We start from the raw sequence: 111,814 nt of genomic DNA on the forward strand, positions 1-111,814 counted from the left end.
CGGGGCACCCTGGCCCCGGAGTTGACCGAACGGCTCCAGGTGCTGCTCGCCAACCCGGCACTTGCCGACGAGACCGATCAGGTCCGGAGATACCGCTCCACCTGCATCGACGCGCTCACGTCCAGCCTGCTCACCTCGACCGGGCTGATCACTTCGCAGGACTGCCCCGGCGAGGAGCGCACGCCGGTCGCCGGGGAGATCCTGCTGCTGCTCACCCAGGCGACCCCGGCCGAGATCAAGGGCTGACCCCGGGCCAGTTCAGGTCAAGGGCTGTTCCCCGGCCAGCTCAGAGCACCTTGCCCGGGTTGAGCAGACCGGCCGGGTCCAGCGCCGACTTGATCGCCTGGTGCACCCGGACGCCGACCGGCCCGATCTCCCGGGCCAGCCAGTCCCGCTTGAGCAGCCCCACCCCGTGCTCTCCGGTGCAGGTGCCGCCCAGGTCCAGACCGAGCCGCATGATCTCGTCGAAGGCCCGCCGGCCCCGCTGCACGCTCGCCGGGTCGGCCCGGTCGACCACGATGTTCGGGTGCATGTTGCCGTCCCCGGCGTGCCCCACCACGCCGATCGGCACCTCGCACTCCACGGCGATCCGGGCCACCCCGTCCAGCAGCGCGGCGAGCGAGCCGCGCGGCACCGCCACGTCGTCGATCACCAGACCGCCGATGCCGCCCGGGTAGGCGTCGGCCGCGAACTTCTCCATCGCCGGATGGGCCAGTCGCCGCGCCTGCAACAGCGCCGCCGCCTCCACCGCGTCGGTGGCCGCGTAGACCTCGTCGGCGCCGGCCGCCGTGCAGACCTCGGCCAGGCTGGCCAGGTCGTCGGCGGCCCGGGGGCCGGTGTCCGCGGCGGCCAGCAGCAGGGCCTGGGCGTCGGTCCGCAGCCCCATCGGCTGGTACGCCTCGATCGCCCGCAGATGGGTCTGGTCGAGCAGTTCCAACAGGCTGGGGGTGAGCCCACGGGCCGCGATCTCGGCCACCGCAGCGCCGGCCGCCGCTGTCGATCCGAAGACCGCCACCAGGGTCAGCGACTCGGCCGGGGCGGGCCGCAGCGCCACGGTCACCTCGGTGATCACGCCGAGGGTGCCCTCCGAGCCGACGAAGAGCCGGGTCAGGTCGTAGCCGGCCACGCCCTTCGCCGTCCGCCGGCCGGTGCGCAGCACCTCACCCGAGGCGAGCACCACCTCCAGGCCGAGCACGTACTCGGTGGTCACCCCGTACTTCACGCAGCACATGCCGCCGGCGTTGGTGGCCACGTTGCCGCCGATCGTGGACGACTCCCAGGAGCCGGGGTCCGGCGGGTACCAGAGCCCCTGCCTGGCCACCGCGCCGGCCAGCGCCGCGTTGACCACCCCCGGCTGGACCACCGCGATCCGGCTCACCGGGTCGATCTCCCGGATCTCGTCCATCGCGACGGTGCTCAGCACCACCGCGCCGTCCACCGCGTTCGCCGCGCCGGCCAGCCCGGTCCGCGCGCCCTGCGGCACCACAGGTACGCCGTGGTGCGCCGCCGCCCGGACCACCGCGACCACCTGTTCGGTGGTGCGCGGACGGGTCACCACGAGCGGGGTGCCGGCCGCGCACAGGTCGGCCTCGTCCCGCTGGTGCATGCGCAGCAGGTCCGGGTCGGTGAGCACGGCGTCGGCACCGAGCGCGGCGCGGAGATCGTCCAGGAGCGTGGTGGGGGCCATGCAGCCGAGGCTAGGTCGCCGGCCGGCGATCATCAACGTGATCAACTACGCGAGATAGCTTGGACGTCATGCTCTACCTGGACCGGCCGGCCTGGCCGTGGCGCGGTCGGCTCTGGTCACACCTGATCAGTGACGTCTCGTACGCCGAGCTGCACGCCTTCGCCGAGACTCTCGGCGCGCCCCGCCGCGGCTTCGACCGGGACCACTACGACATCCCCGCCGACCGGTTCGCGGCGGCGGTGTGGCTCGGCGCCCAGGTGGTGCCGAGCCGGGAGCTGGTCCGGTTGCTCCGCGCCGCCGATCTGCGCCGCCCGAAGCACCTGGTCAGCCCGCGCCCGTCGGCGGCCCCGCAGCGGTGAGGGTGGCCAGTTCCCGGCGTACGTTGCCCCGGGCGGGCTCCTCCCAGCGGGCCGCCAGCGGCGGCAGACGAAACAGCGCGGGCAGCGCCAGCAGGCCGCCGAGCACCGCCGCCCGCCCGGCCCGGAAGGCCGGCTCCGGCACGTGCGCGTACTCCCGTCGGATCGCCGTCGCGTACCTGTCGTAGGTCGCCGGGGGCGCGGCCAGCACGGCGAGGTCCGCGTCGCAGAGCAGCGCGCCGTCCCGATCGTCCGGACCCACGACGTGCCCGGCGGTGAGCAGCACCAGCCGACGTACCTCGGCCGCCGTGGGCGCCGGCACCCCGAGCCCGCCGAGCACGCTCTCGGCCAGCGCGGCACTGTCCTGTTCGTTGGCGTCACCGCCGGCCCGCGGGTCGTAGACCGCGTCGTGCCACCAGGCCGCCAGCCGGACCAGGTCGGCCCGGTCAGCCAGCTCGGCGTGCTCGTCCACCACATCGAGCACCGCCGTCAGGTGGGCCACCGTGTGGTAGTGCCGGTGCGGCTCCCGCCACCTGTCGAGCAGCCGTTCGCCGGCCCGCGTCCACCCCGCGTCCGGCGTCGTACCAGCACCCCGGGCTGCCGCCCGCCACCGCTCCAGCAGATCGACCACCGGCCGAGTCTGCCGCATCCGGGCACGGCGCGCGACGCGGAAGGATTCAGCGGGCCTGTCCCGGGTAGTCGCGCCCATGGCCGTGGCCCGGGACAAGCGACCACCAATGGTGCGACGTACCGCGCTGCGCGACGGGCTGGTGGACGTCGACGGCGCACGGATCGCCGAGGCCACCGAGCAACTGCGCGACCGCGGCCGGGCCACCCTGCACGACCGGCTGCACCGGGTACGGATGGCCGGCGGGCTGGCCGTGCAGGCGGGGCTTGCCGCCGGGCTGGCGTACCTGATCTCGCACAAGGTGCTCGGCAACCCGCAACCGGTCTTCGCGCCGATCTCCGCGGTCGGCACCCTCGCCGCGTCGGTCGGCCAGCGGTTCCGCCGGACCATCGAGCTGATCGCCGGGGTGGGGATCGGGGTGGCCATCGGCGACTTCCTGATCTACCTGCTCGGCACCGGGGCCTGGCAGCTCGGCCTGGTGGTCACCGTCGCGATCCTGTTCACCATCTTCGCCGGCGCGAGCGTCGCCATCGTCATCCAGGCGGCGGCCACGGCGGTGCTGATCGTGACGCTGAGCCCATCAACCCAGAATCTGGAGATCCCTCGCTTCGTGGACGCCTTCCTCGGTGGCGGCGTCGCGCTCCTGGTGACCGCCGTGCTGCTGCCGCTGAATCCGCTCCGGGTGATCAACCGGGCCGCCCGGCCGGCGCTGGACCTGCTCGCCGCCCAGCTCGACGCCACCGCGGACGGGCTGCGCAACCGGGACCGCGCCGGCGTCCAACGGGCACTGGACCGGCTGCGCAACAACAAGGAGGAACTGGCCACGTTGGCCGAGGCGATCGAGGGGGCGAAGGAGACCGCCACCCTCTCGCCGGCCCGCTGGCACCGCCGCAGCGAGCTGATCCACTATGCGGAGGCGGCCGACCCGATCGACCGGGCGATGCGCAACACCGGCACGCTGATCCGCCGGTCCGTCACGTTGATCGAGGACGACGAGCCGGTACCCGATCCGATGCCGGACGCGATGGGCCACCTCGCCGAGTCGGTCCGGCTGCTCAAACACGAGTTCGCCGCCGGCGAGGAACCGGAGAAGGCCCGGGAGCGGTCGCTGCGCGCGGTCAGCGAGGCGGGTCGGGCGTACGGCGCCGGCGTCGGCTTCTCCGGCAGCGTGGTCGTCGCCCAGATCCGGACCACCGCCAGCGACCTGCTGGTGGCCTCCGGGATCGAACAGGAGGAGGCGAACCGGTGGATCCGCACCGCCTTCGGGGAGCAGGAGCGGCCGGTCGGTGAGCCGGCCGAGCCGGGCGAGGCGCCGAAACCGCCGACCGCCCCGCCCGTCGGCTGACCGCGGCCGCGCTCCTCAGCCCAACTCGGCGAGCGCCGCGAGCAGCCGGTCCACCTGCTCGACGGTGCTGCCCAGGCCGAGGCTGGCGCGCAACGCCGTGGGCGGCAGGTCCCGTCGGCCGGTACGCCCCGCCGCCTCGGCGAGCAGCCGCCGGGCCAGCGGGTGGGCACAGAACAACCCGTCGCGCACGCCGATCCGGTGCGTGCTGGCCAGCCGCGCGGCCACGTCGGCGGAGTCCCAGCCGGCGACCACGAACGAGACGATGCCGACCCGCGGCGCGTTCGGGCCGAAGGTGCGCAGCTCCACCACGTGCGGCAGCGCCTCGATGCCGGTCCGCAGTCGCGTCAGCAGCGCCTGCTCGTGGGCGGCCAGCGCATCCCGGTCGGCCCCGCCGAGCGCCGTGCACACGGCCGCCAGCGCGACCGCGCCGAGCAGGTTCGGTGTGCCACCCTCGTGCCGGGCCGGACCGGTTGCCCAGGTCACGTCGTGGGTGGCCGGGCCGACGTGGCTGGTGGCGCCCCCACCCGCCAGGTACGGCGGGGCGGCGTCCAGCCAGTCCGCCCGGCCGATCAGCACGCCCGCACCGAACGGCGCGTACAGCTTGTGGCCGGACACGGCCAGGTAGTCGACGTCCAGCGCCAACAGGTCGACCGGGGCGTGCGGGGCGAGTTGTGCGGCATCGAGCACGATCCGGGCACCGTGCCGGTGCGCCACCCGGGCCAGCTCGGCGACCGGCCACCGCTCACCCGTCACGTTGCTCGCACCCGTCACCGCGACCAGCACCGGCAGCGCCGGGTTGCTGCCCCGGCGCAGCTCGGTGAGGGCGGCGGCGAGGTCGCGTACCGCCCCGGCGGGATCGGCCGGCACCGGCAGCCGTACCGAACCGCGGGGCCAGGGCAGCAGGTTGGCGTGGTGCTCGCCCGCGAAGGTGACCACCGTGGTGCCGGCCGGCAGCGACCGCGCCAGCAGGTTGAGCGCGTCAGTGGTGTTGCGGGTGAAGATCACGTGATCGTCTGCCCGGGCGTTGAAGAAGTCACCGATCGTCTGCCGGGCCTGCTCGTACGCGAGGGTGCAGCGCCGCGACAGCGCGCCCGCGCCGCGATGCACGCTGGCGTACCAGGGCAGCAGTTCGGCCACCGCGTCGGCCGCGGCCCGCGCGCAGGGTGCGCTCGCCGCGTAGTCCAGGTTGATCTCACCGGGCACGCCGAGGACGTCCAGCGGCACCGACGCGGGCGCGACGGTGGGCAGGGTGGGCAGCGAGGGAACGAGGGTGACGGGCACGCCGGAACCTCCGGGGTCAGGGACCCCGGGTGCGGCATCGGGACGGGGTCCGCGCTTGCCCAGCACACCGATCGGGCTGGGCCCGGTCATCACCCGGGGCACCCCACCGCGAACTCGACGAGGGTTGCCGGCCAGCAAGCCGGGGCTGAACGCTGGCACTCGTGACCTGCGGGCAGCATAGCGGCAACCGATGCGACCGGACCAGCCGGCGGCGGATGGCTACGCTGACCGCATGGCCGACACCCCGCCCGGTACGCCCCTGCCGTCGCCGCCCGCGCCCGTGGCTCCGTCCGTCGGCGGAGCGCCCCGGATGCCGCTGCGCCGGCTGGGCTGGCGGCGGTTCTTGGCGTTGGCCGGGGTGGTGCTGCTCATCGCCGCCTGCGCGGTGTTCATGGTCTTCAGGCTCGGCCAGTCGCTCGGCGCGCAGGCACTGCTGATCGGGGTGGCCGCCGCCATCCTGCCGGTGCCGGTGCTGGTCGCCTGCTTCCTCTGGCTGGACCGGTACGAACCGGAGCCGTTGAAGTATCTGATCTTCTGCTTCGCCTGGGGAGCATTCGTCTCCACCGCCGCCTCGCTCACGGTCAACGAATTCGCCGCCAACCGGTTCGCCGCCTGGGGGCTGCCCGACGCGCTCACCGGCGTGCTGGTGGCGCCGTTCATCGAGGAGTTGACCAAGGCGCTGGGCCCGATCCTGCTGCTGGTGTTCCGGCGACGGGAGTGGTCCGGGATCACCGACGGCCTGGTCTACTGCGGGCTGTCCGCGGTCGGCTTCGCCATGGTGGAGAACATCCTCTACCTGGGTGGGCTGGGCTACGCGTCCGGAGCCGACCGGTACGGTCCGGTGACCGGCGTCAACCAGGTCATCTCGATCTTCATCCTGCGGATCCTGCTGTTCGGGTTCGCCCATCCGCTCTTCACCTCGATGACCGGTGTGGGGCTGGGCATCGCGGCGCGGACGGCCGACCGGCGGGTCCGGGTGCTCGCCCCGATCGCCGGCCTGCTGCTGGCGATGATGTTGCACGGCACGTGGAACCTGCTGCCCACGCTTACCCAGGCCACCGGCGAGGCGTTGATCATGCTGTACGGCTTCCTGGGCCTGATGGTGCCGGTCTTCTTCGGCATGGTGGGTTTCGCGGTGTGGTTGCGCGCCTGGGAGGGGCGGCTCACCGAGCGGACCCTGCCGGACTACGTCCGCGCCGGTTGGCTGAGCCCACCCGAGGTGGCGGCGCTGAGCAGCCTCGGCCGGCGGCACGCGGCCCGCAGTTGGGCGCGGCGGGTGGCCGGCGACGCCGGGGTGCGGGCGATGCGCGGCTACCAGTCCGCCGCCACCCGACTGGCCCTGCTGCGCGACGGCTCGCTGCGCGGCCTGGACCGCAAGCCCGCCGACCAGGAACGGACCGCGCGGGAGGAGCGGGAGCTGCTGGACGCGATGAACGCGTACCGGTCGTTCTTCGTCGGCCGGGACCCGCAGGCCCCGACGGGGGTCTGGGACGGCAGCCGCTACCACCTGCGCTTCCCGGACGGTACGCAGCGGCCGGTGGAAGCGCCGGACGACCCGGTGGTGCCGATCCCGGTGGTGCTGGCCCCCGCGCCACCGCCTCCGGTGGGCTACGCCCCGCCCGGTTGGCCCGGCCCGCGCTCGGCGGCGCCGTGGCCCACGGGACACCCCTGACGGCAGGCGCCCCCGGCCGGCGGCCTCACGTCATCAGCGAGGTGAGGAAGTCACCGAAGCCCTGGAACATCGCCATCAGCGCACCACCGATGGCCTTGAAGATCTGCGCGGCGCCGTCCGGCCGGAAGGCCATGAAGTAGATCAGGAACGCAACACTGCCCCAGGTCAACAGCTTCTTCACGAATACTGGCATCGTCCCTCCCCAGGGCCACGGTCGCCGGATGGCTTCCCGTCGTGCGGCCGGGCAAACGATGCGCGGCGCGGCCTGCTGGCCGGGGGAGGTGCGTCAGAGGTAGAGGCCGGTGGGGTCGTTCTCGATCCGCTCGGCGGCCACCGCGTGCACGTCGCGCTCCCGCAGCAGCACGTACCCGCGGCCGTGCAGCTCGACCTCGGAGCGGTCGTCGGGGTCGAAGAGCACCCGGTCGCCGGACACGATGGCGCGCACGTTCGGCCCCACCCCGACCGCCGTGGCCCAGGCGAGGCGCTTACCGACCTGGGCCGTCGCCGGGATGACGATGCCGGCGGTGGAACGGCGCTCGCCCTCGCTGCCCTCCATCCGCACCAGCACTCGATCGTGCAGCAGGCGGATCGGCAGGCCGGCGTCCAGATCATTGTCCGCGGTCACGCCGCAGACGCTACCGTGTGGCCGACGACGGGTCCGCCGGTGGTTACGCCGGTGGTGGTCGGGGCATTGTGTGGCGGAACTGCCCTACGGTGTCCGGAACGGACGTATGCTGTCCGACCTGTCGCTGTGGGCGGGCCGGTTTAACTGCCAGGAGGTGCGCTTGAGCCGCTTCGAGCGGGTACGCGGGCGGCTTCGTCGCGCCTACCAGTCACGACAGGAGTCGGCCCCCGCCGACGAGGGCATTTCGCCCGACGAGTTGGGTGACGTGTCGGACGCCGCACGGGTGGCGTCGCCTGCCGTGCCGGGGCCGACCGCACCGCCGACGGCCTCGGTCTTCGGCGCGGAACCTCCGGTGGACCTGCACAGCTCGACCTCCAGCCGGGACGACGCCGACGTCCCGCACGGGCTGCGGATCGCCGCCGCCTGGTGCTGGCGGCTGATCGTGATCGGTGTGGTGGCCTGGGCCCTGCTCAGGATCGTCAGCACCGTCAAGATCGTGATCATTCCGCTGGCCATCGCGCTGCTGCTCTCCGCGCTGCTCGCGCCGGCGGTGGGCTGGCTGCTGCGGGCTCGGCTGCCCCGGTCGCTGGCGACGGCGGTGGTGCTGGTCGGCGGTCTCGCCGCGGTGATCGGCACGCTGACGCTCGTGGTGAACGAGTTCATCCGAGGTGTGCCCGAGCTGAGCGAGAAGTCCTCGGAGGGCGTCCGGCAGATCCAGAACTGGCTGAAGACGGGCCCACTGCACCTCTCCGACACGCAGCTCGACCGCTACATCGACGAGGCGCAGGCCTGGATCAACGACAACACCTCCAAGTTCACCAGCGGCGCCCTGAGCACCGCCGCCACCCTGGCCGAGGTGCTGACCGGCACGCTTCTGGTGCTCTTCGCGACGTTCTTCTTCCTGCGCGACGGCAACCGGATCTGGCGCTTCCTGGTCCGGCTGCTGCCGGTGGCCGCCCGGTGGAAGGTCGACGACGCGGGCCGCGCCTCCTGGCACACGCTCGGCGCCTACGTGCGCGCGACAGTTCTGGTGGCCTTCATCGACGCGGTCGGCATCGGCATCTTCCTGGTCGTCTTCGACATCCCGTTCGCCTTCCCGCTGGCCGCGCTCGTCTTCCTCGGCGCGTTCATCCCGATCGTCGGCGCGGCGCTCTCCGGTGGCGTGGCGGTGCTGGTGGCACTCGTCGACAGCGGCCCGGGTATCGCGTTGATCATCCTCGGAGCAGTGATCCTCGTGCAGCAGGTGGAGGGCCACATCCTCCAACCGCTGATCATGGGACGAGCGGTCGCCCTCCACCCGCTCGCGGTGATCATCGGCATCGCCGCGGGTGTCGTACTCGCCGGCATCACCGGAGCGCTGGTCTCCGTGCCGCTCATCGCGGTGCTGAACACCGGGGTCCGCCGGCTCGCCGCCCGCAGGGTCCCGGACACCCCGCCCGACGCGGTGGTCGTCGCCTCCCAGGCACCCTGACCCCGCGCCGTCCCAAGATCACGCACGATCGTGGAAACAGTGGCCTCCCCGCTCGGGGAGGCCACTGTTTCCTTGTTGTAGCGCGATCTTGGCGGCGCGTGGCGCGGCTGGGTCAGGACTTGGCGAGGCGTTGCAGGGCGCCTCGGGCCACCTCGGGGCGGGTCGTGTACCAGAACGGCGGCAGCGAGCGGCGCAGGAACGGCCCGTAGCCACGGGCCGTCTCCAGCCGGGAGTCGAGCACCGCGACCACGCCCCGGTCGCCGGTCGCCCGGATCAGCCGGCCCACACCCTGAGCCAGCCGGACCGCCGCGATCGGCACGCTGACCGCCGAGAAGCCGGAACCACCGCCCGCATCCACGGCCGCGGCACGGGCCGCCGCCAACGGCTCGTCCGGGCGCGGGAACGGCAGCCGGTCGATGACGACGAGCTGGCAGGCGTCACCCGGCACGTCCACGCCCTGCCAGAGCGACATCACGCCGAACAGGCAGCTCGCCCGCTCCTCCCGGAATCGGCGGACCAGCAACGGCAGCGCCTCCTCGCCCTGCAACAGCACCGGCAGGTCGGTCCGCGCGCGCAGCAGCTCCGCCGCCTGCTGCGCGGCCCGCCGAGAGGAGAAAAGCCCGAGAGTACGACCACCGAGCGCCTCGACCAGCCCGAGTAGCTCCTCCCCGGCGGCGTCGGGCAGCCCGGAGACGCTGGGGCGGGGCAGGTGCGCGGCGACGTACAGGATGCCCTGCCGGGCGTAGTCGAACGGCGAACCAACGTCGAGTGAGCGCCAACCGGGACCCTCGGTCGCCGGTACGACAGCACTCGGGGCGGCGTCGCCGGCGAGCCGACGGCCCGGTGACTCGGCAACCGGGCGACCCGTGCCGGTGCGGGCAGCCAGTGCGGCGGCGGCGGGGGTCGGCGGGGCGTCCAACCCGAGGGCGCGGGCCACCGTGTCGAACCGACCGCCCAACGCCAGGGTCGCGGAGGTGGCGACGACGGTGCGCTCGTCGTACAGGTGGGTGGCGAGGGTGCCGGCCACCGACAGCGGCGCCACGACAAGCGCCCGACGGCTGCCGCTGTCGTTCTTCTCCACCCAGGCCACGTCGTGGTCGCCCTCCTCGAGCAGCCGCTGGGCGGTGGTGGACAGCTCGTCCAGGGCGGCCTTGGCCTGCTGCTTGCGGACCGGGTCGGGGTCGTCGGACTTGATGTCGCCGATCGCGTCCAGGGCGGAGCGGGTCGCCGCGTCGAGCAGCGTGCACGCCTCCCGCAACGGCGTCGGCAGCCCGGCGGTGAGTCGCCCGGCCGGCGCCTCGGCCAGCCCGACCGCGAGGGCGTCACCGGCGGCGGTGAGCGCCTCGGCGGTCTCCGGCCGCAGCAGCGTACGGGCCCGCCGGGTGGTCCGGTCGATCAGCTCCGGCACCAGCTCCGCCTGCGCCGCGGAGGAGACCCGGTCGGCCAGCTCGTGTGCCTCGTCGACGATGAGCAGCTTGTGTGGCGGCACGATGTGCCGGTCGGCGAGCATGTCGACAGCGAGCAGGCTGTGGTTGGTCACCACGATGTCGGCCTCACGGGCACGGGCGCGGGACGCCTCGGCGAAGCACTCCTGCCCGAACGGGCAACGGGTCGCGCCGACGCACTCGCGGGCCGGCATGGACACCAGCCGCCAGGCCTGGTCGTCGACGCCGGGGTCCAGCTCGTCGCGGTCGCCGGTGGCGGTCTTCTCGGCCCAGTCGCGCAGCCGCTCGACCTGCTTGCCCAACCGGCCCGCCTCACCGAGCCACTTCGTGCCGCCCCCCGGCCGGGCCGCGGGGGCGTCGAAGAGGGTGTCCTCCGGTTCCTCCTCGGTGGAGTTGTCCAGTCGGGCGAGGCAGAGGTAGTGGTGGCGACCCTTGAGCACCGCGAAGGTGGGCCGGCGCCCCAGCACCGGCTCGACCGCGTCGGCCAGCCGGGGCAGGTCGTGGTCGACCAGTTGGGACTGCAACGCCAGGGTGGCGGTGGAGACCACCACCGGGCCGTCCACGGTGAGCGCCGGCGCGAGGTAGGCAAGCGACTTGCCGGTGCCGGTGCCGGCCTGCACGAGCAGGTGCTCGCCGCCGGCCACGCACTCCTCGATCGCCGTGGTCATCTGCTGCTGGCCGGGGCGTTCCGCGCCGCCGGGCACCGCGCCGACCGCCGCCGCCAGCAGCTCCGTGCCGCTGGGCCGGGCACCCCGCCGCCGGCCCTTGGCGCGGGCCGACGGAGTGGCGGAACCGGTGGTGCTGCGGGGCGGAGTCACCGTGCGACGGTACCCGCCGCCGCCGACACCGGCCGTGCCCCTCCGCCGCGTGGCGCGCCACGGGCCACGCTGGTCGTCCAGGTCGCGCCGTCCGGTTACCGCCGCACTACGACGGGTGGGCAGTATCGGTTAGGGTGCGAATCATGCCGAGCGACATGGTCCGCGTGATCTACCGCAAGTACGACGGCAGCGCCCACCGCGACTACCCGGCCCGCCGGCTCACCGAGGACGACCTCGGCATCTGGCTCGGCGTGCCCCAGGGCACCGAGTCGGTCTACCACGGCCGGCCGTCGGTGGAGAAGATCCCGTTCGTTCTGCTGGTGCCGCACCGCGCCTGGTGGACGGCCATGTTCAACCCCCCGCCCCGCACCAGCGAGGTCTACTGCGACATCACCACCCCGGCCCGCTGGGAGTCCGACGACACCGTCCACCTGATCGACCTGGACCTGGACGTCGTCCGGCGTCGGGCCACCGGCCTGGTGGAGCTGCTGGACGAGGACGAGTTCGCCGAGCACCGGGCGCGCTTCGGCTACCCGGACGACGTGGTCGCCGAGGCCGAGGCGGCGGCGCAACGGCTCTTCGGGGCGCTCGGCGACGGCACCGAGCCGTTCGCCACCTCGTACCGCAAGTGGTTGGGCCTGGTGGTCTGACGCCGCACGCCCGGCCGGCTCACCAGCGCGGTGGCCAGCGGTCGCCGTCGCCGAGCGGGGGCAGGTCGGCCAGCTTCTCCGGGTTGATCTGGTTGTAGATGGCGGTGATCCGGCCCTGGTCCACGGCGAACACGGTGACCAGGCGGATCGGCCGCCCGTCACTGTGCACGGTCTCCATCTGCAGGCCGAGCGCGCCGTCGACGAGCACGAGCCGGGCCAGCACCCGTCCGGCGTAGCGGCCGGTCCGGCCGAACAGGCCGAGCGTGAAGCGACCCACGGCGTCCGCGCCGACGACCGGCTGGCGGGCCGAGGGGTAGTGCCCGCCCGAGTCACCGACGAAGACCACGTCCGGCGCGAGCACCTGGAGCAGTTGGTCCAGCTCGCCGGACTCGGTGGCGGCGACGAACGCTTCGAGCACCCGGCGCTGCTCGGCCAGGTCCGCGGTGTGCCGGGGCACGTCCGGCGCGGTGACCGCCCGACGTGCCCGGTAGGCGAGCTGCCGGGCGGCCACCTCGGTGGTGCCGAGCACGTCGGCGACCCGGGCGAACGGCATCGCGAACACGTCGTGCAGCACGAGCGCGACCCGCTGCTCCGGCGCGAGTCGCTCCAGCACGACGAGCAACGCCGTGCCGACCTGGTCGGTGCGGACCGCCCGTTCGGCCGGGTCCGGCGCGTACCCGTCCGTGAGCGCCGCCGCGCCCAACGGGCTCACCACCGGCTCCGGCAGCCACTGCCCGGGGTACGTCTCCCGGCGGACCCGCGCCGAACGGAGCACGTCCAGGCAGATCCGGGCGCAGGTGGTGGTCAGCCACGCGGACAGCTCGCGGATCTCGGCGCGGGCGCTCGGGTCGGCGAGAGCCCCGGCGTAGCGCAGCCAGGTCTCCTGCACGGCGTCCTCCGCCTCACTGCGGCTGCCCAGCATCCGGCGGGCCACCGAGAGCAGCCGCCCCCGCTCGGCCTCGAACTCCGTCGCCAGATCCTGCACGACCCACCACCCTCCCCGCCGGCACCGCCCAGACGTCCATCCTCCCGCCGACCGGGCGCGCCGGCAGCCCCGCGTCCGACGGCGGGCCGACCCGCGGACCGTGCCGACCGGTGGTGGGGCGGGGTGGGCCTCGACGGGCGGATCGCCTGCGATTGGGCGATGATCCGTGGATGAGCGCACCCCAGCAAGGGCAGATCGTGGCACCGGACGGCGGTTCCGTGCGGGAGTTGCTGCGGGTCACCGCACCTGTGGATCTGGGCGCGGTCGACCCGCGGTCCACGCCCGGCGTGCCGAGTACGGCGGGGCGCGGCGAGCACCGTAAGGCCTGGGCGCGGGAGCAGGTGGAGCTGGTCGGCGGCGAGCTGGCCCGGCAGCAGGAAATGCTCTACGCGATGGCCAAGACCGGGTCGGATCGCCCGGCGCGCCGGGTGCTGCTGGTGCTGCAGGCGATGGACTGCGGTGGCAAGGACGGCACGATCAAGCGGGTGGCCGGCGCGATGAATCCGCTGGGCCTGCACATCCGCTCGTTCGGGCCGCCGACCCGCCAGGAGTTGCGGCACGACTTCCTGTGGCGGATCCGGCGGGAGTTGCCGCCGCCGGGGTACGTGGGGATGTTCAACCGATCGCACTACGAGGACGTGTTGATCGCCCGGGTCGGCTCGCTGGTGCCGGAGGCGACCTGGCGAGCACGCTATGACGAGATCAACTCGTTCGAGCGGGAGTTGACCGAGGGGCGGCTGACCGTGCTCAAGGTGATGCTGCACATCTCGTACGCCGAGCAGGGCAAGCGCCTGTTGGAGCGGCTCGACGACCCACGCAAGCACTGGAAGTACAACCCCTCCGACGTCGACTCCCGGTCGCACTGGGACGACTACCAGGCCGCGTACGCCGAGGCCCTCAGCCGGTGCGGCACGGACGCCGCGCCCTGGTTCGTGGTGCCGGCGGACCGTAAGTGGTACCGGGACTGGGCGGTGGCTCATCTGCTGCGTGAGACGTTCGACACCCTCGACCTGGGGTATCCGGCTGCCGATTTCGACGTCGATCGTGAGCGGGAGCGATTGGTTGCTGGGGGAGTGGATGCGGGTGGGACGGCCGAGATGAACAGCAGGTGAACGAGCGGTGAATGAGGCTTGGCCAGGGGTGGGCCGGCGAATTCGCGGTTCTACCGGCTCCTAGCATTCACCGAGCGGACGTTCTTCGGGCTCCGCCACCCTTCCACCGACGCGACGAGGTCTGTGCTGTGAAGTTTTCCTTCCGCCCCACCGAGGGCGCCTTCTACGAGCTCTTCACCAGGGCCGCGCAGAACCTGGTCCGGGGCACCGCGCTGCTCAACGAGCTGGCCCTGCCGGGTGTGGACGTCCAGTCCGTCAGCGAGCGGCTGACCGAGGTCGAGCACGACAGCGACCAGATCACCCATGACCTGTACAAGAAGATCAACTCGACGTTCATCACGCCGTTCGACCGGGAGGACATCTACCGGCTCGGCTCGCTGCTCGACGACGTGATGGACCACCTGGAAGCGGTGGGCGACCTGCTCTACCTCTACGGGCTGACCGAGCTGCCGGCGCTGCCCCGCGAGCTGCACGAGATGGTCAACGTGCTCGACCAGCAGGCCAAGCTGACCGCCGACGCGATGCCCCGACTGAAGTCGATGAAGGATCTTGAGGACTACTGGATCGAGTGCAACCGGCTGGAGAACGAGGGCGACCGGATCAACCGGCAGTTGCTCGTCCGCCTCTTCTCCGGTGAGTACGACGCGTTGACGGTGCTGAAGATGAAGGAGGTCGCCGACGAGCTGGAGGCCGCCTGCGACGCCTTCGAGCACGTGGCCAACACGGTCGAGACCATCGCGGTCAAGGAGTCCTGAGCCGGTGACCTTCACACCCGAACTCATCGCCGTCCTGGCGGTGATCGGGGTAGCCCTGGCGTTCGACTACACCAACGGCTTCCACGACGCCGCCAACGCGATCGCGACAAGCGTCTCCACCCGGGCGCTGACCCCCAGGATCGCCCTCGGTCTCGCCGCGGTCGGCAACTTCGTCGGCGCGCACTTCGGCGCCGGCGTCGCCAAGACCGTCGGCGACGGCCTGGTCACCCTCCCGACCGGGGTGAACAGTCTCGGCGTGGTCTTCGCCGGGGTGCTCGGGGCGATCGCCTGGAACCTGATCACCTGGTACTTCGGTCTGCCCTCGTCGTCCTCGCACGCGCTCTTCGGCGGCCTGGTCGGCGCGACCCTGCTGTCCACCGGCGGCATCGTGCAGTGGGGCAACATCGGCGAGAAGGTGCTGCTGCCGATGGTGCTCTCGCCGATCGTCGGCCTGACCCTCGGCTACCTGCTGATGCTCGCCATCCTCTGGCTGTTCCGGAAGGGGCAGCCGGGCAAGCTCAACCGGGGCTTCCGCTGGGCGCAGACCGTCTCGGCGGCGGCCATGTCGGTCGGTCACGGCATGCAGGACGCCGCCAAGACCATGGGCATCGTCGTGCTGGCGCTCTACACCGGCGGCTTCCAGGAGAGCAAGACGCACATCCCGGGCTGGGTGTTCTGGACCTCGGCGACGATGCTGGCCCTGGGCACGTACGCCGGCGGCTGGCGGATCATCCGGACCCTCGGTCGCAAGATCATCGACCTGGGGCCGCCGGAGGGCTTCGCCGCCGAGACGGTCGCCAGCGCGGTGCTCTACTTCAACGCCCTGGTGCTGAAGGCCCCGATCTCCACCACCCACACGATCACCTCGGCGATCATGGGTGTCGGCGCGACGAAGCGGCTCTCCGCGGTCCGCTGGAACGTCGCCGGCAACATCGTGCTCGCCTGGATCATCACGTTCCCGGCCGCAGCGCTGATCGCCTGCGTCACGTACCTGCTGGTCCGGCCGCTCTTCGGCTGACCGGACCCGGCACCTCGACGGCCCCGGTCACCGCGACCGGGGCCGTTCGTGTCACTCGTACCGGACGCCGATCTGCTCGCGCACCGTGTCCAGCAGCGCCATCACCTCAAGGGTCGTGGAATGCGGCACCACCGGGCTCTCGGTCAGCCCGGCGGCCAGGCAGCGCTGCACCTCGATCGCCTCGTACTGGTAGCCGTTGCCGGCCCCGTCGGCGACGATCGTCTCCGGCTCCGCGCCGGCCCGGTGCAGGACCACGGAACCCGGCCGGAAGAACGGCTCCGGCAGGTCGATCCGCCCGGTGGTGCCCGTGATCGAGGCGGTCTGCCCGCTCAACCCGACCATGCCGCAGCTCAGCGTTGCCAGCGCTCCGCTGTCGTAGCCGAACAGCATGCCGGTGTTCTCGTCCGTCCCCTCCGGGCCGAGCTGCGCCCAGGAGCGGATGTGCTGCGGCACGCCGAGCAGCAGGTGGGCCAGGCTGATCGGGTAGATCCCCAGGTCGAGCAGGGCGCCCCCGCCCAGCGCGGCGTTGCGCATCCGGTGCTCCGGCGGGAACGGCCCGGCCACCCCGAAATCGGCCCGGACGCCGGTCACCGTGCCGATCGCCCCGTCCGCGATCAGGTCGACCACGCGCAGGATCAGCGGATTCAGCCGCATCCACATGGCCTCCATCAGGAAGACCCCGGCGGCGCGGGCGGTGTCCACCAGTTCGGTGCTGGTGGACAGGTCGAGGGTGAACGGCTTCTCCAACAGCACCGCCCGCCCGGCGGTCAGGCAGGTCATCGCCGCCTCGTGGTGCGCGGAGTGCGGGGTCGCCACGTAGATCGCGTCCACCTCCGGGTCGGCGGCCAACTCCACCCAGGAGCCGTACGCGCGCTTCGCGCCGTAGGTGTCGGCGAACCGCCGCGCGCTCTCGACGGCGCGCGAGCCGACCGCGACCAGCTCGGCGTCCGGCACCAGCCGGAGGTCTTCGGCGAAACGGCTGGCGATGTGGCCGGTGGCCAGGATGCCCCAACGAGTCATGCAGGGCACGCTAGCCGAGCCAGCTAAACCCGCCACTGCCCCCACCCACCCGACGAGGCTGGCGCGCTGCCGGCGGTCGCGCTGCCGCGAACTAGGCTCGCGGGCATGACGATCGACAGTGACGGCTTCGCCGCCCCGGCCGCCCTGGTCGAGCACGCCCGCCGGTTCCAGGCCGAGGGCGGCACCCCGGCGACGCCGCGGGTCGCCGCCACCGTGCTGCTGCTGCGTCCGACCGACGTCGACTTCGAGGTGTACGTCATCCGCCGGGTCGCCGCGATGACCTTCGGCGGGATGTACGCCTTCCCCGGCGGTGGGGTGGACCGCTCCGACTCCGCTGCACACCTGGACTGGGCCGGGCCGGCACCCGCCGAGTGGGCCGGGCGGCTCGGGGTGACCCCGGAAGCCGCGCAGGCCGTCGTCTATGCCGCCGCCCGGGAGGTCTTCGAGGAGGTGGGCGTGCTGCTTGCCGGCCCGGACCCGGCGACCGTGGTGGGCGACGTCAGCGGGGACGACTGGGAGGCCGCCCGGCAGGACCTGGAGGGGCGCCGGCTGGGCTTCGCCGAGCTGCTCGCCAACCGGCAGCTCACCCTGCGGTCGGACCTGCTGCTGCCGTGGAGCCGGTGGATCACCCCGGAGTTCGAGCCGCGTCGCTTCGACACGTACTTCTTCGTGGCCCTGCTGCCGGCGGGCCAGCGGACCCGCGACGTCTCCGGCGAGGCCGACCACACCCTGTGGATACGCCCGGCGGACGCGCTGGCCCGCGCGCAGGCCGGCGAGCTGACCATGCTGCCACCGACCCTGGTCACGCTGGCCCAGGTGGCGGCGGCCGGTGACCTGGCCGGGGTGGCGCGAGCGGCGGCCGATCGGGACGCCGCCAGCCCGGTCACCCCACGCCTGGACCTGCCCCCGGACGGCGCACCCCGCTTCGTCCTGGGCTGACCGGGAGTTGCCGCGCTGCCCGCCGGGCTCGCTCCTACCGAAAGATCGCGCTCGAACAGGGATGTAGTGGCCTCCGTTGCACGGTGAGGCCACTACATCCCTGATCGAGCGCGATCCTGGGTAGGGGTATGCGGCTCAGCCGAAGCGGCCGGTGATGTAGTCCTCGGTCTTCTTCACGCTCGGGTTGCTGAAGATCTTCTGGGTGTTGTCGTACTCGATCAGCCGGCCCGGGTCGCCGGTCTTCTCGATCGAGAAGAAGGCGGTCCGGTCCGACACCCGCGCGGCCTGCTGCATGTTGTGCGTCACGATGATGATCGTGAACTTGTCCTTGAGCTGGAACATCAGGTCCTCGATCGCCAGGGTGGAGATCGGGTCCAGCGCCGAGCACGGCTCGTCCATCAGGACGACCTGCGGCTCGACCGCGATGGTCCGGGCGATGCAGAGCCGCTGCTGCTGACCGCCGGAGAGGCCCGCGCCGGGCTTGCCCAGCCGGTCCTTGACCTCGTCCCACAGGTTCGCCGAGCGCAGTGCCTTCTCGGCCGCGTCCTCCAGGATCGACTTCCGGCGGACGCCGTTGAGCTTCAGCCCGGCCACCACGTTCTCGAAGATGCTCATGGTGGGGAACGGGTTCGGCCGCTGGAAGACCATGCCGATCGTGCGCCGGACCGCGGTGACGTCCACGTCCCGGTCGTAGATGTCCTGGTCGTCGATGGTCAGGCTGCCCTCGACCCGGGCGCCCGGCAGCACCTCGTGCATGCGGTTGATCGACCGCAGGAACGTGGACTTGCCGCAACCGGACGGCCCGATCAGGGCGGTGACGGTCTTCGGCTCGACGGTCAGGTTGATGTTCTCGATCGCCTTGAAGCCGCCGTAGTACGCGGTGACGTTCGAGGCGGAGACGCGCTTGGCCATGGTGGTACCTCCGGGGTTCATCGGCTGAGCCTGTTGCGACGGGCCAGCAACTTCGCCGCGATCGTCAGGATGAGCACGAGGGCGACCAGGGTGAGTGCCGCGGTCCACGCCCGTGCCGGTGCGTACTTCGACGCGTCACCGGCCTGCTGGTAGACGAAGAGGGACAGCGACGACTGGCTGTTCTCGAAGGGGTTCGTGTTGATCGCGGCGCCGCCGCCGGCGACCAGCAGCACCGGTGCGGTCTCGCCGGCCGCGCGGGCGATGGCGAGCATGACGCCGGTGACGATGCCGGGCAGTGCCGTCGGCACCACCACCCGCAGGATGGTCTTCCACTTGGGTACGCCGAGCGCGTACGCGCCCTCGCGCAGTGGCGCCGGGACGAGGCGGAGCATCTCCTCGGTGGACCGGACGATGGTGGGCAGCATGAGCACGCTCAGCGCGAGCGCGGCGGCGAAGCCGGAGAAGCTGGGCCGGCCGTCGTTGAACCACGGCGACACGACGAGCACCCAGAACGCCAGCACGAAGAGGCCGGAGACGATCGACGGGATGCCGGTCATCACGTCCACGAAGAACCGGATCGCGAAGGCGAACTTGCCCCGCCCGTACTCGACGATGTAGATGGCGCAGAGAACGCCGAGCGGGACGGTGATCAGGGTGGCGATGCCGACCTGCTCCAGCGTGCCGACGATCGCGTGGTACGCGCCGCCGTTGGCGTCCCGGGCCCCGATGTTGTTCATCGAGGTCTGGAAGAAGTTGCCGTCCAGCCGCTCGGTGCCCTTGCTGACCAGCGTCCAGACCACCGAGATGAGCGGCAGCACCGCCAGCACGAACGCGGAGTGGATCAGCGCGCTCCAGGTGCGGTTGCGGGCCGACCGGCGCCCCTCGACCGCGTTGGCCGCGGCGAAGAGCCCGACCAGGTAGAGCACCGCGCCGAGGACGACCACGAGGACCGGGCCGCCGATGTCGGTGCCGTAGACGAGCACGGCGGAGAGCGCCAGGGCCGCCACGGCGATGGCCGGGGCGGCGTACCAGGGCAGTCGCCTGGCCCGCAGCGAGTCGGGCTGGGCCGGGGGCCGGGTGCGGTGGGAGGTGACGGTTGTGGTCATGCGGCCGACTCCGTGAACTCCCGGCGGCGGTAGATGATCGCCCGCGCCGTGATGTTGACGATCAGCGTGATGGCGAACAGCACCAGGCCGGAGGCGATCAACGCGCCCCGGCCGGTCTCGTTCGCCTCGCCGAACGCGTTGGCGATGTTGGCGGCGATGGTGTTGCCGCCGTTCTGGATCAGGTTGAACGAGATGTTGAAGGTGATGCCGAGGGTCAGCGCCAGGGCGATGGTCTCGCCGAGCGCCCGGCCGAGGCCGAGCATCATCGCGGCGATGATGCCGGGGCGGCCGTACGGGAGCACCGCGGTGCGGAGCATCTCCCAGCGGGTGGCGCCCAGGGCGAGGGCGGCTTCCTCGTTCGCGGTCGGCGTCTGGAGGAACACCTCGCGGGAGAGCGAGGTGATGATCGGCAGCACCATGATCGCGAGCACCAGAGCGCCCAGCATGACGGACGCCCCGAAGGGGCCGTCACCGCCGAAGAGCGGGATCCAGCCGAAGTGCTGGTTCAGCCAGACCGAGAAGTCCCGCACCGGGCTGCTGAAGACGTCCCGCCCCCACAGACCGAAGACCACGCTCGGTACGGCGGCCAGCAGGTCGACCAGGAAGCCGAGCGCGGTGCCCAACCGGCGCGGCGCGTAGTGCGAGAGGTAGAGCGCGATACCGAGCGCCACCGGCACCGCGATGAGCAGTGCGAGCGCCGAGCTGAGCACGGTGCCGAAGGCGAGCGCGCCGATGCCGAACTTCGGCTGGGTTTCGTTGGGGGACCAGCCCTCGTAGGACCAGAAGTTCTCGGTGTTGGCGCGGAGGGCCGGCACCGCCTTGGCGACCAGGAAGATCGCGATGGCGGCGATGATGACCAGAACGGCGGTGCCGGCGGCCAGGGTGAGACCGCGGAAGGCCCGCTCGGCGCCGAACTTACGGCTGCGCGGCAGCGCGCCGCCGCCGCCCAGCTCGGTGCCGCCCGGGGAACGGGTGCTGACTGGTGCCTCGGCCACACGCGCCGAGGCACCGGCGGACCACTCGTGACTCTGAGTCACGTGCGTCCCACCGGTGCCGGCGTCGGCCGAGCGGTGAGGGGTTTCACCCATCTGCTCGCTCGATTCGGTTGCGGAGGTGTGGAATCGGGTCAGGAGAGGTTCTTGACCGCGGTCTCGACCTTGGTGCGGACCGTCTCCGGCAGCGGGGCGTAGCCCAGCTCGGTGAGAGAGGCCTGGCCCTCGGCGCTGGCGGCGTGGCCCAGCAGGCCCTTGACCAGCTTCAACTTGTCGGCCGCGAGGCCCTTGCTGCAGACGACCTCGTACGTCGCCAGGACGATCGGGTAGGCCCCGGTCTCCTTGGTGTTGTAGTCGATCGACAGCTTGAGGTCGTCGCCCTGGCCGTCGACCTTGGCGCCGGCGATGGTCTTGCCGGCCGCCTCGGCGGTCAGCGCGGCGAACTCGCCGTTGCCGTTGCCGATCTTGGACATCTTCAGGCCGGCGTTCTCGGCGAACGACCACTCCATGTAGCCGATGGAGCCGTCGGCAGCCTTGACCTTGCTGGCCACGCCGTCCGAGCCCTTGGCGCCGGTGCCGCCCGGGGCCTTCCACGCCTTGGCGTTGCCCAGGGTCCAGTCGCTCTCAGCGGTCTTCGAGAGGTACTTGGTGAAGTTGTCGGTGGTGCCCGACTCGTCCGAGCGGTGGATGGTCTGGATCGTGGTCGCCGGGAGCTTGGCGTCCGGGTTGTCGGCCTTGATCGTGGCGTCGTCCCACTTGGTGACCTTGCCGGCGAAGATCTTCGCCAGGGTGGCCGGCTTGAGCTGGAGGTTGTCCACGCCGCTGACGTTGTAGGCGACGGCCACCGGGCCGATCACCATCGGCAGGTGGATGGCCTTGCCACCGACGCACTTGGCGTCCGCCTGCGGCTGCTCCTCCGGCTTGAGCGCGGAGTCGGAGCCGGCGAAGTCGGCGGTCCCGGCGATGAACGCCTGGATGCCGGCGCCGGAGCCGGAAGCCTCGTAGTTGATCGTGGTGCCCTGGCACTTCTGCTGGTACGCCTTGATCCACTCGGCCATGGCGTTCTTCTGCGCCGACGAGCCCTGGGCGTTCAGCGTGCCGGTAGCGCAGTCGACCGCGGCGGCCGAGCCCGAAGCGTTCGCGCCGGAGGCGGGCCCGTTGTTGTCCGAGCCGCATGCACTGAGGCCGAGCGTCGCGGCAAGAGCGAGGCAGGCAATAGTGCCGTACCGCTGGAGCTTCACCTGAGGGGTTTCCCTTCGCGTCTGACTTGGCGCCCCGATCCCGGGGCCCGAGGACCGGCACTGACCGGCTGACACGAAAGTTAGAAGTGCCAGGTAGCCGGTTCGCCGGTCGTAAGTGAACGCGAGGTGAACACGTACGGCCGCCGAGATGACCGCTTGCTGAGGGCGAGTTGTCCGTTAAGTGAACCCGGATACACCTGTCGGAAGTATGGGTATATTTCCGGTTCGCCGTTATGCCGCCGAGGCCCGGCCGTTACCGCGCGGTGACCGGCCGGGGAGCGGGTCGACGGTCAGCCCAGGTGGTAGTTGATGTGCGCGGACCAACGGGCGAAGCCCAGCCGCTCGTAGAGCGCGACGGCCCCGGCGTTCGACTCGTCCACGTAGAGCATCACCCGGTCCAGGCCCCGCTTGTCCCGCAGGTACGCCAGCCCGGCGGTGGTCAGGGCCCGGCCGAGCCCGCCGCCGTGCGCGGTCGGCTCCACGCCCAGCACGTACACCTCGCCGATCCGGGCCGACCCCGGGCGTTCGTGCACCTTGGTCCAGTGGAAGCCGAGCAGTCGACCGGTGGCGGTCTCCTCGGCGAGCAGGAAGCCGGCCGGGTCGAACCACGGCTCGCCGAGGCGGACGCGCAGGTCGTCCGAGGTCCACCGCCCCTGCTCGGGGTGCTCGGCGAAGGCGCGTGAGTTGAGGATCAGCCACGCCGCGTCGTCCGACCCGGGCCGGAACGCGCGCAGCGCCACCCCGTCGGGCAGGCGCGGCTCACCCAGCGGAGCGGCCAGGGGGCGGCGCAACTGCCAGAGCACCCGCGCCCGGGTGAACCCGAGGTCGACGCCGAGCGCCGCGGCTGACGGGTGGTCGCCGTGCGCCCACGCCCGCAGCGGCCCGGTGGCCGAGGCGAGTACGCCCCGGGCCAGCGCGCGACCGGTGCCCCGGCGTCGGTACGCGGGGTGCACCACCAGCTCGACCCCGATCCCGCCGACCGGGTCGGTGGTGTCGAGGTGCGCGTACCCGGTGAGGGTGCCGTCGTCGGCGCGGGCGATCAGGTGCAGGGCCGGGGCGTCCGGGTCACGGAGGCGGAGCAGGACGTGCTCGTCCAGCGGGTCGGCGCCGTCGGTGTCGCCGGCGGCGCTGGCGAGGGCCAGTATCTCGCCGATCTCCGCCGGCGCCAGTCGGTCGGTCCGGGTCACCTGGTCGCTGGTCGGCTCCGCGCTGCTCATTCCGCCACCGTATCCGCTGCGTGTCCGGACGAATCTCCAACGCGGCGGGTCGTCGTCTGGGAGCGCCGCAGGCCGGCCAGGGGCGTGACCGCTCGCGCCAGCATCGGCGCGGACCCGGACGCCGCGCCTCACGTCGGGTCGGTGGGCAGCGCCTCCAACTCGAACCTCGCGGTCAGGTCGGGCAGGATCCGGCGCAGCGCGTCCACGGTGCCCTGCCGGTTCCCGCCGGCGTCGTGCAGCAGCACCACCGAGCCCGGTTCGGCCTGCGTCAACACGGTCGCGGTGATCTTGCCGGCGCCGGGCAGTTCCCAGTCCGACGGGTCCACCGACCAGTGCAGCGGGGTCATGCCGAGTTGCCGAGCCACCGACACCACGGGGTACGTCCACGCGCCGCCCGGCTGGCGGTACCAGACGATCGGAGCGTTCGGCACCGCCGCCCGGATCGCCGCGTTGGTGCGCAGCAGATCGGAGCGGATCGCGTCGGCCGAGCGGGCACCCAGGCCGACGTCGTGGTGCCACGAGTGGTTGCACAGGGTGTGCCCCTCGTTGACGATCGCCTGGATCAGGTCGGGGTGGTTCTGCGCGTTTTCGCCGACCACGCAGAACGTGGCGTGCACGTCGTACTCGCGCAGGAGGGCGAGGACCTGTGGGGTGTAGCGCGGGTCGGGGCCGTCGTCGAAGGTCAGCGCGAGTCGTGGGGAGCCGGAGGTGGCGTGCGCGCCGAACAGGTTGTCGGTGCCCGTCTTCGGCGCCGACCCGTCCTGACCGGTCTCGGCGGGGCCGGTGCTGGCGCTCGGGGTGCCGCTCGGCTCGCCACCGCTGGGCTGGTCGGCGTAGTGCGGCCCGTCGGCACCTGTCGTGGCCCCGGTGGAGAGCCCCGGAACCTGGTCGGGCACGAGACTGCGGCCCAGCGCGTACGCCGAGCCGAGCAGTGCCGCCACCACCACGGTCACGATCCCGGCCGCCCTCGCGGTCGAGTTGCCCCGCGTCACGGCCTGTGCCCGCCTGGCCGGTCACGCCGGCCCGTCGCCCCCGTGGTCACTGCGCGCACAGCCGCCCCCTTCTCCGACAAACCCGGCAGTCAGAATAGGACTGCCAAGCTGCGCAAAAAGGGCATATGGGAAATCGCTCGGGGCGACTCGCGGATCAGACCGGCAGTGGCACGTGCTCCGCCTCGGGCAGCGAACGCGACGGCGGAACGACGAACTTGTAGCCGACCTGGCGAACCGTGCCGATCATCGACTCGTACTCCGAGCCGAGCTTGGCGCGCAGCCGCCGGACGTGCACGTCCACCGTGCGGGTGCCGCCGAAGTAGTCGTAGCCCCAGACCTCGCGCAGGAGCTGGTCCCTGGTGAACACCCGACCCGGGTGCTGGGCCAGGAACTTCAACAGCTCGAACTCCTTGTAGGTGAGGTCGAGCGGCCGACCCTTGAGCTTGGCCGCGTACGTGTCCGGGTCGATGTTCAGCTCGCCGGCCCGGATCGAGCCGCCCGCGCCAGCCGTCGCGTTGCTCAGCCGGCCCACCGCCAGCCGCAGCCGGGCCTCGACCTCGGCGGGGCCGGCCGAGGCGAGGATGACGTCGTCGACGCCCCAGTCCGCGTTCAGCGCGATCAGGCCGGCCTCGGTCACCACCGCGACGAGCGGCACGCCGAGCCCGGTGGCGTGCAACATGCGGCAGGTCGCGCGGGCCTCGCTCAACTCCGAGCGGGCGTCCACCATCACCGCGTCCGGGCTGGGGCCCGCGACCAGGGTGCGAACGTCGCGCGGCGCGGTACGAACCGAATGCGGCAGCAGGTCGAGTGCCGGCAGCACAGCCGACGGTTCGCCTGCGCGCGCAGTCACCAGCAGCAGGATTTCCACGATCACCTCCGTCCCGGCGGCGCACGGCCGCACGCGACCAGACACACTCACGGGGGAGCGCGCTGAGAAATTGCGTGGTCCCGGCGTCGCTGACGGGCGGGGTAACGGGATGAGCGTAACCGATCGCCTTGGCCGCGCCGTCAGGCCATTTCCCGTTTGTCTACCTTGCCCCTGATCGTGGCCCAGGTTTTAACGTTGCTGAAACCCGTGACCACCGCTTCGGGCCGTCGGTCTGGCACGATCGGGTCGTGTTTCCCTCCACGTCGCCCGAGGCCGGCCGCGAATCGTGGCCCGCCGGGCCCCACCCGGGTCCGGCCGCCACACCGAGCCGCGGCCAACCGTCCGCGCCGCGTACCGGCCCGGCCACCACCACCGACGGCGACCGCCGCGAACGGGGTGGGCCTCGTCGGGCCCGGCGAGCCGGTGAGCCGGCCCGCCGATCCGAGGACGAGGTCGACGAGCCGGAGGAGGAGGTCGTACCCCCGGTCGAGGTACGCCGCCAGTTGGCGGTGACCATCGCCGGCTTCGCCGCGCTGCTCGGCCTCGGTCTGGTGCTCGGCGCACAGACCTCGGGTCCCGGTCACCGCCTGCCATTCGCCTTCATCATCTTCGGCGTCCAGTTGCTGTTCGTACTGGCCTGGACCATGGCCATGCGACCGCCCGCGCTGCTGGTCGTCGCCGGGATCAGCGCCGTGGTCGCGGCGCTCGTCGACATCGCCGCGGTGCAGACCGACGTCGCCGGCCTGGCGCCGCTGGGCTACCTGGCGGCCGGCGGGTTCCTCGCCGCGGTTCTCGGCCAGTTGGTCCGTCGGGTCGACCGGGTCCGGGTCACCGACTCACTCGGCGCCACGCTGCTCATCGTGGTCGGGGTGGTGGCCTTCGGCACCCTGATCGTGCTCAGCCGGATCCCGGCCGGCACCCAGGCGATCACCGTCTGCCTGTCCGCCAGCGGCGTCGCGCTGACCGTCGCCCGGTTGACCGACGCCGTGCTGCCCTGGCCCCGACTGGCTCCGCAGGTGCCGCGCGGCGCCGCTGGCGTGGTGGCCGGCGCGATGGTCGGCACGCTCACCAGCGCACTCCTGGGCAGCTACCTGGTGGCACCCTTCACGCCGACCCGGGCCGCCGTGATCGGCCTGGTCGCGGCGGTCACCGCCGTCCTCTCCGATCTCGCCGTGGGGTACGCGGAGGCGGGGCGGCTGATGGCCGGCGAGACGCCCACTATGTGGGTGGCCCGGCACATGCAGGGTCCGCTCGGCGGCTTCGCCCTCGCGGCGCCGGCCGCGTACGCCATGTGCATGCTCTTCCTCTGAGTCACGGTTGAGCGCGGAGCCGCTCGGGTACCAACGGGTGCGCCGCCCTGCGGCGTCGGTATGAACGACCCGTCGCGGCGCGACGGGCGGAGACAGGAGGCGGCGTGGCGCAGGACTATCCGGTGGACGAGGCGCGACCCCGACGGCGTGGCCGCAAGCTGCTCATCGGGCTGTTCGTGCTGCTCCTGCTGCTGGCCGGGTTGCTGGTCGTCGCCGACCGGGTGGCCGTCGGGGTCGCCGAGCGGATGATCGGCGAGCGCGTCCAGCAGGAGGTCGCCAAGCAGGGCGGGCAGGCCGCCAAGCCGGACGTGGAGGTCGCCGGAGTCCCGTTCCTCACCCAGGTGCTCGACGGTCGCTACGAGCGGATCTCGATCAAACTGCGGGACGTGCAGGCCCCGGTCGAGGGCGACACCGTGCGGTTGCCGGTGCTCAACGTGGACGCTCGCAACGTGCGGGCCTCGCTGGACACCCTGCGTACCGGCCAGGGCGACGTCGTGGCGGACACCGTCAACGGCACCGGCACGATCAGCTACGAGAGTCTGACCGCGCTGCTGAAGCGCCCGGGGCTCGTCCTCGGCGAGCAGAACGGCAAGCTCGCCGTCACGGGTCCGGCCGACATCCTCGGTCAGAAGATCACGATCAGCGGCACCGCCGACGTCACCGTCGCCGACAACGGCGCGGTCGCCCTGCGGTTCAACGACCTGGACGCCGCGGGTCTGCCGAACCTGCCGCTGGCCCGCACCTTCCTGAACAACTTCGCCAAGAGCATCTCCATCGATGTGCCCCTGCCGGATCTGCCGTTCCAACTCGCCGTCCGGGAGGTCCGCCCGCTGCCGGAAGGCTTGGCGGTCACCGCCGACGCGAAGAACGTGCCCATCAATTCCGTCAGCTGAGTGGCGACCCGGGCCGGACGACGGCCCGGGTCGTTCCCGGATGGTGGTCGGCCCAGTGGCAGCACGGTCACCGGCTGGTAGGCTCCCTGCTCATGGGGACCCACCTCACCAAACGGCGCGCGGTCGACCTGTGCCGCGTGGCCACCTGCCTGTGTCGCCCCGTCATCTGACGGCGGGGCTGTCTCCGGCCGCCTGACGGCGGCCACCGGCACAGGGTTCTCGCACCCTCCGGTGATCCCACCGAATGCCCGGCAGCGGCGCCGTCGCACGAACCCGTGATCCCGTCCTTCCGCTGGGTCCCGCGCGTGGTGCGACAGTTACACCCATCAATGCTCGCGCGTTGGCTCACCATCCATCCTCACCAGGGAGTGATTCGATGAGTCGCGACACCGCACTCGTTTCGGCCGAGTGGGCCGAGAAGAACCTCGACGCCCCGGGCGTCGTCTTCGTCGAGGTCGACGAGGACACCTCGGCCTACGACACCGGCCACATCGCCGGCGCCATCAAGATTGACTGGAAGACCGACCTGCAGGACCAGGTCCGCCGGGACTTCGTCAACAAGACGCAGTTCGAGGCGTTGCTCTCCGAGCGGGGCATCAGCAACGACGACACCGTCATCCTCTACGGCGGCAACAACAACTGGTTCGCCGCGTACGCCTACTGGTACTTCAAGCTCTACGGCCACGGCGACGTGAAGCTGCTCGACGGCGGTCGCAAGAAGTGGGAGCTGGATGCCCGCCCGCTGGTCACCGACTCGGTGACCCGCCCGGCGACGCAGTACGTCGCGCAGGAGCCGGACACCTCGATCCGGGCCTTCCGGGACGAGGTCGTGGCGGCGATCGGCACCAAGAACCTGGTCGACGTGCGCAGCCCCGACGAGTTCGCCGGCCGGCTGCTCGCCCCCGCCCACCTGCCCCAGGAGCAGGCGCAGCGGGGCGGCCACATCCCGACCGCGATCAGCGTCCCGTGGTCCAAGGCGGCCAACGAGGACGGCACCTTCCGGTCCGACGACGAGCTGCGCCGGATCTACGGCGACGCGGGCCTCGACGACGGCAGGGAGACCATCGCCTACTGCCGCATCGGTGAGCGCTCCTCGCACACCTGGTTCGTGCTCCAGGAGCTGCTGGGCCACCGCAACGTCAAGAACTACGACGGCTCCTGGACCGAGTACGGCTCGCTGGTCGGCGTGCCGGTCGCGCTCGGCGACGAACCCGGGGAGGCCTGATCATGACGCTCCCCACCGCCGCGGGTTGCGCCGCACCCGACCAGGCCGCGCCGCTGCCGGCCAGCCTGGACCTGGAGAAGGAAACCGTCATCACCGGGATCGTCCGCTCCGCTGAGGACGAGCCGGTGCCGGGTGCGTACGTCCGGCTGCTCGACTCGACGGGCGAATTCACCGCCGAGGTGGTGACCTCGGCGGCCGGCCAGTTCCGGTTCTTCGCCGCGCCGGGCTCCTGGACGCTGCGGGCACTGTCCCGCCACGGCAACGGCGACACCGCCGTCACCGCCGGCCGGGGCGTCAACGAGGTTGGCGTCACCGTCGCCTGACCCACTGCTCCGATCGACCGGGGCCGGACACCCACGCGGGTGGCCGGCCCCGGTCGTTTGTCGGCAGGGTCAGTAAGCCCGCAGCCTGCTCTGGTTGTCGGCGGGGGCCGAGTCGGGCGGAACCACCTTGTATTGGAGTTCCTCCAGCGCCCGAGCGGCGATACTCGGAGCATCACGTACCGCGGCCAGTAACTGGAGCTTTCGCCACTCCTCCCGCCCTTCCCCGACGGCGTTCCGCCATCCCTCGACGGTGTCGACGGAAAACTCCTCCACCACGGCCTGCAGGACGTCCTCAAGACAAGGCCGAAAGCGGTGTCCGCCGAGCGGGAAGTGGAACTTGGCAAGCCGTGGGACCTCGTGCCTGCGCTTACGGGCTCTTGGGCGTCCGCTCGGCCCGTCCTGCATGACAAAGGCGAATTCGTCACGGTGGCCGTGTACGTGGAGGTGGGCGCAAGGCACGCCGGGTTGGAACTCCCGGACGTACTCGTAGCGGAACAAGGGTGCCTTTTCGCCCTTGGGTGTGACATGGAGCCAGGAGGCGTCCGTGGCCAGGTGCCTGCCGCTCGAATCCATGCAGCAGTTGAACTTGATCAGCAGGTCAAGGCGGTGCTTGTTGTCGATGTACAGCGGAAACGTTCCGAAATCGTCTCCCTCGACGATGCCCACCATGACGCGACCGCCGTTCCTGCCGGGCATCAGCAGCGCGGACAGGTGCTTGTCTGTCCGCACGACTCGTTGCACTCGGCTGGTGATGTCGTCGGCGAAGGCGCTGGCTCGGGCGATCAGGTCCGGAGAGACGGGAGTCCCGTCAGTCGTCATCGCCGAGCAGGTAGTCGATCGAGCGGACCATCTCGTAGACGCTGCGTTCGTCGGCGCGGAGCTCGAAGTTGCGCCCCAGGTCATACAGCGTCTCTTTGCTCATGTGGACGCGCTCCAGGAGCCGAGCGCGCCACTCGCGCAGTTGCTGCGGGGTCTTGACGATGGCGGTGCCCATTGCTGGTCCTCTCGCCGTCGACGACGTCGCTGTTGGCGTCACCCTAGTGCCTCCCTCCGACGACGCGGACCGCGTTGCGGATCCTCGCGTCACTAGTCCACTACCCACCGTCAATCGATGGCACCGGCTGTTTGGTCGCGTTGGTGTCGGTTTCACGACAGTGTTTGCAAGTGGTGCGGTTGGGCGGGGCGCGAGCGGATGGGCGCGGTGGTGGTTGGGAGAATTTCAGTGGCGCCAGGAGTGTGGACGGCCAATCAAACCCATTGGTGTACGTCACTATCTACTGGTGGAAATCACGGTTGGTGCGCAGGGTGGCGGCGAGTCCGGCGCGGAGGTTCCGATCGTCGTCTGCGTCAGCGCGGACGCCGGGGTGCTCGGTCGGGTGCTGCGCCGGCTCGACGGGGTCGGCTCGGTGGTGAACTGCGCCGACCTGGCCCAGTTGCGGGCGCTGCTGTCCCCGTCGCCGGGTGGCTCGACGTCGGTCGTCGGGCCGGTCGCCGCGCCCGCGACGCCGCAGGGACCCGTCCGCTGGGGTGAGCTGGTCGTCGACCCGACCGCACACCTGGTGACCTGGCGGGGCGACCCGCTGCCGCTCTCCCGCGCCGAACGGGAACTGCTGGCCCGGCTCATCGGCCCGCCGCTGGTGGTGTGGAGCTACGAACAGCTCTGCGCCTCCGCGCTGGGCGGCGCCGACACCGCGGCGCTGCAGTCCACGATCAAGCGGCTCCGGCGCAGGTTACGAGGCCTGCCGGGCGGACCGCAGGTGCACGCGGTGCGCGGCGTCGGCTATCGACTCGGCCCGCCGCCCCGGCTGAACGGCCACTGACCGTACCGCCGACTGCCTCCGCCGCCGGGCCGGCGGCGGGCGCGTGACACCATGACCGGGTGAGCGGTGCTGTCCAGACGGGTTGGGCCTCTTCGGCCGGTCCCACCGTGCCGGCACCCGCCCGGCGACGGCGGCGTTGGCTGCTGGCCGCGACCGTGGTGTGGGCCGTGCTGCTGGCCGTGCTCACCACCATGTCGGTCCGCACCGATCCGCCGACCGTTCGCGAGCAGCGTTCCCTCGACCAGGCCGGCCCGGTGGTCGACCGGGCGATAGGTGAGCTGGCGCGGGCCGCCGGTGCCGCCGGCCTGCTGGAGCTAAGCCCGCCGCGGATCGCTGCCGGCTGCCGGGTCACCCCGTTCGCGGAGGGGGCGAGGCTGCGACGCGAGATCGGCGTACTCGCGCCCACCGGCACCGAGAAGGCCGTGTTGGACGGCATCGCCGATCGGCTGCCGGCGACCTGGCGGGCCGGCGTCGGCTCCGGGCTGGACGGCCCCGAGCTGTACGCCGACGCGGGCGAGTTCGTGGCCGTCGAGGGTCGGCCGACCGTGGACGGCCGAGTGCTGTTGCTCGTCGACACCGGTTGCCGGCCGGTCGGCTCCGGCTACCGACCAGCCCAGCCGACCGCCGCCGGTCCGGAAGCCGCCGCACTGACCGCCGCGCTGGCGGCCCTCGGCCGGCCCGGTGACACCGCGCCGGAGCTGGTCACCGCGCCCTGCCCGGGCGGCGGGTCGGCTCGCACCGCACGGTCCGCGGGCGGTCCCGGCCCGGCCGTGTCGCCGGCCGCCCTCGCTCCGCTGGCCGACGCCACCCCACTGCTGGACAACCCCCCGGTGTACGCGTACCGCACCGGCGCGGTCACGGTGCTCGCCGAGCTCGTCCCGGACGACACCCGGCTGGCCGCCACCGTCGGCTGCCCGAGCTGAACCGGGCAGGTCCTCGGGTCAGCCCTCACCCGGTGGATCCGACTGTTCGCGGCTGCGCCCCAACGCGTCGACCATGCCCCACCGGCCCGGGATGTCCAGCAGCTCGACCCGGCCCATCCCCGGTGGCACGGCCGGGTCGATGATCAGGTGCTCGCCCTGCGGCTCCAACCCCAGCATCACCCGCAGCAGCAGCAGCGGGGTGCCTGTCGACCAGGCCTGCGGGCTGCACGCCGTCGGGTACTCCACCGGGTAGTCGGTGAGATCCCGGTCGTAGCCGGCGAACGCCTCCGGGAGTCGCCCCTCGAAGTATCGGGAGGCCGCCAGCAACGTGTCGCAGAGCTTCCCCGCCTCGTTCCGGAAGCCGTACCGCCACAACCCCCAGGCGATGATCGAGTTGTCGAACGGCCAGACCGTGCCCACGTGGTAGCCGATCGGGTTGTACCGTCCCTCGTCCGCGGCGAGCGTGCGCACCCCCCAGCCGGAGAACAGCCGTGGCCCGAGCAGGTGCTCGACCACCTTGCCGGCACGGGACTCGTCCACGATTCCGCTCCACAGCAGGTGCCCGATGTTCGAGGTGAGCGCGTCCACCTGCCGGCCGTCGGCGTCCAGCGCGACCGCGTAGTACTCGCGGTCGGCGATCCAGAAGTCGCGGTCGAACCGCCGCTTGAGGTCGGCGGCCTCGCCCTCCAGTCGGTCGGCGAACTCCGGGTCGTTCCAGAAGGTCCGGGCCAGCCGCGCGGCCCGGATCTTCGCGTCGTACGCGTACCCCTGTAGTTCGCAGGTGGCCCGGGGAAACCCGGGGAACTGGCCGTCGGCGTACGAGATGGCGTCCCAGGAGTCCTTCCAGCACTGGTTCTGCAGGCCGGTCTCCGGATTGCGGGTCTGGTACCAGAGGTAGCCGGTGCCGAGCAGGTCGCCGTACGTGTCGATCCACTCCAACGCCGCGCGGACCTGCGGCTCCAGCCGGCGTACCAGTGCGGAGTCGCCGGTCCAACGCTCGTACTCGTCGATCAGGATGATGAACAGCGGTGTCGAGTCGGCCGACCCGTAGTACGGCGAGTGCGGCTGCTCCTCGAAGCCGGCGGTCTCCCCGTACCGCAGTTCGTGCAGGATCTTGCCGGGCTCCTCGTCCCGGAAGTCGTCCACCCGGTGCCCCTGAAGGCCGGCCAGCATCAGGATGGTCGGTGGGACCAACTCCGGCAGGAACGGCAGCACCTGCAGTGAGGTGATGATGCTGTCCCGGCCGAACAGGGTCATGAACCAGGGCAGTCCCGCGGCGATCAGCCGCACGCCCAGGGCGATCGACTCGTAGCGCAGGGCGGCCAGGTCGTTGAGGCTGCGCCGGTACGCCCCGGCCAGTGGTTCGCAGTCGCACCCGAGCTTCGGCGCCCGGTCGACCAGTTCCTGCTGCTCTGCCCGGATGACGTCCGCGCTGCGGCTGCCCCCGTACGGCAGGGTGGCCCGGATGTCCTCGCCACGGGCGCCGTAGACGACGCTTGACACGTGCAGCCGGGTGGTCCAACTACTGTTCCGGGCGATCCGGATCCGGAAGGTCATCCCGCTGGCATCGACCTGCGCCGGCGCACTGCTGCGGACCACCATCTCCCGGTGGAACGCCTCCCGCCGGTAGGTCAGCCGCAGCTCGTTCTCGGCGACCGAGACGGTGGTCCGGCCCCGCTTCTGCCGCGAGTTCTTGATCTCGAACAGGTCGGCGAAGTCGGCCCCGATCTCGATCCGGACGGTGCACTCGACCTCCGCGCCGAGGTGGTTCAGTACGGTCAGCTCCTCCTCGAAGCTGCCCACGATCGCCCGGCTGCGGATCACCGATGCCTTCGCGTCCAGATAGTGCGTGGGTTCCCCGGGGGCGAGGAAGAACTTGGTGCGGTACGACTCGGCGTCGTCGACGGAGAGGGCGTGCAGCCGTTCGCCGTCCAGGGTGAGCACCCACGTGGACAGGAATCGGGTGTCGAAGGAGAACAGCCCGGTGGGGAAGTCGAAGGATGGTTCGATGTCCCCTCGCCGGTCGCTGACCAGGAAGGTGTTGCCGTCCAGGATGCTGACGAGTTCCTTCACGCCGGTCGTCCGGCTGTCCTGCGCGCCGTTTCGCGGGGGTCGCGGGTGCCGGGCGGGTCCGGGAAGAACCGGCGGAAGGCGAGGAAGAGCACTACGTTTCCGCTGAACGTGCTCTCGTTGCGCAGCACCGCCGCGACGCCCTGTGCCTCGCCGACGATCAGTCGGTCGAAGAGGGCGGCGCTGCTGTACCAGATGGCGTCGGCCGGGCCGCGCCCTCGGCTGACCTGCACCGACCCGGGCCGCATCCGGACCAGCCAGTGCTCGGTCTGGTGGTCGTCGCCGAGGTCGATCTGAAGCGTTCCGTCGGCCAGGCCGCCCAGGATGTCGGGGGCGCGGGACGGCAGTGCTTCGAAGAACCTCTCCGTCGCCTCGGTCACATCCGAATCGTAGGCAGCTGCCCGGGTTGTCGGGCCGGTATCCGCACTCCGCTCGAATCGACGAACCGCGTGAAGCGGTCAGTAGACGAGCGCCTGCGCGCCCTCGGCCATCGCCTCCTCGACGAAGACGGCGGCACCGGCGATCCGGACCCCGGGCAGTACGTCGTCCGGGCCGATCTCCCGTCGGGCCGCGCACTGGGTGCACGCGGTCACCCGGCCACTGGTCAGGATGACGTGCAGCAACTCGGCAAGCGGCGCGGAGTGCGGCAGCTCGAACTGCTGGGCGCGTCCGGGCAGGGCGAACCAGGTTGACTCACCGGTCAGCCAGAGCGATACGTCCACGCCGGCCGCGACCGCCGTCGCGGCGACCGTGAATGCCTGTGCGCACCGCTCCGGGGCGTCCGCCCCAGCGGTGGCCTTGACGACGAGAGTGCGGGCCATGTGGCCCAGCATAGGATGGTCGGGATGGTTACCGAGATCGGGTTTGTCAGCCTGTTGGTCGCTGGCCTGGGCGGGCTTGCCGGCGGCCTGGTCTACCTTGCCGTACGGATTTCGAGAGGACGTTGGTGAGCGCGAGGAGTGAGCCGGGCTTGCGAGCCCCGCAGTCGCGAACGAAGGTGGCCCGGTGAGCGCGAGGAGTGAGCCGGGTCTGCGAGCCCCGCAGTCGCGAACGAAGGTGGCCCGGTGAGCGCGAGGAGTGAGCCGGGCTTGCGAGCCCCGCAGTCGCGAACAAAGGTGGCCCGGTGAGCGAGAATCCGCTGCAGCCGCCGTGGCTGAACGCGCCGCCGGTCGAGGAGTACCCCTTCGAGGAGAGTCACGACCTGCGGGTCGGGCCGAAGCTGCACCCGGCGTTGGATGGCCTGCTGCCCTACATCGGCCTCTGGCGTGGCCGGGGCAAGGGTGGTTTCCCCACCATCGAGGATTTCGACTACGCGCAGGAGATCCGGATCAGCCACGACGGCCGGCCGTTCCTGCACTACGAGTCCCGTGCCTGGATCCTGGACGAGCAGAGCAAGCCGGTCCGTCCGGCCGGCCGTGAGGTCGGCTGGTGGCGGCCGGTGCTGGTGGACGGTCGGGCGACCGATGAGCTGGAGGCGCTGCTGACCACGCCGACCGGGATCATGGAGCTGCACCTGGGCAAGCGCACCGGCACGCAGGTGGAGTTCGCCACCGACGCGGTGGTGCGGACTCCGACCGCCAAGGAGGTCACCGGCGGGAAGCGGCTCTTCGGCATCGTCGAGGGAGCGCTGCTCTACGCCCAGGAGTTGGCCGCCGTGGGGCACGGGCTCAGCCCGCACCTCTCCGCCCGGCTCGTCCGGGTCGGTGGCTGACTAGTTCGGGAAACCCAGCAGAGCCTGTAGGGCGGGGGTGCGCGGGCAACGGTCCCGACGCACCCCGTCCAGCGTGTGGACCTCGACGACCCCGCGTACCGACGAGGTGAACCACACGCCGTCGGCCGCGTGCAGCTCGGCGGGGGTGACCATCCGCTCGGCGGCGCCCAGGCCCAGCTCGGCGGCGCGGGCGAGCAGCCAGGCCACGGTCGTGCCGGCGAGGATGCCGGTGGTGGCGGCCGGCACCGTGCAGAGCGTGTCGTCGGTGAGCCACACCACATTCGCGGTGGGACCCTCCAGCGCGTACCCGTCGGAGGAGATCCAGAGCGCGTCGTCCACGCCGGCCCGGCGGGCCCAGCGGCGGGCGGCGCTGCTGACCGCGTACGACGTCGATTTGATCCCGGCGGGCAGCCAGCTCAGTCCGCTGCGGGCGTCGGCGGGCACCCCCAGCGGCAGGGTGGCCACGCTGATCCCGGTCCGCCGGGCGGCCCGGGAGGCCGCCGGTACGGGGGCCAGCGTGGCGTACACCGTGGGCGGGCCGCCGGTCTCGGGGCCTCGGGTGCAGACCAACCGCAGTGCCCCCTCCACCGCCGCTGGCCAGCCCGCACACACCTCGTCGAGCAGGTCGATCAGCGCCGCGGTGGGCGGCACGGCCAGTTCGACGGCGTCGGCCCCGGCGACCAGCCGGGCGAGGTGTTCGTCGCGCAGCCACGGCCGGCCCTGACGCAGGTGCATGGTCTCGAAGAGGCCGTCGCCGTGCAGCACGCCGAGGTCGTCACCGCGGAGCATCGGGTCACCGGCCGGCACCGGGCCGCGCCCGAGGACGACAGTCCGCGCGGTCGGATCGGCCCCGACCTCTCCGGCGGGGGACTTCACCATGACCACCGAGCGTAGCGGCGGTCGATCGCGGTGCCCGGACCGGCACGGTGGCCGAACTATGATCGGACGGTGTCCGAATCCTCCCTCGCGGAAATGCTGCGAGCCCGTGGGCTGCGGCTGACGCCCCAGCGACAGCTCGTCCTCCAGGCGGTGCTCGATCTGGGGCACGCCAGCCCGGAGCAGGTGCACACCGCCGTCCGGGAGGTCGCCGCCGGCGTCAACATCACCACCATCTACCGCACGCTTGAGCTGCTGGAACGGCTCGGCCTGGTCACCCACACGCACCTGTCGCACGGCTCACCGACCTATCACGCCGCAGGTGAGCACCAACACGTCCACCTGGTCTGCCGGGAGTGCGGGGCGATCGACGAGATCGATCCGGGGCTGCTCCGGCCGCTCGCCGACGAGTTGGCCGCGCAGCGGGGGTTCCGGGTGGATATCGGGCACGTGTCACTCTTCGGCGTCTGCGTACGCTGCGAGAACGGGGACAACAAATGATCGACATCGCGGGTGCGGTGGCCGTCGAGAGCATCGACGAGGCGAGCCGCGACCAGCCGGATCCGGCGCACGTCGCGGCCGGGGTGCGGGGAGTGGCCGCGCACTACGGGGACCCGCTGCGCGAGCAGCGCACCCTCGACACCGAGGTCGGCCTGGTCGACCGGTCGCACCGGGGAGTCATCGCGGTGCCCGGGGAGGAGCGCGCCGGCTGGTTGCACACGATCACCTCGCAGCACCTGACGACGCTGGCCGCCGGTGAGGGCACCGAGCTGCTGGTGCTCTCCCCGCACGGCCACGTGGAGCAGCACGCACTTGTCGCGGAGGACGGTGAGACCGCCTGGCTGGACACCGAGCCGGGTGCGACCGAGGGTCTCCTGACCTACCTGGAGAAGATGCGGTTCTTCAGCCGGGTCGACCCGCGCGACGCGACCGCCGAACGGGCGTTGCTGTCGCTGGTCGGGCCGGCGGCGACCGAGGCGCTGGCCACACTCGGCGTGACCGGGCTGGCCGCACCGGACCTGGTCGCGGTGCCGGGTCCGAAGTTCGCCGCCGGCGCCGTGCCACCGCGGGCGAGTGTCCGGTACGACGTCAAACCGCTGCCGATCGGCGGCTGGGCGCGGCGCGGCCTGCTCGGGGTGGACCTGCTGGTGCCCCGCTCGGTGATGGACCAGGTGGTGGCGGAACTGCGCGGCGCCGGCGTGCCGGTCGCGGGGCTGTGGGCGTACGAGGCGATCCGGGTGGCCGCTCGGCAGCCCCGGGTCGGGGTGGACACCGACCACCGGACCATTCCGGCGGAGGTGGATCTGATCGGCCCGGCGGTGCATCTCGACAAGGGTTGTTACCGGGGGCAGGAGACGGTGGCCCGGGTGCACAACATGGGACGACCGCCGCGTCGCCTCGTACTGCTGCACCTGGACGGGGTGACCACCGACCAGCCGCCGGTGGCCGGTACGCCGGTGACCCTCGACGGCCGGGCGGTGGGCTTCGTCGGCAGCGCGGTGCTGCACCACGAGCTGGGGCAGGTCGCTCTCGCGGTGCTGAAGCGGAACGTCCCGGACGACGCCGCGCTGCGGATCGGGGAGACGGCGGCGGCGATCGACCCGTCCTGAGCGGGGCGTCTAGGATCGCCGGCATGACGACAGGGACGTTGATCACGGTGGCTCCGACGGGCGCGGAGTCGGCCAAGGCGGAGGTGCCGGCGCTGCCGGTGACCCTCGACGAGCTGCTGCTCACCGCGAAGGAGTGCGAGGCGCTCGGCGCCGCCGTGATCCACGTCCACATCCGCGACGACGAGGCCCGGCCGACGCTCGACCCGGTGCGGCTGGCCGACACGGTGGCGGCGCTGCGGGACAGCACCGACCTGATCGTGCAGCTCTCCTCCGGCGGCGCGGTGACCGACCCGGAGGCGGCCCGGCTCGCCGTGCTCGACGCCCGGCCGGACATGGCCTCCTGCACCATGGGCACTGTCAACTTCGGCGACGACGTCTTCCTCAACCGCTGGGAGTTCATCGTCGACCTGCACACGCGGATGCAGGAGCGCGGGATCGTGCCGGAGTACGAGATCTTCGACCTGGGCCACCTGTCCGCGTTGCAGCGACTGCTCGGCAAGTACGGGCTGCCAGCCGGCGGGCACGTGCACGTCGACTTCGTGATGGGCGTGCCCGGCGGCATGCCGGGCACCACCGAGACCCTTGTCGCCGCCCACCGGATGCTGCGCGACCTGCCCGAGGGCACCACCTTCTCGGCCACCGGCGTCGGCCGCAGCACCCTTCCGGTGCTGTTGGCCGCGCTGTCGACCGGCGGGCACCTGCGGGTCGGCATGGAGGACACCGTGACGTACGCGAAGGGGCGTCCGGTGGAGTCCAACATGCAACTGGTCGCCCGCGCGGTGGGGTTCGCCCAGCTCGCCCAGCGCCCGCCACTGACCACCACCGAGGCCCGCGAGCTGCTCGGGCTGTAAGGCCGGGTCTGTCCCGCGCTCCTGTCACCCGGGTGGAGGACCACCTGGTCACCCGGCCGACGGGCACCCCGGGACCGTCGGTACCGTCCAGCGCGTGACGAAGACGTACGAGGGCGGCGCGCCGCTCGCCGAGGTGGTCCGGTCCGGGTTCGTGGAGGGTGCGCACCGCGGCTCGGTGGTGGTGCTGGACCCCACTGGGGCGCCGGTGGCCGCCGCCGGGGACGTGACGTCGCCGATCTTCCCCCGCTCGGCCAGTAAGCCGATGCAGGCGATCGGGATGCTTCGGGCCGGTCTGTCGTTGACCGACCCGGCCGACCTGGCCCTGGTGTCGGCGAGCCACGCGGGTGAGGACTTCCACCTGGCCCGGGTCGGTGCGCTGCTGGAGCGCGCCGGGCTGGACGCCTCGGCCCTGCACTGCCCACCCGACCTGCCGGCGGGCACGGCGGCCCGGGAGGCCGTGTTGCGCGCCGGTGGCGGACCCACCCGGGTGCAGATGAACTGCTCCGGCAAGCACAGCGGGATGCTGCTGACCTGCGAGGCCGCCGGGTGGCCGCGGGATGGCTACTGGCGGCCGGAGCATCCGTTGCAGCAGCGGCTGCGGGCGGCCATCGAGGAGTTCACCGGGGAACAGGCGGGGGCGGTGGGCGTGGACGGCTGCGGCGCCCCGGTGCTCGCCGTGTCGCTGACCGGCCTTGCCGGGGCGTTCCTCCGGCTGGTCGACGCCGAGCCCGGCTCGGTGCCCCGCGCCGTGGCCGACGCCATGCGCGCGTACCCGGAGATCGTCGGTGGCACCCAGGCCGACGACACCCGGCTCATGCGTGGGGTCCCGGGCCTGCTGGCCAAGATTGGTGCCGAGGGTGTGATCGCGGTGGCCCTGCCGGGCGTCGGCGCCGTCGCACTGAAGATCGACGACGGCGCCGACCGGGCCCGGATGCCGGTGCTGGTCTCCGCGCTGCGCCGGCTAGGTGTGGACGCCCCGGTGCTGACCGAGTACGCGGAGGTGCCGCTCTTCGGCGGCGGCGTCCCGGTCGGCGCGGTCCGCCCGCTCTGGTGACACCAGCGGCACGGGCGGCTCGCCGCCCGTGCCGCTAGTTCAGAAAGTCGAGCAGGGCGGCGTTGACCGGCTCCGGACGTTCCAGCGGCAGCAGGTGCCCGGCGTCCGGCACGTCGGGCAGCCGTACCGCGCCGGGGACCTCGGCGGCGATCCGGTCGGCGAGTCGACTGATGTCCGGCACGTCCGCGGCGCCGGCGGTGACCAGGACGGGGATCGTCAACTCGCCGAGGCGACCGATCGCCGGTGGCGTCAGCTCGCCCACCTCGACCGCGCCGAGCGCCAACTCGGCGGCGAGGGCACGCTGGTCCATCTCCTGCGCGAACGCGAGCAGTTCCGGGTCGACGTCCTCCGGCTGGCGGGCCGGGCCGACCACCCAGAACCGCACCTCGCCGGCCGCCCCGGCGACGAAGTCGTCCGGGTCGACCTCTCCGACCAGGCTGTCCCAGAGGTCGTTCGCCTCCTCGGACCACTCGTTGCCGGAGACCGCGGTGTCGAACAGCGCGAGCGCGCTCACCCGGTCCGGGTGGGCCAGCGCGGTGTCGATGGCGACCGACCCACCGAAGGAGCAGCCGACCAGGGCGGCCCGGGGCAGGTCGAGCGCGTCCAGCAGCCCGGCCACGTCGTCGTGGTGCGTGAACGGGGTGGGGGGCAACTCCGAGTCTCCGTAGCCGCGCAGATCCGGAACGATCACCCGGTGCCGAGTGGCGAGCGCGGGCACCTGCCCCCGCCACATCCGCCGGTCGGCGATGCCGGCGTGCAGCAGCACGACCGGCGAACCGGTGCCGGCCTCGTCGTACGCGATGCTTGCTCCGTTGACTGTGATCGTGTGCACGAACGGACCGTACGGATCGGCGTTGCGGCGCGCAAACAGGGCGTTGAGACGTTGCTAACTATGGCTAGCGTTTTGCTTGCAACAGCTAGCGCGATTGGTTAGCGTCGCTCCCATGGCCACACCCAAGGACCTTCCCGACGTCGGCGGGTTCATCCGCGATCTGCGGCGCAACGCCAAGATCTCGCTGCGGCAGCTCGCCGAGCAGGCGGGGGTCAGCAACCCGTACCTGAGCCAGATCGAGCGCGGGCTGCGCAAGCCGAGCGCCGAGGTGCTTCAGCAACTGGCGAGCGCGCTGCGGGTCTCCACCCCGGCGATGTACCTGCGCGCCGGGCTGCTCGACGACAAGGAGGGCCACGGTGTGCTGGCCGCCATCGCGGTGGACACCGACCTGACGATGGCCCAGAAGCAGTCGCTCAGCCAGATCTACGAGACGTTCCGCCGGGAGAACACCCGGCTGGCCGAGGCCACGGCCGAGGCCGAGGGCGCCGGCACGACCGGAGCGACCACTCCGACCGACGTCGCCGACCAGCCCGCCGACGTGGCCAACCTGGCCGCCACCGGCCCCACCACCGCAGGCGGCACCCCGACCGAGGCCGTGCTCGAGTCGGTCGCCGTCACCGAGGCGGGCACCGCACCCGCCCCGGGCAGCACCAGCACCCCCGAGAAGAAGGCCGCCGGTCCGGCGGCCCGCGAGGCCGCCACGGTGGCCGAAGAGGAGACCTCATGAGCGAGCCGAAGACCAACCGCATCCCCGCCCCGATCTACGCCGCCGCTGGCGCCGGTGAGTTGGCCATCGAGCACCTGCGCAAGCTGCCGGCCGTGGTCGGCGTCCTCGGCACCCGGGTCGTCGCCGACCTCGGCGGCCGGGCCGTGCTGACCGGCTTCGAGTTGCGGCAGAAGGCCACCGAGACGCTGCGTACCGCCAACGAGACCGCCGGCACGCTGCGCGAGCTGGACCTGGCCAAGCTCCGCGAGTCGGCCGACCTGGCCAAGCTGCGCGAGGCCGCCGACCTCGACAAGCTGCGGGCTGCCGCGACCCGCAACGCCATCATGGTCTTCGCGGGCGCGCAGGCCGCCCAGGAACGGGCCTACGCGGCGTACGGCGCGCTTGTCGCCCGCGGCGAGCGGGTTGTCGGCGCCGGCGTGCTGGAGGCCGCCGAGACGGTCAACGCCGACATCGAGGCGACCGAGACAGTGACGCCCGTCACCGCCACCCCGGCCGCCCCGGTCGCGACCCCCGCCGACGTGTCGACCTCCGCCGACGTGCCGACCCCGGCCGACGTGGCCGAGATCGTCGAGGCCAAGCCGGCCGCCGCCAAGAAGGCCGCCCGTGCGCCGAAGGCCGCCAAGCCGGCCGCGACCCCGTCGGCGAAGCTTCCCGGTGCCACCAAGCGGACCCGCCCGGCGGCCGAGTAGTTCGTCAGGTCGACGACCCCGGCGGCGTCCTTGTCGGACGTAGCCGGGGTCCTCGACATAAGCTTGCCGGCATGGCCAACGCCGCGCCGATCTTCGCGTTCGAAGTCCGCTCCGTGATCGAGCTGATCCTGCTCGTCTTCGCGCTGATCGTCCAGGGCGTCGCTCTGGTGCACGCGATCACCCAGCGCTCCGACGCCTTCCCCGCCATTGGCACCCTCCCGAAGGGCGGCTGGATCGCCATCCTCGCCGTCTGCCTCGTGCTGACCCTGCTGGGCTTCGGCCCGATCAGCCTCTTCGGTCTGATCGGGATCGCCGCCGGCCTGATCTACCTCCTCGACGTTCGGGTCGGTCTGCGCGACCTGAGCGACGGCAAAGGGTTCTGGTGAGAGGTTTTCGCTGGCCACCCCCACCGGACAGTGGACCCCGCACCTGGGGTCCCGGCCCGGGTGGGCCGCGTACCGGCCGACCGGCGCTGCCGGAGCCGGAGACCGAGCTGGTCACCACCCCGCACGGCGTACGCCTGGAACGGCTGGTCACCGGCACCGGTGATCCGGTCACCGTGTTCGCGCACGGGCTGGGCAACGGCATCGCCACCACCCGCCCGTTCGGCAGTGGCGTGACCGGCCGCAAGGTGTTCTTCCAGTTCCGCGGGCACGGCCGTTCCGACGCCCCGGACGGGTCGTGGGACTACCTGGACCTGGCCCGGGATCTGCGCGCGATCGCAGACCTCGGCGGGGCCAGCCGGGCGTTCGGCGCCAGCCTCGGCGCCGGTGCCCTCTGCCGGTTGCTCGCGGAGAGCCCGGAGCGTTTCGAGAAGCTGGTCTTCTTCCTGCCGGCGGTGCTCGACGAGCCGCGCGGGCCGGTCGCCCACGAACGGATCACGGATCTGCTGGCGGCGGTGCAGAGCGGGGAGGCCTCGGCGGTCGCCGACGTCGTCGCGCTGGAGCTGCCCGCGGCAGTGCGCAACACACCTGCCGGCTGGGCGTACCTGCGGCAGCGGCTCGACCAGCTGCTGCGCGACGGTCTGGCCGAGGGGCTGGGCACGCTTGCGGAGCAGACGTCGCTGCGCCAGATCGGCGACCTGGCGGCGGTCACCGCGCCGGCGCTTGTCATCGGTTGCGCGGGCGACGACCTGCATCCGGTCGAGGTCGCCGAGCGGCTCGCCGTCGCGCTGCCCCAGGCCACCCTGCACGTGTACGACAGGCCCGGCGTCCTCTGGACGGAACGCGCCGACCTGCGGGACCGCATCGCCGGCTTCCTGAACGAGTAACCTGCCCTGTCATGGGCGTCACACAACATGGCCGCACGCACCGGCTCGACCTCGCCGACCCGACCCTGCGCGAGTGGACGTGCACGGTCCTGCACGCCGACGCCGAGCAGGGCATCGTGCTGGACCGCTCGGCGTTCTACCCGGGCGGCGGCGGCCAACCGCCGGACCACGGAGTGCTGCTGTGGCAGGGCGTGCAGACCCGGATCGTCGGCACCCGCAAGGGCGACGACCCGTACCTGATCCCCGCCGAGGGTGACCCGCTGCCGCCGGTCGGCACCGAGGTCGTCGGCGCGCTGGAGGATGAGCGCCGCACCCGGTTGATGCGTACCCACTCGGGCCTGCACGTGCTCTGCGGTGTGGTGTTCCGCGACTTCGGCGCCCTGGTGACCGGCAACTCCATGGAACCGGGCGAGGCTCGGATGGACTTCAACCTTCCCGAGGTCCCGCCGGACTTCAAGAGCCGGATCGAGGAGCTGGTCAACGCGGAGGTGGCCGCCGACCGTTCGGTCGCCACCCGGGTGCTGCCACGTACCGAGGCGCTGGCCCTGCCGGACATCATCCGTACCCAGTCCAACCTCATTCCGCCGGACGAGCAGGAGGTCCGGATCGTCGACATCGTCGGGCTGGACGTGCAGGCCGACGGCGGCACCCACGTCGCGTCCACCGCGCAGATCGGCAAGGTGCAGGTCGTGAAGGTGGAGAGCAAGGGCCGGGCCAACCGCCGCGTCCGCGTCCGGTTGGTGGACTAGATCGGGTGACGAATTCGGACGCCGGTTGTCAGGTATCGCTGGCAACGTCGCAGGCATGACACAACCGCTCGCAGGAAAGATCGCGCTTGTCGCCGGTGCCACCCGGGGTGCCGGTCGGCAGATCGCGATCCAGCTCGGTGCCGCCGGCGCCACCGTCTACGCCACCGGCCGCAGCAGCAGTGCCGGCCGCTCGGAGATGAACCGGCCGGAGACCATCGAGGAGACCGCCGAGGCGGTCACCGCGGCTGGCGGCACCGGCATCGCCGTTCGGGTCGACCACCTGGTGCCCGAGCAGGTCCGCGACCTGGTCGCCCGGATCGACGCCGAGCAGGGCCAGCTCGACGTGCTGGTCAACGACATCTGGGGTGGCGACCCGTTGGTCACCTGGGACAAGCCGGTCTGGGAGCAGCCGCTGGACGCCGGCTTCCGCACCCTGCGGCTGGCCATCGACACGCACATCATCACCAGCCACTTCGCCCTGCCGCTGCTGATCCGCAAGCCCGGCGGTCTGGTGGTGGAGATGGGGGACGGCACCAAGGCGTACAACGACGAGAACTACCGGCTCTCGGTCTTCTACGACCTGGCCAAGGTCTCGGTCAACCGGCTCGCCTTCATTCAGGCGCACGAGCTGAAGCCGCACGGTTGCACGGCCGTGGCGCTCACCCCCGGCTGGATCCGTTCCGAGGCGATGCTTGAGCACTTCGGCGTGACCGAGGAGAACTGGCGTGACGGCGCCGCCACCGACCCGAACTTCCTCATCTCGGAGACCCCGGCCTTCGTCGGCCGCGCGGTGGCCGCGCTCGCCGCCGACGAGGACAAGGCCCGCTGGAACGGCCAGTCCGTCGACGCCGGCACGCTGTCCAAGGTGTACGGCTTCACCGACCTCGACGGCAGCCAACCGGAGGGCTTCCGGTACATCACCGAGGTGGTCGACGCGGGCAAGCCGGCGGACGTCACCGGCTACCGGTAGAGCGCGCCGAGGCGGTCCGCCGCGTCGGCCAACAACTGCCGCAACTCGGGTGGATCGAGCACCTCGACCTCGGGGCCGAGCCCCAGCAGTTGGCGGTACGCCACCGGGACCGACTCGACGGGCAGCCGGGCCACCACCCAGCCCTGCCCGTCGGGCGGACCGGCGGCGGCGACCAGTTCGTCGTACACGAAGGGGGCATCGACCAGGTGCCGGAGCTGGCGCAGGCCGGCGGGGCTCAGCCGGACGGCGACCTCGGCCCGCAGCATGGTCCGCAGGAACGACCCGGCCTGCTCGCGCCAGTGCCCGGCCAGGTCGAAGCCCTCGTCGCGGTCGAACTGCTCGTCGCCCACCTCGACCCCGGTGACCCGGTCCACCCGGTAGGTGCGCACGTCGTCGCCGGCCCGAGCGACCAGATACCAGACCGCACTTTTCAGCACCAGGCCGTACGGCTGGAGCCGGCGGGTCACCTCCCGGTCGCCGCGCCGGTAGCGCAACTCCACCAACCGGTCCGCCCAGACCGCCCGGGCCAGCTCGGGAAGCCAGGGCGGTGGCGCGGTCTCCCGGAACCAGCCCGGTACGTCCAAGTGGAACCGCTGCCCGGCACGGGCCGGGGCGTCGCGCAGTGCGGGCGGCAGCGCGGCGAGCACCTTCAGCTCGGCGGACGCGACCGCGTCGGCGAGCCCCATCTCACCGGCCGGCCCGGGCAGCCCGCTGAGGAAGAGCGCCTCCGCCTCGTCCCGGGTCAGCCCGGTCAGTCGGGTGCGGTAGCCGCCGAGCAGCCGGTAACCGCCAGCCCGACCCCGGTCGGCGTAGACCGGCACCCCGGAGGCGGAGAGGGCCAGCACGTCCCGGTAGACGGTCCGCTCGGAGACCTCCAACTCCCGCGCCAGCTCGCTCGCGGTCATCGACCCGCGCGCCTGCAACAGCAACAGCAACGAGATCAGCCGGGACGCGCGCACCCGCCCATCCTGCCCGGTGCCGCTCACCGCCCGCCGGGCGTCAGCAACCCCCGGTCGTACGCGGTGGCCACCGCGGCAGCGCGGTCGTTGACCCCGAGCTTGGCGTACACGTGCAGCAGGTGGGTCTTGACGGTGGCCTCGCTGATGAACAGGCGGGTCGCCGCCTCCCGGTTGGAGGCACCCCGGGCCACCAGGGTGAGCACCTCCAGCTCCCGATGACTCAGCGGCTCCTCGGCGGGAGCGCGCAGCCGACCCATCAGCCGCCCGGCGACGCTCGGCGCGAGCACCGACTCACCACGGGCCGCCGCCCGGACCGCGCGCACCAGGTCTTCCCGAGGGGTGTCCTTGAGCAGGTAACCGGTCGCACCGGCCTCGATCGCCGGCAGCACGTCCGCGTCCGTGTCGTACGTGGTGAGCACCAGCACCCGGGCGGTGCTCCCGGCGCGAGCCAGCCGGCCGATGGCGGTCACCCCGTCCATCCCGGGCATCCGTAGGTCCATCAGCACCACGTCCGGCCGCAGCGTCGCGATCAGGGCCAACGCCTCCGAGCCGTCCACGGCCTCGCCGAGAACCTCGAAATCGGGGTCGCCGGTGAACATGCCCCGCAGGCCGTCCCGCACGACCGGATGGTCGTCGACGATCAGCAGTCGTATCGGGGCGGTCAACCGGCACCTCCGGGTAGCGCGGGGACGGACGCCGAGATCGCGGTGCCGCCGCCCGGCTCGGATTCGACGGCCAATTCGCCACCGACCCGGGTCACCCGCTGCCGCATGGCGGTCAGCCCGTACCCGCCGCCCGGCTCGCGGGGCGCCGGCCGGTCGGTGACGTCGAAGCCGGTCCCGTCATCCCGGACATCGAGCGTGACCACGTCCGCCATGTACGACAGGGTCAGCCCGACGCGCGACGCGTCGGCATGCCGGGCCACGTTGGACAGCGCCTCCTGGGCGGCCCGCAGCAGGGTCACCTCGACCTCCGGGTGCAGCGGGCGGGGCGTGCCGGTGGTGGCCACGTCGGCCCGTACCCCGTTCCGGGCCGACCAGCGCCCGCCCAGCTCGACGAGGGCGTCCGGCAGCCGGGCCGTCTCCAACGGTTCCGGGCGGACCGCCTGCACCGAGCGACGGGCCTCGGTGAGGCTCTCCCGGGCCAGGGCGAGCGCGTTGTCGACGTGCCGGCGCCAGTCGGCGGACCGGTCGCGGCCCTGCTCGGCCGCCTCCAGTTGGGTGATGATGCCGGTCAACCCCTGCGCCAGGGTGTCGTGGATCTCCCGCGCCATCCGTTGCCGCTCGTCCAGCACCCCGGCCTCCCGAGCCTGGGTGAGCAGTTGGGCGTGCAGCCCGGCGTTCTCCCGGACCGTCTCGGTGAGTTGGCGGTTGGCCTCGCCGAGTTCCACCACCAACCGCCGGCGCTTGGCGTCCTCCTGTTCGGCGACCATCGCGAACCAGCTCACCGAGCCGGCCACCACCAGGTTGAACAGCACCAGCACCAGCCAGAGCGGCAGGTTCGACGTCACCACCGTCAGGCCGCCGCCCTGCGACGTGGCGACGAGGGTGGCAGTGGTGACGACACCGACGATCCGCCAGTGAGTGCGTAGCACCGAAAAGGCGTGGATGTAACCGACCCAGGCGAAGAAGCCGTACCACGGACTGGCGGCCACCAGCACGGCGGCGAACGTGAGCAGCCCGGCGTAGTAGACCGCCATCAACCCGCGCCGGCTCTGCCACCCGGGGTGCAGGGTGATGAACCAGGCGACCCAGCACCCGGCCGCCGCGGCGACGGCGAGGGTCGGCATCGCCCCCAGGCTGCGGGGCGCCGGTGCGACGAGGGCCAGCAAGGTGCCCAGGGCCAGCCCGCCGAAGGGGAACACCCGATAGAGGCTCGCCTCGCGCTCACGCCAACCGGTCAGACGGTCGTGCCCACCGTTGCAGGTCATCGCATCTCCGCTCACTCCCAGCGGAACAGTTTCGCCGCGCCGGCGCCGGCCGCCACGGCGATCACCGCCATTATTCCCAGGTGCAGCGGCTGCGGCGACGTGCCGGTCCAGGCGTCGAGGAGCGCCTGCACCCCGGGCGGCGTGTAGTCACCGATCCGCGCCACGAAATCCGGAAGCAGGAACCGGGGGAGGTAGGCCCCGCCGAAGAACATGGTGACCATGAACAACGGTGCGGCCAGGGCCTGGGCCGCCTTCGTCGTCCGGGCCACGGCGGCGACCAGCAGGCCGAGCGCCAGCAGCGCCGCCGTACCGAGCAGGAACGCCACGGTGAAGCCGAGCGGGTGCCGGGGCAGCGGCACCCCGAAAGCCAGCCGGGCGACGACGATGAGCAGCAGCGCGCTGGCCAGGATCCCGGCCAGGGCCAGCACCAGTTGGGCGGCGAGCAGAGCCGCCGGGTGCGCCGGGGTGGTCGCCAGCCGGCGCAGCACGCCGCGTTCCCGGTAGGTGGCCAACACGGCGGGCAGGGTGTTCACCCCGACCATGACCAGGGTGACCACCAGCAGCGACGGTGCGAAGTAGCTGACGAAGGTCTGCCCGTCGAATTTCGGATCCGGCTCGCGGAGCGCGGGGATCAACCCGAGCACCGTCAGGATCAGGGTGGGCACGCCGACGGTGGAGAGCAGCGTCGGCCGGTCCCGCAGGTAGAGCCGCGCCTCGATCCTCAGGATCTGGCGAAAGGCGTGCATGGTGGCTCCCTTCTCAGTTGGTGGACCGGTGCCCGGTCAGCTCCACGAAGGCATCGTCGAGGGTGGACTGCTCCAACCGCAGGTCCGCGACGACGATCTGGTGACGGGCCAGCACCGAGGTGACCGCGTGCAGCAACTCGCCGGTGCCGGTCACCACCACCTGGCTCCCGGTACGGTGCACGTCGGTGACCTCGGGCAGGTCGGTGAGGAACCGGTCGTCGACCGGAGCCGACGGCCGGAACCGGATCCGCTGCTCCGGCGCCACCGTCGACACCAGGCCCGCCGGGCTGTCCAGCGCGACGACCCGGCCCCGGTCGATCACCGCGACCCGGTCGCAGAGCCGCTCGGCCTCCTCCATGAAGTGGGTGACCAGCACGATCGTCACCCCGCTGTCGCGGACCTGTTCGATGAGGCCCCAGGTGTCCCGGCGGGCCTGCGGGTCCAGCCCGGTGGTCAGCTCGTCGAGGATGGCGATCTCCGGATTGCCCACCAGGGCCAGCGCGATGGAGAGGCGCTGCTTCTGACCACCGGAGAGCTTCTTGTACGCGGTGTTCCGCTTCTCGCCGAGACCCAGCTTGTCGATCAACGCGGCCGGGTCGGCCGGGTTGCGGTAGAAAGAGGCGTACAACTCCAGTGCCTCGGCCACCCGCAGCCGGTCCGGCAGTTGACTCTCCTGGAGTTGCACCCCGACCCGCTGGCGTAGCTGGGTGGCGTCCCGGCGAGGGTCGAGCCCGAGGACCGACACCTCGCCCCCGTCCGGGACACGCAACCCGGCGACACATTCGACGGTGGTGGTCTTGCCGGCGCCGTTCGGGCCGAGCACGCCGAAGATCTCCCCGGGTTCCACCGCGAACGACACGTCCTCCACGGCCACCAGATCGCCGTACCGCTTCCTCAGGTGGGTCACCTCGATGACCGACATCGTGCCGCCTTCCGCCGCTGGCCTCGTACCCCTCAAGGGTCGTCGGGGTGACCCGGCGGCGAATCGACCGGTCGGCGATGATCGCCGGTGTCCCCGGTTGATCGCCTCCGTCCGTCAACCGGTTGATGCGTGCGGTGCGGGTCGCTGCTAGCGCGCTGCCCGGCGGATTCGATCACCGCTCGCTAGGCTGCTCGATCGTGGACGTCAGCAGAGTCGCCAGCCCGGTCACCGGGGTCGTCGGACGCTTCTTCGCCGGAGCGGGGCTGCTCCTGCGCGGGCTGGGTCTCTACGTCCGCAGCCCGGGGCTGATGCTGCTCGGCGTCGTCCCGGCGCTGATCTCCGGCGCGCTGTTCCTGGCCGCGCTCGCCACCCTGGTGTACTTCGTGGACGACCTCGCCGCGCTCGTCACCCCGTTCGCCGACGACTGGTCGACCACGTCCCGCAGCCTGGTCCGGGTGATCGCCGGGCTGGCCTTCCTGGGCGTTGGCGGCCTGCTCGGCGTGCTCACCTTCACCGCGGTGACCCTGGTCATCGGCGACCCGTTCTACGAGAAGATCTCCGAGCGGGTCGAGCAGCGGTACGGCGGCACGCCCGGCGCGGTGGACGTACCGTTCTGGTCGTCGCTGCGGCGCAGCCTCGCCGACTCGGTACGGCTGGTGGCGCTCACGGTGCTGGTGGGGATTCCGCTGTTCATCGCCGGCTTCATCCCGGTGGTCGGTCAGACGGTCGTCCCGGTCATCGGGGCGGCGGTGGGCGGGTGGTTCCTCGCCGTGGAACTGGTCGGCGCGCCGTTCTACCGGCGCGGAATGCGGCTGCCGCAGCGCCGGACGATCCTTAAGGCCGACCGGGCCACCTCGCTCGGCTTCGGGGTGGCGGTCTTCCTCTGCTTCCTCATCCCACTCGGCGCGGTGCTGATCATGCCGGCGGCGGTCGCCGGTGCCACCCTGCTGGCCCGCCGCTCGATGGGCCAGTCGATCGAGAAGGACTGACATGGAGATCACCCTGGTCGAGGGGGACATCACCACCCAGCGGGCGGACGCCATCGTGAACGCCGCGAACTCGTCCCTGCTCGGGGGCGGAGGGGTCGACGGCGCGATCCACCGGCGCGGTGGGCCGGCCATCCTGGCCGAGTGCCGGGCGCTGCGGGCGTCCCACTACGGCAAGGGCCTGCCCACCGGTCAGGCGGTGGCGACGACCGCCGGAGAGCTACCGGCTCGCTGGGTGATCCACACCGTCGGTCCCGTCTGGTCGGCGAGCGAGGACCGGTCGGCGCTGCTGCGCGACTGTTACGCCAACAGCCTGCGGGTGGCCGACGAGTTGGCCGCGTCCACTGTGGCGTTCCCGCTGATTTCCGCTGGCATCTACGGGTGGCCGATCGACGACGCGGTCCGGCAGGCACTGTCGGTGCTGCGCTCGGCCACGCCGGTCGCCGTCACCGAGGCACGCCTGGTGCTCTTCGGCGCCGACACCCACGCGACAGCCCGCCAGGTCTTCGACGCCGCCTGACGTCGGCGCGCCACCGCCTCGATCACGCCGTCCTGGTCAGGTCAGGTCGGCCAGGCAGGTCCACTGGGACGCCACCGGGCGGTAGCCCAGTCGGGCGTTGATCGCCAGCATCGAGGCGTTGGTCTCGTCGTTCGAGGTGTACGCGATCCGTACGCCGTTGGCGGCGGCCCGGTGCAGCGCCGCCGTCTTGGCCAGCCGGGCCAGCCCACGCCCCCGGTACGCGGGGATGCTGCCCGTGTAGTCCGACCACATCCGGTCCCCGTCCCGCTTGACGAGGCTGAAGGCGACCACTTCACCGTCGACCTCGGCGGCGGTGCTGGCCGTCTTGTCCAGTCCGAGGTTGTCCCACACGTCGTACTGCCAGCTCTCGTAGCTGATCGCGTCGACCGGCACGTCGCCCGGTTCGTCCGCTGCCGAGGCCACATTCGCCACGTACAGCAGGTGGGGGTCCAGGTCGGCGATCGGGCGCAGTCGTACGCCCGGGGGCGGCTCGGGCAGTGCTGGCGCCGGATTCAGGTCGAGTGCCGAGTAGCGCACCTCTCGGCTCGGCTCGTAACCGTGTCGGCGGGCGAACGGCAGCGCCTCCGGCTGTGCCATGGCACGCACCCGGCGGATTCCCAAGGGGCGAAGGTGGTCGGTCGCGGCGGTCAGCAGGGCCGTCCCGACGCCGCGCCCCCGGTGCTCCGGGTGCACGTGCAGCAGGTTGATGCCGCCGACGCTCGCCACCGATGTCGAGGTGATCCGTTCGGCGGACACCCAGCCGACGACCCGCGCGTCGACCTCGGCCACGAAGGCGGCCCAGTCCTCCTCGGGCGGCGGCTCGGCGATCATCTTCCGGGTCGACTCGACACCGCGCACCAGGTACGGAACTACCGTCGCCCGCAGGGCCACCACGGCCGGGGCGTCGTCCGGCGTTGCCACCCGAATCCGCATGTCAGGCCCCCGTCCGTACGGCGGCGACGGCCTCGACCTCGACGAGTTGGTCGGAATAGCCGAGAACGGCAACACCGAGCAGGGTGCTGGGTGGGTCGTGGTCGCCGAAGAAGTCGCGCACCACCTCCCAGACGGTCACCAGGTCGGCCTGCCGGGAGGACGCCACGTACACCGTGGTCTTGACGACGTCGGTGGGGATGGCGCCGGCCGCGGCGAGGGCGGTCTTGAGGTTCGCCAGCACCTGCCGGGCCTGCGCGGCGTGATCGCCTGGCGCGACGGTGCGTCCCTCGGCGTCGAGCGGGCAGGCACCGGCGGTGAAGACCAGTCGCGTGTTTGGTTCGACGGTGGCCGCGTAGGCGTATTCGGCGACGTCGGAGAGTGCGGGGACGTGCAGCAGCGCGACATGGTCCGGCATGCCGGCGAGACTAACCACGATCGCCCGCCGCAGCGAGGCATTAACCTCGCGCCCGTACGGCGAGGAGGCAGTTGTGCGGATCTTGCCGCAGCGCGCGGGCGCCTGACCGCGCCCGGCGCGGTCAGGCGGACACGCGGCGGATCAGTTCGGTGGGGAGCATGACCGACTGTTCGATCGTTTGGCCGGCGGCGAGGCGGAGCAGTTGCTGGGTCATCCGCCGGCCGAGTTCCACGATCGGCTGCCGGACGGTGGTCAGCGGTGGCTCGGTGTAGGCGGCGGTTTCGATGTCGTCGAAGCCGATGACCGCGACGTCCTCCGGCACGCGTCGGCCGGCTTCGCGCAGCGTCCGCAGGGCGGCGTGCGCCATCAGGTCGGAGGCGGCGAAGACACCGTCCAGGTCGGGGTGCTCGGTGAGCAGCCGGTGCATCGCCGCCGACCCGGACTCCCTGGTGAAGTCGCCGACGGCGACCAACTCGGGCAGCCCCGCGTCGTGGACCGCGCTGCGGTAACCGGTGAGTCGTTCGATTCCGGCGATCATGTCCTGCGGGCCGGCGATGGTGGCGATCCGCCGTCGACCGCTGGCGACGAGGTGTCGGACGGCTGCGGTCACCCCGCCCACGTGGTCGACGTCGACGTACGGCACGGGCCCGTCGCCGAGCGGCCGGCCGCTGACCACGACCGGGATGCCGAGCCGGGCAAGTGTGCCGGGCAGCGGGTCGGCACCGTGCAGCGAGGCGAAGAGCACCCCGTCGACGTGCCGGCCGGTGGTGTACCGCTCGACCCGGTGGTGTCCGGCCGGCGAGCCGGCGAGCATCAGCACCAGTTGCTTGTCGGCGGCCTCCAGCTCCTGGCTGACGCCACGGATGATGCCGGGGAAGACCTGGTCGTCGGAGAAGACCCGGGTGGCCGCCTCCGGCATGACCAGGGCGATCGAGTCGGTGCGTTGGGTGACCAGGCTGCGGGCGGCGAGGTTCGGCACGTAGCCCAGCTCGGCGACCGCCCGGGTGACCGCCTCCCGGATCGGCTCGGCGACGGTGGTGGAGCCGTTGACCACACGGGACACGGTGGCCCGGGACACCCCGGCCCGCGCCGCCACCGCTTCGAGCGTCGGCCGTTGCACCGTCGTCATCGCGCCTTCCTCACGCTCGTCACCGCCCGTACCGGGTGCTCAACGCCCGCACCTGGCCATCAGTGTGCGCCGCTGAGTCACGACAGCGTGACCGGCGCTTCCCGCGCTGTCAAGAGAGCGCTCTCTCGGCATCTTGCGGGTTGGCCCCGGAACGGGCGAGGGCGCCACCCGTCGGGGTGACGCCCTCGTCGATCCAAAGGATCACTTCGCCCGCAGGCCGTCCAGCAGGGCGCGGTCACCAGCCACGTCAAGCGTCTCGAAGCTCACCCGACCCCAGAGCGCCAGCAGCAGGTCGCTCGCCGTGCCGCTGACCTGCGCCCGCGCGTGATGATCGTCGTGGTCGAGAATGGTCGCCGTGTCCAGCAGCGCCACACCCTCGCCGCGCAGCCGCAAATACCACTCCTGAGCCGCGTCGGTCGCGGTGAGCTGCACCACCCCGCGCCAGTCGCCCGGCGTCCGCCGTCGACCCGCCGGCAGCCAGGTGTCCAGCACCTCACTCACCCCGTCGGCCGCGAGCTTCGCCTCCACCGGCTCGCCGGCCGCGATGGCGAGCTGGGCGTCCCAACGGTGCACAGCCGTCTCGTGCGCCATCCGGCGCGGCCAGAAGCCGGCCTTCTTCGGCTGCGGAGCCCAGTTCCACGCCGGCGCCTCCGGGTCGAGCCCGTCGAAGACCGTCATCAGCTGGTCGTACCCCTGCTGCCACAGCTGCAGCGGGGGCACGCCCGGGGCCGCCTCAAGCGGCTCCCGGCGGGCCGGCTGAGTGGTCTGGCCGGCACCGGCGAACGACGAAACCCACTGGTAGATGCCCGCGAGGTGCAGTGTGAGGTCGCCGACCGTCCAGCCCGGACAGGACAGAACCGGTGTCTCCGGCGGCGCCTCGGCCACCGCCGCCGCGAACGCGGGACCCTCCGTTCGGAGTGCCCCGACCCAGAAATCCTTGCTGCCCTGCAGTCTGCTCATCGCCATCCTCCCGGGGGTGCCGGACGACCAGTGGGTGCCACGGCTATCGGTCAGCCTAAGGTGAAGGGCGTGCCAGACGCCTCCGCCCAGCCGACAACCGAAGCCGATCGTGCCATCCCTGGTCCACTGGCCAGCTACACCACTCTACGAATGGGTGGGGCGGCCCAGCGGATCGTGGTCGCCGACAGTGCCGACGAGATCATCCGCGCCGTCCGCGCCGCGGACGAGCCGGTCCTGGTCCTGGCCGGCGGCAGCAACGTGGTGATCGGCGACTCCGGCTTCCCCGGCACCGTCGTGCTGGTGCGCTCCCGTGGGCTGCGCGTCATCGGCGAGGACGCCGGATCGGTCACCGTACGGGTCGACGCCGGCGAGCCGTGGGACGACCTGGTCGCCGCCACGGTGGCCAACGGCTGGGCCGGGCTGGAGTGTCTCTCCGGCATCCCCGGCTCGACCGGCGCTACCCCGATCCAGAACGTCGGCGCGTACGGCCAGGAGGTCGCCGAGACGATCAGCGCCGTCGAGGTGTACGACCGGGCCGAGGGCACCCGCCACAGCATCCCCGCCGCCGACTGCGGGTTCGCCTACCGAGGCAGCATCTTCAAGTACCGGGACCGGTGGGTGGTCCTCTCCGTCGACTTCCGGCTCACCCCGTCCCCGCTCTCCGGCCCGGTGCGCTACGCCGAGCTGGCTCGTGCGCTCGGTGTCGAGGTGGGTGACCAGGTGCCGTTGGCCGACGCCCGAGCGGCGGTGCTGCGGTTGCGCGCGGGCAAGGGCATGGTGCTCGACGCCACCGACCCGGACACTCGCTCGGTCGGTTCCTTCTTCACCAACCCGGTGCTGGACCAGGCGACGTACGAGTTGCTCCTGGAGCGCGCCGCCGAGCTGGGCGACCCGCCCGCCTGGCCGGGAGCCGACGGCCTGGTCAAGGTGAGCGCGGCCTGGCTGATCGACAAGGCCGGCTTCACCAAGGGCCACCCCGGCGAGGGCGGAGTGTCGATCTCCAGCAAGCACACCCTGGCCCTGACCAACCACAGCGGCACGGCCAGCACCGGTGATTTGCTCGCCCTGGCCCGCGACATCCGTGACACGGTGCACGACCGCTTCGGCGTGACCCTGCACCCCGAACCAGTCCTCATCAACTGCGCCCTCTAACCCACCCCACCCCACCCCACCCCGCCCCGGCACGCCTCCACCCCCGGCCCGACCGCGTTGATCAAGGAGTTGTGGCGGGGGACAATTGCCGCCTTCGGGGTTAAAGCGCCCACCACGCCTCCATGATCGACTGGCCTGGCCTGGCCTGGGCTGGGCGGGGCGGGGCGGGGCGGGGCTGGGCTGGGGCGGGGCGGGCTGGTTACGGGAGGGGCCAGGGGACGGTTAGTTCGCCCTGGCGCCAGCGCGTGGGGCCGTCCAGGACGGGCCAGCCGGTCTCGCGGAGCCGGGTCACCGCGTGCAGCCAGCGTTGGCGGGGGCCGAAGGTGGCGTACGGGGCAGCGGCCTGCCAGGCGTCGTCCAGGGCGCGGATCAGATCGTGCACCGGCTCACCGGGAACGTTGCGGTGGATCAGCGCCTTGGGTAGCCGCTCGGCCAACTCGGCGGGGCTGCCCAGCGTGCTGAGCTTCGCGGACAGGGTCAGCGTCCGCGGGCCGTCGGCGTCGACCAGCAGCCAACTGGCGAGCCGACCCAACTCGTCGCAGGTGCCCTCGACGAGCACCCCATCCGGGGCGAGCGCGGCGGTCATCGTGCGCCAGGCGTCCGGGACCTCGCTCTCGTCGTACTGTCGCAGCACGTTGAACGCGCGGACCAGCACCGGCCGGAGCCCGGCCAACTCGAACCCACCCCGAGCGAACGTCAGCCCGGGTGGGTCGGCGGCCGGGGCCGCGGCCGCCACCCGGGCCGCGTCGATCTCCAATCCGACCAGCCGTACGTCCGGACGGACCCCGGCCGCCAGTCGAGCGCGCAACTCCACCGCGGTCACCGGGGTGGCGCCGTAGCCGAGGTCGACCACCAGGGGGTCCTCCGCCGCCAGGAGCCGGTCGGCGCAGGTGGCGACGATCCAGTTGTCCACCCGCCGGAGTCGGTTCGGGTTCGTCGTCCCGCGGGTGACCACGCCGAGCGGCCGGCGCCGCGCCACAGGGCTCATGTCGACCTCCGGGCCAATCTCCGTTCGCGACCGCAGGGCTCGAAGACCCGGCGCGCTTCTCGCTAGACCCGGTGCACCTTGTGCTGGGCGGCCTGTGCCCGGGGCCGGACCACCAGCCGGTCGATGTTGACGTGCTCGGGGCGGGTGGCGCACCAGGCGATGCAGTCGGCGACGTCCTCGGCGACGAGCGGCCCCGGCACCCCGGCGTAGACGGCGGCCGCCCGTTCCGCGTCGCCCTCGAAGCGGACCAGCCCGAACTCGTCGGTCTTCACCATGCCCGGGTCGATCTCGATCACCCGCAGCGGTCGGCCGCACAGCTCCAGGCGGAGCGTGCCGGCGATCGCGGTCTGCGCGTGCTTCGCGGCGGTGTAGCCGCCCCCGCCCTCGTAGACGGTCAGGCCGGCGGTGGAGGAGACCACCACGATGGTGCCGGAGCGGGACGCCTCCAGCGCCGGCAGCAGCGCCTGAGTGACCCGCAGGGTGCCGAGCACGTTGACGTCGTACATCCACTGCCAGTCGGCGACCGAGCCGGACTCCACCGGGTCCAGCCCGCGCGCTCCGCCGGCGTTGTTCACCAGCAGGGTGACTGGTCCGGGTGCCTGGGCGGCGGCCTCGGCCAGCCCGGCCACCGACTCGTCCGAGGTGATGTCGCAGGTCACCGCGGTGGCCTGCCCACCAGCGGCGGTGATCTCGGCGACCAGGTCGGCGAGCCGCTCGGCGCGGCGGGCGGCGGCGAGTACGTGGAAGCCTTCGGCGGCGAGCCGGCGGGCAGTGGCCGCGCCGATCCCGCTGGACGCTCCGGTGACGATGGCGACTGAGGTCATCCCGACATTGTCACCCCGGGCGTACGACCCGCCCCGACCGGGCGTACGGCGGCCGTGGGTGGGCGTCGGGTGATGAGGTCCGTCACGCCGAGGGGCCGCGCCGGGGAATTTCCGAAGCCCGATGGGGAAGATGACATCCGGCGTACAGGTTGACCGAGAAGCGCCGGTCGTGCGAGACGGCATCAACCGTGACAAAGGAGCGGATGTGGCGGAAATGCACACCGGTGTCGGGCGTCAGCGAGGTGCCCAGCCGTGGCCCCGGCCTCGCCGCATCGCCACCCTGTCGGTCCACACCTCCCCCCTGCACCAGCCCGGCACGGGTGACGCCGGTGGCATGAACGTCTACATCCTCGAAGTCGCCCGGCGTCTCGCCGAGGCCAACGTGGAGGTGGAGATCTTCACCCGGGCCACCTCCGGCGACCTTCCCCCGGTGGTCGAGATGGCGCCCGGCGTACAGGTCCGGCACATCACCTCCGGCCCCCTGGAGGGCCTCACCAAGGAAGAGCTGCCCGGCCAGCTCTGCGCCTTCACCGCCGGGGTGCTGCGCGCCGAGGCGTCCCGCCCACCCGGGCACTACGACCTGATCCACTCCCACTACTGGCTCTCCGGGCAGGTCGGCTGGCTGGCCAAGGAACGCTGGGGCGTGCCGCTGGTGCACACCGCGCACACCCTCGCGAAGGTCAAGAACGCCCAGCTCGCGGCCGGTGACCGGCCCGAGCCCAAGGCCCGGGTGATCGGCGAGGAGCAGGTCGTCGCCGAGGCGGACCGGCTGGTCGCCAACACCAGGGTCGAGGCCAGCGACCTCCTCACCCGCTACGACGCCGACCCGGACCGGGTCAGCGTGGTGCAGCCGGGTGTCGACCTGGGTCGGTTCCGGCCCGCGCCGGGCAACCGGCCCGCGGCCACCCGCGAGGCTCGCCGCCGGCTGGGGCTGCCGTCCGACGGGTACGTCGTCGCCTTCGTCGGTCGGATCCAGCCACTCAAAGCCCCCGACGTGCTGATCCGCGCGATCGCCGCGCTGCGCGAACGCGACCCGGCGCTGGCCGACCAGGTGACAGTGGTGATCTGCGGCGGACCCAGCGGCAGCGGGCTGGATCGGCCCACCGCGCTCATCGAACTGGCCAGCACCCTCGGTGTCACCGACGGGGTGCGGTTCCTGCCGCCGCTCACCGGAGACGATCTCCCTGCCCTGTACCGGGCGGCGGATCTGGTCGCGGTGCCATCCCACAACGAATCGTTCGGGCTGGTCGCCCTGGAGGCACAGGCCTGCGGTACGCCGGTGCTGGCCGCCGCCGTCGGAGGACTGGTCACCGCCGTGCGGGATCAGGTCAGCGGCGTACTGATCGACGGCCACGACCCGGTCGACTGGGCCGGGGCGCTGGGCCGTCTACTGCCGGACCGAGCCCTCCGGGCGGCCCTTGGCCGAGGAGCCGAGCAGCACGCCCGGAACTTCTCCTGGGACCGTACGGTCGCCGGTCTGCTCGGCGTCTACGGCGAGGCCATCGCCGCACACCGCGCCCGGCTCGCGGCCGACCTGGTGGCCAACCCGGCACTCTCCTGCTCCTGGTGACCGAGGGGCGTCGCCGTCAACGGGTGCGCCGGGCGGGTCGGTCGTAGAGTGGGTCCGGTGAGCCCGAAGAGCGATCTTGCGACCCTGATCGAGTCGGTCTGCGCCGAGCGTGAGTTGGCCTGGGAGTCGACCGGCCCCGACTCGTACGCGGTGACCCTGCCGGGCACGCACAAACTCAAGACGGTCTGCAACCTGATCATCGGGGAGCACGCACTGCGGGTCGAGGCGTTCGTGATGCGCCAACCGGACGAGCGCCGCGAGGAGCTGTGGGCCTGGCTGTTGCAGCGCAACGCCCGGATGTACGGCGTCTCCTTCTCCACCGACGCCGTCGGCGACGTGTACCTCACCGGGCGGGTCAACCCGGCCGGCGTGGACGCCGACGAGTTGGACCGGCTGCTCGGCTCCGTGCTCACGTACGCCGACGAGTCGTTCGACACGATGCTGGAGATCGGCTTCGGCAGTTCGATCCGCCGCGAGTACGAGTGGCGGGTCAAGCGCGGCGAGTCGACAGCCAACCTGGCCGCTTTCGCCCACCTCTTCGAGCCCTCCGGCTCCGGCCCCGACCACTCCTGACCCCTGCGCCCCGTGAGCGCCCTGCGTCCCCCCGCGCGCGCGGGGGGCGCGCGCGCCCGGCGCCCGCGCGCGCCCGGCGTCCTCTCTCGCCATGATCGTGCTCGAACCAGGATGTAGGGGTGTCGTCGACGTGGCGAGGCCACTCGATCCTGGATCGAGCACGATCATGGCGAGCTGACGGTGGTTCGGACTGCTCCTGACGGGTATGCCGCTCCGCGCGGTGCGGCGAGGGACCCCCGCGCGCCGAGGACGGAGTGTCAAGGAGCGGAGCGTCCCATGGCTCAGCGGAACAGCTCAGGTCGCGGCGCGACTGCGACCAGGACGAAGCGACAGGCCGGCAACCAGACGCCGGGTACCCCGGGAGTCTCCGAGTCGGAGATCTCCCGGATGCGGGTGGACGACATCCGCGGGCAACTGCGCAAACGCGGGGTCTCCGGGATCTCCGCGCTGCGTAAGCCCGACCTGGTGAAACAGCTGGTGCGCTCGATGCGGGCCGGCGCAGGTCGGAGCAGCACCGGCCCGACGGGCCGGGCCACCGGCACCCGGGCGTCGGCGGGTCGTGCCGCCGCCACGAAGAAGTCGGCGGCCAGACCGGCATCGAGCCGCGCGAAGGCCGCACCGGCGAACAAGAGCGCTCCCGCGAAGCGGGCCGCCGCAACGAAGGCGACCGCCACGCGGAAGTCGACGGCGGCGGCGAAGAGGGCGCCGGCGAAGAAGACCACCGCCGCAACGAAGGCCACCGCCGCGAAGCGGACCACAGCGGCGGCGTCGACGGCGGCACGCAAGACCACGGCGGCACGCAAGACTACGGCGGCACGCAAGACCACCGCCGCGAGCCGGACCACGGCCGCCCGCAAGACCGCAGCGGCCCGCAAGACAGCGACGGCGCGTACGGCGCCCGCGCGGAAGGCGCCGGCGAAGAAGGCACCGGCCCGGCCGGCGGCGAAGCGCACGGCACCGGCCAAGAGCACGGCGGCCAAGCGCACGACAGCGAAGCGCACGGCACCGGCCAAGAGCACGACAGCGAAGCGCACGGCACCGGCCAAGCGCACGACAGCGAAGCGTGCGACGCCGGCCAAGAGCACGTCGGCGAAGCGCACGCTGACGCCGTCGACCGGTGGCGGGACGACGGCCGGTGGGATCCGGACCGGACGGGGCACCGGGCGGTCGGTCCGCAGCTCGCAGGTGATCTCGTCGGTGCTGGACCGGCCGGAGCGGCCGGGGCGCAGTTTGATCACCACGAATCACGAGGTGATCCAGCGGTGGGCCCGGGAGCGTGGGGCCAAGCCGGCAACCATCGCGGGCACCGAGCGCGACGGTCGGGCGGGCGTTCTGACCTTCAACATCCCCGGTTACCGGGAAAGTAGCCGAATTCGCGAGATCACCTGGGATGAGTGGTTCCATACCTTTGATCTGCGGCGACTGAACCTGATTTATCAGGAACAGTTGCGCAGCGGTCGGCAGAGCAGCTTCTTCCGGACCGAGTCACCCGATCGGGAGGACGGTTGAGGCGTTTGCGGGAATGGCTGACGGGTACCCGGCTGTTGCCAGAGATTGAGGCCCGAGCAGCGGATACTCGTCAGTTGTGACCGGCGAGACAGACGTTCTGGGTTGAATCCAGAATCCGGGCGAACTAACTTTATTGCACCGCGCCACGCTTGGAAACGTTCGGGGGAGCGGCGGATCGATCAGATCCGCGCACCAGGCGAGGCGCGAGGGGACGGGTGGATTTACCGTTGGGGGACGGTGGCCCACCTGTTTGGACCGGCGGCTGAGCGGGCGATGCTTACGGGGGTGAGTGTTTGCCCGCCGCCGCCGGCCCCACCGGCGGGCGCCCATCACGACCTCAGGGTCGAGGTGGGCGCTTTGCCGTGTCGAGGGGTCATGCGGTGGGCACCCGGTCGGCGGACGACGATGTCTGCTCTCGCCGTAGCGCGGCGACGTGTCGTTCCCGGGGTGGTCCGGCGACCAGGTGCCCGACCGCCGCTGCCATGCCCAGCCCACCCACGAGCAGCCAGTGCCGGTCGCCGAGGTGTTGCAGGCTCACCCCGCCGAGGGTGGGAGCGACGAACGCCGCCGCCGGGAACGTCAGGTAGAAGACCGCCTGATATCGGGCACGGAGCCGCGGCGGTGCCAGGTCGGCATTGATCTGCGCGTTGGGCGGGGCGGCGAGCATCGAACCGATCGTCCAGACCGCCGCGGCACCCAGGTAGACGGCCAGTTCGTCGGCGACGACGAGCGCCCCGAAGCCGAGCGCGAGCAGCGCGGTGGACGCGGCCAGTACGACGTCCTTCCGGTGCCTGTCGATCAGCCTGGGCACGAACAGTTGCCCGATCACGATCAGCGCGCCGCCGAGCGCCACCACCAGCCCGTACGCCGATGGGCCCAGACCGTCCGCGCGCATGGCCAGCGGCATGATCGTGGACGTCTGCATGGTGAGGACGGCCAGCACGAAGGTGAGCCCGACGAAGATCAGGAAGGTGCGGTCGGTGAGCGCTGTTTGCAGCCCTTGCCGGCGAGGCCGGACCGACGCGCGACTGGCCGGCGCAGGGTCGGCGGGCGGGGCGGCCAGGCGCAGGGTCTCCGGCACCTTCCAGGCGATCACGGCGGCCGCCGTCAGGGTGGCACCGGCGTCGACGAGGAACAGCGCCGTGAAGCTCGCCTCGGCCAGCACCCCGGCGAGCAGCGAGGCGACCGCCATGCCCAGGTTGAACGCCCAGAACTGAAGGTTGAACGCGCGGGAGCGGCGCTCGGCGGGCACCACGTCGACGATCGCCGCGACGAACGCCGGACTGGGCATCGAGTGGACCACGCCGACGAGCGCGGAGAGCACCGCGATCAGGAGCAGGTGCTGGCTGAAGGCGAGTGCCACCATCAGGGCGGCCGTGCTCACGTGCGCGGCGAGCAGGGTCGCCCGGCGGCCCCACCGGTCGGCGAGGACGCCACCGAGCAGCACGCCGGCCGCACCGCCGGCCCCGTACGCGCCGACCACGGTGCCGGCCAGCCCGATGCTCGCTCCGCGTACGTCGGTGAGGTAGAGCGAGAGGAACAGCATGGCGAACGCGCCGGCCCGGTTGATCAGCAGTCCGGCCCAGAGGTACCAGAAGGTGGCGGGTAGCCCGCCCGCGGTGTCGTGCCACCAGCGCCGCAGGGCGTGCACCCGACCTCCATACAGTTCGCTTTCTTAACTGTTCCGAGTGCAGGGTAGGAAATCGGGCCGCCCCGGCGCCAGTCGTCAGGCGGCTGCCTCGGCGGGTTGCGGCGTCCGGCTGGTGTCGACAGGTGCCAGTGCCTCGCCGGATCGGCGCAGCGCGGCGGCGCGCCGCTCCCGGGCCGGTCCCGACACCAGGTGGGCCACGGCGGTCAGGACGCCGAGCGCGGCGCAGCCGTACCAGAGCGCGTCGTTGCCGACGTGCTCGCGCACCAGGCCGCCGAGGATCGGCGCGCTGGCCCCGGCGATCTGCCAGGACAGGGAGAAGACGCCCTGGTAGCGGCCGCGTAGCTCGGCCGGGGAGAGTTCGGCGATGAGCGTGGAGTTGGACGGCGAGTTGAGCATCTCGCCGACCGTCCAGATCAGCACGGTCAGCCCGTAGAACCAGGGGGTGCCGGCGAACGCGGTCAGCCCGAACCCGACGCCCATCACCACGGACGCCAGCGCGAGCACGTGGGAGCGGCTCCGACCCCGGATCAACCGGGGCACGAAGAGCTGGCCGACCACGATGAGGATCCCGTTGAGCGCGATCACCGAGCCGTAGGTGGCCGGGCTCAGGCCGTCGTCGCCCATGGCGATCGGCAGCATCGAGATGTGCTGGAGGAAGACCAGCGCGGCGAACAGGTTGAGAGCCACGAAACCGAGGTAGACGCGGTCGGTGAGGATCGTGCGCAGAGCGCCGCGCGGGGCGGTCGTCGCGGCGGTGGCGGCGATACCGGACCGCCGGGTCTCCGGCACCCGGGTGAAGATGATCAGCGCGGTGATCAGCATGGTGCCGGCGTCGACCACGAAGAGCAGCAGGTAGTCGGCCTGTGCGGCGAGGCCGGCGAGGACGGCGGCGCAGGCGAAGCCGAGGTTGATCGCCCAGTAGTTGAGCGAGAAGGCGCGCAGCCGGTCCTTCGCCGGCACCACGTCGATCATCATGGCCCCGAACGCGGGCCGGGCCGCCTCGGCGAACATGCCGAGCAGCAGGGCGCCCAGCGCCACCGCCCAGAGGTCCCGGGCCAGGCCGAGGCCGAGCATCATCACGGCCGCGCCCACGTGGGCGGTGAGCAGTGTCGGCCGGCGACCCCACCGGTCCGCGAGGGTGCCGCCGGCGGTGGTGCCGAACGCGCCGCCGACGCCCCACAGGCCGATCACCAGGCCGGCCTGAGAGGCCGAGAAGCCGCGTTCCTGGGTGAGGTAGATGGCGAGGAAGACGAGGACGAACGAGCCGAGCCGGTTGATCAGGGTGCCCGACCACAGGTACCAGAAGGTGGTGGGCAGGCCTCCGGTGGTGTCCCGGAACCAGCTCCGCATCGTCCGCATAGGGCGCCCCGCTTGCAAGTAATGACCGATGTGACTGTCGTGCCTTACAACCCTAGCGGCGGGCGCGGCCGCTGGTCATCCGCATATTCACGTGGTGGTCGTCACGACGGCTGCCCGCGTGTCCCCTCGGCGGTTGAGGCAGGATGATCCGCATGACTGCGAGCGAAGGGCCCACCGTCGGGACGCTGGTCCTGCTGCGACACGGTGAGAGCGACTGGAATGCCAAGAACCTCTTCACCGGCTGGGTGGACGTCGACCTGACCGAGAAGGGCGAGCGCGAGGCGAGGCGCGGCGGCGAGCTGATGCGCGAGCACAGCCTGCTGCCGGACGTCGTGCACACCAGCGTGATGCGCCGTGCGATCCGCACCGCCGAGCTGGCGCTCAACGCCGCCGACCGGCACTGGATCGCGGTGCGCCGGTCGTGGCGGCTCAACGAGCGCCACTACGGCGCCCTGCAGGGCAAGAACAAGAAGCAGACCCTCGACGAGTACGGCGAGGAGCAGTTCATGCTCTGGCGCCGGTCGTACGACACGCCGCCGCCGCCGATCGACGACAACGACGAGTGGTCGCAGGTGGGTGACCCCCGCTACGCGCTGCTGCCGACCGAGCTGATGCCGCGTACCGAGTGCCTCAAGGACGTCGTCGAGCGGATGCTGCCCTACTGGTACGACTCGATCGTGCCGGACATCCTGGCCGGCCGGACGGTGCTGGTGGCCGCGCACGGCAACTCGCTGCGCGCCCTGGTCAAGCACCTCGACCAGATCTCCGACGAGGCGATCGCCAAGCTGAACATCCCGACCGGCATCCCGCTGCGCTACGACCTCGACCCGCAGTTGCGCCCACTCACCCTGGGCGGCACCTACCTCGACCCCACGGCAGCGAAGGAAGCCGCCGCCGCGGTCGCGAACCAGGGCCGCTGAGCCGACGACGAAGGCCCCCGGGATTCCGGGGGCCTTCGTCCTGGTTGGTTCAGCTCGCGGAGGGTCCGCTCTGCCCGGTGATCAGGTAGATCACGTGCTCGCCGGCGTTGACCGCGTGGTCGGCGAAGCGCTCGTAGAAGCGGCCCAGCAGGGTGGCGTCGATCGCGGTCTCCACCCCGTACGGCCAGTCGTCGCCGAGCAGCACCGCGAACAGGTTCTTGTGCAGCTCGTCCATGGCGTCGTCGTCGCGGTCCAGTTCGCCGGCCAGGTCGGCGTCGGGCTTCGCCAGCACCGAGCCGATCTTCACAGCCATCCGGTCGGCGATCTCGGACATCTCGGTGAAGACCGTCCGCAGCTCGGCCGGGACGGCGGGGGAGGGGTGCCGGCGCAGCGCGGTCTTGGCCACGTGCTCGGCGAGGTCGCCCATCCGCTCCAGATCAGCGGCCACGTGCAGCGCGGTGATCATCGCCCGGAGGTCGGAGGCGACCGGTGCCTGTCGGGCCAACAGGTCACAGACCCGCTCCTCGACGTGTCGGTAGAGGTCGTCGATCTCGCCGTCCCGCTCGATGACCGTCTCGGCGGCCTGCCGGTCGGCGGTGAGCAGGGCGCGGGTGGCCTGGCGCATGGCGGCGCGGACGCCCTCCGCCATGTCCACCAGCAGTTGGCTGACGATCTGGAGGTCGGCCCGAAACTCGTCGCGCATCATCACGTCCTGTGGTCGGTCGCCGCCGGCGGGTGCCGGCGCAGGGGGGTTGAGCAGGTGCGACGCCAACGGTATGGGGCGCGGGCGGACCTCGGATGAACCACGGTGAACGACGCCGGACGCGGGGGTGAACACTTCTGAAAGTGAGGGTGGTTCGTCCCGTTCTGTGTGGTAGCCAGGTTAACAATGACCCTACGATCGCCGGGTGGAGTGGACGGTGGCGGTCGTGGTGGCCGTGGCATTGGTGGCCGGATTGGTCGCCGGTCTCCTGCTGCCCCGGTTCCTGCCCTCGCGGGACGGACGCTCCACGTCGACGGGGAGTGTCAACTCCCGCTCAAGCAGGGGGAGGCCCGCGATAGCCGACGAGCAGCAGGCCGGGCTCGGCCGCCGGACGATCGACTCACTCCGGGCCGGTGTCGTGGTACTGGACAACGACGACGTCCCTGTGTTGATCAACCCGGCCGCCCGCGCGATGGGGCTCCTGCGTACCGGCAGCACCCCCGGCTCGATCGCCGCGCACCCGCTGATCCGTACCCTTGCCGGCCAGGTGCGACGCACCGGGGTGCGGCGCGAGATCGAACTCGACCTGCCCCGGGGTCGCGACAGCGCGGGGGAGAACCCGCTCGGCGTGCACCTGCGGGCGATGGGTCTCGGCAACGGCTTCATCGCGGTGGAAGCGGTCGACGTGACCGAGTCGCACCGGCTGACCCGCGTACGACGCGACTTCGTGGCCAATGTGAGTCACGAGCTGAAGACCCCGATCGGGGCGCTCCAACTGCTCGCCGAGGCGTTGCTCGACGCCACCGAGCCGGCCGACGCGGCGGCGCCCGACCTCTCCGAGGACCTGGTGGCCGCGCGCCGGTTCGCCGAGCGGATCCAGCACGAGTCGACCCGGCTGGGTCGGCTGGTGCAGGAGTTGCTGGAGTTGACCCGGTTGCAGGGCGCCGAACCGCAACCGCCACCCGAGCCGGTCGCGCTGGACTGGGTGATCGCCGAGGTGGTCGACCGGACCCGCACCACGGCTTCCGCCCGCAATGTCGAGGTGACAGTCGACGGTCAGCGGGGCCTCACCGTGTACGGCAGCGACTCCCAACTCGCCACGGCGGTGGCGAATCTGGTGGAGAACGCCATCAACTACTCGGGTGAGGACACGGCGGTGCGGGTCACCCTCCGCGGCGACGACGAGCACGTCGAGATCGCGGTCGCTGACCAGGGCATCGGCATTGCCCCCACCGACGTGGACCGGATCTTCGAGCGGTTCTACCGGGCCGACCAGGCCCGTTCGCGGGCCACCGGCGGCACCGGACTCGGCCTGGCAATCGTGAAACACATCGCGAGCAACCATGGCGGACGGGTCGAGGTGTCGAGCACTCTTGGTGGTGGATCGACGTTCACCCTCCGGCTGCCCGCCAGCCCACCGGACGACCTGCTGGCGACACTGCCGCCGGTTGGGATCGAGTCCGGTCCGGCTGGGCTACGGCAGGTCTGACAGCAATGAAAGGAAATCCCCGTTGAGCCGCGTTCTGGTGGTCGAGGACGAGGAGTCGTTCTCCGACGCCTTGTCGTACATGCTCCGTAAGGAGGGCTTCGAGGTTTCGGTCGCTGCGACCGGCACCGACGCCCTCACCGAGTTCGACCGGACCGGCGCCGACATCGTGCTGCTCGACCTGATGTTGCCCGAGATGTCGGGGACCGAGGTCTGCCGGCAACTGCGGCAGCGGTCCGCCGTGCCGATCATCATGGTCACCGCTCGGGACAGCGAGATCGACAAGGTGGTCGGGCTGGAGATCGGCGCCGACGACTACGTCACCAAGCCGTACTCGCCGCGGGAACTGGTTGCCCGGATCCGGGCGGTCCTGCGCCGGCAGAGCCCGGAGGTGGCCGAGGCGGGGGCGCCGACGCTGGCCGCCGGCCCGGTGCGCATGGACATCGAACGGCACGTGGTGACCGTCGAGGGCGGAGCTGTGCAGCTGCCGCTGAAGGAATTCGAGTTGCTGGAGCTGCTGCTGCGTAACGCGGGCCGGGTGCTCACCCGCGGCCAGCTCATCGACCGGGTCTGGGGTGCCGACTACGTCGGTGACACCAAGACGTTGGACGTGCACGTCAAGCGGTTGCGTTCCAAGATCGAGCCGGAGCCGTCCGCGCCGCGTTTCATCGTCACCGTTCGGGGCCTGGGCTACAAGTTCGAGCCGTGATCGGCGTACCCGAAGGGGGTCTGCGTTCGACGCAGGCCCCCTTCGGGCTGTTCGCGCTCGGTCAGCGGACGACCTTGACGTTGAAGATGGCGGTGTCGAGCCGGCCGTAGAGCCGCAACCAGAGCGGCAGCAGCATCTCGGTGCCCCGCGCGGTGGAGAGGTCGCCGAGGTCGATCACGTCGGTGTGCCCGAAGCTGATGAGCAGCCCGGTGACGATCCGCTTGGCCTCCGCGTCGTCACCGGAGACGAAGACGCTGTGCTCGCCGTCGGCGAGCTGACGCGGATGCACCATCAGCTCGGCGGTCAGCGTGTTGAGCGACTTGACCACCAAGGCCTGTGGAAACTCGCGCTGGATGCGTTCGGCGAGGGAGTCGGTGTTGTGTACCGACAGGGTGGGCGGGAAGCCCGCGCCGAAGTCGAGCGGGTTGGCGATGTCGAGCAGGACCTTGCCGGCCAGGTTCGGTGCGCCGGCCGCGGTCAGGGCGGGCAGCGAGCCGTTGCCGTTGGTGGCGTTCACCACCAGCTCGGCGGCACTGGCGGCTTCGGCCAGGGTGGCCAGGCCGACCTCGGGGTGCTGCGCCACCCAGGCGGCCTGTGCGCCGGCCCGCAGGGCCGCGACGTCGCGGGTGCCGATGACGACCTGGTGGCCCAGCTCCGCCGTGCGAGCGGCGATCGCCTGCCCGACCGAGCCGGTTCCGAGAACTGCGATACGCATGTCGATCGATCCTCCGTCGGTGTGCCAAGTGGACTCATGCCGAGTGCCAGCAGGCTAACAGACAGGTCTGTCTACTGCTGCCCCGCGAAGAGCGTCCTGCGCAGCAACGGCACGTGCAAACGCCGGGGTGGGGCGGGGCGGGAGGACGCGCCCAGGCGATGCCGGCCGTTGACGCGGTGGGATATGCAGACGGAACTGTCTGTAGGATCTGTGCCGCCACCAGCAGATCGAGGGAGTGTCGATGCCCGCGCCCCGCACCCCGGCCGGCTCGGCCCGGGACCGGATCCTGGATACCGCGTTCCGGTTGTTCTACGCGCACGGGCCGCGCGGCGTCGGCGTGGACACGGTGATCGCCGAGTCCGGCGTGGCGAAAGCGACGCTCTACAAGCACTTCCCGCGCAAGGACGATCTCGTGCTGGCGTACCTCGATCGGGTCGACCAGGCGTGGTTCGGCGCGTTGCGGGCGGCGGCCCGGGACGCCGGCGACGAGCCGCGCGACCAATTGGTCGGGATGTTCGACGCGCTGGTCGGCGCCTGTCGCCGGGACGGTTACCACGGCTGCGCGTTCATCAACACCGCCGCCGAGTCACCTGCGGGCGGGCCGGTGCACGCCCGGACGGTCGAGCACAAGACGGTGGTCCGCGCCTGGGTGACCGAGCTGGCCCGGCAGGCCGGCGCTGCCGAACCGGAACTGCTCGCCCGGCAGCTCACCCTGTTGCTCGACGGCGGGCTCGCCAGCGGTGTGCTGGACGGCGATCCGGCGATCGCCGAGGCGGCTCGGCGCAGCGCCCGCACCCTGGTCGACGACGCCCTGCGCTGACCCGAGCGCTCAGACCAGCTTGCGCAGCGCGGCGGCGATCTCGGCCACCTCGGTCAGCCGGCTCTCCGTCACGCTGATCACCAGGTCGTACGCGACGTCCTGGTCGACCTCGTCGAGCTGCGCGATCGTGATGGCCCGGTTCTGCAGCAGGAAGGCGATTGCCGCGATCCAGCCGATCCGCTTGTTGCCATCCACGAACGGGTGGTTGTTGACAAGTGAATGCAGCAGCGCGGCGGCCTTGGTCCACAGGTCCGGGTAGGCATCTTCGCCGAATACGCTCGTCCGCGGCCGGGCCACGGCCGACTCCACCAGGCCGGCATCCCTGATCCCCACACCGATCTTGCGGGCGATGCTGGCCACGTCGGCGAGCGTGGGGTAGCGGACCTCCGTCATCACTCCGCCAGGCGAGCGAGCAGGGTGGCGTGGCGTTCGATGATCTCGTCGGCGAGGTCGCCGAACTCCTTGACGTTGCGCCGTGCGAGGTAGTCGTCGATCGCGCTGACGACCACGGCGTGCATCGACCGCGCCTCTTCGTCCGCGACGTGACGGAGTTGCCGTTCGCGGTCGTCGTCGAGTCGGAGCGTCATGGCCACGCGGCAAATGGTAGCAAGATTGCTACCAAGATCAGCTAGATTTCGTCGGCGGGGTGCGGGGCGACCATGCCCTGCTTGACCCGCGCCGCGCACAGCTCGGCCAGCCGCTCGTAGGCGGCAGCGCCGATCAGTGCGCTCAGCTCCGGGGCGTACGACAGGTACATCGGCTCGGTGCCGACGTGCGCATCCGTCGAGGAGGTGCACCACCAGTCGAGGTCGTGCCCACCGGCGCCCCAACCGCGCCGATCGAACTCGGACAGGGTGGAGACCAGCACCTTGGAGTTGTCCGGCCGCTTGACCCAGTCCTGATCGCGGCGGATTGGTAGCTGCCAGCAGACGTCCGGCTTGTATTCCAACGGGTGCACCCCGTCGCGCAACGCCTGACCGTGCAGGGCGCAGCCCCCACCGCCGGCGAAGTCGGCGTCGTTGAGGAACACGCAGGGGCCGTCGGCGCCCTGGGTGGCGGTGCGGCGGGCCGGGTTCTTGCCGTCGATGGTGTCCTCGTCGGTCCAGTTCTTGAAACCGCGCCGGAAGTGCTGCCAGGTCGCCGGGGTGAGCCGCTTGACGGCGTTGCGGACCCGCTTCTCGTCGTCCGAGTCGGTGAAGAACGCCCCGTGCGAGCAGCAGCCGTCGGCGGCCCGCCCGGCGATGATGCCGTGGCAGCCCTTGCCGAAGATGCAGGTCCAGCGGGAGAGCAGCCAGGTCAGGTCGGCGCGGATCAGGTGCGTCTCGTCAGCCGGATCGGTGAACTCGATCCACTCCCGCGGGAAGTCCAGTGCCACCTCACGGCTGCGCGGGTCGCCTGGGTCGTCCACCAGCACACGGAGCTCCATCGTCACCCGGCCCAGCGTACGCGCGGTGTGGGGCGCAGGCCGGCGAGCCGCGCAAACGTGTTGCACCTAGGGTCTTCACCATGCGACTGGGTGTTCTCGACGTCGGATCCAACACGGTGCACCTCCTGGTGGTGGACGCGCACCACGGCGCGCACCCCTGGCCGGCGCACTCCGAGAAGGTGGTGCTCCGGCTGGCCGAGCAGATCGGCCCCGACGGCGCGCTGACCGAGGCGGGTGCCGACGGCCTGGTCAAGGCCGTGGGCATGGCCAAGGCGGCGGCCACCGGCCTGGCGGCCGACGACCTGATCGCCTTCGCCACGTCCGCGGTGCGCGACGCCACCAACGCGGCCGAGGTGCTGACCCGGGTCCGGGACCAGACCGGCGTACGACTCGCGGTGCTCTCCGGCGCGGACGAGGCACGGTCGACGTTCCTGGCCGTCCGGCGGTGGTTCGGCTGGTCGGCGGGTCGGCTGCTGGTGCTGGACATCGGCGGCGGCTCGCTGGAGATCGCCGCCGGCATCGACGAGGACCCAAACGTCGCGGTCTCGCTGCCGCTCGGGGCCGGCCGGCTGACCCGGGAGCGGTTGGGGGTCGACCCGGCCAGCGCGGTCCCACCGTCGGCGGAGGCCGTCGAAAAGCTCCGGGAGTACGTGGACGGCCGGCTGGACAAGGTGGTCGACCAGATCACCCAGGTCGGTTGGGACCGCGTGGTGGCCACCTCGAAGACGTTCCGAACCCTGGCCCGACTGGCCGGGGCCGCGCCCTCCGGCGCCGGGCTCTGGGCGCGGCGCAGCCTGACCCGGGCGGGCCTGCGGCAGGTCATCGGGTTCATCCGGCACATCCCGCCGGCCCAGTTGATGGAGCTGGAGGGGGTCAGCGCGGGTCGTGCGCACCAGCTGCTGGCGGGTGCCGTGGTCGCCGAGGCGGTGATGCGCCGCCTGGATCTGGACTCGCTCGACATCTGCCCGTGGGCGCTGCGCGAGGGCGTCATCCTCCGTCGACTCGATCAACTCGAACCGAGCTGACCCGGGGGTCGGTTTCGGCCGATTTGCCGGCGCTCGTCGCAATGACGACAGCGCTGCCGGGCTACGCTGGCTGATGTGACTTCCCGCGTTCCCGTGCTCCTGTCCAGCTCCTCGGTCTTCCCCGAGCCGACCGCCGCGGCGTTCCAACTGGCCGCGGCACTCGGCTACGACGGGGTGGAGGTGATGGTCTGGACCGACGTGGTCAGCCAGGACGCGGGCGCGCTGCGCGGCCTCTCCACGCACTACGGCATGCCGGTGCTCTCGGTGCACGCGCCCTGCCTGCTGGTCACCCAGCGGGTGTGGAGCCCGGACCCGTGGGAGCGGCTGCGCAAGGCCGCCGAGCTGGCCGAGACGCTGGGGGCGCCGACGGTGGTGGTGCACCCGCCGTTCACCTGGCAGCGTGACTACGCGCGCAACTTCACCGAGGGGTTGGCCACCGTCGCGGACCGGTTCAACGGGCTGCGGTTCGCGGTGGAGAACATGTACCCGGTCCGGATGGCGGGCCGGCAGTTCGTCCCGTACGTGCCGGGCTGGGATCCCACCGACACCGGCTACCCGTCGTACACCCTGGATCTGTCGCACTGCGCGGCGTCGCACAGCGACCCCCTGGAGATGGCCGACCGGATGGGCGCCGGGCTGGCGCACGTGCACCTGGGCGACGGCACCGGCGAGGGCCGCGACGAGCACCTGGTGCCCGGGCGCGGCACCCAGCCCTGCGGTGAGCTGCTCTCCTCGCTGGCCGGTCGGGGTTTCACCGGGGCGGTGGCGGTGGAGGTCGCCACCCGGGGCGCGAAGAGCCGCGCGGTACGCGAGGCGGACCTGCGTGCCGCGCTGGAGTTCGCCCGTCAGCACCTGACCGCGTCGTCCCCGGTCGACGCCTGACCACGTCCGCCCGCGACGGGCGGCGCCGGGGTCAGCTGACCGGTGAGAGCGAGTCCGCGGCGCTCGTCGGCTGCGGGGCGACCCTCAACTGCTCACCGACCGCCGCCCGCTTGCGGGCCCGGTGCGCCGCCACGTGCGAACGGGTGGCGCAGCGCTCCGAGCAGAACCGCCGGCAGCAGTTGGACGACGTGTCCAGGTAGACGTTGCCGCACCGCTCGTCGGCGCAGACCCCGAACCGGGCACTGCCGTACTCGCAGAGCCAGACCGACAGCCCCCAGACCGCGCCGGCCAGGTATTCGGCACTGACGGAGGCACCCCGGCTGGTCACGTGCATGTGCCAGTCACTGGAGTCGTGCCCCGAGATGCGCGGCTGCACCGGGAACGCCTCGAGCAGCGCGTTCAGCTCGGTGACCGCCTGGCCGTCCCGCCCCGAGGTGCCGTACTCGAAGACGTCGCGCAACCGTTTCTGTGCCCGCCGGAAGATCGCGACGTCCCGGTCCGCGACCTCGTCGCGCATCCAGGCATTGTCGTCGGGGAAGAGTGCCCGCAGGTCGTCGAGGTCGTCCAGGCGGGCGTTGACCAGGTCAACGCCGGTCCGGGCGTACGCGTCGAAGTTCACGCCCCCAACGGTAGACGACTCATGCGGTACGCGGCGCGTCGATGTAGTGCGGCAGGAACCGCGCGTAGCCATCGGTGATCAGACTGGCGCTCTCCCGCACACCCACGCCGGCCGACTCACCGTCGACGATCCAGCTGCCCAGCACCATCCGGTTGCCGTCGAACTGCGGCAACGCCCGGAACTCCTGGTAGCACCAGCCCTCGTCGCCGTAGATCCCCGGGTTGGTGATCTCCTGCTCGGCCGTGACGATGCGGACCGAGCCGCCCTCCCGGCCGAGCAGCGGCTTGGCGACGTACTCCGTCATGCCGCGTGGCGAGTCGAGATACGCCGGGAGCAGGTAGTCGTGGTCGGGGTACAGCTCCCACAGGACGGCGAGCAGCGCCTTGTTCGACAGCAGCAGCTTCCACGCCGGCTCGATCCAGGTGGTCGGGGTGCCCGGGGCCAGCGCCGCCGGCCCGTACGGCTCCGCCAGCATCCACTCCCACGGGTAGAGCTTGAAGCAGGTGGTCACCGGGCGGTCGTCGGCGTCGACGAAGCGCCGGCCGTCCCAGCCGATCTTCTGGATGGGCTGCAACTCGACGTCCAGTCCGGCCTGACGGGCGGTCTCGGCGAGGTAGCCGGCGGTCATGTGATCCTCGCCGGACTCCTCCTCGTTCGACCACAGCACGTGCACCCGGCGCTCGTGCAGCCCGGCCCCGATCTTGGCCCAGGCGCCGACCAGCCGCTCGTGCAGGCTGTTCCACTGGTCCAGCTCCGGTCGGGTCTGCTCCAGCCAGTACCACTGGATGATGCTGGCCTCGACGAGCGCGGTGGGGGTGTCCGCGTTGTACTCCAGCATCTTCGGCGGCCAGGTGCCGTCGTACGCCAGGTCGAAGCGCCCGTAGAGGGTGGGTGGGGCCTCCCGCAGTGACCGGGCCACGGCTTCGGTCGCCCACTCCGGGATGCCGAACTCGGCGTACCGGCGGGTGGCCACCACGTGCTCGGCGGCGGCCACCGACATCCGGTGCAGCTCCTCGGTGGCCTCCTCCAGCCGAAGCACCTCGTCGAGGTCGAAGGCGTACGCGCCGGTTTCGTCCCAGTACGACATCATGTCGCCATCGGGCAGCTCGGTGTCGACGTAGACCAGTCCCTGCGCCCGGATCGTGGTGTCCCAGTCGGGGCGGGGCGTGACCCTCTCGCGGCGCACCTCAGCCGCCGCAGGAGGCGAGGTGGGTGCCGAACCCGCCCCGGTCGGGCACGGCGGCTGTGGTCGGCTCCGGGGCGGCGCGGCCGGTGGCCGGGTCGGGGACCCGCATCGCCAACGCGACAGTGTCGCCGCCGCCGACCGGCCCGAGGGCGCAGTCGTCGTCATCGTCGTCGTCAGAGGTCATGTTGCAGCCGGAGAGGGCGAGCGCGAGAGCGGTGAGCGCGCCGAGCTGCACGGAGGCCGACCGTAGCCGGCGGCGGGGGCGTTGGTCCACGGCATCGTTGTAGCCGATGGGCGCCACCGCCGCCGCCCCGCCCCCCGCGCGAGGCGGCTCTCCCCGCCCCCCGGCGGGGCTCCTGGCAGGGGCGATACGCTCGGTTCATGCTCCGTTCCGTCATCCTCGCCGCCTCCCGGTCATCCCAGGTCGAGCGGCTCGTCGCGACCGCCCCGTACACCCGGGACGTCGTTCGCCGGTTCGTCGCCGGCGCCACCACCGACGACGCGTTGCGCGCGACCCGCGGGCTCGTCGACGACGGTCTCGCGGTCACCCTCGACCACCTCGGTGAGGACACCGTCACCCCCGAGCAGGCCATCGCCACCCGCGACGAATACCTGAAGTTGCTGAAGATGCTCGGTGGCGCCGGGCTCACCCCGCCCGCCGAGGTGAGCGTGAAGCTCTCCGCCCTCGGCCAGATGTTCGACGAGCAGTTGGCGTACGACAACGCGCGGGCGATCTGCGCGGCGGCGGACGCCGCGGGCACCACTGTCACCCTGGACATGGAGGACCACACCACCACCGACTCGACGTTGGAGGTGCTGAGCCGGCTGCGCAAGGACTTCCCGTCGACGGGTGCCGTGCTCCAGGCGTACCTGCGCCGGACCGAGTCGGACTGCCGGGAGCTGTCCTCGGCCGGTTCGCGGGTGCGGTTGTGCAAGGGCGCGTACAAGGAGCCGGAGTCGGTGGCGTACCAGTCGGCCCGTGAGGTGGACAAGTCGTACGTGCGCTGCATGAACATCCTGATGTCCGGCGACGGGTACCCGATGCTGGCCACCCACGACCCGCGGATGATCGCCATCGGCGAGGACCGGGCCCGGTGGTTCGACCGGGGACCGGAGCGCTTCGAGTTCCAGATGCTCTACGGCATCCGCCCCGAGGAGCAGGCCCGACTGGCCGGCGAGGGCTACACCGTGCGCACGTACGTCCCGTACGGCGACGAGTGGTACGGCTACCTGATGCGCCGGCTCGCCGAGCGCCCCGCCAACCTGGTCTTCTTCGGCCGCGCCCTGATCTCCAAGAAGTAGTTCCTCCGCCCCGGCCGACGGGCCGGACCGATCGGCCGGGGCGGCCTCGCCGCGTTCAGGGTTTGGTCGTACCCTTCGGCGGGTGACTGACGGGGTGCAGCAGCCAGCACCACGGCGGCTCTGGCCGCTGTGGACGGTGCTCGTGGTGGTCGTCCTGCTGCTGGGCTGCGGCCTGCCGGCCCTGCTCGTCGCGGGCGTGATCCGGGAGAGTGGCGCCCGGTCCACGATCAGCCGGGCCGGTGTCTCGACGGCCGACGATCCCGCCACGGCAGCGGCCCGAGAGCTGACCGACCGGATGACCGCCCAGCTCGACCGGCAGTCCACGGCGCTGCTCGGCGGCGACCGCGCCGGGTTCCTCGCGATCGCCGAACCCGCCGTGCACGCCGACCTGCGCCGACGTTTCGCGGCACTACGCGAGCTGAAGGTGACCGTTTGGCGGGCCGAACCGAGCGGCCTGCCCGCGCCGATCGTCGGCAAGCCGGGGGAGTGGCGGCTCCTGGTGCGCTTCCAGTACTGCTTCGTCGCCCCGAACTGCCGGCCCAGCCCGGTGCTGATCGGCACCCGTTGGCGGGAGTCCGGCGACCAGCCCCGGTTGGTCGCCATGGAGGAATCCAAGTCGGTGGAGACCGGCACCCGACCGTGGGAGATCAGCGACCTGGCCGTGGCGATCGGCGCGCGGACCATCGTCGCCACCACCCCGGCGCTGCGCGGCAAGCTGCCCGGCCTGCTCGCCCAGGCCGAGGCGGCCGCAAAGGTCGCCGACGGGTACGCGGTCGCCGGCTCGCCGCCGGACCGCTACCGGATCTTCTACGCCGGCCCCGCCGAGTGGAAGCGTTGGTACGGCGGCGACCGGCCAGGGTGGACCGGCGGTTACGCGGTCACCGTGGGCGGCGGCCACCACGAGGTGGTGCTCAACGCCGACGGGCTCTCCAGCAGCGGCACCGACGATTTGCTCCGGCACGAGTTGACCCACGCGGCCTCGCTTCCGGAACGCGGCTACCCGGGCAAGACCACCTGGTGGCTGGTGGAGGGGCTGGCCGAGTTCGCGGGCGCCGGCGGGCAGGCGGTCGACAGGTACGAGGGGCTCGCCGAGGTGCGCAAACTGGTCCGGGCCGGCTGGGACGGCAAGTTGGCGGGCGTCAACCCGGCCGACGACGCCTCCGCCGAGCAGGTCGCCGGCAGCTACGGCGTCGGCTACCTGGCCGTCCGGCACCTCGTCGACAGGTACGGGCCGCAGCGGTTGCTCACCTTCTTCAAGGCTGTGGTGCACGAGCGCAAGACCCTCGAGGTGGCTGCCGAGGAGGCGTTCGGCGAGCAGTGGTCGACGCTGCACGACGAGTGCGTCGCGTACGTCCGCGCCGCCACCGCCTGACGTGCTCGCAGGTGGCGGGACGGCGCGCCGTACCATCGATGCGTGCGCCGCCCTCAGTCAGCTCGGCCGGGCAGCACCGTCCGGCCCCGCCTGCTCGTCGCCCTGACCGCCGCCGTCGTCCTCACCGCCACCACCGCCGCCTCGTGCGGCGATGACGGCCCCGACCTCGCGCTGGCGTCGGCCGCCCGCAACCCGGTCAGCGAGCTGATCGACGCTCCGGCTACCGTCACCGCCCGCGCCGCCGCGACCCTGACCGCCCCCGCCGACGGCTCGCTGGCAAGCCTGCGTGTCCAGCCCGGACAGCGGGTCAAAGCCGGCCAGGTCCTCGCCGTGGTCGACTCGCCCTCGGCCCGGCAGCGGCTGCGCCAGGCGAAGGAGGCGTTGGACGCGGCCAAGCGCGCCGGTCGGGGTGTCTCCACGGGCAACCTGGCAAGCAGTCGACGTGGCACCGACAAGGCGGCCGACGAGGCGTTCGACGCCGCCCGCAAGGCCGCCGAGAAAATCGCCGAACCGCAGTTGCGGGACGCCCTGCTGACCCAGGTGACGTCCGCGCAGCGGCAGTACGCGGCCGCCGCGCGCAGCGCCGACCAGGCCGTCCGCGCGGTGCAGCGGGGGATCAACGGGCTGAGCTCGGCCGTCGGCGCGCTCTCCGCGGCCCAACGGCTCCAGGCCCAGCAGGCGTACGACCTGGCGAAGGCGACTGTCGACGCGCTGACCCTGCGCGCCCCGATCGCCGGCATCGTGCAACCGGGCGGCACCCGGGCGGGCGGTGGCGCGACCGGTGGCCTCGCGGGGCTGTTGGAGCAGGCCGGTGGTGCCCAGGCCGCCGGTCTCAACCCGTCCGCGCTGACGTCCGGCCAGGGCGGGCCGCCTCCCGGGGTGGACGACGCGGTCGCGGTCGGCGGCCAGGTCACCGCCGGCACACCGGTGCTGACCGTGGTGGACACCGGGCAGTTGGGGTTGCTCGCCGAGGTGGACGAGACCGACGTGCTGCTGGTAAAGGCCGGGGTGACCGCCACCGTCGAGTTGGACGCCGTCAGCGGCGCCAGCTACGACGCGACGGTGCGCTCGGTGGACGTGCTGCCCACCAACTCCGCCCAGGGCGGGGTGACCTACCGGGTGCGCCTCGCGCTGGGCGCCGGAAAGCTGGCCGAGGACGAGCCGGCTCCGACGCCCCGCCCGGGCATGAACGCGATAGTCCATCTGCGGGTGCGTGAGGCCGCCGACGCGGTGACCGTACCCGCTTCGGCGGTGTTCTCCGCCGACGGCCGGGACGCGGTCTGGGTGGTCCGCGACGGCAGGGCCGGGCGGGCGGCGGTCACCGTGGGCGTCCAGGGGTCGGATCTGGTGCAGATCATCAACGGCGTGCAGCCCGGCGACCGGATCGTGGTGCGCGGCACCGACCAGGTGCGCGACGGCCAGGAGGTGCGGTGACCGACGCCCCGCCGGCGATCGAGGCGGTGGAGGTGTCCCGGACGTACCAACTGGACGGGGTGTCCGTCGAGGCCCTGCGCGGGGTGTCGCTGGTCGTGCGAGCGGGTGACTACGTGGCCCTGGTCGGTCCGTCCGGCTCGGGCAAGTCCACCCTCATGCACCTCCTCGGAGGGTTGGACCGGCCGACCGGTGGGCGTCTGGTGATCGGTGGTCGGGACGTCAACGCCCTCACGCCGCCGGAGATGGCCGCCCTGCGCAACGAGACGATCGGCTTCGTCTTCCAGGCGTTCCACCTGTTGCCGCGTACCTCGGCGGTGGAGAACGTGGCCCTCCCGCTCGTCTACCGGGGCGTGCCGGCGCGGCAGCGTCGGGAGCGGGCGGCGGCGATGCTCGGCCGGGTCGGCCTCGGGCACCGCCTGGACCACCGGCCCAACCAGATGTCCGGTGGGGAGCAGCAACGGGTGGCGATCGCCCGCGCGCTGGTCACCGAGCCGACGGTGCTGCTGGCCGACGAACCGACGGGCAACCTGGACAGCGTCACCGGTGCGGCGGTGCTGGAGCTGTTGGAACAGTTGAACGTGGAGTCCGGGGTGGCGCTGGTGATGGTCACCCACGACCAGGAGGTGGCGGCCCGGGCCCAGCGGCGGATCACGATGCGCGACGGAGTGGTCGTGGCGGACAGCGACGACCCTCATGATCGACCGCCGTCCGTCGATCCCGGTCGACCTGCGACACTGGTCTCCGCTCCCAGCGCGGAGCCCCGGTCCGCGTCCGGAAGCGGTCCGGGGCACCCGTCCGGTGGCTCCGGTGGCGCCGCCGGAGCCACCGGGCGCCTTCCGCAGGAGGTGGACCCGGGCCGGCCCGAGGTCGAGCGTCCGGGGGGCGAGCCGTGAGGGTCGCCGAGGCGTGGCGGGTGGCGCTGGGCGCCCTGCGGGCCAACCGGCTGCGCAGCGCGCTGACCATGCTCGGGGTGATCATCGGAGTCGCCTCGGTGGTCCTGCTGGTGGCCATCGGCACCGGCACCAAACAGAAGGTCGAACAGCAGGTCGAGGGCCTCGGCTCCAACCTGCTGCTGGTCGTGCCCGGCCGCATCGAGGTGGGCAACGCCCCGGTGGTCTCGCCGCTGACCCTGAAGGACGTCGACGCCGTCACCCGGGTGGTCGGCGACCCCGACCGGGTGGCGGTCACCGTCGCCTCCGGGGCGACCGCGCGAGCCGGTGCCCGTTCCGACTTCACCACCGTGCAGGGAGTGCTGGAGACCACCCCGACGGTGTTCACGCGGTCGCTGGCCCGGGGTCGCTACCTCACCGGCACCGACGTGGACACCAGCCGCCGGGTGGCGGTGCTCGGCGACTCGGTGGCCCGCACGCTCTTCCCCGACCGGGACCCGCTCGGCCAGCAGGTGACGCTGGCCGGGGTGCGGTTCCGGGTGATCGGCGTCTTCGCGCCCCTCGGGCAGAGCCTCGGCGTCGACCGGGACGACGAGGTGCACGTGCCGGTGACCGCCGCGCAGCGGCTCTGGGGCACCCAGCGGGTGGACGGCATCGCCGTGAAGGCCCCGGACCGGGAACGGATCGACGAGCTGGGCGAACGGATCGTCGCGGAGCTGAACCGCCGGCACCCGGACACCGAGTTCAGCGCGGTCACCCAGCAGCAGATCCTCGGTGTGCTCGGCGACATCCTCGGCGTTCTCACCGGCGTACTGGCGGCCATCGCCGGCATCTCCCTGCTCGTCGGCGGTGTCGGAGTCTCCAACATCATGCTGGTGAGCGTTCGGGAGAGGACCCGGGAGATCGGGCTACGCAAGGCAGTCGGGGCCCGCCCCCGCGACATCGGTGTGCAGTTCCTGCTGGAGGCGGTGCTGCTCACCACGATCGGTGGGGTGACCGGAATGGCGTTGGGCGTGGGCACCGCCCTGCTGATCAACGGGCTGTCACCGATCCCGGCCGCGATCACCTGGTGGTCGTTGGCGCTCGCCTTCGGCGTGTCCGCGGTGGTGGGCATCGTCTTCGGGGTCGTCCCCGCGCAGCGCGCCGGCAGACTCGACCCGGTGGTCGCGCTACGCGCCGAGTGAACAGCGTCGGAGCGGGCCGGGACGCCGGGCGGCGTCGGAGCTGGCCGGGACGCCGGGCGGCGTCGGAGCTGGCCGGGACGCCGGGCGGCGTCGGTGGAACCGGGACGCCGGGCGCGGGCGGGGAGATTCCGGGAGTGTGGATCGGGTGAACGGCGAGAAGAAACATGATCAGTTGTACGAAGGGATCGCGCCGGTCACAGCCGCCCCGCTACCGTACTGGTAACACGCGCGTCGCCGCCCGGCCCGGAGCATCCGTCGGGTTGGCACGCGCCGGGCATGGGATGGGTTGGTGAGCCATGGCCGGGTCACAGTCCGACGGGCGACTGTCGGAGGTCAGGTTCCTGACCGTCGCGGAGGTGGCGACGGTCATGCGGGTCTCGAAGATGACTGTCTATCGCCTGGTGCACAGCGGTGAGCTCACCGCCGTCCGGGTCGGCCGGTCGTTCCGGGTGCCCGAGCACGCGGTACACGAATATCTCCGGGGCGCTTTCCAAGAGACCGCCTGAGCCGTCGTTCGGCTCCCCGGGTGCCGTCCAACCGGCATCGACGGGGGCGCGTTGGTCCGGCCGAGGCCCTCCGGCTACCCTGGAGCCCGACCGAGACCCCACCGGTGCGCCCCGCCGCCCAGACTGGTCCGGTCCGTTGTCCGCAAGCGGTCGCCGTCGCCACCTGCGTGGTGTCATCCGGTCCGCCCCGCACGTTGTATCGAAAGGCTGTCGTATGGGCTCGGTGGTCAAGAAGCGCCGTAAGCGCATGGCTAAGAAGAAGCACCGCAAGCTGCTGCGTAAGACCCGCGTCCAGCGTCGCCGTCTCGGCAAGTGATCGCCGCCGGGCGCTGAGCCCGGCATTCGGCGGCACTTGCCAAACTGTCGACCCCCGGAGGCTCAGGTGATCAGGCCGTGGTCGTCCCGGCTCGGTCCTTCCTGCCGGGGTAGGTGCGTCAGATGACCCTCGGTGGCACCTCAGGTGCCCCGGGGGTCGTCCTCGTCACCGGGGTGGGCCGCTATCTGGGTGCCCACGTGGCGGCCCGCCTGGCCGCCGACCCGCGTATCGAGCGGGTCATCGGCGTCGACGCACCGGATTCCGGCACCGAGTTCACCGATCTGCTGGACCGGGTCGAACGGATCCGCGTCGACAACGATTCGCTCGGTGGCCTCCTCGCCGACCTGGACGTCGACGCCGTCGTGCACCTCGCCCTGGTCAGCTCCCCCGACAAGCAGCACGGTGGCCGGTCCGCGATGAAGGACCAGAACGTCATCGGCAGCATGCACCTGCTGGCCGCCTGCCAACGGGCTCCCCGGCTGCGCAAGCTCGTGGTCCGGTCGTCGACTGCCGCGTACGGGGTGTCGTTCCGGGATCCGGCGGTCTTCACCGAGGAGACCGAGCCCCGCGAGGTGCCGCGTGGCGGTTTCGGCCGCGACATTCTCGACCTTGAGGGGTACGTCCGGGGCTTCCGGCGCCGCCGGTCCGACGTCACCGCGACGGTGCTGCGCTTCGCCCCGTTCATCGGCTCGACCGCCGACACCACGTTGACCCGCTACTTCGCGCAGCCGTTCGTGCCCACCGTCTTCGGCCGGGACCCCCGTCTGCAGTTCCTGCACTTCGACGACGCGTTGGAGGTGCTGCACCTCTCGATCGTGGAGGACCATCCGGGCACCTACAACGTCGCCGGTCCGGGGGTGCTGTCGCTGTCGCAGGCGATCCGGCGGGCCGGTCGGGTCGCCGTACCGGTGCTGGAGCCGAGTCTCTCCGGTGCCGCCGCGCTGGCCCGCACCATGGGGTTCGGCCGCTACGGCCTGGACCAGGTCGACCTCTTCGTGCACGGCCGGGTGGTCGACACCAGCCAGCTTGAGCAGGAGTACGGCTTCACACCCCGATCGACCGCCGAGGCGTTCGACGACTTCATTCGCGCCCACCACGGTGGGGTGGTGGTCACCCGGGGGCAGTTGGCGGCCGCCGAGCAACTCGTCCTGGACGGCATCCGGCAGGTCCGCTCCGCAGTTCGGGATCGGTCGTGACCGGGCCCGGTGAGGGGCGCGATCCGCGGGGGGTCGGGCGTTTCGACGTACCGCAGCCGTTGGCGGCGGACGTGGAGCCGGCGCGGCGGAACGGACATCGACCGGCCGCTCAGGCCGCGCCGACCCCGACGCCGACCGACGAGATCGACACCGCGACCACCGACGAGCCCGCCGGGGACCTGGTCGACGTTCCGACGTCGGGTGGCACCGAACCGGCGGTGCCGGACCGGCCGGGGGACCACTGGGACCGCAGGGTCGCGAACGGCCTGGCCTTCCTGCGCCGGCGTCTCTCCGGCGACTACGAGGTCGACGAGTTCGGTTTCGACTCGGAGTTGACCGACGCGGTCTTCCACCCCCTGCTGCGGCTGCTCTACCGGGACTGGTTCCGCACCGAGGTCAGCGGCGTCGAGCACGTGCCCGTCGACGGACCAGCCCTGGTGGTCGGCAACCACTCGGGGACGGTGGCGCTGGACGCGTTGATCCTCTCGGCGGCGCTGCACGACAAGCATCCCGCCCACCGCTACCTTCGGCTGCTCGGCGCCGATCTGGTCTTCCGGATGCCGGTGGTCTCCGAGCTGGCCCGCAAGACCGGTGGCACGGTGGCCTGCAACCCGGACGCCGAGCGGCTGCTCAGCGGCGGCGACCTGGTCGGGGTGTTCCCCGAGGGCTTCAAGGGCATCGGCAAGCTGTACGCCGACCGGTACAAGCTGCAACGGTTCGGGCGGGGCGGTTTCGTCTCGGCGGCGCTGCGCACCGGCACCCCGATCGTGCCGGTCGCCATCGTCGGCGGCGAGGAGATCTACCCGATGCTCGCCGACATCAAGCCCCTGGCGCGACTGCTCAAGCTGCCCTACTTCCCGGTCACGCCGACCTTCCCGTGGCTCGGGCCGCTGGGCATGGTGCCGCTGCCCAGCAAGTGGCTCATCGAGTTCTGTCCGCCGATCCCCACCGCGCACCTGACCGACTCGGCGGACGACCCGCTGGTGGTCTTCAACCTCGCCGACCAGGTGCGGGAGACCATTCAGCAGACCCTGCACACACTGTTGGAGCGCCGACCCGACCCGTTCGGTCCCTGACGTATCTCAGCCGGCGCGGCGGCGGCGCTGCAACGCCAGCCCGGCGGTGACCGCGCCGACGACCAGCCCGGCGGCCGCGGTGGACGGTACGGCGATCTTGACCGCTCGCCGACCGGTGCGGAAGTCCCGTACCTCCCAGCCGTGCTGGCGGGCCTGCCGCAGCAGGGCGCCGTCCGGGTTGACCGCCACCGCCCGGCCCACGGCGGAGAGCAGCGGCAGGTCGTTGGCCGAGTCGCTGTACGCCGCGCAGCGGGCCAGGTCGAGCCCTTCCACCGCGGCCAGCTGGGTGACCGCCTCGGCCTTCGCCGGCCCGTGCATCAGGTCACCCACCAACCGCCCGGTGTATGCCCCGTCCACCACCTCGGCCACCGTGCCGATGGCACCGGTCAGGCCGAGCCGGGCGGCGATCACTCGGCCGATCTCCACCGGGGCGGCGCTGACCAGCCAGACCCGTTGGCCGGCCGCCAGGTGCCGTTGTGCGAGTTGGTGGGTGCCGGCCCAGATCCGGGGTGCCATCATCTCGTCGAAGATCTCCTCCGCGAGGTGCTCCACGTCGTCGACGCGCCAGCCCTCGACGAAGGCCAGCGCGGCCTCCTTGGCCAGCGACATGTCACCGGCGTGCTCACGGGCCAACAACCGGAACCGGAGTTGCTGCCAGGCGAAGCGGGCCAGGTCGGCGGAGGTGAAGTAGTTGCGGGAGGCGAGCCCACGGGCGAACCAGTAGATCGACGCGCCCTGCATCATCGTGTTGTCCACGTCGAAGAAGGCCGCAGCGGTCGGGTCCGGTGCGGAGGCGACGGCCGGGGTCAGGTCGGTCTCGGCCCAGCCCGCGGTGTGCCCCTCGGCGTCGGTGCTGACCGTCACCTTACGGCTGCGCGCCACGCGACTCCCTTCCTCACCGATACGACGGATGCCCCCAGCGAGGGTAGCCGCCGTGCGCGGCCGACCGGCCGGGCACAGCACGAACTGTGGCGAGGCCGGTCGGACGTGCGGTATAGGGGGTGGGAGGTCAGCGAGCCCCGGGGCAGGTGCTCGGGTCGGGGCCGAGGGTGTCGCTGGCGGTCGGGGCCGGCAGGCCGCAGGCGATCGCCGCGCGCAGCGAGTCCGAGCGCTCCCGGATGCTGTCCAGGAGGCGCAGGGACCGCTGGGTCCGTTCCCGGTCGACGCGGGTGCTCCCGTCGAGCAGACCGCTCACCGCCCGGCGTTGCCCGGTGACGAACGTGTTGAGCGTGTCCAGGCTGCCCGGCTCCGCCCGCTGTGCCGCGGCGGTGGTCAGCAGGCGTACACCCTGCCGGGTGTCGGCGTCCATGTCGTCGAGGACGGCGCTGTAGCCGATCCGGTCGCCGCGCAACTCGGCGGCCTCGCCGAGTCTGGTCCGGGCGAAGTCCAGGAAGAGTTGACCGCGGCTGATGTCGGAGCTGGCCAGGGCGAGCTGAGCCCGTTCGGTCGAGCGCTTCATCCCGTACAGCGCGTCACCGGGCACCGCGTTCTCGCTGGCGGCGGAAATGCCGGAGACGGCGATGGCGCCCGCGGCGATCCCGACCAGGATCGCGCCCCGGGCTCGGGCCCGCCGGGCGGTGACCGCCGGCAGAAGCCGTCCCCGGGTGGTCGTGGCCGGACGCGTGGCGGCCGGTTCGCTGGCCGCCGGTGTGGTGCCCAGCCCTTCCCGTTCGGCGGTGGCGAGCAGCATCGCCCGCAGGCCGGTCCGGAAGTCCTGGTCCACCTCGACCGTCGGGGGGTCGGTGCTGATCCGTTGGCCCACCGCGACGAGGGGCGCGAGTTGACCGTCCACCCGGGCTCGTACGTGGTGTCGCCGAGCGCCGTTGGCCTCGTCGAGAAGCTGCGCGAAGCGCTCGGCGCGCCGGCGGGAGATGAGGATGTCGTCCACCGCAGGCACCTCCTCTCGCTGGTCACGGCCGGTCGGCCGCCGTCCTTGCCGGAGACCGGGCGGCAGTGTGACACCACGGAGGTGAGGCGCCGCCGGCTTGCCGGTCGGACCTCGGTGACCCGGCCTGCCGGGACAACCACCGGTCGCACCCGGAGAAACGCGGCGGACCGTTCACGGGTTACGGGCCGGGCGGAGCGGAAATTACAGAAAGTGATCGTCGTCACCGGGCGGGACCGACCCTGAGCTGCGCGGACGTCGATCGACGCCCATCGGTCCCGCCGTCGCAAACTACGGCTGGAAGCCGTCCGGGAGCAGCCGGGCCAGGGCGCGTACGGCCCGGTACTGGAGGGCCTTGATGGCACCCTCGTTCTTGCCCATCGCACGGGCCGTCTCGGCCACCGAGAAGCCCTGGAGGAAGCGGAGCACGATGCACTCCTGCTGCTCCGGGTTGAGCTGCTTCACGGCGGTGAGCAGCGCGACGTTCGTGATGTGCTCCACCACCGCCGCCTCCGGGCTGCCCTCCGGGCCCCGGTCCTCCCGATCGGCGTCGAGCACGTCACCGGTGGTGACCTCCAGCCGGTACCGGCCCGACTTGAAGTGGTCCGCGACCAGGTTGCGGGCGATCGTCACCAGCCAGGCGCCGAGGTCGCGGCCCTGCCAGGTGAAGCTGCCGATCCGCTTGAGCGCACGCAGGAAGGTGTCCGAGGTGAGATCCTCGGCGAGTTGGCGGTTGCCGACCCGGAAGTAGATGAACCGGAAGACGGTGTCCACGTACCGGTCGTAGATCAGGCCGAACGCCTCGGACTCGCCGGCCTGGGCGCGCTCGATCAGCGTCCAGACCTCGGTGGCCGGGTCGGACGGGTCGGGGCGGCTCGGAAAGCCGGTCGGGGTCGTGGCGGTGGCGGCCGGCACCGCCGGGATCACCGCCGTCTCGCCCGCCGCCGGATCGGTGGTCACCGTCGGTGTCTCGCTGACCCGTCGACCCTGCGCCGGCATCGTCGGTCGAGGCGGAACGGCGACCCGGCCGCCGGTCGGCCGCGCGTTCCCGCCGGGCACCACGGGCCGCGGCGGCGGCTCGTTGTGGTGCGGCCGGCTGCGGGTGCGGGGGGCTGTGCCGTCGCCGAGCACGGCGGCGCCGTGGGGTTCGTCGAGTGGGGCACGGGCCGTCGGTCTCTCGTTGACGTGCGAGCGTGCCGGCTGGCCGGTCAGGCCGACTGGGCGTTCCGCGTAACCGAAGGTGGTCACCGGGTTACCCCCGTCCCGTCGGTCGCCGGATGGGCCGGTCTGTGCGTCGTCGGGGCGGACCGACCGGGGAGTCGGCCGGGCAGGACGGTCACGGGGGTTGCCGATGGGCGGCAAATCCCCTGGAGGTGCTGGTCCAATGCGCTAACAGGCACGGGGGCCTCCTCGGGCTGAGGGGTGTCGACTCACGGCAAATGGGGTGAGCCGACCCGAGTGATGATAGGGCCAACGTCACCCGCGCGTGGCAAGTCCGTTACACAAGGCGGAAGTATTTCCCGCTCCCTCCGTGCGGTGCCGGACCGGTTGTCCGTCGTGTGCGATTGACTTTCCGTCGACCCGGTGTTCCTCGGTGGATGCCCTGGTGGGGTGGGTCGCCCGTTCGGTTGGACCGGTCGCTGCGGGTGGCGGCGCGGGCGTGGCCGAAACGTCTGCGGACGACGCCGACCATCCCATCGGCGGGACTTGATCGGACCACCGATGGCACACCTGACAGTCCCGTGTACGGGACGGTCGCCCTCGCGCCGCTCGGGCACCTGTTCGCACCGTCGGTCGTGGCCGGGTCGTCGGCCGCTGTGCCAGACTTGATCACCGCGCCGGCCGAGTCGGCGGTACCGGGTGTGCCGCCCCCGCGGACCGGCGAGACTGTGCGGGCGTACGTGGTGGCGGCGTCGGCGCGACCGGTGACGATGCCGACCGAACTGCCGGCGAGCGCCGAAAACCCCATACGGAGGTAACCGATGTCCAGTGACGCCCGGCTCGCCCTGATCACCCGACCCGGCTGCCATCTGTGCGACGACGCCAAGGCGGCACTCGACCGGGTGGTGGCGGTGACCGGCGACAAGTGGGTCGAGTGGGACGTCACCGACGACGAGGGGCTGGAGCGGGAGTACGGAGACCGACTGCCGGTGGTGCTGCTCGACGGCAAGGAGCACGGCTACTGGCGGGTCGAGGAGGACCGGCTGCTGCGGGACCTGACCACACCTCAGCTCTGAGCGGTACCTATGGTGCTCCGATGACCTCCGCACCCCCGCACCTCGTCTGGGACTGGAACGGCACCCTGCTCAACGACCTCAGCCTGGTGGTGTCCGCCACCAACGTCGTGTTCACGAGCCTTGGTGGGCCGACCGTCACCCTGGACGAGCACCGGGTGCGGTTCCGGCGGCCGATCGCCGAGTACTACGCCGAGGTGCTCGGGCAGGCCGTCGACGACGACGAGTTCGGCCGGCTGGACCGGATCTTCCACGAGGCGTACCGCACCGGCCTCACCACCTGTGAGCTGGCCGCCGACGCGCGCGACGCGATGGCCTCCTGGCCGGGCAGCCAGAGTCTGCTCTCCATGTGGTTCCACGAGGAGTTGGTGCCGACCGTGCACACGTACGGGTTGACCGGCCACTTCACCCGGGTCGACGGGCTGCGGGCCACGGTCGGCGGCGGCCGTAAGGCCGAGTCGCTCCGGTCACACCTGGCGGAGCTGGGCGTGGACGGCGCCTCGGTGGTGCTGATCGGGGACTCCATCGACGACGCGGACGCCGCGCTCGCGGTCGGCGGTCGTGCGGTGCTCTACACCGGCGGGTTCACCGACCCGGCCCGGCTGCGCGCCTCCGGCCACCCGGTGGCCGACACCCTCCTCGACGCGGTCAACCTGGCGCGGGAGGTCAGTTCCGCAGGTAGGTGAGGACGGCCAGCACCCGCCGGTGCTGCTCGGTGTCCGGCGGCAGGGTGAGCTTGGTGAAGATGTTGCGTACGTGCTTCTCCACCGCGCCGTCGCTGACCACCAGGGCGCGGGCGATGGCGGTGTTCGAGCGTCCCTCGGCCATCAGGGCGAGCACCTCACGTTCGCGGGGCGTCAGCTCGCGCAGCGGGTCGTCGCGGCGGCGTCGGGCGAAGAGCTGGCCGACCACCTCCGGGTCGAGCACCGTGCCGCCGGCCGCCACCCGGCGCAGCGCGTCCAGGAACTCGTCGATCGCGGCGACCCGATCCTTGAGCAGGTAGCCGATACCGCCGCCGGCAGCGCCGGTGGTGGCCAGCAGATCATCGGCGTACGAGACCTCGACGTACTGGGAGAGCACCAGGATCGGGGTACGCGGCACCAGCCGGCGTGCCTCCACCGCCGCCCGGAGTCCCTCGTCGGTGTGCGACGGCGGCATCCGGACGTCGACGATCGACACGTCCGGCTGGTGCTCCACCACCGCCTCGACGAGCGCGTCGCCGTCCCCGACGGCGGCCACCACCTGATGGCCACTCTCGGTCAGCAGCCGGACCAGTCCCTCGCGGAGCAGGACGCCGTCGTCGGCGATCACGATGCGCATGGCTGTGTTGTCTACCACGTCCGACGCGTCGTGCGGGGGCGGCGCGGGACTGCTCACAGCGGTAGCTCGGCGCGGATCTCGGTGGGGCCGCCGATCGGGCTCACCACCGCCAGTTCACCGCCGGCGGCCCGGACCCGGTCGGCGATGCCGGCCAGCCCGTGCCCCTTGGCCAGGTGTGCGCCGCCCTGACCGTCGTCGCCCACCCGCACCTGGAGGTGGGTGCCCTGCCGGGCGACGGCCACCACGGCCTCGGTGGCCCGCGCGTGCTTGGCGACGTTCGTCAACGCCTCGGACACCACGAAGTAGGCGGTGTTCTCCACCGCCGGGTCGAGCCGCCCGCCCGGAGTGCCGAGCTGCGGATCAACCTGGAGCTCGATCGGGATCAGCCCGCGACCGGCAATCGCGGCCAGGGCGCTGGGCAGGCCCCGGTCGACGAGGATCGGCGGGGCGATGCCCCGGGACAGTGCCCGCAGCTCGGCGAGCGTGTCCCGGGTCTGCGTGACCGCCTCGTCGATGGTCCGGCCGGCGGCCTCCGGGTCGGAGGCGAGCTGCATCCGGGCGCGGCTGAGGTCCATGGCCAGGCGGACCAGGCGCTGCTGGGGGCCGTCGTGGATGTCGCGTTCCAGCCGGCGCAGCGCGGACGCCTCGGCGGACACGGCGGCCCGTTTCTGCTCCTCCAGCACGGTGATCCGGTCGCGCATCTCGGCCACCCCGGTCAGCATGGCCTTGGCGAAGCTGGCCTGCAGCAGGGCGCATCCCCGCACCACGATCGGCAGGGTGATCAGGAAGAACACCCCGATCGCGGTGTTCAGGCCGATTCGGGCGGTGGTCGAGTCGCCGAGGCCGAGCAGTTGGGCGAGGTCCTGGTCACCCTCGCCGCTGGCGCGGGGCAGGGCCCAGTCGTAGACCCAGTACAGCGAGCCGGCGATCGCTCCGGCCCACCAGACCACGGCGACCACGAACGTGCCGGCCGCCGCGATGAGCCGCAGGATGCCGTGCGCCAGGTCGAGCCAGGACTGGGCGTCCCGCATCGGCACGAAGATCCTTCGCCAGGCGTTCGCGCCCGCCTCGGGCAGCCGGTAGTGCGGCCGGATCCGGGGTTGCCGGAGCACCGCGGGCAGCCGTAGCCGTTCGATGTCGGCCAGCCCACGGGCGGCGTACAGGGTGCCGCTGAGGATCGGCAGACCGATCACCGTGACCACCAGGCCGATGCCGACCGCGGTGCCGAGGATGAGGACGACGAAACTGGCCACCGCCAGAGGCAGACCGAGGAGCACGTAGCCGGAGTCGACGAAGAGTTGGCGGGGAATGCTCGGTGCCAGCGTCGGTGGGTCGCTGGTGGCGGCAACGGCGGTCATGGGAAAAGGCTAGGCATTCCGACTTCCGGTCCCCATCCCGAAGCCCTGCCTCTCCCCCGTAGTGCTGCCCCTACCACCTGCGGAACGGCCCGGTGAGGCTCAGCGCGGGATTGGTCAGAGAAGTCGGTATTGAGCAATAATTGCCTGGGCGGCACGGACGAAAGTCGCTAAATCGATCTTGCGGAATGGAGCTGTTGGTGGAGTCGCGGCACGCAGCGACAAGATCGCGATTTGTGCACGTCTTCACAAGCGCCTACTCTGTGACTCCGACGCGCCCTGCTAGCACAGCCGGCAACCTCGGTCGCCAGCGGGAGTCCATAAGCGGCCGACCAGCGGAGTTGGCCGAGGATCGCACCGCACGGAGTCTCATGAGTCAGCACCGTCACCCAGGCGCGCCCGGCCGCGCCGGTGCCGTACCAGCGCTCCCGGATCTGCCCGAGGCCACCGTCGCTCGGCTCCCGGAATACCTGCGCGCGCTGCACAACCTCGCCGACACCGGGCACGAGACGGTCTCCAGCGAGGAGCTGTCCGCAGCCGCCGGCGTCAACTCCGCCAAGCTTCGCAAGGACCTCTCGCACCTCGGCTCGTACGGCACCCGGGGCGTCGGCTACGACGTCACGCTGCTGATCGAGCAGATCGAGAATGTGCTCGGGCTCACCCAACGCCGGGCGGTCGCCCTGGTCGGCGTGGGTAATCTCGGTCACGCTCTGGCCGGCTACGACGGCTTCGCCGGCCGGGGCTTCCGGATCGCCGCACTTCTCGACGCCGATCCCTCCCGGGTCGGCGAAGAGATCAATGGCCTGGTGGTCCGGCATGTCGACGATCTGGCGACGGTCGCCGCGGAGGAATCCCTCGCGATCGGCGTGATCGCCACCCCGGCCGCAGCCGCCCAGCAGGTCGCCGACCAGCTGGTCGCCGTCGGCGTGACGAGCATCCTCAACTTCGCGCCGTGCGTACTCTCGGTTCCGGAGGGGGTCGACGTGCGCAAGGTCGATCTCGCCATCGAGCTGCAGATTCTGTCCTTCCACGAGCACCGCAAGGCGTCGCTGACCGCGCTGCCCGCCACCGGCGGGTCCGCTCTCACGGCCCTGCCGGGCGGGTTCGCGGCCACCGACACCCAGGAGGCGATCGGCACGTGAAACTGCTCGTCGTCGGCGCGTCCTATCGGACCGCCCCGGTCGCCACGCTGGAACAACTGGCCGTGCCTCCCGCAGACCTCACCCGCACCCTGGACCGCCTGGTCGCCCAGCCCTACGTGGCCGAGGCGGTGATCGTCTCCACCTGCAACCGGGTGGAGGTCTACGCCGCCGTGTCCGGTTTCCACGGTGGGCTCGGCGACGTGTGCGCCGTCCTGGCGGAGCAGGCCGGCACCTCGCCGGCGGCACTCGCCAGCCACCTGTACGTGCACTACGACACCGCTGCCGTGGAGCACGTCTTCCGGGTCGCCACCGGTCTGGACTCGATGGTGGTCGGCGAGGCGCAGATCCTCGGCCAGCTGCGTGACGCGTACCACTGGGCCACCGGCGCCGACTCGGCCGGCCGCCTGCTGCACGAGCTGATGCAGCAGGCCCTGCGGGTCGGCAAGCGCGCCCACGCCGAGACCGGCATCGACCGTGCCGGCCAGAGCGTCGTCACCGCCGCGCTCGAGCTGGCCGCCGGGCACCTCGACGGCGACCTCGCCGGCCACCCGGCCCTGGTGGTCGGCGCCGGCGCGATGGGCTCACTCGGGGTGGCCACGCTGTCCCGGCGGGGCGCCGGTCCGCTCACCGTCAGCAACCGGGGCGCCGACCGGGCCGTCCGGCTCGCCGAGTCGTACGGGGCGAGTGCCGCGCCGATGACCGAGCTGGCCGACACCCTTTCCACAGTGGACATCGTAGTGGCCGCCACCGCTTCCACCGAACCGGTCCTCACCCGGGCGGTGGTCAGCGCGGCGCTCGCCGAACGGGACCCGGTCCGGGGCCCGCTGGTCCTGCTCGACCTTGCCGTCCCGCGTGACGTCGAGGACGGTGTCGCCGAGCTGTCCGGCGTCGAGGTGATCGACATCGACCGGATGGCGGCGCTGCTCGCCGACGGTCCGGCCGCCGCGGACGCCGCCGCCGTCGAACGGATCGTGCGGGGCGAGGTGGAGAGCTTCCTCACCTGGCTGCGCGGTGCCGACGTGGCGCCCACCGTGGCCGCGCTGCGCGGCCGAGCCGACGACGTGGTCACCGCCGAGCTGCGCCGGCTCGCCCAACGTCGCCCCGACCTCGGCGACGACCTGCGCGCCGAGGTCGCCCGTACCGTGCACCGGGTCGTGCAGCGGCTGCTGCACCAGCCCACCGTCAAGGTCCGCCAGTTGGCCGCGGAGCCCGGCGGCGACCAGTACGCGGCCCTGCTGCGCGAGCTGTTCGACCTCGAGGTGCCGCAGACCTCTCCGGTGGACACCGTCCCGGACGTGCTGACCCCCGACCTCGGTATGGCGCTGCCCGGTGTCGACCCGGTGTCCGGTGCCGACGCCCCCGAGCCCACCCCACCCACCGGAGGTGCGCGATGACCGCCCCCCTACGCCTCGGCACGCGCGGCAGCGCCCTCGCGATGGCCCAGTCCGGCCAGGTCGCCGAGGCGGTGACCGCCGCCACCGGTCGCCCGGTCGAGCTGGTCGAGGTGGTCACCGCGGGCGATCGTTCCAACGCACCGGTGCACCGGCTCGGCGTCGGGGTGTTCGTCTCCGCGCTGCGCGACGCCCTGACCGCCGGGACGATCGACTTCGCGGTGCACTCCTACAAGGATCTGCCCACGGCTATCGCCGCCGGGCTGCACATCGCGGCGGTGCCGGCCCGACTGGACCCGCGCGACGCGCTGATCGCCCGGGGCGGCCGGACGCTCGCCGAACTACCGCCCGGCGCCACCGTGGGCACCGGCGCGCTGCGCCGGATCGCCCAACTGCACGCGCTCGGCCTGCAACTCGAGGTCACCCCGATCCGCGGCAACATCGACACCCGCCTGGCGCGGGTGGTCGGTCCCGAGGCCGACCTCGACGCCGTCGTCCTGGCCCGGGCCGGGTTGGCCCGGATCGGTCGGGCCGACGAGATCACCGAGACGCTGGATCCGATGCTGATGCTGCCCGCCCCCGCCCAGGGAGCGTTGGCCGTGGAGTGCCGGGTCGACGACCAGAGCCTGGTCGAGTTGCTCGCGGTGCTCGACCACGCACCGTCGCGAGCCGCGGTCACCGCGGAACGCGCGTTTCTGGCAACCCTGGAGGCTGGGTGCAGCGCACCCGTCGCCGCCTACGCGGAACTCGCCGAGGGCGATACCGGCGATGAGATCTACCTGCGCGGGGCGGTGATCAGCCCGGACGGCACTCGTGACCTCCGGCTGTCCCGCACCGGAACGCCCGCCGACGCGACGGAGATCGGTAAGGCACTCGCCGCCGAACTCCTCGACCTCGGCGCCGACTCGATCCTCGGCCACGATGGACACACCGGCCCGGGGACCCAGCAATTTGGGAGCACAGAATGACCCGCACCCGTAAGCCCGTCGGCCGTATCGCGTTCGTCGGGGCTGGCCCCGGTGACCCTGGGCTGCTGACCCGTCGGGCCCACGACGCCCTGGTCGACGCTGACCAGGTGATCTACGACCGGGGAGTCCCGGAGTCGTTGCTCGCCGTCGTTCGCGCCGAGGCCAGGGACGATGCCGAGTTCACCCCCGCCGAAGGCGCGCCGGGGGACGTGGCGAAGGTGCTGATCTCCGCGGCCCGATCCGGGTTGAACGCGGTGCACCTGGTCGCCGGCGACCCGTTCGGCCACGACTCGGTGGTGAAGGAGGTGCAGGCGGTGGCCCGCACCGCCGCCCACTTCGAGGTGGTGCCCGGTGTCGGTCAGGCCGAGGGTGTGGCCACCTACGCGGGTGTTCCGCTGCCCGGTGTGCGTACCGCCGCCGACGTCGAGGACGTCAGCGCACTGGACTTCGAGGCGCTGGCCGCTGCCGTCGGCCGGGGTTCGCTCGCGCTGGCCGTGGACGCCGGTGACCTCGCCGCCGTCCGGGACGGGCTGCTCTCCGCCGGGGTCGACGGCACCACCGGCGTCGGGGTGACCGGCGACGGCACCGGCGAGACCCAGTACACGACCACGTCGACCGTGGACAGCTTCGTGGCTGCCGCGCTCGGCTTCACCGGCCGGGTGGTGCTCACCGTCGGTGTCGGGGTGGGTCAGCGCGACAAGCTGAGCTGGTGGGAGAACCGCCCGCTGTACGGCTGGAAGGTGCTCGTACCCCGGACCAAGGAGCAGGCCGGCGCGATGAGCGCGCGGCTGCGCGCGTACGGGGCGATCCCGTGTGAGGTGCCGACCATCGCGGTCGAGCCGCCGCGTACTCCGGCGCAGATGGAGCGGGCGGTCAAGGGCCTGGTCGACGGCCGGTACGCCTGGGTGATCTTCACGTCGGTGAACGCGGTTCGCGCGGTCTGGGAGAAGTTCGCCGAGCACGGGCTGGACGCCCGGCACTTCGGCGGCGTCAAGATCGCCTGCATCGGTGAGGCGACGGCCGACGCGGTGCGCGCGTTCGGTATCCAGCCGGAGCTGATCCCCGCCGGGGAGCAGTCCTCCGAGGGGCTGCTCGCCGAGTTCTCCCCGCACGACGAGATCCTCGACCCGGTGGGCCGGGTGCTGCTGCCGCGTGCCGACATCGCCACCGAGACGCTCGCCGCCGGGCTCACCGAGCGCGGCTGGGAGGTCGACGACGTGACCGCGTACCGGACGGTGCGGGCCGCGCCGCCGCCCGCCGAGATCCGGGACGCGATCAAGTCGGGCGGGTTCGACGCTGTCTTGTTCACGTCATCCTCCACCGTGCGGAACCTGGTCGGTATCGCCGGGAAGCCGCACGCGCGTACCGTGGTTGCGGTTATCGGGCCCAAGACGGCGGAGACCGCGACGGAGTTCGGCCTGCGGGTCGACGTCCAGCCGCCGCACGCCTCGGTGCCCGACCTGGTGGAGGCGCTTGCCGCCTACGCCGTCGAGCTGCGCGAGAAGCTGGCCGCCATGCCGGCCAAGCAGCGCCGCGGTTCGAAGGTGCAGGGCCCGACCGCTCTGCGCTTCCGGTAGTCGTTCGAGGAGGCCTGCCATGTCGTACCCCGAGATCCGGCCCCGCCGGCTGCGCCGCAACCCGGCGATCCGCCGGCTGGTGTCCGAGACCCGGGTCGACCCGGCCGAGCTGGTCGTGCCGATGTTCGTCAAGGAGGGGCTGAGCGAGCCCCGTGCCATCGGGTCGCTCCCGGGGGTGCTCCAGCACTCCCGGGACTCGCTGCGCAAGGCGGCGGCCGAGGCGGTCCAGGCCGGCGTCGGCGGGATCATGCTCTTCGGCGTGCCGGAACGGCGGGACCCGACCGGCTCCGGCGGCATCGACCCGAACGGCATCCTCAACGTCGCCATCCGCGACGTGGTGGCCGAGGTGGGCGACGCCGCGGTGGTGATGAGCGACCTGTGCCTGGACGAGTTCACCTCGCACGGGCACTGCGGGCTGCTCACCGCAGACGGTGAGGTCGACAACGACTCCACCCTGGCCGCGTACGCCGAGATGGCGGTGGCCCAGGCCGCCGCCGGGGTCGGCATGGTCGGGCCGTCCGGGATGATGGACGGCCAGGTCGGCGTGGTCCGCAAGGCGCTCGACGCCGCCGGGCACCAGGACGTGGCCGTGCTGGCATACGCCGTCAAGTACGCCTCGGCGTTCTACGGCCCGTTCCGCGAGGCGGTGGAGTCGGCGCTGGAGGGCGACCGGCGCACCTACCAGCAGGACCCGGCCAATCTGCGGGAGTCCCTGCGCGAGGTGGCGCTCGACGTCGCCGAGGGCGCCGACCTGGTGATGGTCAAGCCGGCGCTGCCCTACCTCGACGTGGTGGCGGCGGTACGGGCCGCGGTGGACGTCCCGGTAGCCGCCTACCAGGTCTCCGGCGAGTACGCGATGGTCGAGGCGGCCGCCGCGAACGGCTGGATCGACCGGGAGCGGGTGATGCTGGAGACGCTCACCTCGATCAAGCGGGCCGGCGCGCAGGTCATCCTCACCTACTGGGCTGTCGAGGCCGCCGGGCTGCTGCGCCAGCGCTACTGAGGCGGGCCGCCTACGGCGCGATCACGGGCTGCCCGCGGCGCGATCATGCGGAAATAGTGGCCTCCTCGGCAGGAGAGGCCACTATTTCCGATCATCGGCCCGTTCTGCCGATCAGGGCAGCTGTCCCAGCCGATCGACGACGGCCAGCCGGGTGACGGCGGTGCTCATGTACGGCGACTCCTTGCCATCCCGCACCGTGAGCCGGCGGGTGCCGAGGTAGACGTGGGTCTCCCGGTCGAAGATCAGGTCGACGTGGGCGGCGAACACGCCGGGAGTCCGCAGCGCCACGCCCCGTCGGCCGGCGGCGTCCCGCACCTCGCCGGGCAACACGCTCGCCCCCGGTACTCGGGCCATCGCCTGGAACAGCGCGCCGAGCGACTGCGGCGGCACGTAGCCCTCCAGCATCCACATCCCGTCGGTGAAGATCGTGGTCGGGTCGTTCTGGATGGCCTCCAGGTCCGCGCCGGCGGGTAGGTCCAGGGGGATCGGGTGATCCCGCAGGTGTTGCGCCATCTGCTCCGGCTCGGTGGGCAGGCCCTGGAAATAGCCGGGCGGCGGTGGCAGGTGCGAGACGTTGTCGGTTCGCCACTCGTCCGGGCGGCTCTCCAACCGCCGCCGCTGCTGCCAGGTCGGATCGTCGCCGACCGGCACCCAGCGTTGGAGCCGCTCATCGACGTACGGGCCGGCCGCTGGCTCCTCCCGGGCGGTCAGCCGCAGTTCGATGAAGAGGAACTGGCCGGGACGCGCCACCAGGTCGGGCTGCTGCCGGGCCGTGTCCGCGGCCTCGGTCAGGACCTCGGCCGCGCTCGCCGTCGGTGGGGCGTCGCCGACCGTCTGGGTCACCAGTCCGACGGCGGTGAGCAGGACGACAAGCCCACCGACCCCGGCCAGCCGCCAGCCCGGCCTACGCCACCGTGCGCCCCGTGTCGCACGGACGGTCGTCGGGGCTGCGTCGGCGGCCGGGGCGCTTTCGGTGGTTCGGGCGCCGAGGTGTTCCTTCAGTTCGGCGAGAAGCCGTGCCTCGAAGTTGCCCAGTTGCGGGGTTCTGCTCATGGTGACCTTCCCTCCGATCAGACGAGCGCGGATTCGGACTGTGCGAGAGCGAGGCGTACCGCCCGGCGGGCCCGATGCACCCGGACCCGCGCGGCGACCGGGGAGATCCCGAGCGCGGCGGCCGCGTCCGTCAGGGACAGGCCGTCGACGGCGACGAGTTCGAGCAGGGCGCGCGTGTGCTCCGGCAGACCGCCGAGAGCGCGATAGGTACGGCGCGCCAGCGATTCCGCGTCGATGCGCTCCTCGATCCGGGCGATGTCGTCGGCGTCCAACAGCCGTCGTCCCGCCAGGCGACCGCTGGCCCGCAGATGACGGGTAGCCCGGCGGTGTTCGGCCGCGATGACGTTGCGGGCCACGCCGAAGAGCCAGGCCAGCTCGTTTCCGCGCTCCGGCTGGAAACCGGCCGCGGAGTCGATCACCGCCAGGAACACCTCGGCCGTGAGGTCGGCGGCGGTGTGCGGGTCGTCGACGCGGCGGGCCACGAACCGCCCGATCGTCTCGACGTGTCGGCGGTAGAACCGCTCGAACGCCGCGGGGTCCGTACCGATGGCGGCTAGGTCGTCCCCGCCTGGGCTCGGGCTACTCACAGGCCGTCCTCTCGTTGGCCGTCCTTACACCCCTTCCTTGGTTCGGCGGCGATTCGGCGTTACATCCGCCAGCGCCGCGCTTTTTGCCAAAATCGTGCAGAAACACAGATGTAGTGGCCTCCTGGTCGGCGGAGGCCACTACATCTTGGATCGAGCGCGATCATTCGTGGGCGGGCGGAGACCCCTCAGTCGTCGTTGGTGATCGTGCCGACCGCGAGCGGGTCGGCCAGCCGCAGGCCGGGCACGCCGGCCACCAGCAGCGTCAGCTTCTCGTCCGACTCCCGCCTCCGGTCGCCGCGCACGGTCACCGGGAACGCCACCGCCGTCTGCCCGGCGGCCAACACCTTGCACCCGGCGTACGGGTCGAAGTCCGAACCCGACTGCGCGGTGAGGCCGACGGTGGTTGCACAGAGCAGCACCGGCTGGGACAACGGCCGGGACACGGTCGCGGTGAAGGTGAGCTGCCGGGTGCCCTGGTTGCCCTCGACCACCGTCGCGTCGGCGACGGTCAGCGAGGCGCGGGACCGGAACCGGGCCACCTGCGGGTCGTGGTCGCTGGAACCCCGTGACCCGTCGCCGCTGAACTCCGCCGGCCAGTCGGCGTTGATGTGCGCCGCCCGCACCTGCACCAGATCGCCGTAGAGCGCGTCGTTGACGAACAGGTGGTCGAGTGTCTGCGCGTGCCCCTCGAAGCTGTACGAGTACGCCGACGCCGGCACCTCCGCGACCAGGTTGTCCCACAGGTTGTGCAGACCCGCCTCGTACAGCGGCGCGAGCTGGTCCGACGGCGTGGGCTGCTCGCCGGTGGCGATGGGATCGTCCGGGCGGGGGAAGACGTTCAGGTCCCCGCCGTAGACCACCCGGGCGCTCTGGTCGGCCGCCTCGATCGCGGTGACGATCGCCGCGCCGTAGCGGGCCTGCTCCCGCCGCTGCCCCACCCGGCTGTCCGGGCCGGAGGAGTAGTGGTTGCTGAGCGCGTACAGGGTGAACCGCTCGGTCGAACCGGGCGACGCGGCCACGCTGAACCTGCCCAGCTGAGGGGCGCGGGTGAAGACGTTGGTGCCGTCCCGCCCGGTCGAGGTGTCCACATCCGCCGGCAGCACCGCGTTGAGGGCCTTCGGGTTCTGTACGTCCGCGTTGGCCGGCAGGCCGGCAGCGCGGTACTGGACGGACGGTGTCGAGCCCAGCAGTGGATCGTCGGCCGTCGCGGCCGTCAGCGACAACCGGTCGGTGCGGTACAGGAACGCCGCGGTGATCCCACGGGCGTCCGCGCCGGTCCGGTCATAGGCCGCGGCGTACGCCGGTCCGCCGGCCGCCGCCACCACGAGCGCCAACTCCTGGATGCTGTCCGGAGCGCCGTCCGCGTTGTTGGTGTCGCCGCAGCTCAGCGCCGCCCCGGAGACCGTGCAGATGTCCTGGTCCTCGGCCTCCTGCACCAGGATCAGATCCGGTGCGTGCAGGTCCTTGACGATCTGGTCGGCGAGCGCGGCCAGCTGTTCGCGGTACTCTGCCTCGCTGCCCGGCACGTAGTCGAACGGCGGGTCGACACCTGGACAGCCGGCGTTACCGGTGAAGTCGCAGCCGTCGAACGGGTCGTCGCGGTAGTCGTACAGGTTCTCCACGTTGTAGGTGGCGACGGCCACCTCCTGCGACCGGTCGGCCGGCTTGGGCGGGTTGTTCTTCGACGGGTCGGCCCCGGCGGCGAACTCCGCCCGCTCGACCTGGACGCCGTACTTCTCGAACGAGTAGTAGACCCCGCCCACCGCGTCCGCCCGCAGCGTGTCGAAGGTGTGCGCCGGCGGGAGCAGCGCGGCGCTGTCCCCGGCGGTGGCTTTCACGCCCATGCTGCCGAGCAGCGTCCGCTGACCGTTGCCGTCGTCGAAGCCGCGGGTCGGGTCGTTGTCCAGTGGGTGCGAGTCCCGGAAGACCCGCCGGGAGTACGGGTCGGCGCGGTCCAGCAACGGGTCGTCGCGGTCGACCACCCACAGCTCCGCGTCGGCCGTGGAGGAGAAGACGTCCCGGCCGCTCACCGCGCCGCTGCCCGCGCGAACCCGCATCCGGGAGCCCTCGTGCCGCTCCCAGAAGCGCTGCGCGTCGGTCAGCACGGCCGGCGGCACCGCGTCGGTCACCGCGACCGCCGTGTCCACGGCCAGCCCACCGCCGATCCGGCGGACCAGCGACGCGCCGGAGAGCTGGGTGAAGCTGTAGTACTCCGACACCCGGGCCCGCAGCACGACCTCGTCGCCGACCGTCGGCACGTAACCGCCGATCAGCGAGGTGAACGCGCCCATGAACACGAAGATGCCGTCGGAGCTGGTCGGGTCGCCGTCGGTGTCGCCGGTGCGGCTCTGCAGGAAGAAGCCGCGCTGCTCCGCGCCGGCCGACGTGCGGGCCAGAGTCAACTGGGTGATGACGCCGCGTACGTCGTACAGCGTGCTGCTCGTGCCGTTGCCGCTCGCCGGTGCGAGCGGCGACCGGTCGGCGGGGCCGGACTCGGTGTCGGTGGTCGGGCCCTGCACCTCACCGACGGTCAACTCCCGGGTCACCTGCACGGCCAGCGCGCAGCTCGCGGTGCCGCCGTCCGCGTCGGTCGCGGTGAGGGTGACGGTGTACGCCCCGGCGGCCAGGTCGGCGCTCGCGTCGATCGTGGCACGGGCGGTGCCGCCGACGCCCCCCGCGGGAGTGAGCGCCGTGCGGGTGATCGAGCCGGCGGACGGGGTCGGACTGACCGAGGTCACCACCAGGTCGACGATCGTGTCATCGGGATCGGTGGCGGTGACCTCCCGGCTCGCCGCCGTGCCCGCGCTGGTGACCAGCGGGCCGCCGCAGGTCAGCGTGGCCGGGACGTCGACCGGCCCGCCGCCGTCCACGGAGTGCGCGCCGACGCCGTCGAAGGTGTCCACCGGGAAGCCGGCCCACTGGGCCGCGGGGTCGAACGCGTCCGTCGGGTCGGTGTCGCCGCTGGTCACGGTCGGCAGCCGGCGCAGGGTGTCGTCCGCGGTGCTGGTGGCGCCCGCACCCCACTCGGTGCCCGGGTCGACGCCCACCTGCCCGATCGAGTCGAGCACGGTGACGCCCCGGAGCAGCACGACCGCGTCGTCACCGTTGAACAGACTGGCCCCGGTGGTCTGGTCGGCCTGGGCGAGGATGGCGGCCCCGGCCGACGCGCTGGCGAACACGAACACGTCACCGGCGGCCACGTTCCCGGTCAACGCGATCGTGGTGGCCGTGGTGGAGCCGTTGAAGTAGAGCTGGAGCCGGTAGCCGCCGGCGGCGAGGTCAACCGGGGCGCCGGTGCCGTTGAACAGCTCGATCGCCTTGTTGTTCGACGAACCCTCGACGTACTCCGAGATGAACAGATCGGTGGGCGCGGCGCTGGCCGCGGTGGGTGCGACGCCGAGCGCCGTGATGGTCACGGCGGCGGTGGCGGTCGCGAGCGCGGCGATTGAGCGGCGCGGGCGCATAGGGCCTCCACGATGGGTGGATGGGGTCAACGCACGTTAAGGTGCGCGGTGGTCCACCGTCCATCCCCCAGTGGACAGTTGCGTGAATTCCCTCAGCGTGGCGGATCGAGCCGGTGCACCAGCTCGGCGACGTCGACGCTGTATTCGCACCAGTCGCGGTCCGGTTGGTAGCCCAGCTCGGCGTTGACCTTCAGCATCGCCTCGTTGGCCTGCGCGTTCCAGGTCTGCACCTCGATCAGCTCCGGCTCGGCGGAGCGCAGCTCCAACAGCATCCGGGCCTTGATCGCCCGGTCGATGCCGTAGCCCCGGTGGTCCTGCGCGACGATGGTGTCGTACTGGTCGGCGCGGGTGGGGTGCTGCGCGGGCACCACCACCTCGGTCAGGCCGGCCACCTCGCCGCTCTGCTCGTGTCGGGCGAGCACGATGTACGGTTTCATGCCCCGCCGGTGCAGGGTGTCGAGGCTGTCGCGCAGCCGCTCCGGCTCGTAGGAGCTGGGGCGCAGCTCACCGTCGTCGACGTCGCGCACCTCGGCCTTCGCCCGCGCGTACGCCTCGATCAGGTCGTCCGGTGGCCCACCGGGGAAGAACTCCAGGTGGTAGCCCGCCGCGATGCCGGTGGCCATCTGCGTCAGCTCGGCCCAGTCGACCGCGGTGAGGTCGAGCACGCTGCGCGTCTCCACGTACTCCCGGGTGAAGCCGAGCGACTCGTAGAACCCGACCGCGGGCGTGTCGCCGACCACCTCGACCCCGATCGACCGGAAGCCCTCCTGGTAGACCCGGCGGGCAGCACGCAACACCAGGTCACGACCGAGACCGCTGCGCCGCACCGACGGGTGCACCAGCACCTCGAGCACGCCGATGTCACCGAGGAGCAGCACGTGCACCTGGCCGAGCACCGCGCCCGGAGCACCGGGGTCGGTCGCCTCGGCCTGGGCGATCCAGGAGATCCGCCGCTCGCCGGGCATCACCTCGGCGAGGTATTCGCGCAATGAGGTCTCCCGCCACGGCGGATCCTGCGGCAGGTCGGCCGCCAGCACCGCGTTCAGCGTGACCAGCAGCGACGCGATCTCGGCGGACGACGCGGTCCTCGGGTCCCACTCGCGCACCATCACCCGTCTAGCTTGCCGCTAACAGAGGCCGGGGGGAAGTGTCCAGTTCTCCAACGTATCGAGACGATCACGTCACGGGCGGCTGGCCCGTCCGTACCGGTTGGCGGTGTCGTAGACGTCCTGGGCGTACCGCCGTACATCGTTGTAGGACAGGATCGCGTTCCACCAGTCGCCCGGGATGCTCAGGTTCCGACCACCCTTGCAGAGGTAGTTACCCGCCGCCAGGGCCGCGTCGTCCAGGTCGTGCGGGTCCTTGATCCCGTCATTGTCGGCGTCCGCGCCGATCTCCTGCCAGGTGGTCGGGATGAACTGCATCGGCCCGATCGCCCGGTCGAGGGTCAGGTCCCCGTCGAGCACCCCACGGTCGGTGTCGATGATCCGCATCCGGCCGCCGTTGCCGTCCAACGGCAGTCCGATGATCTTCGGTAGCGCCTTGCCGTCCTGCCCCAACCGCGCGCCGTTGGCCAACCCGTGCCCCGATTCGACCTGCCCGATCGCGGCCAGCGTGGTCCAGCTCAGCGCGCAACTGCGGTTCGTCTGCGCGAGCATCAGCTCGGCGTAGCCGTACGCCTGCATGGCGACGGCCGGGATATTCACCTTGGCACCGACCTGTTGAGCCCAGCCAGCCAGGGCGTCCGACGGCCGGCCGCCGATGCCGGGTCCGCTGGTCGGCAGTCCACCGCTCGGCAGTCCGCCGGTGGGCAGTCCGCCGGTGGGCAGTCCGCCGGTGGGCAGTCCGCCGGTCGGCAGTCCGCCGGTGGGCAGTCCACCGCTCGGTAGTCCACCGCTGGGTAGTCCGCCACCCGGTAGGCCGCCTTCGGGCACCGGGCCGGTGGGCAGGCGGGCAGGCACCCCCGGCGGGACGGTGGGCGTGCCGGAGGCGTCGGCCGCGACCGGGCGGGGTGCGCGGATCGTGGCCGGCACGAGCAGGGCGCCCGCCGCCGCGGTCGCGGCCACCAGCGCCAGCAGGAAGAGGCCGGGCAGGGTGAGCCGGCCACTCGGTCGACGAGCCCAGGCCCGGGTCGCACGGACGGCCGAGGCTGCCACCCGGCGCGGCGGCAGCCGTACCGCGTGCGCGAACGGCACCCGCCGTCGCCGGGAGGCGCCGGACGCCGGCACGGCGGGAATTTCGTCCACACTGGTCTTCGCCAGATCCGCGGTGACCTTGGTGACGGGCTTCGTCTCGTCAGCGGACACACCGGGCTTCGTGTCGTCGGCCGGCGCACCGGCCTTCGTGTCGTCTGTCGACTTGTCGGCACTCGGCCCGGTGGCGGACTGCGGCGCGCCCGGAGCAGTGGCGCTGCCGGTCGCCTTCGCGTCTCCGGTCGCCTGGTCTCCGACCTTCGGGCCGCCGGTCTTCGGGTCTTCGGTCTTCGGGTTGTCGGTCTTCGGGTTATCGGTCCTGGGGGCCGCTGCCCGCGTGTCAGCGCTGTCGTCGGCGACCGGATCGGGCTCGACCCGGTCTTTCGCGCCGACGCCGGCCGCGCCTGGCCCGGACCTGGGGGCGTCGGTCGGGCTGGCCGAGGGGGCGTCGGTCGGTCCGGAGGTGGTGGCAGGTGTGGGCGGCGTACTCGCGGTCCGGCCGCTCAGCCAGGGCCGGCGGGGGCGGGGCACCGCGCGAACCGGGTCGGGCGCGGCCCCCGAGCCTTCGAGTGGCCCGTCCAGCGGCGCGGCCGGTCGTAATGGTTGCACACGCGTGTCGTCCTCGCCGTCCACCACCCGTCGAGTATCACCCATCCTCCGCCGGACGTCAGTTCCCGTACCCTGGGCGCATGCCCCGGTACGAGTTCCGTTGCCGCGCCTGCGGCGACACTTTCGAGGTCAACCGTCCGATGGCGGCTGCCGCTGACCCGGCCGTCTGCCCGCAGGGACACACCGACACGGTGAAGCTGCTCTCCGCGGTCGCGGTCACCGGTCGGGGTGGGGCCGTCGGTGGCGCCCCGGCGTCCTCCGGTGGTGGGTGCTGCGGAGGCGCCTGCGGCTGCTGATCGGACCAATTCCCCGCCACCTGGTGGGCTGTTCTTGCCGTGACCGGGTCCGAGTGGCACTTTGAGGCGGCATCTGCCCGACCGTTCTCACGATGCGTTACCGCTCGGACTCAGGCAGCATGAACCCGACGTCACGGGCGGAGGTTCCACGCATGTCGCCACGGATCCAGCTCCCGAGCGGTTGGGTGACCTTCGTGTTCACCGATATCGAGGGCTCGACCCGGCTGGCCCAGTTGCTCGGCCCCGACTACCGCCCGGTGCTCGCCGAGCACCGACGGCTGTTGCGCCGGACGCTGGCCAGCACGGGCGGCGCGGAGTTGTTGACCGAGGGCGACTCGTTCTTCCTGGCCTTCGAGGACGCGGCAGCGGCGCTGACCGCCTGCCTGACCGCCCAGCGGGCGCTGTCCAACCACGACTGGCCGACCGCCGAAGCCGCACCCCGGGTGCGGATGGGCCTGCACACCGGTTACGCCGAGCCGCGCGACGGCGACTACGCCAGCCCCGAGGTGCACCGGGCCGCCCGGGTGGCCGCCGCGGCGCACGGCGGGCAGGTGCTCTGTTCGGCGCCCACCGCCCGTCGGGCCGAGCCGTTGCCGCCCGGTGCGACCCTGCTCGACCTCGGCCTGCACCGGCTGCGCGGTTTCGACGACCGGGAGCGGCTCTTCCAACTGGTCGCGCCGGGCCTGGAGCGGCAGTTCCCGCGTCCCCGCACCGCCGACGCGGTGGCGCACAATCTGCCGACCCAGGTGACGTCGTTCGTCGGTCGGCAGGCCGAGCGCGTCGAGTTGGGCCTGCTGGTGAAGCAGCACCGCCTGATCACGGTGCTCGGCGCGGGCGGGGCGGGCAAGACCCGGCTCGCGGTGGAGTTGGCCAGCGGGGTCGTCGAGTCGTACCCGGACGGGGTGTGGTTCGTCGACATCGCCGCGGTGACCGACCCGGGGTTGGTGGCATTCGCGATCGCCGCGGTGCTCGGCCTGCGACCCGAACCGGGCCGGCCGATGCTGGACACCCTTGTCGAGTACGCGGCCGGCCGCCGCATGCTTGTCGTCCTGGACACCTGTGACACCCAGCCGGCCGCCTGCGCGGAGGTGATCGCGCGGTTGTTGTCCGGCGGTGGTGGCGTACGGGTGCTGGCGACCAGCCGGGAGTCGTTCAGCCTGCCGGGTGAGGTGGTGTGGCGGATCCCGCCGCTCTCGGTCGACCCGCGCGCGGACGGTGCGGAGAGCGATGCGGTGGCGCTCCTGCTGGACCGTACGGCGGCGGCGCGAGGCGGCCGGCGGCCGGACCCGGCCGAGTCGGCCGATCTCCGCAGGGTGGTGCAGCGGTTGGACGGGTTACCGCTCGCCATCGAGCTGGCCGCCGCCCGGCTGCGGGTGCTCTCGGTGGGCCAGCTCGCGGAACGCCTCGACGATGTTCTCGGCACTCTGGACGCCGGTCGGGAGGACCCGGATCCGCCACCGGTGGAGCGCGGCTGGTCCGGCAACCAGCAGGACACGGTGGACCTGGTGGCCGCGGCGTCCGGGGCGTCGCCACCCACCGCGGCGAGCAGGGCGGTGCAGCGGTCGGCCACGGAACGGCACCTGACGATGCAGGCCACCGTCACCTGGTCGTACCGGACGCTCGGGCCTCGGGCCGCCCGCCTGCTGCGGTGGCTGTCGGTCTTCGCCGGGCCGGTGGACCTGGCGACGGTGGAGTGGCTGCTGGGCGACGACCCGCTGGATCCACTGTCGGTGCTGGTGGACAAGTCGATGGTGTTGGCCGAGCCGCGGGCCACCGGTAGCACCTACCGGATGCTCGACCCGATCCGGGCGTACGCGGCGCGGCGGCTGGCCGAGGCGGGTGAGGAGCGGGCCGCCCGGAATAGGCATGTCGCCTGGTCGGCCCATGCGGTGGACCGGGCACACCTGGGTCAGGACGGCCGCCCGGTGACGCTGTCGCTGTACGCCCTCGACCCGTTGGCCGGGGAGGTACGCGCAGCGTTGCGGTGGTGCGCCACGGGCGGTAGTGCCCGTGCCGGTCTCGGTCTGGCCGGTGGGCTGGACCAGTGGTGGCTTGAGCGGGGCCTGGCCCGGGAGGGGCGGCTGTGGCTGTTCCGGTTGTACGGGCGGATCGCCGAGACGGGTGAGCGGATCCCGGAGGCGGAGCTGGCGGCGGTTTACCACATGCATTCGTTGCACGCCGGCGCGGACGGTGAGTTCGCCGAGGAGTTGCGCTACTCCCAGCGGGCGGAGGCGGCCGCCCGGCAGGCCGGTGATGCCGGGTTGTTGGCCCGGGTGCTCGCCGGCCGGGCCGCGCCGTTGGTGGACATGGGGCAGTTCGTCGAGGCCGAGCGGGTGTGCCGGGAGGTCATCGACTGGGCGCACGGGCAGGACGTGGTCGGCGAGGCGCTGTTGGCGGTGTTCAGCCTGGCTGAGCTGCTCTGGCGGCGGGGCGCCCTGGGGGAGGCGGCGGATCTGCTGGGGGCGGTGCGTCCGGTGGAGGCGGCCCGCCCGGTGGAGCGGGGCCGGCGGTCGGTGGACATGCTGCTCGGGATGGTCGCGTTGGCCCGGGGCGATGTGATCGCCGCGCACGAGCACCTGCTGGTGGCACTGCGTTCGCGGATGGGCCACGGCTACCACGGTCGGGCGTGTGACACGTTGAACGCGGTCGCGGTGCGCTGCGTGATCGGCGGGGACCGGTTGACCGCGGCTCGCCTGTTCGGGGCGGCGCAGGCCACCCGGGCGAGCATGCGCGCGACCCCGGGCATCTACGGCGGCTACTGGGCCGAACAGCAGGCCGAACTGCGCGCGCAACTGGGTGACGCGGTGTTCGACGACGCGTACGGCGAGGGTGCCGAGTTGGGGCTGGACGAGGCCGCCGCGCTGGCACTGGACGTGGAACACCCGGACCTGGCGGCCGACTCGACCCGCTTCAGCACCGGCCTGTCCCAGCCCACCCCCCGCCGCCCCGCCGACCCCGACCGCCACCCAGCAACCCGCACCGAACGCGCCTAACCCCAGCCCTGCCCCCACCCCCCCTCAGCCTTGTTGATCAAGAGATTTGCGTCAGGAAACAGGCTCCTGGTGACCGAAACCTCTTGATCAACGCCGCCGAGGGGGTGGGGGTGGGGGTGGGGGGTGGGGGGTGGGGGGTGGGGGGTTAGGCGCGGGCGGCGGCTGCTTCGGCTTCGGCCTTTATTTGGGCGGCGCGGTCGATGTCGGCCTGCTGGACGGCTGCTACCGAGCCGAAGGTCTTGACCGCCTGGTAGTAGGTCCAGGCCAGGCTGTAGCAGGCCGGTCGGACGACCGTGTTGTACGTGGTGCAGACGCGCTTCAGGTCCTCGTAGAAGGCGCTGTCCAGTCGGGACTTGTTGGCGGGGAACTGGCTGACCGCCTTGTAGTTGCGGTAGCCGAAGTCGTGCCGGTAGCAGCTGAGGCTGAAGGTGAACCCGAGCGGGTTGTCCGGGCTGGACGAGCAGTAGTCGGTGGACCAGGTGAAGTTGTACTCGGCCCAGGGTGCCCGGTTGACCCGGGCGCTGTTCCAGGAGTTGTAGCTGGAGGCGCTGGTCTGCGTCCAACTGGACAGCACGGACAGCTTCTGGGCGGGGGTGACGGCGGCGGCGGCGGGGGAGGCGATGGCGAGGGTGGCGAGCAGCGCGAGCGCGCCCGAGGCGAACAGGGTGGCAAGACGTCGGGGCACTTGTTACCTCCGCGGGGGTGGGCGGGTGGGGCGGGAAGTTACCGGCGGGTCACCGGATGTCGACAAGTTTCGATCAGCTGATCAACTGCTCGGTATGTGCCTCGCCAACAATTGGTGACATGGGTTCAAACAGACGAATGCCCCGGCCGCTCGGGGCGACCGGGGCATTCCGGGGAACGGGTCAGCGCCTGACGAACGCCGGCGGGCTGGTCGGGCTTTCGTTGGCCGACCGGTCCAACGCGGTCAGCTGGTAGGTGTAGCGCTCACCGGGCACGGCCGAGGTGTCCACCCAGGACTGCGTGCCACCGGGTGTGGCGCGGACGGTGTTGACCAGGTGCGCGGCGTCCGCCGTGCCGCACCGACCGGGCAGGGCGGTGCCGTCGAACCGGTAGATCGCGTACGAGGTGGCGGTGCCGAGTGGCCGGACACCGTCGGCGGGCTGACGCCAGGTCAGCCGTACCCCGTCGGCCTGTCGGGTCGCCTTGGTGACCACCGGGAAGAGCAGCGGCCTGGCCGGCAGGTGCGGCATGGCCGGCACCAGCGCGGGCCGGGAGTAGTGCTCGGCGGCGTAGATGTCGGTGGCGCCGAGCCGGTTGGCCCGCACCTGGACGGCCGAGAAGTGCACGTTGCCCTGCACCTCCGGGTACGACCGGTTGAGCGTCAGGTGGTCGGACAGCTCACGCGGGTTCTGCCAGTACGGTCCGTACGCGGGGTCGCCGCTCTTGTAGTCGGCCTGGCCGATGTAGAGCTGCACGCGGGTGCCGCGCACCGTCTCGGCCCACCACGGGACGAGTCGCGCGTAGTCGGCGGCCGGGTACTGGCCGATGTACCAGTAGAGCTGCGGGACCACGTAGTCGATCCACTCCTGCTTGATCCAGGTGCGGGTGTCGGCGGAGATGATGTCGTACGACTGGCTGCCGGTGGTGTCCGAGCCGAGCGGGTCAGCGGCCTTGTTGCGCCAGATGCCGAACGGGCTGACGCCGAACTTCACCCACGGCTTCGCCGCCTTGATCTTGCCGTTCATCTCCTGGACCAGCAGGTTGATGTTGTCCCGCCGCCAGTCCGCCCGGTCCGTGAAGCCCCGGTTGTGCGCGGCGAAGGTGGCGTCGTCGGGCACCTGGTAGGTGCCGCTGGGATAGGGGTAGAAGTAGTCGTCGAAGTGGACGCCGTCGATGTCGTACCGCTGGACCGCGTCCATCATCGCGGTCTGCACGAACTCGCGTACCTCCGGAATGCCGGGGTTGTAGTAGAGCCGGCTGCCGGCCACGCCGGCCGGCGGGTAGGCGAAGGTCCAGTCCGGGTGCTGCCGCGCCGGGTGGCCGGGAGCGAGTTGGGTGAGGTCGGCGCCGGCGCCGCCGGGGGCCGGCATGGAGACGCGGTACGGGTTGAACCAGGCGTGAAACTCCAGGTTGCGCTTGTGCGACTCGTCGACGAGGAAGGCCAGCGGGTCCCAGCCCGGGTCCTGCCCACGGGTCCCGGTCAGGTACTCCGACCACGGCTCGTACGGCGAGGGCCAGAGCGCGTCGGCGGTGGGCCGGACCTGCACCACGACGGCGTTGTGGTGCAGCCGCTGGGCGAGGTCGAGCAGTTCCCGATATTCGGCCTGCTGGGTGGCGACCCGGTCCGGGCTGGTCTGGGACGCCTTGCTGGGCCAGTCGATGTTGACGACCGACGAGATCCACATGGCCCGGAACTGGCGCTTCGGCGTGGCCGGGTCGGTGACGCAGGTGGTGGTGGGAGTGGCGGCATCGGTCGCGGCGCTCGCGGGGGTGGCGGTGACGGTCGTCCCGAGCAGGGCTGCGACCAGCCCGGCGACTCCGAGTCGGGTGGCTCTCATGCGGTGTGTCCCTTCGTTGGGGCTCCCGGATGGTTCGCGGCGCGCGGCAAGATTCGCCGTGGATGTCCGCGTTGCTGGTAGAAAATTTTCACAATTTGGCAAGCGCCGCAAGGGTTCGTGGTTGACCAATCGCGCCGCTGGGTAGCAACGGCGGTCACCGGCCGCCACGGAGGTGGTCGCACGGTGGGAGGGGTGACCGCGTGTCCGTGCTGCGCACCAAACCAATCAAGGACGTGATAGCCCAAGGGGAGGCCGACGGCAGTGACGGCACGCTCGGCCTGAAGAGACGGCTCGGCGCGCTCGACCTCACCGGCTTCGGCATCGGCATCGTGATCGGCACCGGCATCTTCACCCTCACCGGCATCGAAGCCCGGGACAGCGCCGGACCGGGCGTGGTGATCTCCTTCGCCATCGCCGGCGTGGTCGCCCTGCTCGCCGCCCTCTGCTACGCCGAGTTGGCCTCCAGCGTGCCGACCGCGGGCAGCGCCTACACCTACGCGTACGCCACGATGGGCGAGATCGTCGCCTGGATCATCGGCTGGGACCTGCTGCTGGAGTTCGCGCTCGGCGCGGCCGTGGTGGCCCGAGGTTGGTCCGGCTACCTCGCGGAACTGCTCGACCTGCCGACCCGATGGTTCGGCGAGGAGGGCAGCACGGTGAACGTCGGCGCCATCGCCATCGTGCTGATCCTCGGCATCGTGGCGATCGTCGGCATCCGGGAGTCGTCCCGGATCACCAACCTGCTGGTGCTGGTCAAGGTGGCGATCTGCGTGTTCGTGGTGGTGGCCGGTCTGTTCTTCGTCAAGGCCGCGAACCTCAGCCCGTTCATCCCACCGGCCGAGCCCGCCGGGAGCGGCGACGACGGCATCAAGCAACCGGTGACGCAGGCGCTCTTCGGGCTGGAACCGTCCGTCTTCGGCTTCGTCGGGGTGCTCAGCGCCGCCGCCGTGGTGTTCTTCGCGTACACCGGCTTCGAGGCCGTCGCCAACCTGGGCGAGGAGACGAAGAAGCCCAAGCGGGACCTCACCCTGGGTCTGCTCGGCACGCTGCTGATCTCCACCGTGCTCTACATCGGCGTCTCGCTGGTGGTGGTCGGGATGGTGCCGTACACCGAGATCGACCGGGGCGCCCCGATCGCCTCGGCGTTCGAGTCGGTCGGCGCGGGCTGGGCGGCCGTGCTGGTCTCCATCGCCGCGGTCGCCGGCCTGACCAGCGTCATCCTCGTCGACCTGGTCGCGATGGGCCGGATCGGCTTCGCGATCGCGCGGGACGGGCTGATCCCGCCGTCGATC

At 72.0% G+C, this 111,814-nt stretch carries 114 protein-coding genes, 2 pseudogenes and 1 riboswitch (2 of these 117 only partly in view); of the genes and pseudogenes, 61 read left to right on the forward strand and 55 right to left on the reverse strand.

Going from position 1 to position 111,814, the window contains the following annotated elements; genetic code table 11:
- Positions 1-246 carry the final stretch of a hypothetical protein gene (locus AB0C01_RS09465; protein ID WP_357253730.1) on the forward strand. Its footprint begins 288 nt before the window's first position, so only the last 246 of its 534 coding nucleotides appear in the window; its start codon lies beyond the left edge, outside the window; its stop codon occupies positions 244-246.
- 40 nt (positions 247-286) lie between these two features.
- Here AB0C01_RS09465 and AB0C01_RS09470 read toward each other — a convergent pair whose 3' ends face one another.
- Positions 287-1,687 carry an FAD-linked oxidase C-terminal domain-containing protein gene (locus tag AB0C01_RS09470; protein ID WP_357570831.1) on the reverse strand — a complete coding sequence of 467 codons (1,401 nt, stop codon included), beginning with the start codon at positions 1,685-1,687 and terminating at the stop codon, positions 287-289.
- Between the two features lie 68 nt (positions 1,688-1,755).
- Between AB0C01_RS09470 and AB0C01_RS09475 the strand changes: the two genes are divergently transcribed.
- On the forward strand, positions 1,756-2,046 hold the full coding sequence (locus AB0C01_RS09475; protein WP_357570832.1) for a DUF4031 domain-containing protein: 291 nt from the start codon (positions 1,756-1,758) through the stop codon (positions 2,044-2,046).
- Here AB0C01_RS09475 and AB0C01_RS09480 read toward each other — a convergent pair.
- Positions 2,012-2,674: a metal-dependent phosphohydrolase gene (locus AB0C01_RS09480; protein ID WP_357570833.1), complete on the reverse strand. Its 663-nt coding sequence runs from the start codon at positions 2,672-2,674 to the stop codon at positions 2,012-2,014. The genes AB0C01_RS09475 and AB0C01_RS09480 overlap by 35 nt on opposite strands.
- A gap of 139 nt (positions 2,675-2,813) precedes the next feature.
- Between AB0C01_RS09480 and AB0C01_RS09485 the strand changes: the two genes are divergently transcribed.
- A complete protein-coding gene (locus AB0C01_RS09485) occupies positions 2,814-4,016 on the forward strand; it encodes an FUSC family protein (protein ID WP_357371064.1) in 1,203 nt (400 codons plus the stop codon).
- Positions 4,017-4,031: 15 nt separating this feature from the next.
- On the opposite strand, the gene AB0C01_RS09490 is transcribed toward AB0C01_RS09485, so the two are convergent.
- Positions 4,032-5,297 (reverse strand): aminotransferase class V-fold PLP-dependent enzyme, encoded by a 1,266-nt coding sequence (locus AB0C01_RS09490; protein ID WP_357570834.1) that lies wholly within the window; start codon positions 5,295-5,297, stop codon positions 4,032-4,034.
- Positions 5,298-5,343: 46 nt separating this feature from the next.
- Positions 5,344-5,464: riboswitch (SAM riboswitch) on the reverse strand.
- A 23-nt stretch (positions 5,465-5,487) separates the two neighbouring features.
- On the opposite strand from AB0C01_RS09490, the gene AB0C01_RS09495 reads away from it, so the two are divergent.
- The gene (locus tag AB0C01_RS09495; protein WP_357253740.1) at positions 5,488-6,969 is read left to right on the forward strand and encodes a PrsW family intramembrane metalloprotease; all 1,482 of its coding nucleotides are present in this window, start codon (positions 5,488-5,490) and stop codon (positions 6,967-6,969) included.
- Positions 6,970-6,994: 25 nt separating this feature from the next.
- Here AB0C01_RS09495 and AB0C01_RS09500 read toward each other — a convergent pair whose 3' ends face one another.
- Positions 6,995-7,162 carry a hypothetical protein gene (locus tag AB0C01_RS09500; RefSeq protein ID WP_357253742.1) on the reverse strand — a complete coding sequence of 56 codons (168 nt, stop codon included), beginning with the start codon at positions 7,160-7,162 and terminating at the stop codon, positions 6,995-6,997.
- 93 nt (positions 7,163-7,255) lie between these two features.
- Positions 7,256-7,594, reverse strand: coding sequence for a co-chaperone GroES (locus tag AB0C01_RS09505; RefSeq protein ID WP_355027574.1), 339 nt, complete (start codon positions 7,592-7,594; stop codon positions 7,256-7,258).
- 106 nt (positions 7,595-7,700) lie between these two features.
- Between AB0C01_RS09505 and AB0C01_RS09510 the strand changes: the two genes are divergently transcribed.
- The gene (locus tag AB0C01_RS09510; protein WP_357253743.1) at positions 7,701-9,065 is read left to right on the forward strand and encodes an AI-2E family transporter; all 1,365 of its coding nucleotides are present in this window, start codon (positions 7,701-7,703) and stop codon (positions 9,063-9,065) included.
- A 112-nt stretch (positions 9,066-9,177) separates the two neighbouring features.
- Here AB0C01_RS09510 and AB0C01_RS09515 read toward each other — a convergent pair whose 3' ends face one another.
- Positions 9,178-11,328 carry an ATP-dependent DNA helicase gene (locus AB0C01_RS09515; protein WP_357570835.1) on the reverse strand — a complete coding sequence of 717 codons (2,151 nt, stop codon included), beginning with the start codon at positions 11,326-11,328 and terminating at the stop codon, positions 9,178-9,180.
- Positions 11,329-11,471: 143 nt separating this feature from the next.
- Here AB0C01_RS09515 and AB0C01_RS09520 point away from each other — a divergent pair, with 143 nt between their 5' ends.
- On the forward strand, positions 11,472-11,978 hold the full coding sequence (locus tag AB0C01_RS09520) for a DUF402 domain-containing protein (protein WP_357253747.1): 507 nt from the start codon (positions 11,472-11,474) through the stop codon (positions 11,976-11,978).
- Positions 11,979-11,997: 19 nt separating this feature from the next.
- On the opposite strand, the gene sigJ is transcribed toward AB0C01_RS09520, so the two are convergent.
- Complete coding sequence (gene sigJ / locus AB0C01_RS09525) at positions 11,998-12,963, reverse strand: RNA polymerase sigma factor SigJ (RefSeq protein WP_357253749.1); 966 nt, start codon at positions 12,961-12,963, stop codon at positions 11,998-12,000.
- A 170-nt stretch (positions 12,964-13,133) separates the two neighbouring features.
- Here sigJ and AB0C01_RS09530 point away from each other — a divergent pair, with 170 nt between their 5' ends.
- The 3 genes from AB0C01_RS09530 to AB0C01_RS09540 all read left to right on the forward strand — a co-directional run bounded on the left by AB0C01_RS09530 (position 13,134) and on the right by AB0C01_RS09540 (position 15,848).
- Positions 13,134-14,075 (forward strand): PPK2 family polyphosphate kinase, encoded by a 942-nt coding sequence (locus AB0C01_RS09530; RefSeq protein WP_357253751.1) that lies wholly within the window; start codon positions 13,134-13,136, stop codon positions 14,073-14,075.
- A 128-nt stretch (positions 14,076-14,203) separates the two neighbouring features.
- The gene (locus AB0C01_RS09535) at positions 14,204-14,830 is read left to right on the forward strand and encodes a DUF47 family protein (RefSeq protein ID WP_053655020.1); all 627 of its coding nucleotides are present in this window, start codon (positions 14,204-14,206) and stop codon (positions 14,828-14,830) included.
- Between the two features lie 4 nt (positions 14,831-14,834).
- Positions 14,835-15,848 (forward strand): inorganic phosphate transporter, encoded by a 1,014-nt coding sequence (locus tag AB0C01_RS09540; RefSeq protein ID WP_357068198.1) that lies wholly within the window; start codon positions 14,835-14,837, stop codon positions 15,846-15,848.
- 51 nt (positions 15,849-15,899) lie between these two features.
- On the opposite strand, the gene AB0C01_RS09545 is transcribed toward AB0C01_RS09540, so the two are convergent.
- Positions 15,900-16,868, reverse strand: coding sequence for a Gfo/Idh/MocA family oxidoreductase (locus AB0C01_RS09545; RefSeq protein WP_357253753.1), 969 nt, complete (start codon positions 16,866-16,868; stop codon positions 15,900-15,902).
- A 105-nt stretch (positions 16,869-16,973) separates the two neighbouring features.
- Here AB0C01_RS09545 and AB0C01_RS09550 point away from each other — a divergent pair, with 105 nt between their 5' ends.
- Complete coding sequence (locus tag AB0C01_RS09550) at positions 16,974-17,807, forward strand: NUDIX hydrolase (RefSeq protein ID WP_357253755.1); 834 nt, start codon at positions 16,974-16,976, stop codon at positions 17,805-17,807.
- 135 nt (positions 17,808-17,942) lie between these two features.
- On the opposite strand, the gene pstB is transcribed toward AB0C01_RS09550, so the two are convergent.
- The 7 genes from pstB to AB0C01_RS09585 form a co-directional block, all read right to left on the reverse strand.
- The gene (gene pstB / locus AB0C01_RS09555) at positions 17,943-18,719 is read right to left on the reverse strand and encodes a phosphate ABC transporter ATP-binding protein PstB (RefSeq protein WP_355027583.1); all 777 of its coding nucleotides are present in this window, start codon (positions 18,717-18,719) and stop codon (positions 17,943-17,945) included.
- Positions 18,720-18,736: 17 nt separating this feature from the next.
- On the reverse strand, positions 18,737-19,825 hold the full coding sequence (pstA, locus tag AB0C01_RS09560) for a phosphate ABC transporter permease PstA (protein ID WP_357253757.1): 1,089 nt from the start codon (positions 19,823-19,825) through the stop codon (positions 18,737-18,739).
- Positions 19,822-20,913 carry a phosphate ABC transporter permease subunit PstC gene (gene pstC, locus AB0C01_RS09565; protein ID WP_357253759.1) on the reverse strand — a complete coding sequence of 364 codons (1,092 nt, stop codon included), beginning with the start codon at positions 20,911-20,913 and terminating at the stop codon, positions 19,822-19,824. The genes pstA and pstC overlap by 4 nt, the downstream gene beginning before the upstream one ends.
- A 38-nt stretch (positions 20,914-20,951) precedes the next feature.
- Positions 20,952-22,058 carry a phosphate ABC transporter substrate-binding protein PstS gene (gene pstS, locus AB0C01_RS09570; protein WP_357253761.1) on the reverse strand — a complete coding sequence of 369 codons (1,107 nt, stop codon included), beginning with the start codon at positions 22,056-22,058 and terminating at the stop codon, positions 20,952-20,954.
- Positions 22,059-22,348: 290 nt separating this feature from the next.
- A complete protein-coding gene (gene mshD, locus AB0C01_RS09575; RefSeq protein WP_357253763.1) occupies positions 22,349-23,275 on the reverse strand; it encodes a mycothiol synthase in 927 nt (308 codons plus the stop codon).
- 128 nt (positions 23,276-23,403) lie between these two features.
- On the reverse strand, positions 23,404-24,267 hold the full coding sequence (locus AB0C01_RS09580; RefSeq protein WP_357570836.1) for a polysaccharide deacetylase family protein: 864 nt from the start codon (positions 24,265-24,267) through the stop codon (positions 23,404-23,406).
- Between the two features lie 154 nt (positions 24,268-24,421).
- Entirely contained in the window at positions 24,422-25,141 is a 720-nt protein-coding gene (locus tag AB0C01_RS09585; RefSeq protein ID WP_357253767.1) for a response regulator transcription factor, read from the reverse strand.
- 242 nt (positions 25,142-25,383) lie between these two features.
- Between AB0C01_RS09585 and AB0C01_RS09590 the strand changes: the two genes are divergently transcribed.
- From AB0C01_RS09590 to AB0C01_RS09610, 5 genes are all read left to right on the forward strand, one after another.
- Positions 25,384-26,445, forward strand: a complete 1,062-nt coding sequence (locus AB0C01_RS09590; protein ID WP_357253768.1) for a hypothetical protein — start codon at positions 25,384-25,386, stop codon at positions 26,443-26,445.
- Positions 26,446-26,549: 104 nt separating this feature from the next.
- Positions 26,550-27,338, forward strand: coding sequence for a DUF2993 domain-containing protein (locus tag AB0C01_RS09595; RefSeq protein WP_357253769.1), 789 nt, complete (start codon positions 26,550-26,552; stop codon positions 27,336-27,338).
- 92 nt (positions 27,339-27,430) lie between these two features.
- Positions 27,431-27,508 (forward strand): Ms5788A family Cys-rich leader peptide, encoded by a 78-nt coding sequence (locus tag AB0C01_RS09600; RefSeq protein WP_310503780.1) that lies wholly within the window; start codon positions 27,431-27,433, stop codon positions 27,506-27,508.
- Between the two features lie 206 nt (positions 27,509-27,714).
- Positions 27,715-28,563, forward strand: a complete 849-nt coding sequence (locus AB0C01_RS09605) for a sulfurtransferase (RefSeq protein WP_357253771.1) — start codon at positions 27,715-27,717, stop codon at positions 28,561-28,563.
- A 2-nt stretch (positions 28,564-28,565) separates the two neighbouring features.
- On the forward strand, positions 28,566-28,886 hold the full coding sequence (locus AB0C01_RS09610; protein ID WP_357253773.1) for a DUF1416 domain-containing protein: 321 nt from the start codon (positions 28,566-28,568) through the stop codon (positions 28,884-28,886).
- A gap of 69 nt (positions 28,887-28,955) precedes the next feature.
- Here AB0C01_RS09610 and AB0C01_RS09615 read toward each other — a convergent pair whose 3' ends face one another.
- On the reverse strand, positions 28,956-29,705 hold the full coding sequence (locus AB0C01_RS09615) for a hypothetical protein (RefSeq protein ID WP_357570837.1): 750 nt from the start codon (positions 29,703-29,705) through the stop codon (positions 28,956-28,958).
- Complete coding sequence (locus tag AB0C01_RS09620) at positions 29,695-29,880, reverse strand: hypothetical protein (RefSeq protein WP_357570838.1); 186 nt, start codon at positions 29,878-29,880, stop codon at positions 29,695-29,697. The genes AB0C01_RS09615 and AB0C01_RS09620 overlap by 11 nt, the downstream gene beginning before the upstream one ends.
- Positions 29,881-30,220: 340 nt before the next feature.
- Here AB0C01_RS09620 and AB0C01_RS09625 point away from each other — a divergent pair, with 340 nt between their 5' ends.
- Both AB0C01_RS09625 and AB0C01_RS09630 read left to right on the forward strand, forming a co-directional pair.
- Positions 30,221-30,706 (forward strand): winged helix-turn-helix domain-containing protein, encoded by a 486-nt coding sequence (locus tag AB0C01_RS09625; RefSeq protein ID WP_357253973.1) that lies wholly within the window; start codon positions 30,221-30,223, stop codon positions 30,704-30,706.
- Positions 30,707-30,861: 155 nt separating this feature from the next.
- Entirely contained in the window at positions 30,862-31,629 is a 768-nt protein-coding gene (locus AB0C01_RS09630) for a hypothetical protein (RefSeq protein WP_357253975.1), read from the forward strand.
- An 18-nt stretch (positions 31,630-31,647) separates the two neighbouring features.
- Here the strand turns inward: AB0C01_RS09630 and AB0C01_RS09635 are convergent, their stop codons facing one another.
- The 3 genes from AB0C01_RS09635 to AB0C01_RS09645 all read right to left on the reverse strand — a co-directional run bounded on the left by AB0C01_RS09635 (position 31,648) and on the right by AB0C01_RS09645 (position 34,532).
- Positions 31,648-33,702 (reverse strand): glycogen debranching N-terminal domain-containing protein, encoded by a 2,055-nt coding sequence (locus AB0C01_RS09635; RefSeq protein WP_357253775.1) that lies wholly within the window; start codon positions 33,700-33,702, stop codon positions 31,648-31,650.
- Positions 33,699-34,079: an SCP2 sterol-binding domain-containing protein gene (locus tag AB0C01_RS09640; RefSeq protein ID WP_357253777.1), complete on the reverse strand. Its 381-nt coding sequence runs from the start codon at positions 34,077-34,079 to the stop codon at positions 33,699-33,701. The genes AB0C01_RS09635 and AB0C01_RS09640 overlap by 4 nt, the downstream gene beginning before the upstream one ends.
- A gap of 78 nt (positions 34,080-34,157) precedes the next feature.
- Positions 34,158-34,532 (reverse strand): DsrE family protein, encoded by a 375-nt coding sequence (locus AB0C01_RS09645; protein ID WP_030490116.1) that lies wholly within the window; start codon positions 34,530-34,532, stop codon positions 34,158-34,160.
- Positions 34,533-34,544: 12 nt separating this feature from the next.
- Here AB0C01_RS09645 and mtfM point away from each other — a divergent pair, with 12 nt between their 5' ends.
- The gene (gene mtfM / locus AB0C01_RS09650; RefSeq protein ID WP_030327764.1) at positions 34,545-34,649 is read left to right on the forward strand and encodes a small membrane protein MtfM; all 105 of its coding nucleotides are present in this window, start codon (positions 34,545-34,547) and stop codon (positions 34,647-34,649) included.
- 173 nt (positions 34,650-34,822) lie between these two features.
- Positions 34,823-35,410 (forward strand): FABP family protein, encoded by a 588-nt coding sequence (locus AB0C01_RS09655; protein WP_357570839.1) that lies wholly within the window; start codon positions 34,823-34,825, stop codon positions 35,408-35,410.
- Here the strand turns inward: AB0C01_RS09655 and AB0C01_RS09660 are convergent, their stop codons facing one another.
- Positions 35,411-36,289 (reverse strand): aminotransferase class IV, encoded by an 879-nt coding sequence (locus tag AB0C01_RS09660; protein ID WP_357570840.1) that lies wholly within the window; start codon positions 36,287-36,289, stop codon positions 35,411-35,413.
- Between the two features lie 69 nt (positions 36,290-36,358).
- On the opposite strand from AB0C01_RS09660, the gene AB0C01_RS09665 reads away from it, so the two are divergent.
- The 4 genes from AB0C01_RS09665 (at position 36,359) to AB0C01_RS09680 (ending at position 39,801) form a co-directional block, all read left to right on the forward strand.
- Positions 36,359-36,787 (forward strand): Fur family transcriptional regulator, encoded by a 429-nt coding sequence (locus tag AB0C01_RS09665; RefSeq protein ID WP_357253782.1) that lies wholly within the window; start codon positions 36,359-36,361, stop codon positions 36,785-36,787.
- The gene (locus AB0C01_RS09670; protein WP_357570841.1) at positions 36,784-37,896 is read left to right on the forward strand and encodes a folate-binding protein; all 1,113 of its coding nucleotides are present in this window, start codon (positions 36,784-36,786) and stop codon (positions 37,894-37,896) included. The genes AB0C01_RS09665 and AB0C01_RS09670 overlap by 4 nt, the downstream gene beginning before the upstream one ends.
- Before the next feature lie 23 nt (positions 37,897-37,919).
- Positions 37,920-38,747, forward strand: a complete 828-nt coding sequence (locus AB0C01_RS09675; protein ID WP_357412851.1) for a 3-keto-5-aminohexanoate cleavage protein — start codon at positions 37,920-37,922, stop codon at positions 38,745-38,747.
- A 94-nt stretch (positions 38,748-38,841) separates the two neighbouring features.
- Positions 38,842-39,801 (forward strand): asparaginase, encoded by a 960-nt coding sequence (locus tag AB0C01_RS09680; RefSeq protein WP_357570842.1) that lies wholly within the window; start codon positions 38,842-38,844, stop codon positions 39,799-39,801.
- Between the two features lie 34 nt (positions 39,802-39,835).
- Here AB0C01_RS09680 and AB0C01_RS09685 read toward each other — a convergent pair whose 3' ends face one another.
- Complete coding sequence (locus tag AB0C01_RS09685) at positions 39,836-40,633, reverse strand: alpha/beta hydrolase (RefSeq protein ID WP_357253788.1); 798 nt, start codon at positions 40,631-40,633, stop codon at positions 39,836-39,838.
- Positions 40,634-40,745: 112 nt separating this feature from the next.
- On the opposite strand from AB0C01_RS09685, the gene AB0C01_RS09690 reads away from it, so the two are divergent.
- From AB0C01_RS09690 to AB0C01_RS09715, 6 genes are all read left to right on the forward strand, one after another.
- Positions 40,746-41,360 carry a helix-turn-helix transcriptional regulator gene (locus AB0C01_RS09690; protein ID WP_357570843.1) on the forward strand — a complete coding sequence of 205 codons (615 nt, stop codon included), beginning with the start codon at positions 40,746-40,748 and terminating at the stop codon, positions 41,358-41,360.
- Positions 41,357-42,049, forward strand: coding sequence for a hypothetical protein (locus AB0C01_RS09695; protein ID WP_357570844.1), 693 nt, complete (start codon positions 41,357-41,359; stop codon positions 42,047-42,049). The genes AB0C01_RS09690 and AB0C01_RS09695 overlap by 4 nt, the downstream gene beginning before the upstream one ends.
- A gap of 71 nt (positions 42,050-42,120) precedes the next feature.
- The gene (locus tag AB0C01_RS09700) at positions 42,121-42,435 is read left to right on the forward strand and encodes a DUF2516 family protein (protein ID WP_357253792.1); all 315 of its coding nucleotides are present in this window, start codon (positions 42,121-42,123) and stop codon (positions 42,433-42,435) included.
- The gene (locus AB0C01_RS09705) at positions 42,432-43,319 is read left to right on the forward strand and encodes an alpha/beta hydrolase (protein WP_357570845.1); all 888 of its coding nucleotides are present in this window, start codon (positions 42,432-42,434) and stop codon (positions 43,317-43,319) included. Before AB0C01_RS09700 ends, AB0C01_RS09705 begins: the two co-directional genes overlap by 4 nt.
- 11 nt (positions 43,320-43,330) lie before the next feature.
- Positions 43,331-44,068, forward strand: coding sequence for an alanyl-tRNA editing protein (locus tag AB0C01_RS09710; RefSeq protein ID WP_238644360.1), 738 nt, complete (start codon positions 43,331-43,333; stop codon positions 44,066-44,068).
- A gap of 55 nt (positions 44,069-44,123) precedes the next feature.
- Complete coding sequence (locus tag AB0C01_RS09715) at positions 44,124-45,038, forward strand: SDR family oxidoreductase (RefSeq protein WP_357253798.1); 915 nt, start codon at positions 44,124-44,126, stop codon at positions 45,036-45,038.
- On the opposite strand, the gene AB0C01_RS09720 is transcribed toward AB0C01_RS09715, so the two are convergent.
- From AB0C01_RS09720 to AB0C01_RS09740, 5 genes are read right to left on the reverse strand one after another with little or no spacing between them, the layout of a single operon-like run.
- Positions 45,029-45,997, reverse strand: coding sequence for a YafY family protein (locus AB0C01_RS09720; protein ID WP_357570846.1), 969 nt, complete (start codon positions 45,995-45,997; stop codon positions 45,029-45,031). The genes AB0C01_RS09715 and AB0C01_RS09720 overlap by 10 nt on opposite strands.
- 23 nt (positions 45,998-46,020) lie before the next feature.
- On the reverse strand, positions 46,021-46,662 hold the full coding sequence (locus AB0C01_RS09725; protein ID WP_357570847.1) for a response regulator transcription factor: 642 nt from the start codon (positions 46,660-46,662) through the stop codon (positions 46,021-46,023).
- Complete coding sequence (locus AB0C01_RS09730; protein ID WP_357570848.1) at positions 46,659-47,927, reverse strand: sensor histidine kinase; 1,269 nt, start codon at positions 47,925-47,927, stop codon at positions 46,659-46,661. The genes AB0C01_RS09725 and AB0C01_RS09730 overlap by 4 nt, the downstream gene beginning before the upstream one ends.
- Before the next feature lie 11 nt (positions 47,928-47,938).
- Positions 47,939-48,673: an ABC transporter permease gene (locus tag AB0C01_RS09735; protein ID WP_357570849.1), complete on the reverse strand. Its 735-nt coding sequence runs from the start codon at positions 48,671-48,673 to the stop codon at positions 47,939-47,941.
- A 13-nt stretch (positions 48,674-48,686) separates the two neighbouring features.
- Positions 48,687-49,595 (reverse strand): ABC transporter ATP-binding protein, encoded by a 909-nt coding sequence (locus tag AB0C01_RS09740; protein ID WP_357570850.1) that lies wholly within the window; start codon positions 49,593-49,595, stop codon positions 48,687-48,689.
- 197 nt (positions 49,596-49,792) lie between these two features.
- Between AB0C01_RS09740 and AB0C01_RS09745 the strand changes: the two genes are divergently transcribed.
- Both AB0C01_RS09745 and AB0C01_RS09750 read left to right on the forward strand, forming a co-directional pair.
- Positions 49,793-50,584 carry an EI24 domain-containing protein gene (locus AB0C01_RS09745; RefSeq protein ID WP_357253810.1) on the forward strand — a complete coding sequence of 264 codons (792 nt, stop codon included), beginning with the start codon at positions 49,793-49,795 and terminating at the stop codon, positions 50,582-50,584.
- Between the two features lies 1 nt (position 50,585).
- Complete coding sequence (locus tag AB0C01_RS09750; RefSeq protein ID WP_357253812.1) at positions 50,586-51,101, forward strand: O-acetyl-ADP-ribose deacetylase; 516 nt, start codon at positions 50,586-50,588, stop codon at positions 51,099-51,101.
- A 36-nt stretch (positions 51,102-51,137) separates the two neighbouring features.
- On the opposite strand, the gene AB0C01_RS09755 is transcribed toward AB0C01_RS09750, so the two are convergent.
- From AB0C01_RS09755 to AB0C01_RS09770, 4 genes are all read right to left on the reverse strand, one after another.
- Positions 51,138-52,034 carry a GNAT family N-acetyltransferase gene (locus tag AB0C01_RS09755; protein WP_357253814.1) on the reverse strand — a complete coding sequence of 299 codons (897 nt, stop codon included), beginning with the start codon at positions 52,032-52,034 and terminating at the stop codon, positions 51,138-51,140.
- Between the two features lies 1 nt (position 52,035).
- A complete protein-coding gene (locus tag AB0C01_RS09760; RefSeq protein WP_357253816.1) occupies positions 52,036-52,449 on the reverse strand; it encodes a RidA family protein in 414 nt (137 codons plus the stop codon).
- A gap of 121 nt (positions 52,450-52,570) precedes the next feature.
- Positions 52,571-53,578 (reverse strand): LacI family DNA-binding transcriptional regulator, encoded by a 1,008-nt coding sequence (locus tag AB0C01_RS09765; RefSeq protein WP_357253818.1) that lies wholly within the window; start codon positions 53,576-53,578, stop codon positions 52,571-52,573.
- A gap of 201 nt (positions 53,579-53,779) precedes the next feature.
- Positions 53,780-54,538: a maleylpyruvate isomerase family mycothiol-dependent enzyme gene (locus AB0C01_RS09770; RefSeq protein WP_357253819.1), complete on the reverse strand. Its 759-nt coding sequence runs from the start codon at positions 54,536-54,538 to the stop codon at positions 53,780-53,782.
- A gap of 69 nt (positions 54,539-54,607) precedes the next feature.
- On the opposite strand from AB0C01_RS09770, the gene AB0C01_RS09775 reads away from it, so the two are divergent.
- The gene (locus tag AB0C01_RS09775; protein ID WP_357253820.1) at positions 54,608-55,690 is read left to right on the forward strand and encodes a UDP-N-acetylmuramate dehydrogenase; all 1,083 of its coding nucleotides are present in this window, start codon (positions 54,608-54,610) and stop codon (positions 55,688-55,690) included.
- A gap of 199 nt (positions 55,691-55,889) precedes the next feature.
- On the opposite strand, the gene AB0C01_RS09780 is transcribed toward AB0C01_RS09775, so the two are convergent.
- Positions 55,890-56,678: a class I SAM-dependent methyltransferase gene (locus AB0C01_RS09780; RefSeq protein WP_357570851.1), complete on the reverse strand. Its 789-nt coding sequence runs from the start codon at positions 56,676-56,678 to the stop codon at positions 55,890-55,892.
- 62 nt (positions 56,679-56,740) lie between these two features.
- Complete coding sequence (locus AB0C01_RS09785) at positions 56,741-57,502, reverse strand: SDR family oxidoreductase (protein ID WP_357570852.1); 762 nt, start codon at positions 57,500-57,502, stop codon at positions 56,741-56,743.
- A 205-nt stretch (positions 57,503-57,707) separates the two neighbouring features.
- Between AB0C01_RS09785 and mshA the strand changes: the two genes are divergently transcribed.
- The 4 genes and pseudogenes from mshA to AB0C01_RS09805 form a co-directional block, all read left to right on the forward strand.
- Positions 57,708-59,072 (forward strand): D-inositol-3-phosphate glycosyltransferase, encoded by a 1,365-nt coding sequence (mshA, locus tag AB0C01_RS09790; RefSeq protein WP_357253826.1) that lies wholly within the window; start codon positions 57,708-57,710, stop codon positions 59,070-59,072.
- Between the two features lie 57 nt (positions 59,073-59,129).
- The gene (locus AB0C01_RS09795) at positions 59,130-59,645 is read left to right on the forward strand and encodes a YbjN domain-containing protein (protein WP_357570853.1); all 516 of its coding nucleotides are present in this window, start codon (positions 59,130-59,132) and stop codon (positions 59,643-59,645) included.
- 276 nt (positions 59,646-59,921) lie between these two features.
- Positions 59,922-60,224: pseudogene (locus AB0C01_RS09800) on the forward strand (hypothetical protein); the annotation flags it as partial.
- Between the two features lie 561 nt (positions 60,225-60,785).
- Positions 60,786-61,154: pseudogene (locus AB0C01_RS09805) on the forward strand (hypothetical protein); the annotation flags it as partial.
- Positions 61,155-61,527: 373 nt separating this feature from the next.
- On the opposite strand, the gene AB0C01_RS09810 reads toward AB0C01_RS09805, so the two are convergent.
- Both AB0C01_RS09810 and AB0C01_RS09815 read right to left on the reverse strand, forming a co-directional pair.
- Positions 61,528-62,805, reverse strand: coding sequence for an MFS transporter (locus AB0C01_RS09810; RefSeq protein WP_357570854.1), 1,278 nt, complete (start codon positions 62,803-62,805; stop codon positions 61,528-61,530).
- Positions 62,806-62,880: 75 nt separating this feature from the next.
- Positions 62,881-64,164, reverse strand: coding sequence for an MFS transporter (locus tag AB0C01_RS09815; RefSeq protein ID WP_357253832.1), 1,284 nt, complete (start codon positions 64,162-64,164; stop codon positions 62,881-62,883).
- Between the two features lie 152 nt (positions 64,165-64,316).
- Here AB0C01_RS09815 and AB0C01_RS09820 point away from each other — a divergent pair, with 152 nt between their 5' ends.
- Positions 64,317-65,084 (forward strand): phosphoglyceromutase, encoded by a 768-nt coding sequence (locus tag AB0C01_RS09820; RefSeq protein WP_357253834.1) that lies wholly within the window; start codon positions 64,317-64,319, stop codon positions 65,082-65,084.
- Between the two features lie 49 nt (positions 65,085-65,133).
- On the opposite strand, the gene phoU is transcribed toward AB0C01_RS09820, so the two are convergent.
- Positions 65,134-65,787 carry a phosphate signaling complex protein PhoU gene (gene phoU / locus AB0C01_RS09825; protein ID WP_357253836.1) on the reverse strand — a complete coding sequence of 218 codons (654 nt, stop codon included), beginning with the start codon at positions 65,785-65,787 and terminating at the stop codon, positions 65,134-65,136.
- A 205-nt stretch (positions 65,788-65,992) separates the two neighbouring features.
- On the opposite strand from phoU, the gene AB0C01_RS09830 reads away from it, so the two are divergent.
- Both AB0C01_RS09830 and AB0C01_RS09835 read left to right on the forward strand, forming a co-directional pair.
- The gene (locus AB0C01_RS09830) at positions 65,993-67,276 is read left to right on the forward strand and encodes an ATP-binding protein (protein ID WP_357253838.1); all 1,284 of its coding nucleotides are present in this window, start codon (positions 65,993-65,995) and stop codon (positions 67,274-67,276) included.
- A gap of 22 nt (positions 67,277-67,298) precedes the next feature.
- Positions 67,299-67,982 carry a response regulator transcription factor gene (locus AB0C01_RS09835; RefSeq protein WP_039906992.1) on the forward strand — a complete coding sequence of 228 codons (684 nt, stop codon included), beginning with the start codon at positions 67,299-67,301 and terminating at the stop codon, positions 67,980-67,982.
- Positions 67,983-68,043: 61 nt separating this feature from the next.
- Here the strand turns inward: AB0C01_RS09835 and AB0C01_RS09840 are convergent, their stop codons facing one another.
- Positions 68,044-68,697, reverse strand: coding sequence for an NAD(P)-binding domain-containing protein (locus tag AB0C01_RS09840; RefSeq protein WP_357253840.1), 654 nt, complete (start codon positions 68,695-68,697; stop codon positions 68,044-68,046).
- Between the two features lie 241 nt (positions 68,698-68,938).
- Here AB0C01_RS09840 and AB0C01_RS09845 point away from each other — a divergent pair, with 241 nt between their 5' ends.
- A complete protein-coding gene (locus AB0C01_RS09845; RefSeq protein WP_112674345.1) occupies positions 68,939-69,517 on the forward strand; it encodes a TetR/AcrR family transcriptional regulator in 579 nt (192 codons plus the stop codon).
- 9 nt (positions 69,518-69,526) lie between these two features.
- Here the strand turns inward: AB0C01_RS09845 and AB0C01_RS09850 are convergent, their stop codons facing one another.
- The 3 genes from AB0C01_RS09850 to AB0C01_RS09860 are packed head-to-tail and all read right to left on the reverse strand — an operon-like array spanning position 69,527 to position 70,943.
- A complete protein-coding gene (locus AB0C01_RS09850; protein ID WP_357570956.1) occupies positions 69,527-69,910 on the reverse strand; it encodes a type II toxin-antitoxin system death-on-curing family toxin in 384 nt (127 codons plus the stop codon).
- On the reverse strand, positions 69,910-70,110 hold the full coding sequence (locus tag AB0C01_RS09855) for a hypothetical protein (protein WP_357570855.1): 201 nt from the start codon (positions 70,108-70,110) through the stop codon (positions 69,910-69,912). Before AB0C01_RS09855 ends, AB0C01_RS09850 begins: the two co-directional genes overlap by 1 nt.
- A gap of 35 nt (positions 70,111-70,145) precedes the next feature.
- On the reverse strand, positions 70,146-70,943 hold the full coding sequence (locus AB0C01_RS09860) for a hypothetical protein (RefSeq protein WP_357253977.1): 798 nt from the start codon (positions 70,941-70,943) through the stop codon (positions 70,146-70,148).
- 80 nt (positions 70,944-71,023) lie between these two features.
- On the opposite strand from AB0C01_RS09860, the gene AB0C01_RS09865 reads away from it, so the two are divergent.
- On the forward strand, positions 71,024-71,968 hold the full coding sequence (locus AB0C01_RS09865) for a Ppx/GppA phosphatase family protein (RefSeq protein WP_357253846.1): 945 nt from the start codon (positions 71,024-71,026) through the stop codon (positions 71,966-71,968).
- Positions 71,969-72,043: 75 nt separating this feature from the next.
- A complete protein-coding gene (locus tag AB0C01_RS09870) occupies positions 72,044-72,850 on the forward strand; it encodes a sugar phosphate isomerase/epimerase (RefSeq protein ID WP_357253847.1) in 807 nt (268 codons plus the stop codon).
- A 31-nt stretch (positions 72,851-72,881) separates the two neighbouring features.
- Here the strand turns inward: AB0C01_RS09870 and AB0C01_RS09875 are convergent, their stop codons facing one another.
- The 3 genes from AB0C01_RS09875 to AB0C01_RS09885 are packed head-to-tail and all read right to left on the reverse strand — an operon-like array spanning position 72,882 to position 74,929.
- Positions 72,882-73,469, reverse strand: coding sequence for a CGNR zinc finger domain-containing protein (locus AB0C01_RS09875; protein WP_357253850.1), 588 nt, complete (start codon positions 73,467-73,469; stop codon positions 72,882-72,884).
- A 19-nt stretch (positions 73,470-73,488) separates the two neighbouring features.
- Entirely contained in the window at positions 73,489-74,655 is a 1,167-nt protein-coding gene (locus AB0C01_RS09880) for a glutathionylspermidine synthase family protein (RefSeq protein WP_357253851.1), read from the reverse strand.
- Position 74,656: 1 nt separating this feature from the next.
- Positions 74,657-74,929: a hypothetical protein gene (locus AB0C01_RS09885; RefSeq protein ID WP_357253853.1), complete on the reverse strand. Its 273-nt coding sequence runs from the start codon at positions 74,927-74,929 to the stop codon at positions 74,657-74,659.
- Positions 74,930-75,036: 107 nt separating this feature from the next.
- On the opposite strand from AB0C01_RS09885, the gene AB0C01_RS09890 reads away from it, so the two are divergent.
- The 9 genes from AB0C01_RS09890 to AB0C01_RS09930 all read left to right on the forward strand — a co-directional run bounded on the left by AB0C01_RS09890 (position 75,037) and on the right by AB0C01_RS09930 (position 83,931).
- Positions 75,037-75,957, forward strand: a complete 921-nt coding sequence (locus AB0C01_RS09890; protein ID WP_357253855.1) for a proline dehydrogenase family protein — start codon at positions 75,037-75,039, stop codon at positions 75,955-75,957.
- Positions 75,958-76,039: 82 nt separating this feature from the next.
- Positions 76,040-77,329 carry a hypothetical protein gene (locus AB0C01_RS09895; protein ID WP_357253856.1) on the forward strand — a complete coding sequence of 430 codons (1,290 nt, stop codon included), beginning with the start codon at positions 76,040-76,042 and terminating at the stop codon, positions 77,327-77,329.
- A 42-nt stretch (positions 77,330-77,371) separates the two neighbouring features.
- The gene (locus tag AB0C01_RS09900) at positions 77,372-78,763 is read left to right on the forward strand and encodes an efflux RND transporter periplasmic adaptor subunit (protein ID WP_357253857.1); all 1,392 of its coding nucleotides are present in this window, start codon (positions 77,372-77,374) and stop codon (positions 78,761-78,763) included.
- Positions 78,760-79,656: an ABC transporter ATP-binding protein gene (locus AB0C01_RS09905; RefSeq protein WP_357570856.1), complete on the forward strand. Its 897-nt coding sequence runs from the start codon at positions 78,760-78,762 to the stop codon at positions 79,654-79,656. Before AB0C01_RS09900 ends, AB0C01_RS09905 begins: the two co-directional genes overlap by 4 nt.
- Positions 79,653-80,837 carry an ABC transporter permease gene (locus tag AB0C01_RS09910; RefSeq protein WP_357570857.1) on the forward strand — a complete coding sequence of 395 codons (1,185 nt, stop codon included), beginning with the start codon at positions 79,653-79,655 and terminating at the stop codon, positions 80,835-80,837. Before AB0C01_RS09905 ends, AB0C01_RS09910 begins: the two co-directional genes overlap by 4 nt.
- A 296-nt stretch (positions 80,838-81,133) precedes the next feature.
- Positions 81,134-81,343: a helix-turn-helix domain-containing protein gene (locus AB0C01_RS09915; RefSeq protein WP_110563213.1), complete on the forward strand. Its 210-nt coding sequence runs from the start codon at positions 81,134-81,136 to the stop codon at positions 81,341-81,343.
- A 214-nt stretch (positions 81,344-81,557) separates the two neighbouring features.
- Positions 81,558-81,659: an AURKAIP1/COX24 domain-containing protein gene (locus AB0C01_RS09920; protein WP_007465623.1), complete on the forward strand. Its 102-nt coding sequence runs from the start codon at positions 81,558-81,560 to the stop codon at positions 81,657-81,659.
- Between the two features lie 122 nt (positions 81,660-81,781).
- Positions 81,782-82,855 carry an NAD-dependent epimerase/dehydratase family protein gene (locus AB0C01_RS09925; protein ID WP_357253863.1) on the forward strand — a complete coding sequence of 358 codons (1,074 nt, stop codon included), beginning with the start codon at positions 81,782-81,784 and terminating at the stop codon, positions 82,853-82,855.
- Between the two features lie 179 nt (positions 82,856-83,034).
- Positions 83,035-83,931 (forward strand): lysophospholipid acyltransferase family protein, encoded by an 897-nt coding sequence (locus AB0C01_RS09930; protein ID WP_357253979.1) that lies wholly within the window; start codon positions 83,035-83,037, stop codon positions 83,929-83,931.
- A 6-nt stretch (positions 83,932-83,937) separates the two neighbouring features.
- Here the strand turns inward: AB0C01_RS09930 and AB0C01_RS09935 are convergent, their stop codons facing one another.
- From AB0C01_RS09935 to AB0C01_RS09945, 3 genes are all read right to left on the reverse strand, one after another.
- Entirely contained in the window at positions 83,938-84,813 is an 876-nt protein-coding gene (locus AB0C01_RS09935; protein ID WP_357253865.1) for an HAD-IB family hydrolase, read from the reverse strand.
- A 127-nt stretch (positions 84,814-84,940) separates the two neighbouring features.
- A complete protein-coding gene (locus tag AB0C01_RS09940; RefSeq protein ID WP_357253867.1) occupies positions 84,941-85,828 on the reverse strand; it encodes a DUF5667 domain-containing protein in 888 nt (295 codons plus the stop codon).
- Between the two features lie 279 nt (positions 85,829-86,107).
- Complete coding sequence (locus tag AB0C01_RS09945; RefSeq protein ID WP_357253869.1) at positions 86,108-87,064, reverse strand: ECF subfamily RNA polymerase sigma factor, BldN family; 957 nt, start codon at positions 87,062-87,064, stop codon at positions 86,108-86,110.
- 734 nt (positions 87,065-87,798) lie between these two features.
- Here AB0C01_RS09945 and AB0C01_RS09950 point away from each other — a divergent pair.
- The gene (locus tag AB0C01_RS09950) at positions 87,799-88,053 is read left to right on the forward strand and encodes a glutaredoxin family protein (RefSeq protein WP_357253871.1); all 255 of its coding nucleotides are present in this window, start codon (positions 87,799-87,801) and stop codon (positions 88,051-88,053) included.
- A 20-nt stretch (positions 88,054-88,073) separates the two neighbouring features.
- Positions 88,074-88,736: an HAD hydrolase-like protein gene (locus AB0C01_RS09955; RefSeq protein WP_357253873.1), complete on the forward strand. Its 663-nt coding sequence runs from the start codon at positions 88,074-88,076 to the stop codon at positions 88,734-88,736.
- Here AB0C01_RS09955 and AB0C01_RS09960 read toward each other — a convergent pair.
- Complete coding sequence (locus tag AB0C01_RS09960) at positions 88,717-89,370, reverse strand: response regulator transcription factor (RefSeq protein WP_357253875.1); 654 nt, start codon at positions 89,368-89,370, stop codon at positions 88,717-88,719. The genes AB0C01_RS09955 and AB0C01_RS09960 overlap by 20 nt on opposite strands.
- 53 nt (positions 89,371-89,423) lie before the next feature.
- Positions 89,424-90,728, reverse strand: coding sequence for a sensor histidine kinase (locus AB0C01_RS09965; RefSeq protein WP_357253877.1), 1,305 nt, complete (start codon positions 90,726-90,728; stop codon positions 89,424-89,426).
- A 368-nt stretch (positions 90,729-91,096) separates the two neighbouring features.
- Between AB0C01_RS09965 and AB0C01_RS09970 the strand changes: the two genes are divergently transcribed.
- From AB0C01_RS09970 to hemB, 5 genes are read left to right on the forward strand one after another with little or no spacing between them, the layout of a single operon-like run.
- Positions 91,097-91,867, forward strand: a complete 771-nt coding sequence (locus AB0C01_RS09970; RefSeq protein ID WP_357253879.1) for a redox-sensing transcriptional repressor Rex — start codon at positions 91,097-91,099, stop codon at positions 91,865-91,867.
- Positions 91,864-93,261, forward strand: coding sequence for a glutamyl-tRNA reductase (locus AB0C01_RS09975; protein ID WP_357570858.1), 1,398 nt, complete (start codon positions 91,864-91,866; stop codon positions 93,259-93,261). The genes AB0C01_RS09970 and AB0C01_RS09975 overlap by 4 nt, the downstream gene beginning before the upstream one ends.
- Positions 93,258-94,226: a hydroxymethylbilane synthase gene (hemC, locus tag AB0C01_RS09980; protein WP_357570859.1), complete on the forward strand. Its 969-nt coding sequence runs from the start codon at positions 93,258-93,260 to the stop codon at positions 94,224-94,226. The genes AB0C01_RS09975 and hemC overlap by 4 nt, the downstream gene beginning before the upstream one ends.
- On the forward strand, positions 94,223-95,803 hold the full coding sequence (locus tag AB0C01_RS09985; protein ID WP_357253884.1) for a uroporphyrinogen-III synthase: 1,581 nt from the start codon (positions 94,223-94,225) through the stop codon (positions 95,801-95,803). Before hemC ends, AB0C01_RS09985 begins: the two co-directional genes overlap by 4 nt.
- A gap of 19 nt (positions 95,804-95,822) precedes the next feature.
- Positions 95,823-96,806: a porphobilinogen synthase gene (gene hemB, locus AB0C01_RS09990; protein WP_357253886.1), complete on the forward strand. Its 984-nt coding sequence runs from the start codon at positions 95,823-95,825 to the stop codon at positions 96,804-96,806.
- Positions 96,807-96,917: 111 nt separating this feature from the next.
- Here hemB and AB0C01_RS09995 read toward each other — a convergent pair whose 3' ends face one another.
- The 5 genes from AB0C01_RS09995 to AB0C01_RS10015 form a co-directional block, all read right to left on the reverse strand.
- A complete protein-coding gene (locus AB0C01_RS09995) occupies positions 96,918-97,859 on the reverse strand; it encodes a CU044_5270 family protein (RefSeq protein ID WP_357253888.1) in 942 nt (313 codons plus the stop codon).
- Between the two features lie 17 nt (positions 97,860-97,876).
- Positions 97,877-98,446: a sigma-70 family RNA polymerase sigma factor gene (locus AB0C01_RS10000; RefSeq protein WP_357570860.1), complete on the reverse strand. Its 570-nt coding sequence runs from the start codon at positions 98,444-98,446 to the stop codon at positions 97,877-97,879.
- 185 nt (positions 98,447-98,631) lie between these two features.
- Positions 98,632-101,910: a lamin tail domain-containing protein gene (locus tag AB0C01_RS10005; protein ID WP_357570861.1), complete on the reverse strand. Its 3,279-nt coding sequence runs from the start codon at positions 101,908-101,910 to the stop codon at positions 98,632-98,634.
- A 92-nt stretch (positions 101,911-102,002) separates the two neighbouring features.
- Positions 102,003-103,019 carry a GNAT family N-acetyltransferase gene (locus AB0C01_RS10010; RefSeq protein ID WP_357570957.1) on the reverse strand — a complete coding sequence of 339 codons (1,017 nt, stop codon included), beginning with the start codon at positions 103,017-103,019 and terminating at the stop codon, positions 102,003-102,005.
- 72 nt (positions 103,020-103,091) lie between these two features.
- Complete coding sequence (locus tag AB0C01_RS10015) at positions 103,092-104,738, reverse strand: lytic murein transglycosylase (protein WP_357570862.1); 1,647 nt, start codon at positions 104,736-104,738, stop codon at positions 103,092-103,094.
- Positions 104,739-104,791: 53 nt separating this feature from the next.
- Here AB0C01_RS10015 and AB0C01_RS10020 point away from each other — a divergent pair, with 53 nt between their 5' ends.
- Both AB0C01_RS10020 and AB0C01_RS10025 read left to right on the forward strand, forming a co-directional pair.
- Positions 104,792-105,007, forward strand: coding sequence for a zinc ribbon domain-containing protein (locus AB0C01_RS10020; protein ID WP_357253896.1), 216 nt, complete (start codon positions 104,792-104,794; stop codon positions 105,005-105,007).
- 152 nt (positions 105,008-105,159) lie between these two features.
- On the forward strand, positions 105,160-108,000 hold the full coding sequence (locus AB0C01_RS10025; protein ID WP_357253898.1) for an adenylate/guanylate cyclase domain-containing protein: 2,841 nt from the start codon (positions 105,160-105,162) through the stop codon (positions 107,998-108,000).
- 145 nt (positions 108,001-108,145) lie between these two features.
- Here AB0C01_RS10025 and AB0C01_RS10030 read toward each other — a convergent pair whose 3' ends face one another.
- Positions 108,146-108,685, reverse strand: coding sequence for a phospholipase (locus tag AB0C01_RS10030; RefSeq protein WP_357570863.1), 540 nt, complete (start codon positions 108,683-108,685; stop codon positions 108,146-108,148).
- 181 nt (positions 108,686-108,866) lie between these two features.
- Entirely contained in the window at positions 108,867-110,522 is a 1,656-nt protein-coding gene (locus tag AB0C01_RS10035; RefSeq protein WP_357570864.1) for a family 10 glycosylhydrolase, read from the reverse strand.
- A gap of 200 nt (positions 110,523-110,722) precedes the next feature.
- Between AB0C01_RS10035 and AB0C01_RS10040 the strand changes: the two genes are divergently transcribed.
- On the forward strand, positions 110,723-111,814 hold the 5' portion of the coding sequence (locus AB0C01_RS10040) for an amino acid permease (RefSeq protein WP_357570865.1). It continues 405 nt past the right edge of the window; the window shows 1,092 of its 1,497 coding nt (coding positions 1-1,092); its start codon is at positions 110,723-110,725; its stop codon lies beyond the right edge, outside the window.

It is taken from the genome of Micromonospora sp. NPDC048905 (assembly GCF_040649655.1).
Taxonomy (GTDB): Bacteria; Actinomycetota; Actinomycetes; order Mycobacteriales; family Micromonosporaceae; genus Micromonospora.

Coding starts and splice junctions, on each gene's coding strand:
- AB0C01_RS10035 (WP_357570864.1), bottom strand. CDS start 110,522: ATGAGAGCCACCCGACTCGGAGTCGCCGGGCTGGTCGCAGCCCTGCTC.
- AB0C01_RS09915 (WP_110563213.1), top strand. CDS start 81,134: ATGGCCGGGTCACAGTCCGACGGGCGACTGTCGGAGGTCAGGTTCCTG.
- AB0C01_RS09670 (WP_357570841.1), top strand. CDS start 36,784: ATGATCGACATCGCGGGTGCGGTGGCCGTCGAGAGCATCGACGAGGCG.
- pstA (WP_357253757.1), bottom strand. CDS start 19,825: ATGACCACAACCGTCACCTCCCACCGCACCCGGCCCCCGGCCCAGCCC.
- AB0C01_RS09475 (WP_357570832.1), top strand. CDS start 1,756: ATGCTCTACCTGGACCGGCCGGCCTGGCCGTGGCGCGGTCGGCTCTGG.
- AB0C01_RS09660 (WP_357570840.1), bottom strand. CDS start 36,289: ATGGTGAAGTCCCCCGCCGGAGAGGTCGGGGCCGATCCGACCGCGCGG.
- AB0C01_RS09845 (WP_112674345.1), top strand. CDS start 68,939: ATGCCCGCGCCCCGCACCCCGGCCGGCTCGGCCCGGGACCGGATCCTG.
- AB0C01_RS09920 (WP_007465623.1), top strand. CDS start 81,558: ATGGGCTCGGTGGTCAAGAAGCGCCGTAAGCGCATGGCTAAGAAGAAG.
- AB0C01_RS09755 (WP_357253814.1), bottom strand. CDS start 52,034: ATGCGGATTCGGGTGGCAACGCCGGACGACGCCCCGGCCGTGGTGGCC.
- pstB (WP_355027583.1), bottom strand. CDS start 18,719: ATGGCCAAGCGCGTCTCCGCCTCGAACGTCACCGCGTACTACGGCGGC.
- AB0C01_RS09960 (WP_357253875.1), bottom strand. CDS start 89,370: ATGCGCATCGTGATCGCCGACGACGGCGTCCTGCTCCGCGAGGGACTG.
- AB0C01_RS09470 (WP_357570831.1), bottom strand. CDS start 1,687: ATGGCCCCCACCACGCTCCTGGACGATCTCCGCGCCGCGCTCGGTGCC.
- AB0C01_RS09700 (WP_357253792.1), top strand. CDS start 42,121: ATGGCCAACGCCGCGCCGATCTTCGCGTTCGAAGTCCGCTCCGTGATC.
- AB0C01_RS09600 (WP_310503780.1), top strand. CDS start 27,431: ATGGGGACCCACCTCACCAAACGGCGCGCGGTCGACCTGTGCCGCGTG.
- AB0C01_RS09955 (WP_357253873.1), top strand. CDS start 88,074: ATGACCTCCGCACCCCCGCACCTCGTCTGGGACTGGAACGGCACCCTG.
- AB0C01_RS09925 (WP_357253863.1), top strand. CDS start 81,782: ATGACCCTCGGTGGCACCTCAGGTGCCCCGGGGGTCGTCCTCGTCACC.
- mtfM (WP_030327764.1), top strand. CDS start 34,545: ATGGTTACCGAGATCGGGTTTGTCAGCCTGTTGGTCGCTGGCCTGGGC.
- pstC (WP_357253759.1), bottom strand. CDS start 20,913: ATGGGTGAAACCCCTCACCGCTCGGCCGACGCCGGCACCGGTGGGACG.
- AB0C01_RS09520 (WP_357253747.1), top strand. CDS start 11,472: ATGCCGAGCGACATGGTCCGCGTGATCTACCGCAAGTACGACGGCAGC.
- mshD (WP_357253763.1), bottom strand. CDS start 23,275: ATGAGCAGCGCGGAGCCGACCAGCGACCAGGTGACCCGGACCGACCGA.
- AB0C01_RS09675 (WP_357412851.1), top strand. CDS start 37,920: ATGACGACAGGGACGTTGATCACGGTGGCTCCGACGGGCGCGGAGTCG.
- AB0C01_RS09760 (WP_357253816.1), bottom strand. CDS start 52,449: ATGCCGGACCATGTCGCGCTGCTGCACGTCCCCGCACTCTCCGACGTC.
- AB0C01_RS09750 (WP_357253812.1), top strand. CDS start 50,586: ATGGAGATCACCCTGGTCGAGGGGGACATCACCACCCAGCGGGCGGAC.
- hemC (WP_357570859.1), top strand. CDS start 93,258: ATGACCGCCCCCCTACGCCTCGGCACGCGCGGCAGCGCCCTCGCGATG.
- AB0C01_RS09890 (WP_357253855.1), top strand. CDS start 75,037: ATGCTCCGTTCCGTCATCCTCGCCGCCTCCCGGTCATCCCAGGTCGAG.
- AB0C01_RS10005 (WP_357570861.1), bottom strand. CDS start 101,910: ATGCGCCCGCGCCGCTCAATCGCCGCGCTCGCGACCGCCACCGCCGCC.
- AB0C01_RS10025 (WP_357253898.1), top strand. CDS start 105,160: ATGTCGCCACGGATCCAGCTCCCGAGCGGTTGGGTGACCTTCGTGTTC.
- AB0C01_RS10010 (WP_357570957.1), bottom strand. CDS start 103,019: ATGGTGCGCGAGTGGGACCCGAGGACCGCGTCGTCCGCCGAGATCGCG.
- AB0C01_RS09695 (WP_357570844.1), top strand. CDS start 41,357: ATGAGCGAGCCGAAGACCAACCGCATCCCCGCCCCGATCTACGCCGCC.
- AB0C01_RS09820 (WP_357253834.1), top strand. CDS start 64,317: ATGACTGCGAGCGAAGGGCCCACCGTCGGGACGCTGGTCCTGCTGCGA.
- AB0C01_RS09965 (WP_357253877.1), bottom strand. CDS start 90,728: ATGACCGCCGTTGCCGCCACCAGCGACCCACCGACGCTGGCACCGAGC.
- AB0C01_RS09860 (WP_357253977.1), bottom strand. CDS start 70,943: ATGGAGCTCCGTGTGCTGGTGGACGACCCAGGCGACCCGCGCAGCCGT.
- hemB (WP_357253886.1), top strand. CDS start 95,823: ATGTCGTACCCCGAGATCCGGCCCCGCCGGCTGCGCCGCAACCCGGCG.
- AB0C01_RS09815 (WP_357253832.1), bottom strand. CDS start 64,164: ATGCGGACGATGCGGAGCTGGTTCCGGGACACCACCGGAGGCCTGCCC.
- phoU (WP_357253836.1), bottom strand. CDS start 65,787: ATGCGCGACGAGTTTCGGGCCGACCTCCAGATCGTCAGCCAACTGCTG.
- AB0C01_RS09865 (WP_357253846.1), top strand. CDS start 71,024: ATGCGACTGGGTGTTCTCGACGTCGGATCCAACACGGTGCACCTCCTG.
- AB0C01_RS09550 (WP_357253755.1), top strand. CDS start 16,974: ATGACGATCGACAGTGACGGCTTCGCCGCCCCGGCCGCCCTGGTCGAG.
- AB0C01_RS09610 (WP_357253773.1), top strand. CDS start 28,566: ATGACGCTCCCCACCGCCGCGGGTTGCGCCGCACCCGACCAGGCCGCG.
- AB0C01_RS09530 (WP_357253751.1), top strand. CDS start 13,134: ATGAGCGCACCCCAGCAAGGGCAGATCGTGGCACCGGACGGCGGTTCC.
- AB0C01_RS09840 (WP_357253840.1), bottom strand. CDS start 68,697: ATGCGTATCGCAGTTCTCGGAACCGGCTCGGTCGGGCAGGCGATCGCC.
- AB0C01_RS09730 (WP_357570848.1), bottom strand. CDS start 47,927: ATGACCTGCAACGGTGGGCACGACCGTCTGACCGGTTGGCGTGAGCGC.
- AB0C01_RS09765 (WP_357253818.1), bottom strand. CDS start 53,578: ATGACGACGGTGCAACGGCCGACGCTCGAAGCGGTGGCGGCGCGGGCC.
- AB0C01_RS10020 (WP_357253896.1), top strand. CDS start 104,792: ATGCCCCGGTACGAGTTCCGTTGCCGCGCCTGCGGCGACACTTTCGAG.
- AB0C01_RS09645 (WP_030490116.1), bottom strand. CDS start 34,532: ATGCTGGGCCACATGGCCCGCACTCTCGTCGTCAAGGCCACCGCTGGG.
- AB0C01_RS09770 (WP_357253819.1), bottom strand. CDS start 54,538: ATGAGCAGACTGCAGGGCAGCAAGGATTTCTGGGTCGGGGCACTCCGA.
- AB0C01_RS09690 (WP_357570843.1), top strand. CDS start 40,746: ATGGCCACACCCAAGGACCTTCCCGACGTCGGCGGGTTCATCCGCGAT.
- AB0C01_RS09495 (WP_357253740.1), top strand. CDS start 5,488: ATGCGACCGGACCAGCCGGCGGCGGATGGCTACGCTGACCGCATGGCC.
- AB0C01_RS09780 (WP_357570851.1), bottom strand. CDS start 56,678: ATGAGCCCTGTGGCGCGGCGCCGGCCGCTCGGCGTGGTCACCCGCGGG.
- AB0C01_RS09740 (WP_357570850.1), bottom strand. CDS start 49,595: ATGTCGGTCATCGAGGTGACCCACCTGAGGAAGCGGTACGGCGATCTG.
- AB0C01_RS09715 (WP_357253798.1), top strand. CDS start 44,124: ATGACACAACCGCTCGCAGGAAAGATCGCGCTTGTCGCCGGTGCCACC.
- AB0C01_RS09950 (WP_357253871.1), top strand. CDS start 87,799: ATGTCCAGTGACGCCCGGCTCGCCCTGATCACCCGACCCGGCTGCCAT.
- AB0C01_RS09615 (WP_357570837.1), bottom strand. CDS start 29,705: ATGACGACTGACGGGACTCCCGTCTCTCCGGACCTGATCGCCCGAGCC.
- AB0C01_RS09620 (WP_357570838.1), bottom strand. CDS start 29,880: ATGGGCACCGCCATCGTCAAGACCCCGCAGCAACTGCGCGAGTGGCGC.
- AB0C01_RS09710 (WP_238644360.1), top strand. CDS start 43,331: ATGGGCGTCACACAACATGGCCGCACGCACCGGCTCGACCTCGCCGAC.
- AB0C01_RS09970 (WP_357253879.1), top strand. CDS start 91,097: ATGAGTCAGCACCGTCACCCAGGCGCGCCCGGCCGCGCCGGTGCCGTA.
- AB0C01_RS09735 (WP_357570849.1), bottom strand. CDS start 48,673: ATGCACGCCTTTCGCCAGATCCTGAGGATCGAGGCGCGGCTCTACCTG.
- AB0C01_RS09985 (WP_357253884.1), top strand. CDS start 94,223: ATGACCCGCACCCGTAAGCCCGTCGGCCGTATCGCGTTCGTCGGGGCT.
- AB0C01_RS09510 (WP_357253743.1), top strand. CDS start 7,701: ATGCTGTCCGACCTGTCGCTGTGGGCGGGCCGGTTTAACTGCCAGGAG.
- AB0C01_RS09605 (WP_357253771.1), top strand. CDS start 27,715: ATGAGTCGCGACACCGCACTCGTTTCGGCCGAGTGGGCCGAGAAGAAC.
- AB0C01_RS09785 (WP_357570852.1), bottom strand. CDS start 57,502: ATGACCTCAGTCGCCATCGTCACCGGAGCGTCCAGCGGGATCGGCGCG.
- AB0C01_RS09995 (WP_357253888.1), bottom strand. CDS start 97,859: ATGAGCAGAACCCCGCAACTGGGCAACTTCGAGGCACGGCTTCTCGCC.
- AB0C01_RS09850 (WP_357570956.1), bottom strand. CDS start 69,910: ATGACGGAGGTCCGCTACCCCACGCTCGCCGACGTGGCCAGCATCGCC.
- AB0C01_RS09545 (WP_357253753.1), bottom strand. CDS start 16,868: ATGACTCGTTGGGGCATCCTGGCCACCGGCCACATCGCCAGCCGTTTC.
- AB0C01_RS09500 (WP_357253742.1), bottom strand. CDS start 7,162: ATGCCAGTATTCGTGAAGAAGCTGTTGACCTGGGGCAGTGTTGCGTTC.